Consider the following 83,619-nt stretch of genomic DNA (forward strand, 5'->3'; position numbering starts at 1 on the left):
GGGCCGGCAGTGCACGAGCACGAGCAGGAGAACAACCCAGCGGGCGACGACGCCGAGCACGTCCCGCAGGAGCCCGAGCTGGCCGAGCGCGTCCAGGAACCCGAGCGGGCGGCCGAGCCGCGTCCGGTGCCCGACCCGGGCAGCCAGGCCGAGCAGGACGCGATCTTCGCCGCGCTGGTGGCGCAGTTCGACGACCCGGTGGAGCTCAACCGCCCGGACTGGCCCGAGGTGGAGAACCTGCGGGCCCGCAGCGACATCGCCGGCTTCACCCCGCAGCCCCGCCCCCGGGTGCCGCTGGACGGTCCGCGCGACTGGCAGGCCGCCGAGGACCCGGACGAGGGCCACTTCGTGCCGCCGGAGCCGCCGCCGCTGCCCACCGGCGACGCCACCGCCACCTTCGCCTGGATCGCCGTGCTCGGCGGCCCGGCGCTGCTGCTCTTCGACGCGCTGGTCTGGCGCGAGGTCTCCGGCTGGCCGGCCTGGGTGGGCCTGACCGCCTTCCTCGGCGGTTTCACCACCCTGGTGGTGCGGATGAAGGACCGCGACCCGGGCGACCCCCCGGACCCGAACGGCGGCGCGGTGGTCTGAGCGGCCGTCAACGCGCAGTGGGGCCCCGCCGTGACCGGCGGGGCCCCACTGCGTCGGACGGCCCGTCAGACGGTGCGGGCCAGGTCGCCCGCGCCGACGATGCCCGCGGCGGAGCCCATCGAGGCCAGCACCACCTCGGCCCGCGGACGGTGCACCCCGCCGGTCAGGTAGTGCTCGAAGGCCTTGGCGACCGGGTCGAGCAGCAGCCGCCCGGAGTCCGAGACGCCGCCGCCGAGCACGAAGACGCCCGGGTCGAAGAGCGCGGCCAGGTCGGCCATGCCGCGGCCCAGCCAGTCGGCCACCTCCTGGTAGACCTCCAGGCCCAGCGGGTCGCCGGCCTCGGCGGCCTCGGTGATGTGGATGCCGCGGATGGTCTCGGCCACGCCGTCGTTGAGGTCGAGCATCACCTTGCCGGCCACCGGGTCGGCGGCCGCCTTCTCCCGGCCGTAGCGGCGCAGCGCCCGCCCGGAGGCGTACTGCTCCCAGCAGCCGTGGCCGCCGCAGCCGCAGAGCAGGCCGTCCGGCACCATGTTGAGGTGGCCGATCTCGCCGGCCACGCCGAACCGGCCGCGGTGCAGCCGCCCGTCCAGCACGATGCCGCCGCCGATCCCGGTGCCGACGGTGATCAGCACCATGTCGGTGTGCTCGGCCGCGGCGCCGAACTTGAACTCGGCCCAGGCGGCGCAGTTGGCGTCGTTCTCCACCACCGCGGCCAGCCCGGTCAGCTCTTCGATCCGGGTGCGCAGCGGCTCGTTCTCCCAGTCGATGTTGGGCGCGAAGATCACCGTGGAGCGGTCCCGGTCCACGAAGCCGGGCGCGCCGACGCCCACCGCCTCGACCGCCGGGTACTGCTCCCTGAGCTCGCGCACGGCCTGCGCGATGGCGTCGACGGCCCACTGCGGGTCGGCCGGAGTGGGGACCCGGGTGCGCGCCAGGATCTCGCCGCTCTCGTCGACCACGCCGGCCGCGATCTTGGTGCCGCCGACGTCGACGCCGATGGTCAGAGCCATGTGTCCCTCAGTCATCCACTCATGCCCGATGGGCGGAACGCTACCCGCCCGGCCGTGCTCCCGTACACACTTGGCCATACATTATCCGAAGACAAGAATCTGGGAACCCTGCCGGATGGCTTCAAAAGTCGTACGATTCGCCTCGTTCGGTGACGGAGCACCACCGCACGGTCATCCGGTCTAGGCCTCTTCCCCCTCGGCGGCGGCGCCCGGCTCCTCGTCCAGCCGGATGTGTTCCGGGTCGGTCGGCTGCGGCGCCGACCAGCGGCGTTCATGGCCGGAGACGGCGGCGCGGTAGGCGGCCAGCAGCTCACTGCCGGCCGCGGCCAGGTGGCGCACGACCTCGGGGTTCTCCTCGCGGAACCGGCCGAAGGCCTGCTGGGCCTGCTCACCCACGGCGGTGGCCAGCTTGCGCACCTCTTCGACCAACGGGGTGTCGACAGGGCTTGAATCGTTCATGACGTCTCCCTCGAACGGCGGCTCGGGTTCGACGCTACCTCCCGCACCGGCCCGACCGGGCACGGCGCAGGGGTCGGTCCAGGGTTCCGGCCGCCGCGGGCTAACGCTGCTCGGGCCAGAGCGCGGGATCCGGCGCGAACCGCAGGGTCAGCTCGCCGTCCCGCAGCGCCGCGCCCGCCACCGTGCAGCGGCGCAGCGCGCCGGGCAGCGGCAGTATCCGCCGGTACGGCCCGAGGCCGACCACCAGCTCGTCGCCGCGCCGGACCAGCTCCAGGTCGGCCCGGTCGGCGCCCGGCGCGGCCAGCCGCCAGAGCAGCACCCCGTCCTCGGCCAGCCGGTCCTCGGCGGTCCACGGCCAGCGCCCGGCCGGCTCCGGCGCGGGCCCCTCGCCGAACAGCTGCGCAGCCACCGCCGCCGGCCCGTCCGCGGTCTGGTCCGCCGTCAGCACGGGCACGCCCAGCCCGCCCCGCTCATCAGAAAGGGTGTCCAGCTCGGCCCGCTCGGCGGCGGCCCGCCCGGCCAGCCAGGGGTCGGCCGAGTCCACCGCGGCGGCGGGCAGCGCCCGGTGCACCGCGACCGCGTCCAGCCGGTGCCCGAACAGCGCCAGCCCGGCCGCCGCCCGGCGCAGCGCCGGCAGCGAGCAGGCGGACGCGGAGACCGCCAGCCGCACCGAGGTCCGCGGCGACTCGATCACCGCGCGGGTGGCGGCCAGTTCGGCGGCCGCCCAGGCCCGGGCGGAGTAGATCCAGTCCGAGGGCATCGGCACCCCGGCCACCGCGGCCAGCAGCGGGCGCAGCGCCCGGGCCGCCTGCCGCTGCTCGGGCAGCAGCCGGGCCAGGTAGCGGTCCAGCTGCTCGGGCAGCGCCAGTGCGGCGGTCAGCTCGGCGGGCGCGGGGGCGGCGACCACCACCAGGTCGTACTCCCCGGCGGGCACCCGCAGCGCGCGCAGCAGGGCGAGCTGGCGGGTGCCGGGCAGCGCGGTCAGCTCCTCGGCCTCCAGCGGCTCCACGCCGAGCAGGTCGTAGCCGGTGCGCAGCCGCCCGTCCAGCCCGGCCACGGCCTGCCGGAAGGCCTGCTGCTCGTCCAGCCGCCGTGCCCAGAGGCCGGGTTCGAGCTCGGCGGCCGCGTCGGCGAGCCGGTGCCCGAGCTCCTCGTCCACCAGCCGGTGCGGGTCGTCGGCGGCCAGCAGCAGCGTCCGCAGACCGCGCCCGGCGGCGTGCGCCGCGCTCGCGGCGGCCACCGCGGGGATCGCCGGCACGTCGCCCGTGACCAGCACCAGCCTGGTCATCAGGGCGTCTCGACCCGCTTCTTCAGACCGGCCAGCGCCCGGTCGATGATCACCTTCTCGGCCTTGCGCTTGATCATGCCGAGCATCGGGATCTTGACGTCCACGGCCAGCTGGTAGGTCACCTCGGTGCCGCCGGCCGTCGCGGCCAGCGCGTAGGAGCCGTCCAGCGAGCGCAGCATCTGGCTCTTCACCAGGGTCCAGGAGACCTCGCGGTCGCCGTCCCAGGTGTAGGCGAGCACGTGCTCGTCGCGGATCGCGCCGGCGTCCAGCAGCAGCCGGACCTCGGTGGCCCGGCCCTCGGCGGTGCGGCCCAGCACCTCGATCTCCTTGACCTCGCCGGTCCACGCGGGGTAGGCCTCGAAGTCGGCGATCACCGTCATCACCTCGGCCGGGGTCGCCGCGATGACGATGCTCGACCTGGTGTGTTCCGCCATGGGTGGGCCTCCGTGTGTCCCGTGCGGGCCGTCTGTGCCGTCCGTGCCGCCGACCGGGGCGGTCGGACCCAGTGAAGGCTATCGCGCGGGGGCCCGGCGGCCGTGCCCGCGGGGGCTACCAATGGGTCACCGCCGCGCTGCCGTATCGTGCGGATCGCAACAGGAGACGGACGTAAGACGTTCGGTCCGGGTTCGTCCGCCGATGTGACACTTCGAACAACGAGCCCGATCCCCCTACCCCCAACTGCCTACCGGGCAGTAACGTCCTCGCGTCCCGCAGCGTCGCAGACGAGGAGCAGCAGTGCTCGACGAGTTCAGCCTTCCGGCCCTCTACCAGGTCCCGAGCGGGGGCAACCTCTCGGACCTGGTCCACCAGAACGCCGAGCGCAACCCCGGCAACGCCGTGCTCGCCAAGAAGGTGGACGGCCGCTGGCAGGACGTGTCCGCCGCTGCCTTCCTCACCGAGGTGCACCAGGCGGCCAAGGGCCTGATCGCCGCCGGCGTGCGGCCCGGCGACCGGGTCGCGGTGATGTCCAGGACCCGCTGGGAGTGGACCCTGCTGGACTTCGCGATCTGGTGCGCCGGCGCGATCACCGTGCCGGTCTACGAGACCTCCTCGGCCGAGCAGGTGCAGTGGATCCTCGGCGACTCCGGCGCGGTCGCCGTGATCACCGAGACCGACGCGCACGCCGCCGTGGTCGCCTCGGTCCGCGACCGGCTGCCGGAGCTGGCGCACGGCTGGCAGATCGACCGCGGCGCGCTGGCCGAGCTGGCCGAGGCCGGCGCCCGGGTGACCGACGCGACGGTGACCGAACGCCGCTCGGTGGCCACACCCGACTCGCTCGCCTCGATCGTCTACACCTCGGGCACCACCGGCCGCCCGAAGGGCTGTCAGCTGACCCACCGCAACTTCATGCACGAGCTGGGCAACGTCACCACCCGGATGCCGGAGCTCTTCGTCACCGGCGAGAGCTCCACCCTGCTCTTCCTGCCGCTGGCCCACGTGCTGGGCCGGATCGCCGAGATCGCCACCTTCATCTCGGCCACCAAGCTGGGCCACGTCTCCGACCTCAAGGACGTCACCAGCGAGCTGGCCTCGTTCCGGCCGACCCTGATCCTGGGTGTGCCGCGGGTCTTCGAGAAGGTCTACAACACCGCCCGGGCCAAGGCGCAGGCCGACGGCAAGGGCAAGATCTTCGACCGGGCCACCGAGGTCGCGATCGCCTTCAGCCGGGCCCAGGAGCTGGGCGGCGCGGGGCTGGCGCTGCGGATCAAGCACGCGCTCTTCGACCGCCTGGTCTACCGCAAGCTGCGGGCCGCGCTCGGCGGCCGGGCCACCCACGCGATCTCCGGCGGCGCGCCGCTGGGCGAGCGGCTGGGCCACTTCTACCGCGGCATCGGCTTCACCGTGCTGGAGGGCTACGGCCTGACCGAGACGGCCGGCGCCACCGCCTTCAACCCGCACGACAAGCAGAAGATCGGCACGGTCGGCCAGCCGCTGCCCGGCTCCTCGGTGCGGATCGCCGAGGACGGCGAGGTGCTCTTCAAGGGCCCGCAGGTCTTCACCGGCTACTGGAACAACCCGCAGGCCACCGCCGAGTCGCTGCGGGACGGCTGGTTCGCCACCGGCGACCTGGGCTCGCTGGACGGGGACGGCTACCTGACCATCACCGGCCGGAAGAAGGAGATCATCATCACCGCCGGCGGCAAGAACGTCGCCCCCGCCGTGATCGAGGACCGGATCCGGGCCCACCCGCTGGTCGGCGAGGTGATGGTGGTCGGCGACCGCAAGCCGTTCATCGCCTGCCTGATCACCATCGACCAGGAGTTCCTGCCGAAGTGGCTGGAGCTCAACGGCCGCGCCCCGGCCGCGGCCGCCGACCTCGCCGAGGACCCGGAGCTGTTGGCCGCCCTCCAGGAGGCCGTGGACGAGGGCAACAAGGCCGTCTCGCACGCCGAGGCGGTGAAGAAGTTCCGAATCCTCGACACCGTCTTCTCCGAGGAGAACGGCTACCTGACGCCCTCGCTGAAGCTGAAGCGCAACGTGGTGCTGAAGGACTTCGCCGCCGAGATCGAGGCGCTCTACCAGAAGTAGCCGCCCGGGGGCTGCCGACGGTCCGTCAGACCGCCAGCAGCCCCCGCAGCCGCCCGGCCAGCAGCTCCCAGCTCCACTGCTGCTCCACCCAGGCCCGCCCGGCCGCCCCCAGCCGCTGCCGCAGCCCCGGGTCGCCGAGCAGCTGCACCAGCCGCTCGGCCAGCAGCTCCGGCGCCCGCCCGGGCACCACGTAGCCGGTCTCGCCCTCGCGCACCGCGTCCGGCGCCCCGCCGGAGTCGCCGGCCACCACCGGCAGGCCGGTCGCCGAGGCCTCCAGGTAGACCATCCCCAGCCCCTCCACGTCCAGCCCGCCGCGCCTGGTCCGGCAGGGCATCGCGAAGACGTCCCCGGCCCCGTAGTGCGCGGGCAGCTCCGGCCAGGGCACCTCGCCGGTGAAGACCACCGACCGGGCCACCCCGCGGGCCTCGGCCAGCCGCCGCAGCGCGGGCAGGTAGGGGCCGCCGCCGACGATCAGCAGCACCGCCTCCGGCTCCTTCGCCAGCACCTGCGGCAGCGCCTCGATCAGCGTGTCCTGCCCCTTGCGCGGCACCAGCCGGGAGACGCAGACCACCACCGGACGGTCCGTCAGCCCGAGCCGGGCCCGCACCTCGGCCCCGCCGGAGCCGGGGTGGAAGACCCGCTCGTCCACCCCCGGCGGCAGGTGCGCCATCCGGGCGGCCGGGCCGGGCCCGATCGCCCCGGCGATCCGGCTCCTGGTGTACTCGCCCAGATAGGTGAGCGTGTCGACGCCCTCGCCGACCTTGCGCAGCATCCGCCGGGAGCCGGGCAGCTGGGCCCAGGCGGCCTCGTGGCCGTGCGTCATGCCGAGCAGCCGCCGGGCGCCCGCCCGGCGCAGCGCGGGCGCCAGCAGCCCCAGCGGGGCGGCGGCCCCGAACCAGACCGCCTGGCAGCGCTCGGCCCGCAGGATCCCGGCCGCCCGGCGGGCGGTGCGCGGGTTCGGCAGCAGCATCGTCGCGGGGTCGCGAATCACCTGAAAGGGCTGCTCCGCGTCGAACCGCGCGGTCTCCTCCCCGCCCCGCCAGGATGAGGCGTACACCACGATCTCGTCCGCCGGCTGGCGGACCGCCATGCTGTGGACGAAGCGCTGGATTCCGCCCGGGCGCGGGGGAAAGTCGTTGGTCACGATGAGGGTTTTCGGCATACTGGCCACGCCTCGCACGGTCAGGGGGGTGCTGGTCTCCCCCCGCCGATCCGTACCATAGGTCACCATGCCGTCTCGGCGGGAACGGACGTGCAGGCCGCAACCGTTTCTCCGCCGGGCCTGTCCTAGTCGATGGACGGGCGCACGGCCGGTCCCCGCGCGGTGGGGTCCGGGCGTGGCGCGCGGTGAGATCAATGAGGGAGCACAGTGGTGGTGGCGCAGGACGGCCCGGAGAATCGGGCCGGCACCGAGAGCAGTGGCGCCGTCGCACTGGCCGCTCCCCCGCCCCCCGGGGCGACCGCCGTCTCCGCACCCGTCCCCGGGCGCGGCGCGCTCTGGGGCGTGCTCTCCACCTGGACGGTCACCCGGGTCCTGCTGATCCTGATCACCGCCGGCATCATCAAGCTCGGCGGCCTGGACGTGACCGCCGACGTCTCGGTGATCTACCACGGCTGGTACGAGGTGCTGCAGACCGGCACCTTCCCGATGGACGACGTGACCTGGCAGTACCCGCCGGGCGCCGCCCTGGTGATGCTGCTGCCGGGCCTGCTGCCCTGGTCCTACCTGGTCTCGTTCTGGGTCTTCGCGATGCTCTTCGACGCCATCGCGCTGGCCATGCTGGTCCGCTCCGGGCTGCGCCGCGGCCGGGCCCTGTCCGGCGCCTGGACCTGGGTGATCGGGGTCCCGCTGCTCGGCCCGACGGTGTACTGCCGCTACGACATCCTGGTGACCGCCATCGCGGTGGCCGGCCTGCTGGTGCTGCTGCGCCGGCCGGTGCTGGGCGGCGTGCTGCTGGGCATCGGCGGCCTGATCAAGATCTGGCCGCTGCTGGCGCTGGCCGGCACCCCGCGCGGGCGCCGCACCCGGCGCTCCTGGACCTCCGCGGTGGCCGCGGTGGCCACCCTGGCCTTCCTGATCGCCGCGGGCATGAACGGCGCCTTCCAGTTCCTCACCTTCCAGGCCGACCGCGGCATCGAGGTGGAGTCGGTGGGCGCGCTGCCGCTGCACTTCGCCCGGATGTTCGGCGGCTGGCACGGGCTGGTCTCGATGAACTACGGCTCGGTGGAGTTGCTCGGCCCCTGGGTCTCGGTGATCTCCAAGGTCTCGATGGCCGCCACCCTGGCCGGCTTCGGCTGGCTGCTCTACTGGCGGCTGCGGGCTCGCCGCTGGCAGACCGGCACGCTCTACGACGCCGCGCTCTGCGCGCTGCTGCTCTTCACCGTGACCAGCCGGGTGATCAGCCCGCAGTACATGGTCTGGCTGGTCGGCCTGGCCGCGGTCTGCATGACGGTGCGCGGCACCAGCCAGCGTCCGGTGGCGGTCATGGTGCTGGTCGCCACGGCGCTGACCACCGGTGAGTTCCCGGCCTTCTTCGCGGACGTGGTGGGCAGCCAGCCGATGGGCGTGGCGATCCTGACGGCCCGGAACCTGCTGCTGGTGGCCACCACGCTGCTGTCCTGCCGGCGGCTCTGGCTCTCCACCCAGGGCCCCCGCCCCGAGCCGGGCACCGCCGCCACCGCGGTGCTGCCGGCCGCCGAGCAGTCCTCCTACCCGGTGCGCCCGGGCATCGCCTACGAGCAGAGCCTGCTCGACGACTGACCTTTGACGGCTGACGGCGCCCCGGCGCCCCGTCAGGCCTCCGGCGCGAGCCGGCTGCGGACCTCGGCGATCCAGGCGGCGGTGAACTCCGCCAGGCCGTAGCCGAGCCGGTGCCGGAGCACCTGGTCCAGCTGCTGCTCGCGGCCGGCCCCGGACCCGGCGGCGCCGACCGCCCGGTAGACGTCCACCAGCGCCTGCTGGCCGTGCTGGCGGGCGATCAGGTCGCAGGCCAGCCAGGCGAGCTCGTAGGCCTGCGCGATCCCGGCCGAGCCGGCCGCGAAGTCGGCGTCGGCGGGCAGCGCGGCGGGCAGCCTGCCGGCCGCCACGTCCTCGGTCAGCTCGGGTGCGATCTGCCGGGCGGTGCGGCCGGTGGCCAGGTAGCCGGTCCAGTCCGCGACGCCCTCGGAGAGCCAGAGCGGGGTCCACGGGTGGGTGTCCGCCCGGGTCGCCACATGGGTGCACTCGTGGGTCACCACCACCTGCCGGCCCACCTCGCTGAGCTGGCGGTAGGCCTCCGGGTTGACCATCACCCGGTCCGCCGGGGTGTCCACCGGCGCGCCCGCCGCGGCGCTGGTGACCGCGGCTATGCCCTGGTAGGCGGCCGGGTCCTCGCCGAGCAGCTGGGCGAACTGCGCCTCGGTGGCGGGCAGCTGGACCACCAGCCGGCCGGCCCAGCCGGTGCCCCAGACCGCGCTGACGGCGGGCACCGCCCGGTCGGCCACGGCGGCCAGCGCGGCCAGCTCCTCCGGCGCGGCCGGCCCGAGCACCAGGCAGTGCGCGCCGTGCACCGGCCGCACCGGCCCGGGCGGGTCCCAGGGCGCGGCGGCGCTGCCCGGGGCGGCCGACTCGCCGGCCACCGCCCCGCCGGCCAGCTCGATGCGCCGCTTCAGCACCGCGGGGAAGTCGTCGTAGCCGAGCAGCCGGTAGCGCAGCTCGGCGGTGACCGAGCGGGCGTCCCGGTCCAGCGGGCGGTACTCCAGCTCGGCCAGGTCCAGCGCGGCCAGCGGCCCGGCCCGCAGCTCCCGGGCGTGCGCGGCCAGCACGGCGGCCAGCCGGTCCGCGGCGGCCCGGCCGCCCTCGGCCGCCGGCGCCGGGGCCTGGGCGAGCGGCAGCGAGAGCTGGGTGAGCGCGCCGGCCACCAGCACCAGGACGGTACGCCGGGACACCCCGGTGCGGCCGGCCGCACCGGGGTGTCCGTGGTCCGCCAGGTGCTCGCCCGGCAGCCGCTCGACGGCGCTCAGACCCGCACCACCGCCGCCACCGGCATCGCGGAGACGCTCTCGTAGCGCACCCGGGCGCCCGGGTGCGGGGCGTGCACCACCGTGCCGCCGCCGACGTACATGCCGACGTGGTGCATGTCCTTGAAGAAGATCACCAGGTCTCCCGGTCGCGCCTCTGCCAGGCTGATCCGCTGCCCCCCGAACGCCTGCGCCTGCGAGGTGCGCGGCAGGCTCACTCCGGCCTGCCGCCAGCTCCAGTACATCAGACCGGAGCAGTCGAAGGCACCGGGCCCGGTCGACCCGTAGACGTACGGGGAGCCGATCCGGCTCAGCACGGCGGCCACCGCGGCGGCGGCCCGGTCCGAGGCGGCGGGCTGGCTGCCCAGGTCGATCCGGTCGGCGCCGCGGGCGGCCCGCTGCTCGGCCTGGTCCGCGTCCTGGGCGGCCAGCTGGGTCCGCTCGGCGGCGGTCAGGCTGTTCAGCAGCGCCTGCGCGCCGCGCAGCTTGGCCTGCACCTGCTGCTTGCTGCGGCCCAGCGCGTCCCGCACCGCCTCCAGCTCGGCCAGCTTGCCGGTGGCCTCGGCCCGGCGCTGGTCGAGCCGGCGCTGCTGCTGCTGGATGCCGCGCAGCGAGTCGGCCCGCTCCCGGCCGAGCTGGGCCAGACTGCTGGCCCGGGCCAGGTAGCCGTCGGGGTCGCTGGAGAGCATCAGCTGCACCGCCGGGTCCATCCCGCCGGCCCGGTACTGGGCCGCGGCGAGTCCGGACAGGCCGGTCCGCATGGTGTTGAGCTGCTCCTGGTCGGCGGCCACCTCGCCCTGCAGCGCGGTGGCCTCGGCCTGCAGCCGCTTGGCGTCCTCCTCGGCGGCGGTGGCCCGCTCCGAGGCCTGCTCGGCCTCCGCGTAGAGCTGGTCGACCTGGGCCTTGACCTCGTTCTTGTCGGGCCGCCCCGCCGGGTCCGCCTGCGCGCCGCCGGCCGTTATCGCCAGCGCCGTGGTCGCGGCGGCAGTGACCGCCAGGACCCGGGCGAGCCGCCGGGGGCCCTGCTGGGAGGTACGGCCCGGGAGTACCGGGCGTTGCGGCATCGCCATGGGCTGACGACTCCAATCGGCTGCTGGTCGTGTCCGAGCGCCGACGTTAGCGAGTCGGGACCAACGAGTCCAAACCCCTGCTGATACGAATATTTGATCCAAAATCAGACATCTGCACCAGAACGGCCCGGCTCCCTTGCGGGGGCCGGGCCGTTCCCTGACGACGCGTCAGTCGCCTCAGGGGCGGACGATCGCCGCGATCGGCATCACCGTCGCGGACTCGTACCGGACGTTGGCGCCGGTGTGCGGGGCGTGGATGATCTGGCCGCCGCCGACGTACATGCCGATGTGGTGCATGTCGGAGTAGTAGACGATCATGTCGCCCGGCTGCGCCTTGGAGATGTCCGTGCCGATGTTGGTGCCGGCCGAGGCCTGCTCCTCGGAGGTGCGCGGCAGCGAGACGCCGGCCTGCGCGTAGGCCCACTGCATCAGGCCGGAGCAGTCGAAGGAGGTGGGGCCGGTGGCGCCGTAGACGTACGGCATGCCGAGCCGGGTGATCGCGGCGGCGACGGCGGCCGAGGCGTGCGAGCCGCCGGTCGAGGCCACCGTGGACGGCGGGGTGCTCGTGGTGCCGCCCGAGCCGGCGGAGCCCGTGGAGCCGAGGTCGGTGCGGGTGGTGTCGCGGGAGGCGGCGGCCTGCTGGGCGGCGGCGGCCTTGGCGTCCGCGGCGGCCTTCTCGGCGGCGGCCTTGTCGGCGGCGGCCTGCTTGGCCTCGGCGGCGGCGATCGCCTGGCGCTGCTGCTCGGTCAGCGAGTTGAGCAGGTCCTGGGCGGCCTTCAGCTTGCCCTGGACGTCGTCCTTGGCGGCCTTCAGCTGCTGGGTGGTGGCGTCCAGGTCGGCGAGCTTGCTGCTGGCCTCGCTCTTGTCCTGGTCCAGCTTGCGCTGCTCCTGCTGGAGCTGCTTCAGGGTCTCGCCCTGGGTGCTGTTGAGCTCGTTGATCGAACCGGCCTGGGTGAGGAAGCTGTCCGGGTTCGAGTTGAGCATCAGCTGCACGGTCGGGGATATCCCGCCGTTGGCGTACTGGTCGGCGGCCACCCCGGCCAAGCCGTTCTGCAGGTTGGTCACCTGGTCCTGCTGCCGGGCCACCTGGTCCTGCAGCTGGGTCACCTGCTGCTGCAGCGCCTGCTGCTTGCCCTGCGCGCCCTCGTAGGCCTGGCTCGCGGCCTCGGCCTTGGAGTTCAGGTCATCGACCTGGGCCTTCACCTGGTCCAGCGTGGGCGCCGGGTCGGCGTGCGCGCCGGTCTGTGCGGAGAGGGCGACGGCGGTCGCGGCAGCGGCGGTCAGGATCGACGCGCGGGTACGGCCGACGGGCTTGGGACGACGATGGGACGCCACGAATCCTTCTTCCTCAGACCGCCTACCGGGTGAGCTGACGGGTTCGGGCTGGAAGACGTGCCCTACGACGCCTCACCGGCCTGCCGGCCGACCTGGCGCCGATTCACCCCGGAGGAACGAGTGGTTCCCCGGCTCCGGTCCGCAGCACCCCCTGAGGGGCTCCCCCATCGGACAGTCAACTGTCCGCGCTGCTTTCCAGACTCGGCGGTAACCCCCGCTGTCACCCGGGTCGGGTGAACGCCATCGCGGTGGTCGTTAGGTGACCCTAGTGACAGATCCGTGATCTGTTCAAATCCTTGTCGGAAGAAAGGTCCAACTTTGACTGTCCGTGATATGACCCTCACCGACCCGTGATCGAGCCGTGCACGCAGCAGTGGTGCGGCTCACAGCACGACTGACCGGCCCTCACCCGGGGGGCCGGCCGGTCGGGGCGACGGAGCGTCAGACCCGGCGGATGGTGTTGATCGGGCCGATCACGGTGGCGTCCGCGATCCGGACCACGTCGCCGGTGTGCGGGGCGTGCACCACCTTGCCGTTGCCGATGTACATGCCCACGTGGTGCCGGTCCGCGCCGTAGATCACCAGGTCGCCGGGCTGCGCCTGGGAGAGGCTGGGCACCGCGGTGCCGACCGTGGCCTGCTCCTGCGAGGTGCGCGGCAGCGAGACGCCGGCCTGGTTGTAGGCCCAGAGCATCAGGCCGGAGCAGTCGAAGTAGGTGCTGCCGGTGGCGCCCCAGACGTAGGCGTCGCCGAGCTTGCTCAGCGCGGCCTGCACGGCCTGGCCCGCGTAACCGCCGGCCTGCGGCAGGTTGACGGGCTGGCGGGTGTCGCTGCGGGAGGCGCGGTCCTGGGCGGCCAGCGCGGCCCGGTCGGCGGCGCTCAGCGAGTTGAGCAGCTTCTGGGCGGCGGTCAGCTTGGCCTGCACGTCCGCCTTGGCCTGGTTCAGCTCCTGGGTCGAGCGGTCCAGCTCGGCCAGGGTGTCCGCGGCTTCCTTCTTCTCCTGGTCCAGCTTGCGCTGCTGGCCGGTGAGCGACTTCAGCGCGTCCGTCTCGGTACTGGTGGCCACCTGCATGCTGGCCGTCTTGTCCAGGTAGGACTGGGGGTCCGAGTTGAGCATCACCTGCACGGCGGGGTCGATCCCGCCGTTGCGGTACTGGTCCCCGGCGACCGCGGCGAGGCCGGACTGCAGGTCCGTCACCTCCTGCTGGGTGCGGGCGACCTGGTCCTGCAGCTGGGCGGCCTGCTGGCGCAGCTGGTCGCCGCGCTCCTTGGCACCGTCGTACTTCTCCGAGGCGGCCTCGGCCTGCTGGTTCAGCCCGTCGACCTGCGCCTTGACGTCGTCCAGCGACGGCTTCGGGTCGGCCCAGGCACCGGTCTGCGAGGAGACGGCGACCGCGGTGGCCGCAGCGGCGGTGAGCACGGCGACGCGTGCACGGCTCGGCTGCTTCGGACGGCGGTGGGACGCCAAGGTACCGCTCCTTCTTCTGCCGGTCTCACCCGATCGAGTGAGTGACCGGAAAAATAGGTTTGACGCCGGACCCTACTGAACATCAGAACGTAGCGCCACTCCCCCGGCCGACGCTCACCCTTCGGTGGAACGCCCTTCACCCGAGCTTCACCCGGAGCCGGTCGGGACCGGTACCCGAACCACCCGTCAGCTCCGGGACAACCGGTTGAGCAGCAGAGTCGAGGAGACCGGGCGCGCGCCCGCCTTCCGCACGCCGTCGGCCACCTCGCGGTCGGCCGAGACCACCACCACCGGGCGGCCCTGCGGCTCGGCCCGGACCAGCTGCCGGATCAGCTCGTCGGCGGTCTGCCCGGTCCGGCTGAACCGCACCCGGACCCCGCGCGGCGGCGCCATGATCACCGGCACGTCCAGGTCCTGGCCGTCGAAGACGCAGGTCACCTCGGCCTGGGTGCGCTGGGCCAGCATCGCCAGCCCGCCGAGCAGCCGCAGCCGCTGCTGCTCCAGCGGCAGCGTCGGGTAGCCCGTCTTGGTCACGTTGTAGCCGTCCACCACCAGGTGCACCTGGGGGATCGCCAGCAGCTGGTCCAGCAGCGCCGGATCGTCCTCGGCCAGGCCGCGCCGGGCCACGTCGTGCGGCGAGGCCGAGCCGGGCGCCACCGCGTCCACCAGGTCCGCCGGGTGCAGCTGGGTCACCGGCAGCGCCAGCTCCCGCTGCAGGCCCTGGGCGGACTGCAGCACGGTGTCCAGCAGCAGCCGCAGCCGCATGTCCGCCACGCTGCGGCCCTCCCGGGCGGAGCGCCGGCCGGACTCCAGCGCGGCCTCCAGCTCGGTCACCCGGTGCCGCAGCCGGCGCGCCTCGCCCTCCGCGGCGGCCCGCTCGCCGGCCGCCGCGCCGCGCGCCGCCTCCAGCTCGCCCTGCAGCTTGCGGCTCTCCGCCTGAGCCCGCTTGGTGTCCGCCTCCAGGCTGCGCACCTTCTTGCGCAGCGCCTCCAGCTCCCGGCGGGTGCCCTCGCCCTCGGCCCGCTGCCGCTCCAGATCGGCCCGGGCGGTGGCGCGGGCGGTGGCCAGCTCCTCCTGCAGCTTCTCCACCAGCCGGGCCGCCTCGGCGGCCGCGTCGGCCACCTCGGAGCGCTCGGCCTGCTCGCCGGCCTCCGCCACCAGCCGGGTCCAGCCCTTGGTGCGCAGCAGGTAGGCGGCGGCCGCCACGTCCAGCGGCTCGGCCGCGCCCGGCACCTGCCCCGCCTCCAACGCGCCCACCAGATCCGGCTGGCCGGCTCGCAGCCGGTCCGCTATCCGGGACCGGAAGACCGGGTCGGCCTCCAGCGCGGCGGCCAGCGCGGTGCCCGCGTACCGGGCCCGGCGGGCGGCGGTGAACTTGGCGTAGGGGCGCAGCGTGGTCGGCAGCTCGGCCACCGGCAGCCCGCCGAGCGCGTCCGCGGCCAGGCCGACCACCCGCCGCCGGACGCCCTCCGGCAGCGGCCGGTCCAGCTGCTCGGCGGCCGCCGGAGCCGTCTCCGGGACCGCCTCGGACGCCGGCTCACCCGCCGGCTCGGGCGCTCCGGGCCCGGTGGCCTGACTCGCTGCGTCCATCGCGTCCTCGGCTCCGATCCCTGGTCTGCTGACACACCGCTCGGAACAATTGTCTCGTGCGCGGTGCCGCGACGGACACCACGCACGGGACGGAGCGCTCCGCAGCGGCCCGCCGTCAGCCCTCCGCGCCGGGGCGGGGCACCAGCTCGACCTGGTCCACCGCGTTGCACCAGCGGCAGCGCACCGACTCGACCGTCTCGCTCAGCACCTCGCGCTCCTCCACCTTCGGCTCCCCGGCCAGGTCCAGGTGGATGAACTCGACGGTGCGCGCGGAGCGGGTGACGTCGAACCGGGTGAGGTTGCCGCAGAGCGTGCAGCGCCAGCGGGTCTCGGCCGTGGGCAGGGGGACGGTCATGGCGTGGTGGTCCTCTCGACGGCTCTGGTCCGGGCCGGGTGCCGGCCAGACGCCCAGCCTATGGGCTGGTTCCGGGCCGCCGGGGGTCGAGGGCCGAGATGTCCATCTGCTGGACAGCTCACCCGCCCGCCGTACACCGGGGGTGTCGCGGGCCGCACCGTGCGGAATGGATCGGCGCATGCCCGAGGTCCGTGAGCCGCCCCGCCCGCTGGTCTGCTACCTGCTGATCGCGGTGAACTGCCTGGTCTTCCTGGCCGGGCCGAGCGGGCTGAACCCGGCCTACGGCACCGGGCCGGCCGAGCGGGTCTGCGCCGCCCAGCGCTACCAGCAGCGCTGGGGCGCGGTGCCCGCCGAGCTGCTGAGCGACCGTCCGCTGACCGCGGCCCAGCTGGACGGCGCCGCGCCGCCGCTGCCGGACTGCCCGCTGCGGCCGACCCCCGGCAAGCGGCCCTGGCTCTCGGCCGGCACCGCGCTCTTCATGCACGGCGGCTGGCTGCACCTGCTGGGCAACCTGCTCTTCCTCTTCGTCTTCGGCCCGGCGGTGGAGCAGCGGCTGGGCCGGACCAGGTTCCTCCTCTTCTACCTGGCGGCCGGTCTGCTGGCCAACTACGGCTACGCGTTCGCCGCGCACGGCGGCCCGGCCGCGCTGCAGCCGCTGGTCGGCGCCTCCGGCGCGATCGCCGGGGTGCTCGGCGGCTACCTGCGGCTCTACCCGCGGGCCCGGGTGACCGCGCTGGTGCCGCTGCTGCTCTTCCTGCCGCTGCGCTTCCCGGCCTGGCTGGTGCTGGGGCTCTGGTTCGCGGTGCAGTGGTGGTCGGCGCCGGCGCTGCGGCCCGGCACCGCGCAGTCCGGGCCGGGCATCGCCTACCTGGCGCACGTGATCGGCTTCGCGGCCGGCTTCCTCGCCCTCTGGGTCGGGACCCGGCGGGCCGGATACCCTGATCCCGTCCCCAATCCAGGAGCCTCCCAGTGATCACTGCCATCGTGCTCGTCAAGTCCAGCGTCGACCGGATCCCCGAGATCGCCGAGGCCATCGCGGCCATCGAAGGGGTGAGCGAGGTGTACTCGGTGACCGGCGGCTACGACCTGGTCGCGATGGTGCGGGTGCGCCGCCACGAGGACCTGGCCGAGATCATCCCCGGCCGGCTGAACAAGGTCCCGGGCGTCGCCTCGACCGAGACCCACATCGCCTTCCGCACCTACTCCCAGCACGACCTGGAGGCGGCCTTCGCGATCGGCCTGGAGTAGCGGCCCTGGAGTAGCGGCGGGGCCGATCCACCGTCAGCGGCGGGTGTCCGCCACGCAGCGGCCGCCCTCGTTGCGGTAGCTCCAGCGGGCCCCGTCGGTGACCAGCTCGCGCACCGCGGCCAGGAAGCGGTCCACGTGCTCCAGCGGGGTCCCGGCGCCGAAGCTGACCCGGATCGCGTTCAGGCTGCGCTCCCCCGGCAGCGAGGGCTCCGGCGCCCCGCACTCGGAGGGCGCGGCCTCCTCGCCGCCGAGCAGGGTGCGGACCAGCGGGTGCGCGCAGAACAGCCCGTCCCGCACGCCGATCCCGTACTCGGCGGAGAGCGCCGCCGAGAAGTGCGAGCTGTTCCAGCCGCGCACCACGAAGGAGAGCACGCCGACCCGCGCCGAGCCCGCCCCGAACAGGTTGAGCACCCGCACCTCGGGGATCGCGGCCAGGCCCTCGGTCAGCCGCTCGACCAGCCGCTCCTCGCGCTCGCGCAGTGCCTCCCAGCCGGCCTCGGTGAGCGCCCGGCAGGCCGAGGCGATCGCGTAGGCGCCGATGACGTTCGGGGAGCCGGCCTCGTGCCGGGCCGGGCCGCGGTGCCACTCGACCGCCACCGAGCCGTCCTCCTGCCGGGCCACGGTGCGCGAGGCACCGCCGCCGGCCAGGTAGGGCTCGGCCGCGTCCAACCAGTCCGCGCGGCCGGCCAGCACCCCGGCGCCGAACGGGGCGTAGAGCTTGTGGCCGGAGAAGGCGATCCAGTCCACGTCCAGCTCGCGGACCGAGATCCGGTGGTGCGGGGCGAGCTGGGCGGCGTCCACCACGACCCGGGCACCGTGCCGGTGCGCGGTCTCGGTCAGCTCGGCGATCGGCCAGAGCTCGCCGGTCACGTTGGAGGCGCCGGTGACACAGAGCAGCCGCGGGCCCTGCGGGCAGTCGGCCAGCGCGGCGTCCAGGGCCGCCACCGCCTCGGCGTGCGAGCGCGGCGCGCGCAGGTAGCTGACGGAGAGTCCGGCGTGCTGCCAGGGCAGCAGCGAGGCGTGGTGCTCGGTCTCGAAGGCGAACACCCGGGTGCCGGCCGGAACGGCGGCGGCCAGCAGGTTGAGCGAGTCGGTGGTGGCCCGGGTGAAGACCACCTGGTCGCCCTCGCGCAGGTCGAGGAAGTCGGTGACGGCCTGCCGGCTCTGCTCGTACAGGTCGGTGGAGAGCTGCGAGAGGTAGCCGGCGCCGCGGTGCACGCTGCCGTAGTACGGCGCGTAGGCGGCGACATCCTCCCAGACCCGGCGCAGCGCCGGGGCGCTGGCCGCGTAGTCCAGGGCCGCGTAGCCGACCTTCTCGCCGGAGACCAGCGGCACCTCGACCTCGGCGCCCAGGACGGGCAGCGGCTCCGCGAGGCCGACAGGGGCGGGGGCGGTGAAAGCAGTGGTGGACGACATCGGGACGCACTCCTCCAGGGGTCAGGGACCCCGGGGTGCGAAAAGTCCGGTGGTCCGCGCTTGCCCGGCGGACGTCTGCCGCCTGGCCCGGTCTTCACCCAGGGCACCCCGCCACGGACGGAGGGTTGCCGGACAGCAAGCTGGGGCTCGTCGCGCTGTCACTCATGACCTGGGCCAGACTCTAGGCAGCCGCCCGAAGCGTGGTCAAATGCCGTTCCACCATTCGGACCGGTTACCGCATGGTGGCAGCCCGCATGGTGGCGCCCGCCCAGCGCTCCAGCAGCTCGGCGGCGGCGCCGGAGTCCAGCGCGGCGGCGGTCCGCTTCATCGCGGCGGCCAGTTGCTCGGTCAGCGGCGCGTCGGTCGGCTCCAGCGCGACCAGCGCGGCGGCCGAGTTGAGCACCACCGCGTCGCGCACCGGCCCGTGCTCCCCGCCCAGCACCCGGCGGGCCACCGCCGCGTTGTACTCGGGGTCGCCGCCGCGCAGCGCCTCGATGCCGACCAGTTCGATGCCCAGCTCGCGCGGGTCCAGCACGGTCTCGGTGACCTGGCCGTCGCGCACCACCCAGACCCGCGAGGTGGTGGAGATGGTGAGCTCGTCCAGCCCGTCGTCGCCGCGGAAGACCAGGGCGCTGGCGCCCCGCTCGGCCAGCACCCCGGCGATCAGCCCGGCCAGCCGGGTGTCGAAGCATCCCACGGCGTGGGCGGTGACCCGGGCCGGGTTGGTCAGCGGCCCGAGGATGTTGAAGGCGGTCGGCACCCCGAGGTCGCGCCGGGCCTCGGCGGTGTGCCGCATCGAGGGATGGAAGAGGGCGGCGAAGCAGAAGGTGAGGCCGACCTCCTCGGCCACCTCGGCGACCCGGGCCGGCGTCAGGTCGAGCCGCACGCCCAGCTTCTCCAGCACGTCCGAGGAGCCGCTGGCGGAGGAGGCGGCCCGGTTGCCGTGCTTGACCACCTTGGCGCCGGCCGCGGCCGCGACGATCGCCGACATGGTGGAGATGTTGACGGTCTTGGCCCGGTCGCCGCCGGTGCCGACGATGTCCACCGCCGGGCCGGGGACCTCCAGCGGCCGGGCGTGCCGGTACATCGTCTCGACCAGGCCGGTGATCTCGTCCACCGTCTCGCCCTTGGCGCGCAGCGCGATCACGAAGCCGGCCACCTGCGCGGGGCTGGCCTCGCCGCTCATGATCCGGTCCATCGCCCAGGCACTGGCGGCCCGGTCCAGGTCGGTCCCGGCGAGCAGCGCGGAGAGCACGTCGGGCCAGGTGCGGCTCACCTGCGCGGGGACCTCGCCGCCGTTCACAGGGTTCTCGTTCACCATGGCCGACTCTCCAGTTGCGCCGTTGTGGAAGGACCCGGCCAGCGTAGCGAGCGCGGAAGGGCCGCCGTCCGCAGGACGGCGGCCCTTCTCTCCTGTTGAGACGGTGCCCGGGCCGCGGCCCGGGCACCGTCCGCGGAGGTCAGCGCGCCAGCTGGCGGGCCCCGACCCGGGCCCGCAGCAGGGTGGCGGCGGCCTCGGCCAGCGCCACCGGGTCGACCGGCTGCGAGATCGCCGCGTCGGCCCGGCTCCAGGCGGCCAGCCAGCTGTCCTGCGGACGGCCGATCAGGACCAGCACCGGCGGGCAGCCGTAGATCTCGTCCTTCACCTGCCGGGCCAGCCCCAGGCCGCCGGCCGGCACCGCCTCGCCGTCCAGGATGCAGAGGTCCACCCCGCCGCGCTCCAGCGCCCGGAGCACCGCCGGGGTGGTGGCGCACTCCAGGTACTCCACCTCCGGGAGGTCGGCGGCGGGCCGCCGGCCGAGGGCCGAGAGCACCTGCGCCCGGGTGTTGCGGTCGTCGCTGTAGACGAGGACGGTGAGCGCCTCGCCGCTGCTGTGCGTCATCGGACCTGCTCCCAAGTGTCAGACGAATGTGATCCAGACCACGTCCACCACCTCCGGATGCTACTCCCGATCACCCGTCCCGGTGAGCGTCCGGCACGAGATCGCTGCCGACCGATGCGATCCGGCCGCGCCCGAGCGGCTGAGCCGGCGTCACCCGCGCGGGCGAGGGGACGTCAGCGGGCCGTGCTGACGGGCCGTCCGGGGCCACCGGGACCGGCAAACCCGCTGGTGCAGCCATCCGGGCATACCGCACGCACCGGACACTCCGAGGAAGACCCCCCGACGTGAAGACGGAATAAGGGACCGACATAATGTCGGTCGTGGCGACAGCAACAGCAACAGAAACCGGGCACGCGCATGGATCGGTCAACCGACCGAACATGACCAGCGTCGGAACCATCGTCTGGCTGAGTTCCGAGCTGATGTTCTTCGCGGCCCTCTTCGCGATGTACTTCACGGCACGCTCCGTGAAGGGACCAGACTTCTGGGCCGAGAAGGCGCATGCCCTCAACGTCCCCTTCTCCTCCGTGAACACCACGATCCTGGTGCTCTCCTCGCTCACCTGCCAGCTCGGCGTCTTCGCCGCCGAGCGCGGTGACGTCAAGAAGCTCCGCTCGTGGTTCTCCATCACCTTCGTGATGGGCGCGATCTTCATCGGCGGCCAGATCTACGAGTACACCTCGCTGGTGAAGAAGGACCACCTCTCGTTGTCCTCCGACCCGTACGGCACGGTGTTCTACCTGACCACCGGCTTCCACGGGCTCCACGTGACGGGCGGTCTGATCGCCTTCCTGCTGGTGCTGGGGCGGACCTACGCCGCCAAGCGGTTCACGCATGAGCAGGCCACCGCGGCGATCGTCGTGTCGTACTACTGGCACTTCGTCGACGTGGTCTGGATCGGCCTGTTCGCGACCATCTACCTGATCAAGTAGCCGATCAGGTCGCTGGCTCGCCGGCCGGACCCGCCCGCCCCCGCGGCGCCGGGTCCTTTGCCCGTGCCCTATGCCCCCTGCCGGTGCCGACACCGACACCGGGCCACCACCAGACGACCAGATCCTGACACCGGGGTAATCCGTGAAAAAGCTCTCCGCACGACGGCGCCACCCACTGGCCGCGCTCGTCGTCCTACTCTTCGCCCTCGTGGCCTCCGGGGGGCTGTACGCCGCGTTCGCGCCCACCGAGCAGGCGCAGGCCGACAGCTCCGCGCAGTCGCTTGAGATCGACGAGGGCAAGCGCCTCTTCGCCGTCGGCTGCTCCTCCTGCCACGGCCTGAACGGCGAGGGCTCCAGCCTGGGCCCGAGCCTGGTCGGTGTGGGTTCCGCCGCGGTCGACTTCCAGGTCGGCACCGGCCGGATGCCGGCGCAGCAGCCCGGCGCGCAGGTGCCGAAGAAGCAGAACATCTACAACCAGTCGGAGATCGACCAGCTGGCCGCCTTCGTCGCCTCGCTGGGCCCCGGCCCGGTGACCCCGACCAAGGACCAGTACACCTCGACGGAGACGGACGCCATCGCCAAGGGCGGTGAGCTGTTCCGGACCAACTGCTCCCAGTGCCACAACTTCGCCGGTGCGGGCGGTGCGCTGACGCAGGGCAAGTTCGCCCCGTCGCTGGAGAACGTCGACCCGAAGCACATCTACGAGGCCATGCAGACCGGCCCGCAGAACATGCCCTCCTTCCCGGACAGCACCATGCCGGAGAAGCAGAAGCAGGAGATCGTGGCCTTCGTCCGCTACCAGGCGAACGAGGCGCCCAACCCCGGCGGTCTGTCGCTCGGCAGCCTCGGTCCGGTCACCGAAGGCCTGTTCGGTTGGATCTTCGGCCTCGGCGTCCTGATCGCCGTCGCGATCTGGGTCGCCGCCCACACCACCAAGGCCAAGAAGTCATGAGCCACGACATGTCTGACGACAAGCTGCCGACGGCGCACGACGCCGTCCACGGCCACGGCGAGGTCGCCGTCGCCGACAACCCGTTCGCGGACCCGGGGCTGCCGCCCCACGAGCCGCGCCGCACCGACATCGACGAGCGCGCCGCCAAGCGCGCCGAGCGGCAGGTGTCGCTGCTCTTCGTCGTCTCGATGCTCGCCACGATCGGCTTCATCGCCTCCTACGTGGCCATCGACGCGGACAAGATCGTCTACATCTTCCCGCTGGGCCACATCAGCGCGCTGAACTTCGCGCTGGGCATGACCCTGGGCATCGCGCTCTTCTGCATCGGCGCCGGCGCCGTGCACTGGGCCCGCACCCTGATGTCGGACGTCGAGCTCCCCGCCGAGCGGCACGCCATCGAGGCCGACGACGAGGTCCGCGCGGACGTCATCGAGCAGTTCAAGACGGGTGCCGCGGAGTCCGGCTTCGGCCGCCGCAAGATGATCCGCAACACCATGATCGGCTCGATGGCCCTGGTGCCGCTCGCCGGCGTCGTGCTGCTGCGCGACCTCGGCCCGCTGCCCGAGAAGAAGCTGGACAGCACGGGCTGGAAGGAGGCGACCCCGGACGCGCCGATCCGCCTGGTGAACATGAACACCAACGAGCCGATGATGGCCTCGGACATCGCGGTCGGCTCGCTGACCTTCGCCAAGCCCGGCCCGTCCGCCTCCCGCCCGGGCGGTCTCCAGGAGTCCGACGAGGACTTCCAGGAGGCGATCGCCAAGGACGCGCTGATGCTCATCCGCATCCAGCCGGAGGACATCAAGGACGACAAGTCCAAGGCCCTGGGCTTCGAGGGCGTGCTCGCCTACTCCAAGATCTGCACCCACGTCGGTTGCCCGATCTCGCTGTACGAGCAGCAGACCCACCACGCGCTCTGCCCGTGCCACCAGTCGACCTTCGACCTCTCGGACGGCGCCCGCGTCATCTTCGGCCCGGCCGGCCACCCGCTGCCGCAGCTGAAGATCACCACCGATGCCTCGGGCTACCTGATCGCCACCCAGGACTTCGCCAAGCCCGTCGGCCCGAGCTTCTGGGAGCGCAGCGCATGAGTTCCTCGACCAGCGCCAAGCAGGCCGCTCCGGCCAGCACCCGCGCCAAGCCCGCGAACAAGGCCGAGGCCGCCGCGGACTACCTGGACGGTCGGCTGGGGATCTACTCCCTGGCCAAGGCCAACCTGCGGAAGATCTTCCCGGACCACTGGTCCTTCATGCTCGGTGAGATCTGCCTCTACACCTTCATCATCATCATCCTGACGGGCGTCTACCTGACGCTCTTCTTCAAGCCGAGCATGGGCGAGGTCGTCTACAACGGCTCCTACGCCCCGCTCAACGGCATCCACATGTCGGAGGCCTACGCCTCGACGCTGAACATCAGCTTCGAGGTCCGCGGCGGTCTGCTGATCCGTCAGATCCACCACTGGGCCGCCATCGTCTTCGTCGCCGCGATGTTCGTGCACATGATGCGCGTCTTCTTCACCGGCGCGTTCCGCAAGCCCCGCGAGATCAACTGGATCTTCGGCTTCCTGCTGCTCTTCCTGGGCTTCTTCGACGGCTTCCTGGGCTACTCGCTCCCGGACGACCTGCTCTCCGGCACCGGTATCCGGTTCATGGAGGGCGCCATCCTGGCGGTGCCGCTGGTCGGCACCTACATCTCGATGTTCCTGTTCGGCGGCGAGTTCCCCGGCACCGACATCGTGCCGCGGTTCTTCACCATCCACGTGCTGCTGATCCCGGGCGTCATGCTCGGCCTGCTGGTGGCGCACCTGATCCTGGTCTTCTACCACAAGCACACCCAGTGGGCGGGCCCGGGCCGGACCGAGAAGAACGTCGTCGGCATGCCGCTGATGCCGGTCTACATGGCGAAGGCGGGCGGCTTCTTCTTCCTGGTCTTCGGCATCATCGCGGCGATGTCCGCGATCGCCTCGGTCAACCCGGTCTGGGCCTACGGCCCGTACCGTCCGGACCAGGTCTCCACCGACGCCCAGCCCGACTGGTACATGGGCTTCGCCGAGGGCCTGATCCGCGTCATGCCGGGCTGGGAGATCCGCGCCTGGGGCCACACGCTCAACCTGGGCGTGTTCATCCCGCTGATGCTCTTCCCGCTGGTGCTGGTCGCCATCGCGGTCTACCCGTTCATCGAGAGCTGGATCACCGGCGACAAGCGCGAGCACCACATCCTGGACCGCCCGCGCAACGCCCCGGTCCGCACCGCCCTCGGTGCCGCCTGGATCAGCCTGTACCTGGTGCTGCTCTCCGGCGGTGGCAACGACCTGATCGCGACCCACTTCCACCTCTCGCTGAACGACATCACCTACTTCGTGCGCGTCGGCTCGTTCGTCGTCCCGGTGATCACCTACTTCGTCACCAAGCGCTGGTGCCTCGGCCTCCAGCGCCGGGACAAGGAGAAGGTGCTGCACGGCCGCGAGACCGGTGTCATCAAGCGGCTGCCGCACGGTGAGTTCGTCGAGGTGCACGCCCAGCTCGACCAGACCCAGCTGCACAAGCTCACGGCCCACGAGCAGTACGAGCCGCTGGAGCTGCCGGCCGAGACGGACGAGAACGGCGTCGCCCGCAAGGTCGGCCTGCTGACCAAGACCCGGGCCAAGCTCTCCGAGAGCTACTTCGGCGAGGGGAACCAGATCCCCAAGCCGACCGTCGAGGAGCACGAGGAGATCACCAGCGGCCACGGCCACCACTGATCCCCCCAGCGTCAGCCACCTGAGGGCCCCCGCCCGGCTTCGGCCGGGCGGGGGCCCTTGGCGTACCCCCTCCGCGGGCCCGGGCCCCGGCATGATCCCGCTGTCATATTCCGCCGGCCCCGGCTGGGTGCAGAATATGGTGACGCCCCGTCAGCCCCCTCCGTGAGGAGCCGCAGCAAGTGCAGCTGAGCATCGACCACGCCGGCCCCACTCCCCCGTACGAGCAGTTGCGCTCGCAGATCGCCGAGCAGGCCAGGACCGGCGATCTGCCGGCCGGGCTGAAGCTGCCGACGGTGCGGGCGCTGGCCGAGCAGCTCGGCCTGGCCGCCAACACGGTGGCCCGGGCCTACCGCGAGCTGGAGGCGGACGGCGTGGTGGAGACGCACGGGCGGCGCGGCACCCTGGTGGCAGCCGTGGGCGACACCGCGCACCGGCTGGCGGCCGCCGCAGCCACCGAGTTCGCCGACCGGGCGCACCGCCTGGGCCTGAGCCGCGACGAGGCCCAGGCGGCCCTGTCGGGCGCGCTGGACCTCGTCTACCGGAACGGCTGACCGGCTACTGCACCTGCGGCTTCAGGGTGGCCGCCGCCTGGGCCGCCGCGGGCGGCGCCTCGGTGCTGACCGGATGGCCCAGCGCGCTGCCCTTCTGCCAGTCCTCCCAGCTGAGGTTCCAGTCGCCGAAGCCGTTGCCGAACGGCTCCATCTGGTGCCCGTGGCTGTTGACCACCTGGACGATGTCGCCGACCCGGGTCTGCTCGTAGAACCACTTGGCGTTGTCGGTGCTCATCCCGGTACAGCCGTGGCTGACGTTGTCCACGCCCTGGGAGGCCACCGACCAGGGCGCGGCGTGCACGTACTCGCCGCTCCAGGTCACCCGGGTGGCCCATTCGACCTTGAGGTCGTAGGCATCGCTGGAGCCCTGGGCGATGCCGATGGTCTCGCTCTTCATCTGCACCGAGCGCTCCTGGCCGAGCACCACCTTGATCCCGTTGCGGGTGTCGAAGCCGGGCTTGCCGGTGGTCACCGGCATGGTGCTGACCACCTCGCCGTTGCGCTTGAAGGTCAGCTGGTCGGCGGCGGCGTCCACGATCGCCTCCACCCGGTCGCCGGTGGTGAAGGAGAGGCCGGAGGAGGGGCCGCCGTACAGGCCGGCTCCGTCGATCGCGGTGCCCTGGCCGTCCCAGCCGAGCTTCACCCTGGTGCCGGCCGGCCAGTAGTCCTTCGGCCGGAAGTGCAGGTTCTTGCCGTCCACCCAGTACCAGCCGCCGGTCACCGCGGGCGTGGAGGAGACCGTGAGGGCCTTCTCCACCCGCTGCCGGGCCGCCGGGTCGCTGACCGGCTCGGAGAGCTGTGCGGTGAGCGGCTCGCCCACCCCGTAGGTCTCCCGGCCCAGGTCCGGGCCGAGGGTGACGGTGAGCAGGTGGTCGGCCTGCTTGGTGGTGAACTCGGCGGTGGTCTCGCCCCGGCCGCCGTGCCCGTCGGCGGCGGCGATCCGGGCGGTGTAGCGGGTCGCCGGGACCAGCGGGGCGGTGCTGTGCCAGCCGTGGCCGTCGGTGTCCAGCGCGCCGGCCACCTGCCGCCCGCCCGGTCCGCTGAGCACCACGTCGGTCACCGTGCCGCCGCCCTGCGCGGTGACGGTGAACGGCTGCCCCGGGTCTGCGTCGGGCGCCGCCGAGGTGTGCACCAGCCGGGCCGCGTCCACCGCGTGCGGCGGGGCCACCGCGTGGCCGCCCGAGCCGCCGGAGCAGGCCGCGAGCGGCGCCGCCAGCAGCGGGGTGAGGGCCAACCAGGCCGCTCCCCGGCGGCTGCGTGCCCGTGTGCTCCCCCGGTCTCCTGCCCATCTGACGGCCACCGGATCCTCCTGAGGTTCGGACGATGCATCAGATCGTAGGAACATCTCCGCACCTGGTCGGGGTCCACGCACGCCGCTGCGGCCGGCCGGGTGAAGTCACCACCGGGTCGGCCCAACAAAAGAGGCGGGACCCCTCCGAAGAGGGGTCCCGCCCGGTGCGCGCGGGGCGCAGAACCGTTACTGGTTCTGGTTCTCGCCGCGGTAGAACTCGAAGACCCAGCCGTACAGGCCGATCAGGATCACCGGCACGGCCCAGAACATCAGCCACCAGCCGAAGATGACACCGCAGAAGGCCAGCGCGCCGCCGATCGCCAGCGAGAGCGGCTGCCAGCTGTGCGGGGCGAAGAAGCCCATCTCACCGGCGTCGTCCGAGACCTCGGCCTCGGGGTTGTCGCCGGCACCCTGGTCCACCCGGCGGGCCGTGAAGCCCAGGTAGAAGGCGATGAAGGCGCAGAGCCCGAACGCCAGGAAGAGCGCCGTGGTGCCGGCCGGCTCGATCCCGTGCGAGGAGTGGGTCGTCCACAGCCCGTAGGTGATCGCCATGATCAGCGCGAAGGCGGAGAGCCCCGCGAAGATCTTGCCCTGTTCCTTCATCAGGCGTCGCCCTTCTTCTTGCCGCCGTCGTACTCGGCCGGGATGACGCCCTCGAGGTGCTTGGCCGTGTGGCCGTGCAGCTCGATGTAGTCCAGCTGGGCGATGTCCGGGTGGTGCAGGTCGAAGGCCGGGGATTCCGAGCGGATCCGCGGCAGGGTGAGGAAGTTGTGCCGCGGCGGCGGGCAGGAGGTCGCCCACTCCAGCGAGCGGCCGTAACCCCACGGGTCGTCGACCTCGACCTTCTCGCCGTACTTGGCGGTCTTCCAGACGTTGTAGAGGAACGGCAGGATCGACAGGCCGAGCAGGAACGAACCGATGGTCGAGACGGTGTTGAGGGTGGTGAAGCCGTCCGAGGCCAGGTAGTCGGCGTAGCGGCGGGGCATGCCCTCGGCGCCGAGCCAGTGCTGGACCAGGAAGGTGCTGTGGAAGCCGATGAACAGCGTCCAGAAGGTGATCTTGCCGAGCCGCTCGTCCAGCATCTTGCCGGTCATCTTCGGCCACCAGAAGTGGAAGCCGGCGAACATCGCGAAGACGACGGTGCCGAACACCACGTAGTGGAAGTGGGCGACGACGAAGTACGAGTCCGAGACGTGGAAGTCGATCGGCGGGGCGGCCAGCAGGACACCGGTCAGACCGCCGAAGAGGAAGGTCACCAGGAAGCCGACCGTCCAGAGCATCGGGGTCTCGAAGCTCAGCGAGCCCTTCCACATGGTGCCGACCCAGTTGAAGAACTTCACACCGGTCGGGACCGCGATCAGGAAGGTCATGAAGGAGAAGAACGGCAGCAGCACCTGGCCGGTGACGTACATGTGGTGGGCCCACACCGTCACGGAGAGGCCGGCGATGCCGATCGTCGCGGCGATCAGGCCGGAGTAGCCGAACATCGGCTTGCGGCTGAAGACCGGGATGATCTCCGACACGATGCCGAAGAACGGCAGCGCGATGATGTACACCTCGGGGTGGCCGAAGAACCAGAAGAGGTGCTGCCAGAGCAGTGCCCCGCCGTTGGCCGGATCGAACACGTGGGCGCCGAACTTGCGGTCCACCTCGAGGGCGAAGAGCGCGGCGGCGAGCACCGGGAAGGCCAGCAGCACCAGCACGGCGGTCAGCAGGACGTTCCAGACGAAGATCGACATCCGGAACATCGTCATGCCGGGCGCGCGCATGCAGATGATGGTGGTGATGAAGTTGACCGCACCGAGGATGGTGCCGAAGCCGGAGAAGGCCAGACCCATGATCCACATGTCGCCGCCGACGCCGGGCGAGTGGATCGCGTCGGAGAGCGGCGAGTAGGCGAACCAGCCGAAGTCGGCGGCGCCCTGCGGGGTGAGGAAGCCGCCGACCGCGATCAGCGAGCCGAACAGGTAGAGCCAGTAGGCGAACATGTTCAGACGCGGGAAGGCCACGTCGGGGGCGCCGATCTGGAGCGGCATGATCCAGTTCGCGAAGCCCGCGAAGAGCGGGGTCGCGAACATCAGCAGCATGATCGTGCCGTGCATGGTGAAGGCCTGGTTGAACTGCTCGTTCGACAGGATCTGGGTCCCGGGACGAGCCAGCTCGGCGCGCATCACCAGCGCGAGGATGCCACCGATCAGGAAGAACGCGAACGAGGTACCGAGGTACATCGTGCCGATCGTCTTGTGGTCGGTGGTGGTCAGCCACTTGATGATGGTGGCGCCGGGCGTGCGGGTCCGCTTGGTCCCGCCGGCCGCGACGGAGCCCCCATGCGCCCCGCCGGCCGCGGCGGGTTCGTTGAGGATGGTCACTTCGCTTCACTTCCCATGCTGATGACGCCCGAAGGCACCGCGCCGCCCTGGCCCTGGGCGCGCAGGTCCTGCAGGTGCTTCACGTAGTCGTCGTGCGAGACGACCTTCACCTTGAAGAGCATCCGGGAGTGGTCGACGCCGCAGAGCTCCGCGCACTTGCCGTCGAAGGTGCCGATGACGGTCGGGGTGACCTCGAACCGGTTCACCACACCCGGCACCACGTCCATCTTCATCATGAAGTTGACGGGCCAGAAGTCGTGGATCACGTCGCGCGAGGTCAGCCGGAACTGCACCGACTCGTTGACGGGCAGCCAGAGCGTCGGCATGTCCTTGGGGGTGCCCACGTCGTAGGCGGCCACCTGGCTGTTGGGGTCGGGGGTCTCGGTGTTCTCGTAGTTGAACGCCCAGCTCCACTGGAAGCCGACCACGTTGACGTAGTGCTGCGGCTTCGCCGATACCTGGGTCAGCTTCGTCTCGTCGCGGGCGACGAAGTAGAAGAGGACCGAGACGATGACGATGGGGACCGCGGTGTACAGCGCCTCGATGGGCACGTTGTACCGGGTCTGCGGAGGGATCTCGATGCCGGTGCGGCTGCGCCGGTGGAAGATCACGCTCCAGATGATCAGACCCCACATCAGAACGCCGACCACCAGCGCCGCGATCCACGAGCCCTGCCACATCTGCAGGACGAGGTGACCGTCCTTGGTGACGGGGCTGGGGAGGCCAAGCCTGGGCAGGTCATTGGCCGAGCAGCCGGTAGCGGTCGCGATGACGAGGCCCAGTGCCAGCGCCTGAGGCAGCTTCCGCCGCATCGTGCGCCGCGGCGAGCGGTCGGAGCCGTTGGGACTCACGTAGCGCCTTCCCGAAGTCTCGCCCGCTGCGCGCCGCCCCCGGGAGTACTGTTGCCTCCCCGGCGACCCGTCCACGGGCACGGTTTGAATGCTTATGCGGGCCAAACCCTACTCCAGCCTTATGCGGACCTGACGAGCAGGTCCCGGTAACGCGCCGCCCGGCTACCCGATCAGCCGCCGCAAGGACGGACTCCCAGGTCACGACGGTCTTTCGGGCCCGGTACACCCGATCGAGTGAGGGCATTGAGACGACCGGGTGACGACCCGTCGGGAGGGGATGAAACGGACATAATCGACCGGGTTGTGAAGATCGACTGACGGGTTGTGGGGCCGGGATACCGTGTCGGGTGTGCCGTCAAACGAGAGCGCCTACTTCGACGCCGCCTCCACCGCCCCGCTGCACCCCGCCGCCCGCCAGGCGCTGACCGCCGCGCTGGACCAGGGCTGGGCGGACCCGGCCCGGCTCTACCGGGCCGGCCGGCAGGCCCGGATGCTGCTGGACGCGGCCCGGGAGACCGTCGCCGGGGTGCTCGGCGCCCGGCCGGACGAGGTCTCCTTCACCTCCGGCGGCACCCAGGCGGTGCAGATCGGCATGCTCGGCGCCCTGCGCGGGCGCCGCCGGACGGGCCGTCACCTGGTGCACTCCGCGGTGGAGCACTCCAGTGTGCTGCACACCGCCGAGTGGCACGAGGCGGACGGCGGCGAGGCCACCGCCGTACCGGTGGACCGGCTCGGCCGGGTCGACCCCGCGCAGTTCGCCGCCGCCCTCCGGCCCGACACCGCGCTGGCGGTGCTGCAGTCCGCCAACCACGAGGTCGGCACGGTGCAGCCGGTCGCCGAGACCGCCGAACTGCTCGGCGGCGTCCCCCTGCTGGTGGACGCGGCGCAGACCGCGGGCCGGCTGCCCGTCCCGGCCGGCTGGTCGGTGCTGACGGCCAGTGCGCACAAGTGGGGCGGGCCGGGCGGGGTCGGGGTGCTGGCGGTCCGCAAGGGCACCAGGTTCGCCTCCGCGCTGCCGGCCGACGAGCGGGAGGGCGGCCGGGTGCCCGGCTACCCGGACGTGCCCTCCATCGTCGCCGCGGCGGCCGCGCTGCACGCCGTCCGGGCCGAGGCCGAGGCCGAGAACGCCCGGCTGCACGCCCTGGTGGAGCGGATCCGGGCGGAGGTCCCACGGCTGGTGCCGGAGGTCGAGGTGGTCGGCGACCCGGTGCACCGGCTGCCGCACCTGGTCACCTTCTCCTGCCTGTACGTGGACGGCGAGGTGCTGCTGACCGAGCTGGACCGGGCCGGCTTCGCGGTCTCCTCCGGCTCCTCCTGCACCTCCTCCACCCTGACGCCCAGCCATGTGCTGGCCGCGATGGGCGTGCTGACCGAGGGCAACGTCCGGGTCTCGCTGCCGGCCGGGACCACGGCGGCCCAGGTGGACCGGTTCCTGGCCGTGCTGCCGGAGCTGGTCGCCCGGGTCCGGGCGCCGCTCGGCCTGGACCTGCCCGCCCCGGCGGCGGCAGCGGCAGCGGCAGCGGCGGAGACGCTGGTGCTCGACCAGCTCGGCCGGCGCTGCCCGCTGCCGGTGATCGAGCTGGCCAAGCGGATCGGCGAGGTCCCGCCGGGCGGCACCCTGGCGGTGCTCTCCGACGACGAGGCGGCCCGGCTCGACATCCCCGCCTGGTGCGGGATGCGCGGGCAGGAGTACCTGGGCGAGGCCCCGGCCGCCGGCTTCGGGGCCGACCGGGGCACCGCCTACCTGGTGCGCCGCACGGGCTGAGCTCAGACCAGCTTGTCGGCCAGCTCGGCGGCGGCGGCCTGGCCGTAGGCCTCCTTGAAGCGCTCCAGGAAGGCGGCCGGGCGCAGCTCGTACTCCTGCGGGCCGACGGTCTCGATCACCAGGGTGGCCAGCATGCAGCCGAGCTGGGCCGAGCGCTCCAGCTCCAGGCCCCAGGCCAGGCCGGAGAGGAAGCCGGCCCGGAAGCCGTCGCCGACACCGGTCGGGTCGGCCTTGGTGCGCTCGGGCGCGCAGGGCACGGTGATGTCCGGCTCGCCCTTGCGCTGGATCCGCGCGCCCTTGGCGCCCAGGGTGGTGATCCGGGTGCCGACCCGGTCCAGGATCTCCTCCGGGCTCCAGCCGGTCTTGCTCTCGATCAGCGCGGCCTCGTACTCGTTGCTGAAGAGGTAGGCGGCACCGTCGACGATCTCCCGGATGTGGTCGCCCTCCAGCCGGGCCAGCTGCTGCGAGGGGTCGGCGGCGAAGGCGTAGCCGCGGGTGCGGCACTCCTGGGTGTGCCGGACCATCGCCTCCGGGTCGTCGGCGCCGATCAGCACCAGGTCCAGGCCGCCGACCCGGTCCGCGATCGGCCGCAGCTCGATGTTGCGGGCCTCGGACATCGCGCCGGTGTAGAAGGAGGCGATCTGGTTCTGGTCCTGGTCGGTGGTGCACATGAAGCGGGCGGTGTGCCGGCTCTCCGAGATGTGCACCGACTCGGTGTCCACGTTGTGCCGGTCCAGCCAGGAGCGGTACTCGGCGAAGTCCGGGCCGGCCGCGCCGACCAGCACCGGGCGCTGCCCGAGCACGCCCATGCCGTAGGCGATGTTCGGCGCCACCCCGCCGCGGCGGATGTCCAGCGCGTCGACCAGGAAGGAGAGCGAGACGGTGTGCAGCTGCTCGGGCACCAACTGGTCGGCGAACCGGCCCGGGAAGGTCATCAGGTGATCGGTGGCGATCGAACCAGCGACGGCGATGCGCACGGGGGGTACTCCTCGGTAAGGGGGCGCGGCTGGACAACCCCCACACGGTACCCGTCACCGGAGCCGCCCAGGTAACGGTTGGCCGATCCCGACCGGCGCGGGCTACTACCCCCGGGTAGTACTGGCCGGGCCCGCCCGGGCCGCCTAGGGTCGCGATCAACGGGCCCGTCCGGGGTCCGCCCGGCGATCGGAGCGCTTCCGCATGCAGCCCAGTCACTCCCCCGTCCAGCCGTCCTCCGAGAGCGAGCCGGACGGGCTGGCCGAACTGCTGGACTCCTCGCGCCGGCTCGGCCTGTTCTGGCCGCCGCTGGAGCGCGGGACCCGGCCCGGGGCGCCCAGCCGGCCGATCACGGTGCCGGACCGGACCCGGGCGCTGGTGGCCGGCATGGCGGAGTTCGGCGGCTGAGGCCGCTGCCGAAACTCGTCCGCCCGGACCGGGAACCGGTCCGGGCGGTGCCACGTCAGATCCGCGCAGCCACCGCTGCGACCCACGGATCCGCCACCCTCAGGAGGACGTCGCACCATGGACGAGAAGACCACCACGGCCCGTCCCGCCGCACCGACCCGGCGCCGCGCGCTGGCCGCCGCCGCGCTGCTGCTGTCGGTGACCGCGGCGGTCAGCGCCTGCGGCAGCAGCGCCAAGCACCCGGCCGGTGCGGGCAGCTCCCCGGCGCCCGTCGCCACCGCCTCCCCCTCGGCCGGTGCCTCCGCGAGCGACTCGCCGTCCGCCGCCGCCCCTTCGGCCGGTGCCCCCTCGGACGCCGCCTCGCCGACCGGCCCGGCCAGCGGCGCGAGCAGCAGCCCTGGCGGCACCGGCGGCACCGGCGGTGGCAGCGGGACCGGCGGCGGCAGCGGGACGGGCACCGGCGCGGGGGCCGGCGCGCCCACCCCGGCCCAGCCTGGCGGCACCCCCTCGGCGCCGATCAAGAGCCCCGCCCCCGGCAGCACCGTGACCCCGCTGCCGGTGGACCCGGTCCACCCCGCCGCCGACCTGCGGCCGACGAGCTACCTGGCGAACGGCAGCCAGCTGACCGTCTTCTTCACCGGCGGCATCTGCGACAAGTACGCGCTGAAGACCAACGAGGGCAAGCAGGGCGCGGTCGGCGTCCAGGTGGTGATCACCGAGCGCCAGCCCACCGGCCAGATGTGCCCGGCGCTGGCCAAGCGCCAGTCGGTGGTCGGCACCCTGACCCAGCCGCTGAACGGCCGCTCCGTCTACTACATCCTGGACGGCTCCCCGGTCCCGCTGGAGTCGGCCCCGAACGGCGGCCCGGTCAGCGCGGGCAACTGAAGCCGGCATCGAAAAGCGGCGGGGGGGGGGGGGGGGGGGGGGGGGGGGGCCCCGGGGGGGGGGGGGCGGGGGGGGGGGGGGCCGGGGGGCTTGGGGTGCTGCGGTTCCTCGGGGCCTCTGTGCTGCTGCTGCCTCCGCGGCCCCCTGTCCACCCCCGCCCCCCCCCCCCCCCCCCCCCCCCCCCCCCCCCCCCGGCGCCCCCCCCCCCCCCCCCCCCCCCCCCCCCCCCCCCGCTTCGGGCCCACTGGCGGGCCGAGGACTCAGCTGAACGAGTCGCCGCAGGCGCAGGAGCCGGTGGCGTTCGGGTTGTCGATGGTGAAGCCCTGCTTCTCGATGGTGTCGACGAAGTCGACCGTGGCGCCACCGAGGTAGGGGGCGCTCATCCGGTCGGTCACGACCTTGACGCCGCCGAACTCCTTGACGACGTCGCCGTCGAGCGAGCGCTCGTCGAAGAAGAGCTGGTAGCGCAGGCCGGAGCAGCCGCCCGGCTGCACGGCGACGCGCAGCGCGAGGTCGTCGCGGCCCTCCTGGTCCAGCAGGGCCTTCACCTTGGCCGCAGCGGCATCGGTGAGGAGCAGACCACTCTCGACGGTGGTCTCGTCCTGGACGGTCATCTGGTTACTCCCGGTCTGTGACGACAGTGTGCCGCCAGTGCCAACCGGCGGCTGCGCGGTTTGATTCCGCGCAGTGGTTCTGGTGTTCCTTTGTCCGCGGCGGCCGGGCGCAACCCGTCCGCGTTGTTCGTTCCATGCTCGCACATGCCGAAAAACCCCGACACGGTCCGGGCCGCAGCAGTCAGGATGGTGGGATGATCCTTCGTCACGTGCGCGACTCCGCGGCCGACGCCGAAACCGTCCGGGAGATCGCCCAGGCGGCCTTCGGCCGGCTCACCGCCCGCCCGGACGGCACGCCGGGCCACCGGCCGACCGAGGCACAGGACATCTTCCACCGGGCCAGGACCCGGCACCTGGCGGCGACCGACCCCGGCGGCTGCTGGCTGGCGCTGAGCGGCGAGCGCCCGGTGGGCTTCGCACTCTCGCTGCGCCGCGAAGGCCTCTGGGCGCTGGCGCTGACCGCGGTGCTGCCCGAGTACCAGGGCCGGGGCATCGGGCGGCTGCTGCTGGAGCGGGCGGGCGAGCACGGGCACGGCTGCCTGCGCGGCATGATCACCGTCTCGGTGGACCCGGCGGCGGCCCGTCGCTACCGGCTGGCCGGCTTCCACCTCCACCCGACCATGCGGCTGACCGGCCTGGTGGACCGGGACCGGCTGCCGCCGCCGAGCGACCTGGCGGTGCTCCCGGGCACGGTCAAGCACCAGGAGCTGCTGGACTCCATCGACCGCCGGGTGCGCGGCTCCGCGCACGGCCCGGACCACCCGATGATGCTGGCCCACTACGAGGAGCTGCTGGTCTGCGACACCGTGGTCGGCAGCGGCTACTGCTACCGCGACGGCGGCACGGTCAAGCTGCTGGCCGCCACCTCCAAGCGCCTCGCCGCCCGGCTGCTGGCGGAGGCGCTGGCCCGGGTCCCGGTCGGGACGCCGGCCAAGGTGGAGTGGCTGACCGCGGAGCAGGAGTGGGCGGTGGACGTCGGCCTGGAGCTGGGGCTGACCCTGGAGAACCACGGCTACCTCGCGGTGCGCGGCATGCAGCCGCCGCCGGCCTACCTGCCCAGCGGCGGCTTCCTCTAGCGGGGTCTCAGACCATGGTGTCCAGGATCTCCCGGACCATCTCCATCGTGGTGCCCGGGTGCAGGAAGGCGAACCGGGCCACCGTCTCGCCGTCCCAGCCGGTCGGGGTGACGAAGCCGACCTGGTCGGCCAGCAACTGCCGGGACCAGGCGTAGTACTGCTCCTCGGTCCAGCCGGTCCGGCGGAAGCAGACCGCGGAGAGCTGCGGGTCGTGCAGCAGTTCCAGGTGCGGGGTGCGGCGGATCAGCTCGGCGGTCTCCCGGGCCAGCGTGAGGCCGGCCTCGATCGCGTCGGTGTAGGCCTGGGTGCCGTGCACCGCCAGCGAGAACCAGAGCGGCAGGCCGCGGGCGCGGCGGGTCAGGTGGTAGGCGTAGTCGGTGGGGTTCCACTCGTCGCCCTCGTGGTGCAGCACGTCCAGGTAGGAGGCGTCCTGGGTGTGCACGGCCTTGGCCAGGCGCGGCTCGCGGTAGATCAGCGCGGCGCAGTCGAACGGCGCGAACAGCCACTTGTGCGGGTCCACCACGAAGGAGTCGGCGCGCTCGATGCCGTTGTAGCGCTCGCGCACCGAGGGGGCGAACAGGCCCGCGCCGCCGTAGGCGCCGTCCACGTGGAACCAGAGGCCGCGCTCCCCGGCCACCTCGGCCAGGCCGGCCAGGTCGTCGATGATGCCCTCGTTGGTGGTGCCCGCGGTGCCGACCACGGCGATCACCGTCTCCGGCTCGGGGTCGGCGGCCAGCGCGGCGCGCAGGGCGGCGCCGGTGAAGCGGCGGTCCACGGCGGGGACGGGGAAGGCCTCCACACCGATGATGTTGAGGGTGTTCTTCACCGAGGAGTGCACCTGGTCGGCGACGGCGATCCGCAGCCGGGAGCCGGCCGGCAGCTTGCGGCGGGCGGTGTCCCGGGCCACCACCAGGGCGGACAGGTTGCCGGCCGAGCCGCCGGAGACGAAGGTGCCGCCGGCCCCCTCGGGCAGCCCGGCCCGGTCCGCTATCAGCCGCAGCACCTGGTTCTCGGCGGCGATCGCGCCGGCCGCCTCCAGCCAGGAGATGCCCTGCAGCGAGGCGCAGGAGACCACCATGTCGAAGAGCAGGGCGGCCTTGGTCGGCGCGCAGGGGATGAAGGAGAGGTAGCGCGGGCTGTCGGCGGAGATCACCGCGCGGGACAGCTCGTGGTCGTAGAGCTTGAGCACGTCCGCCGGGGCGTTGCCGTGCTCGTTCAGCAGGCCGGCCAGGTGGTTGCGCAGCTGCTCGCCGTCGCCGGGGTGGTCCAGCGGCACCGGGTCGTACTGCAGCCGTTCCCGCATGTAGCCGAAGACCAGGTCCACCAGGTCGTTGTCGGGCTGGTGCATGCGGTGCGGGGCGCTGGTCACGGGGGCTCCTTCGGCTGAACAAGTGCACTTCAGCCTAGGCAGCGGGGGGCGCGCACCGCGCGTCCGAATGCGCCGTGCCGGGCAGCTTTCGGGCGTCTTCGGGGATCCCGACGCAGGAAAGCTGCGTCAGCCGATCAACCGGGACAGCACCACCGAGCTGCGGCTGCGCTGGACGCCGGGCTCCTTGCGGATCCGCTCGATCACCGCCTCCAGGTGGCGGGTGTCGGCGGCCCGCAGGTGTACCAGGGCGTCCGGGTCGCCGGTGACCGTCCAGGCGGCGACCACCTCGGGGAACTGCCGCAGGCTGGCCAGGATCTCCTCGGGCGCGGTGCGCTCCCGGCAGTAGACCTCCACGAAGGCCTCGGTCTGCCAGCCCAGCAGCTCGGGGTCGAGCACCACGGTGAAGCCGCGCACCACCCCGCGGGCCCGCAGCCGGTCTATCCGGCGCCGCACGGCGGTGGCCGAGAGGTTGGCGAGCAGGCCGATCTCCGCGTACGAGGCCCGCCCGTCCCGGCTCAGGTGGGCCAGGAGCAGGCGGTCGGTCTCGTCCAGGGCGACCCCGCCGGCCTCGGCGGGCGGTCTGCTGCTGCTCATGGACGTGCTCTCCAGGGAGGGTTCGGATTGCGGACGGTGGTCACCGCCCCCATTCTCCCGAAGCGCTCCGTTCAGTCCACCATGAGGACGATCTTGCCGCGGGTGCGGCCCTCGGCGCTGAGCGCCTGGGCCGAGGCGGCCTGGGACAGCGGGAAGGTCGCGGCGACGTTGACGGTGAGCCGGCCGGCGTCGGCCAGCTCGCCGAGCGCGGTCAGGTCGGCGGTGTCCGGGCGGACGAAGACGAAGCGCCCGCCCAGCTCGAGCACCCCGGGGTCGGCGATCGAGGCGATCCGCCCGGGGTCCTCGACCAGCTCCCGGCTGGCGGCCAGCGCCGCACCGCCGACCAGGTCGAAGGCGGCGTCGACGCCCTGCGGGGCGAGCGCCCGGACCCGGTCCACCAGCCCGCTGCCGTAGAGCACCGGCTCGGCACCGAGCGAGCGCAGGTACTCGTGGTTGTGCTGCCCGGAGGTGCCGATCACCCGGGCGCCGAGCGCCACCGCGATCTGGGTGGCGAAGCTGCCCACCCCGCCGGCCGCCGCGTGCACCAGCACCGTCTCGCCGGGCTTGACCGCGAGCGCCCGGTGCAGGCCCTGGTAGGCGGTCAGGCCGGCCAGCGGCAGACCGCCGGCCTGCGCCCAGTCGAGCGAGGCGGGCTTGTGCGCCAGGGTGCGGACCGGGGCGGCGACGAGTTCGGCGTAGGTGCCGTGCTCCACCGCGTCCTTGCGGACGTAGCCGATCACCTTGTCGCCCACCTGGTACTCGGTGACGCCGGGGCCGACCCGTTCGACCACCCCGGCCACGTCCCAGCCCATGATCAGCGGGAAGTGGACGTCCATCGCGCCGTCCACCCCGCCCTCGCGGATCTTCCAGTCCACCGGGTTCACCCCGGCCGCCTTGACCCGCACCAGCACCCCGTCGGGGCCCAGCTTGGGGTCCGGCAGATCGATGTACTCGACGACCTCGGGGCCGCCGTAGCGTTGGATCGCGATTGCCTTCATGCGGACAGCCAAACACCTCCGGCCCAAGATCACCGGCACTTCCGGGCATCCCGGCACGCCCGTCACGTGCATGGACGCGGCGTACAGACGATCGCGTCACATCGACGCGATGTCCATCGTCAGAGTGACGCGAACGGGTTATGATAGATAACGTCAGATAGACGAGAAGGCTGGGAAGTCCGGCCGCACAGGAGGGCACCCGCCCGTGACCACCACCGTTGACACCAGCTTCGCCGAGCCCGCCGCCACGCCGCTCGCCCTGCTCCTGCTCGGCCGCCAGGCCGACCCGAACAGCGAGCGCGGGGTGGACTGCCCGGGCGACCTGCCCCCGGCCTCCGACCCGGACCTGGTGGAGCGCGCCCGCGCCGCCAAGGCGAAGCTCGGTGACCGCGTCTTCATCCTGGGCCACCACTACCAGCGCGACGAGGTCATCGAGTTCGCCGACGTCACCGGTGACTCCTTCAAGCTCGCCCGCGACGCCGCGGCCCGCCCGGAGGCCGAGTACATCGTCTTCTGCGGCGTGCACTTCATGGCCGAGTCGGCCGACATCCTGACCAGCGCCGCGCAGCAGGTCGTGCTGCCCGACCTGGCGGCCGGCTGCTCGATGGCCGACATGGCCACCGCCGAGCAGGTCGCCGAGTGCTGGGACGTGCTGACCGAGGCCGGCATAGCCGACACCGTGGTGCCGGTCTCCTACATGAACTCCTCCGCCGACATCAAGGCCTTCACCGGCCGGCACGGCGGCACCATCTGCACCTCCTCCAACGCCAAGCGGGCCCTGGAGTGGGCCTTCGAGCAGGGCGAGAAGATCCTCTTCCTGCCGGACCAGCACCTGGGCCGCAACACTGCGGTGCGCGACCTGGGCCTGTCGCTGGACGACTGCGTGCTCTACAACCCGCACAAGCCCAACGGCGGCCTGACCGCCGAGCAGCTGCGGGACGCCAAGATGATCCTCTGGCGCGGCCACTGCTCGGTGCACGGCCGGTTCACCGTGGACTCGGTCGCCGAGGTCCGCGAGCGGATCCCCGGCGTCACCGTGCTGGTGCACCCGGAGTGCCGCCACGAGGTGGTCGCCGCGGCCGACGAGGTCGGCTCCACCGAGTACATCATCAAGGCCCTGGAGGCCGCCGAGCCCGGCTCCAAGTGGGCCATCGGCACCGAGCTCAACCTGGTCCGCCGGCTGGCCAACGCCCACCCGGACAAGGAGGTCGTCTTCCTGGACCGCTCGGTCTGCTTCTGCTCCACGATGAACCGGATCGACCTGCCGCACCTGGTCTGGGCGCTGGAGTCGCTGGTCGAGGGCCGGGTGCCGAACGTGATCACGGTGGACCCGGAGACCGAGAAGTACGCCAAGGACGCGCTGGACCGGATGCTCGCCCTGCCGTAGCACCCGCCGCGACGCCGAGAGGGGCGGCACACCGTTCGGTGTGCCGCCCCTCTCGGGGTTCGGTGCGCCCGCGCCCTACTCGGGGATGCCCGGGATCAGGCCGTCGCCCTCGGCCCGCAGCAGCTCGCGGACCTCCTCGATGGTCGCGCCCTCGCGCGGCAGGATCGAGTCGGACGGGCCCAGGTAGTCGACCGCCACCGGGGTGGCGACCTCCCGGATCGCGCCGAGCAGGTTGTCCAAGGTGCTCCGGAACACGGCCTCGTCGTCCGAGTCCAGCGCCGCGAGCAGCTCGTCATCGAGCTGGTTCAGCCGGCTGAGGTGCTCATCGGCCACCTCGAACTGGCCCTCCCCCATGATCCGCATGATCATGCCGGTGTGTCTCCCTGCTTTCGGGGCTGGCTGGGCGTCACTTCTGGTAGTTGATCGTGGGCGGCGGGGTGTCCTGCTGCCCGTGGCCGGGCTGCTGCTGGTGCTGCGCACCGCCGTTGCCCTGCTCGATCGCGGCCGGGCCGGACGGCCCGCCGCCGAGCTCGGCCTTCATCCGGGCCAGCTCCAGCTCCACGTCGCTGCCGCCGGCCACCCGCTCCAGCTCGGCCTCGATGTCGTCCTTGCGCAGGCCGCTCGGGTCTTCGAGCGCGCCGGAGGCCAGCAGCTCGTCGATCGCGCCGGCCCGCGCCTGCATCTGCGCGGTCTTGTCCTCGGCCCGCTGGATCGCCAGGCCGACGTCGCCCATCTCCTCGGAGATGCCGGAGAACGACTCGGCGATCCGGGTCTGCGCCTGGGCGGCGGTGTAGGTGGCCTTGATGGTCTCCTTCTTGGTGCGGAAGGCGTCCACCTTGGCCTGCAGGCGCTGGGAGGCGAGCGTGAGCTTCTCCTCCTCGGCCTGCAGCTGCTGGTACTGCACCTGCAGGTCGCTGATCTGCCCCTGCATGGCCGACTTGCGGGTCAGCGCCTCGCGGGCCAGGTCCTCCCGGCCGAGCGACAGCGCCTTGCGGCCCTGGTCCTCGTACTTGGCCGACTGCTGCTGCAGCTGGGTCAGCTGGAGCTCCAGGCGCTTGCGCGAGGTGGCCACGTCGGCCACACCGCGGCGGACCTTCTGCAGCAGTTCGAGCTGCTTCTGGTACGAGTAGTCGAGCGTCTCACGGGGATCCTCCGCCCGGTCCAGTGCCTTGTTGGCCTTGGACCGGAAGATCAGCCCCATACGCTTCATGATTCCGTCGCTCATGGGCCTCGGGTGCCCCCTTCTCCGGGCTGCGGATTGCTATCTCGTACCGAATTATCTACTGCGAGTGTAGGTGCAGCCGGGTCATCGACGCAGTACACCTACCTGCAACAAGACTGCTACGACCACACCGGTCCCGGCGTCCTCCGCGAGGTGGATCCGGACCCTCATCCGGAGTCGGGACGCACCGGCCCGATCCGTCCGTGACGACCACCCCGTACCCTTGTCGTTGTGTTCCGACGCCGTTCAGATGAAGCCCCCTCCTCCGCCACCGCACTGGCCGAGCAGGACGCCGCGCCCCAGTCCCGCGATCCGCAGGCGAAGAAGGGCCGTCCCACCCCCAAGCGCAGCGAGGCCGAGGCCAGCCGCCGCACCCGGGTGACCGTGCCCAAGGACCGCAAGGAGGCGGCCAAGCAGTCCCGCGAACGGCTGCGCGCCGAGCGGGAGAAGCAGCGCGAGGCGCTGCTCAACGGCGACGAGCGGGCACTGCCCGCCCGCGACAAGGGCCCGGTGCGCAAGTTCGCCCGCGACTACATGGACTCCCGCTGGTCGGTGGCCGAGTTCTTCCTGCCCTTCGCCGTGGTGATCCTGGTGCTCAGCGTGCTCCGGGTGGGCACCCTGCAGCTGCTCTCCACGCTGCTCTTCCTGATCTTCCTGATCCTGGTCGTGGTGGACTTCGTCCGGCTCGGCCTCGGCCTGCGCCGGGCGCTGAACAACCGCTTCCCGAACGAGAACAGCCGCGGCGCCGTGATGTACGGCCTGATGCGCAACCTGCAGCTGCGCCGGCTGCGGCTGCCCAAGCCGCAGGTGAAGCGGGGCGAGCACCCCTGACCGCGGAACCGCTGCCGTACGACTGGGCCCCCGCGTCGGGGCCCGGTCTGTACGCGCTGCCCGGGCAGGCCGAGGGCGGGCACGACCGCGGCCACCAGCAGGCCCCGTACGCCCCCTACGGGTACCCCGGGCAGCAGCAGGGCCTGCCGGCCCGCAGCGGCTCCTTCGCCGGCGGGGCCGGCGCCTGGCTGGACCGCCAGGGCGGGCTGCACAACCTGGTCCGCCAGGAGATGGTCGGCCGCCAGCTGGCCGAGCAGCTGACCGTGCACTTCGGCGTGCGGGCCACCCAGGCCCCGCTGCGGGTGCTGGACGTCGGCTGCGGCCAGGGCACCCAGGCGATCCGGCTGGCCCGGGCCGGCCACTGGATCACCGGGCTGGACTCCGACCCGGTCACCCTGGGCGCCGCCCAGGCGATGCTCGGCGCCGAGCCGCCGCAGGTCCGCGACCGGGTCCGGCTGCTCAGCGGGGACGGCCACCACTGCGGCCGCTGGTTCGCCCCCGGCAGCTTCGACGTGGTGCTCTGCCACGGCGTGCTGATGTACCTGCCGGACCCGGGGCCGCTGGTCGCCTCGCTGGCCCGGATGGTGGCCCCCGGCGGCCTGCTCTCGCTGCTGGCCCGCAACCGGGACGCGCTGGCCATGCGGGCCGGGCTGACCGGCGACTGGCGGGCCGCGCTGCAGGCCTTCGACTCGGACCACTACACCAACCGGCTGGGCCTGACCGCCCGAGCCGACCGGCTGGCCGACCTGGCCACCACGCTGCGCGAGGTCTCGGTGCCGCTGCGGCACTGGTACGGCGTGCGGGTCTTCACCGACGCGACGCCCGACCACGCGGCCCCGGTGGACGGGCGCCAGCTCGGCCAGCTGCTGGACGCCGAGGACCGGGCCGGGCGGGTCGACCCGTACCGCCAGGTGGCCGCGCTGCTGCACCTGGTCGGCACCAAGTAGGCCGCCCGGCCGGCGGGCGTCAGCCCTCCTGCAGGCTCATCGAGTAGATCTCCCGGCCGTCCTCCAGCAGCAGCACCCGGTCGACGCCGTCCGCCGTGAGGGTCTTCCACTCCTCGCCGATCCAGCTCTCCGCGTCGCCCTGGCTGCCGAACTCCTCGGCCGCCGCGCCGTCCCCGAGCACCGCGCTGTCCGCCGCCAGGTACTGCCACGTCCACGCCATGGTCCCGCTCCGCTCTCTCGCCACACTCCTGGACAGGCAGGCTGCCCGCCCTGCCACCGCTCAACCCCGGTGCGTCAGGATGGAGCGTATGACACGCACCCTGATCCTCGGCGGGGCCCGTTCCGGCAAGTCCACCAAGGCCGAGCAGCTGCTGGCCGGCCATGAGGACGTGCTCTACGTGGCCACCGGCGGCAGCCGCGAGGGCGACCCGGACTGGGCCCGGCGGGTCGCACTGCACCGCGAGCGCCGCCCGGCCGGCTGGCGCACCGCCGAGACCTGGGACCTGGAGCGGGTGCTCGCCGACACCGCCGACCCGGCCCCGGTGCTGGTCGACTGCCTGGGCCTGTGGCTGACCCACGTGATGGACCGGGCGAACGCCTGGCAGGACGCCGACTGGGAGCAGCACGCCGAGGCCGCGGTGGGCGAGCGCTGCGCCGGGCTGGCCGAGGCGGTCCGGCTGACCGGGCGCCGGCTGGTGCTGGTCAGCAACGAGGTGGGGATGGGCGTGGTGCCTGGCACCCCGGCCGGCCGGCGGTTCCGGGACACCCTGGGCCGGCTCAACATGGCGGTGGCCGAGGCCGCCGACCAGGTGCTGCTGGTGGTGGCCGGGCAGCCGCTCACCATCAAGAACGCCGCCTCCTGACCCCACTGGACCGCACCCCTGATTGGTAGGGTTCCCCGCGATGGACACCACCGTGGATCTCGATATGTTCGCCTCGCTGGTCGAGCGCCCCGACGACGCCGCCCGCCGGGCCGCCGAGGAGCGCCGGCAGGAGCTGGACCTGCCGCGCGGCGGTCTGGGCAGGCTGGAGGAGCTGGCCGGCTGGCTGGCCGCCGTCCAGGGCGCCTCGCCGGTCCGCCCGGTCAGCGCCGCCAAGGTGCTGCTCTTCGCCGGCGACCACGGCATCGCCGAGCTGGGCGTCTCCCGGCTGGCCCCGGCCGGCGGCACCGCCGCCCGGGTGCGCGCGGTGCTGGACGGCAGCGCGCCGGTCGCCCGGCTGGCCCGCCGCTACGGCGCCGAGCTGCGGGTGGTCGACCTCGCGGTGGACGCACCGGAGGACGCCTTCCCGGAGGAGGTCAGCGTCCACCGGGTGCGGCGCGGCTCCGGCCGGATCGACCGGATGGACGCGGTGACCGCGGAGGAGGCCGCCCGGGCCTTCGCCGTCGGCACCGCGCTGGCCGACGAGGAGGCCGACCTCGGCACCGACCTGGTGCTGCTCGGCGACCTCGGGGTCGGCTCGACCACCGTCGCCGCGGTGCTGGTCGGCGCGCTCTGCGGCACCGACGCCGCCGCCGTCACCGGCCGCGGCTCCGGCATCGACGACAAGGTCTGGATGGTCAAGTGCGCCGCCATCCGCGACTCGCTGCGCCGGGCCCGCCCGGTGCTCGGCGACCAGCTGGCGCTGCTCGCGGCCACCGGCGGCGCCGACTTCGCGGCGATCACCGGCTTCCTGCTGCAGGCCGCGGCCCGCAAGCTGCCGGTGGTGCTGGACGGCGTGGTCTCGGCCGCCTGCGCGCTGGTCGCCCAGCGGATCTCCTTCCGGGCCCCGGAGTGGTGGCGGGCCGCCACCCTGACCGGCGAGCCCGCGCTGGCCAAGGCCTACGACCGGCTCACCCTGACCCCGCTGCACGACCAGCAGGTCACGATGGGCGAGGGGGTCGGCGCACTGCTGGCGCTGCCGCTGCTGCAGGCCGCCTCCGACACCCTGGCCGAGGAGCTCTTCGAGCCCGCCCACCCGGCCGCGCCGCGCACCCCGCCCCGGCTGCCCACCGCCGCCGAGCTGCTGGGCAAGCTCTGAGCGCAGCACCGTCCGGGCCGGCCCTGCGCTGGCCCGGACTGCGTTTCGCCTTCGGCACCCTGACGGTGCTTCGGGTCAGGGTGCAGCGCTGGGACCGGGAGGCCGGCGGGCGGGCGATGCTGGCCGCGCCGCTGGTCGGGCTGGTGCTCGGTGCGGCGGCCGGCGGGCTGGGCGCACTGGTCGCCCCGCGCGGTGGGCCGTTCCTGGCCGCCGTCGCGGTGCTCGCCGCGCTGGCCGGGCTGACCCGCGGCCTGCACCTGGACGGCCTGGCCGACGTGGCCGACGGCCTGGGCAGCGGCAAGCCGGCCGAGGACGCGCTGCGGATCATGAAGCAGTCCGACATCGGGCCGTTCGGGGTGCTCACCCTGCTGCTCCTGACGGCCGCTCAGCTGGCCGCGCTGGCCCAGCAGTTCGGGCACTCTGCGGAGCGCGGCCTGCTCGCCGCGGTGACCTGCGCGGTGGCCGGGCGGTGTGCGCTCGCCTGGGGGTGCCTGCGCCCGGTGCCGGCCGCCCGACCCGGCGGGCTGGGCGCGATGGTGGCGGCCACCGTGCCGCCGCGGGCCGCGCTGGCGGTCACCGCGCTGGCCGCGCTGGCACTCGCCCTGATCGGCCGTCACCCGCGCTACGCGCTCGCCCTGATCCTCGGTCAACTGGCCGCCGCCGCGCTGCTGCGGCGCTGCGTGCGGCGGTTCGGCGGGATCACGGGGGACGTGCTGGGCGCGATGGTGGAGACCGCGGCGACCGCCGCCCTGCTCTCCGTCACACTCGGTCCCTGACCCGCTGCGGGCCGCTCGCGGCGGCCTTCCCCGTCCCTCCCGAGGGGGGCGGCATCCCAGTATGCGGACTACCATGCGGTGAGCACCGTAGCCCTGCGCCGTCACGGCGGAGCATGCTGGGGCTGTAGCCATGCCGCACATCCGGCCGTGGACCGCGAAAGAACAGGACGCAATTACGTGACTGCACTCTCTGTGAGCACCTCCTCCGCCACCGCGCTGCGCGCGGACGCCGTGGTGATCGGCGTGGCCAAGGGCCCCAAGGGCCTGGTGCTCGCCACCGGCGCGGAGGCGGTGGCCGAGGCGTTCGAGGGCCGGCTCGCCGACCTGCTCACCACCCTGGGCGCCACCGGTGCCGAGGGCGAGGCCGTCAAGCTCCCGGCGCCGTCGGGCGCCAAGGCCGGCTACGTGCTGGCCGTCGGCCTCGGGGACGCCGAGGGCGGCTTCGGCGCCGAGGCGCTGCGCCGGGCGGCCGGCGTGGCCGCCCGCACCCTGGCCGGGGCGAAGAAGGCCGGGCTGGCGCTGCCGGCCGAGAGCCCGGAGGAGGTCGAGGCGGTCGCGCTCGGTGCGCTGCTCGGCGCCTACGACTTCACCGCCTACCGCACCGCCGAGGGCGGCAAGGAGCCGGTCGGCGAGCTCTCGCTGCTGACCACCCGCAAGGCCGGCAAGGAGGCCAAGGCCGCGGTCGAGCGCGCCACGGTCCTCGCCGAGGAGATGAACCGGGCCCGTGATCTGGTCAACACCCCGCCGAACGACCTGAACCCGAAGTCCTTCGCGGCGATCGCGCAGACCGTCGGCAAGGAGCACGGCCTCAAGGTCGAGGTGCTGGACGAGAAGGCGCTGGCCAAGGGCGGCTTCGGCGGCATCCTGGGCGTCGGCATCGGCTCGGCCAACCCGCCGCGGCTGGTGAAGGTGGCGTACACCCACCCGAAGGCCAAGGCCACCCTCGCCTTCATCGGCAAGGGCATCACCTACGACTCGGGCGGCATCTCGCTGAAGCCGGCCGGCCACAACGAGACCATGAAGTGCGACATGGCCGGCGCCGCCGCCGTCTTCGCCGCCGTGGTCGCCGCCAAGCGGCTGGGCCTGGCCGTCAACGTCACCGGCTGGCTGGCGCTGGCCGAGAACATGCCCTCCGGCTCCGCCACCCGCCCCGGCGACGTGCTGCGGATGTACGGCGGCAAGACCGTCGAGGTGCTGAACACCGACGCCGAGGGCCGCCTGGTGCTGGCCGACGCGATCGTCCGGGCCGGCGAGGAGGGCCCGGACGCGATCGTCGACGTGGCCACCCTGACCGGCGCGATGGTGCTGGCGCTGGGCAACCGCACCTTCGGTGTGATGGCCGGCACCGACGAGTACCGCGAGAAGCTGCACGCGGTGGCCGGCCGGGCCGGCGAGCAGTCCTGGCCGATGCCGCTCCTCCCGGAGCTGCGCAAGGGCCTGGACTCGCCGGTGGCCGACATGGCCAACATGGGCGAGCGGATGGGCGGCGGCCTGGTGGCCGGCGTCTTCCTCAAGGAGTTCGTCGCCGACGGCATCGACTGGGCGCACCTGGACATCGCCGGTCCGGCCTTCCACGAGGGCGCGCCCTACGGCTACACCCCGAAGGGCGGCACCGGTTCCGCGGTGCGGACCCTGGTGCAGCTGGCGGCGGAGACCGCCCAGGGCTGAGTCTCGGAAGTTCCCCCAGCGGGCCCGGTGCGGACATCGCACCGGGCCCGCCGGGCTTCCGGGCCGAATTCCGGGTTACCGATTGGTAGCGGCCCGGCGCCGCACGGATCTCTGTTCGCCTCCGGCGAAACTTTGTTCCACTGCACGGAATTCGACGCCCGCGGAGCGTGCCGCCGGGCCCGCCGCGGCCCGCCGCCGCACGGCTGTGACCTGCGCAGACGGACCTCACAACGGGTCCCGCCGGGGTGTCGGTCCGCTTGCTGGACCACCACCGGAGTGGACCCGGCCAACAGTCGCGTTGAACAAGTGCGAAGATGTATTTCCGGCACGACTGGGCGCCTCACAAGGGCTTCCGACCCCGGCACAACCAGAACCGGCGGAACCAGCACCGGCCCGGACGATCCACACCCATTGCATGGAGGACGTGACGTGGCGAACGACGCCAGCACCGTTTTCGACGTAGTCATTCTCGGAGGCGGAAGCGGCGGTTACGCCGCGGCGCTCCGCGCCGCTCAGCTCGGCCTGAGCGTGGCCCTGGTCGAGAAGGGCGAGCTGGGCGGCACCTGCCTGCACCGGGGCTGCATCCCCACCAAGGCGCTGCTGCACGCCGCCGAGATCGCCGACGAGACCAAGGAAGCCGCCGAGTTCGGCGTGCTGGCGACCTTCCAGGGCATCGACATCAACGGCGTCCACAAGTACAAGGACGACGTCATCGCCGGCCTGTACAAGGGTCTGCAGGGCCTGGTCGCCTCCCGCAAGGTCACCTTCATCCAGGGCGAGGGCCGGCTCTCCTCGCCGACCTCGGTGGACGTCAACGGCCAGCGCGTCGAGGGCCGCCACATCGTCCTCGCCACCGGTTCGGTGCCGAAGTCGCTGCCCGGCCTGGCCATCGACGGCGACCGGATCATCTCCTCCGACCACGCGCTGAAGCTCGACCGCATCCCGCAGTCCGCGGTGATCCTCGGCGGCGGCGTGATCGGCGTCGAGTTCGCCTCGGTCTGGAAGTCCTTCGGCGTCGACGTGACCATCGTCGAGGCCCTGCCGCACCTGGTCCCGCTGGAGGACGAGAACTCCTCCAAGCTGCTGGAGCGCGCCTTCCGCAAGCGCGGCATCAAGTTCGAGCTCAAGGCCCGCTTCTCGGGTGTCGAGTACACCGAGACGGGTGTCCGGGTCTCCACCGAGAACGGCAAGCAGATCGACGCCGACCTGCTGCTGGTCGCGATCGGCCGCGGCCCGGTCTCGCAGGGCCTGGGCTACGAGGAGGCCGGGCTCGCGATGGACCGCGGCTACGTCCTGGTCGACGAGTACATGCGCACCAACGTGCCCACCGTCTCCGCGGTCGGCGACCTGGTCCCGACCCTGCAGCTCGCCCACGTCGGCTTCGCCGAGGGCATCCTGGTCGCCGAGCGGCTGGCCGGCCTGAAGGCCGTGCCGATCGACTACGACGGCGTCCCGCGGGTCACCTACTCCAACCCCGAGGTCGCCTCGGTGGGCATCAGCGAGGCCAAGGCGGTCGAGCTGTACGGCAAGGAGAAGGTCGTCACCCTCAAGTACAACCTGGCCGGCAACGGCAAGAGCAAGATCCTCAAGACCGCCGGTGAGATCAAGCTGGTCCAGGTCAAGGACGGCGCCGTGGTCGGCGTCCACATGGTCGGCGCCCGGATGGGTGAGCAGGTCGGCGAAGCCCAGCTGATCTACAACTGGGAGGCGCTGCCCGCCGAGGTCGCGCAGCTGATCCACGCGCACCCGACCCAGTCCGAGGCGCTCGGCGAGGCGCACCTCGCGCTGGCCGGCAAGCCGCTGCACGCGCACGACTGACCGCTCTCGCCCGCTCCACTTATCCGAACGTCCTGAACGCAAGACTTGATAGGAGTCGCTGAAACCATGGCGGTCTCAGTAACGCTGCCCGCGCTGGGCGAGAGCGTGTCCGAAGGTACTGTCACCCGCTGGCTGAAGGCCGAGGGCGACCGAGTGGAGGCCGACGAGCCGCTGCTCGAGGTGTCGACCGACAAGGTCGACACCGAGATCCCCGCGCCGGCCTCCGGCATCCTCGCCTCGATCAAGGTCGCCGAGGACGAGACCGTCGAGGTGGGCGCCGAGCTGGCGATCATCGACGACGGCTCGGGTGCCCCGGTCGCCGCCGCCGCTCCGGCCGCCGAGGCCGCGCCGGCCCCGGTCGCCGAGGCTCCGGCCGCTCCGGCCCCGGTTGCCGCCGCCCCCGTCGCCGAGGCCCCGGCCGCTCCGGCCGCCCCGGCCGCCCCGGCCGGCGACGCCACCCCGGTGCTGCTCCCGGCGCTCGGCGAGTCGGTCACCGAGGGCACCGTCACCCGCTGGCTGAAGGCCGAGGGCGACACCGTCGAGGTCGACGAGCCGCTGCTCGAGGTCTCCACCGACAAGGTCGACACCGAGATCCCGTCGCCGGTCGCCGGCACCCTGGTGAAGATCCTGGTGGGCGAGGACGAGAGCGCCGAGGTCGGCGCCCAGCTCGCGCTGATCGGCGCCGCGGGCGCGGCCGCCGCCGCTCCGGCTGCCCCGGCCGCCCCGGCTCCGGTGGCTGCTCCGGCCCCCGCCGCCGCCCCGGCCCCGGTTGCCGCCGCTCCGGCTGCTCCGGCCCCGGCCCCCGCTGCCGCTCCGGCGCCCGCGCCGGTTGCTGCTCCGGCCCCGGCTCCGGTCGCCGCCGCTCCGGCTGCTCCGGCTCCGGTCGCTGCCGCCCCGGCCGCCGCCGCCCCGGTCGCCGACTCGGGTGACGCCTACGTCACCCCGCTGGTCCGCAAGCTCGCCGCCGAGCAGGGCATCGCCCTCTCCGCCGTCACCGGCACCGGCGTCGGCGGCCGCATCCGCAAGCAGGACGTGCTCGCCGCGGCCGAGGCCGCCAAGGCCGCCGCTGCCGCCCCGGCCGCCGCCGCTGCCCCGGCCGCCGCGCCGAAGGCCGCCGCCGCCCCGTCCCCGCTGCGCGGCCAGACGGTCAAGATGACCCGCATGCGCAAGGTCATCGGCGACAACATGATGAAGGCGCTGCACGAGCAGGCCCAGCTGACCAGCGTGGTCGAGGTGGACATCACCAAGATCATGTCGCTGCGCGCCAAGGCCAAGGAGGGCTTCGCCGCCCGCGAGGGCGTCAAGCTCTCCCCGATGCCGTTCTTCGTGAAGGCCGCGGCCCAGGCGCTGAAGACCAACCCGGTCGTCAACGCCCGGATCAACGACGCCGAGGGCACCATCACCTACTTCGACTCCGAGAACATCGGCATCGCCGTGGACTCGGAGAAGGGCCTGATGACCCCGGTCATCAAGGGCGCGGGCGACCTCAACATCGCCGGCATCGCCAAGAAGACCGCCGAGCTGGCCGGCAAGGTGCGCGACAGCAAGATCACCCCGGACGAGCTGTCCGGCGCCACCTTCACCATCAGCAACACCGGCTCCCGCGGCGCCCTCTTCGACACCGTGATCGTCCCGCCGAACCAGGCCGCCATCCTGGGCATCGGCGCGACCGTCAAGCGCCCGGTCGTCATCGAGTCCGACGGCGGCACCGCCATCGGCATCCGCGACATGACCTACCTCTCGCTCTCCTACGACCACCGCCTGGTGGACGGCGCCGACGCCGCCCGCTACCTGGTGGCCGTCAAGGAGATCCTCGAGGCGGGCGAGTTCGAGGTCGAGCTCGGCCTGTAAGGCTCTCGCACGACGCAACGCCGTCGGCCGGCGCCCCCTTCGGTAGGGGGCGCCGGCCGACGGCGTTTCAGGTTCTGCGGAGCGGTTCAGGTCCGGATGACCTTGACCTGCTCCTGCTTCGACCGCTCGGGCGCCGTACAGAAGCGAAGCATGTCGTCGAGGTCACTGGTGTAGACGATGACCGGCCCCGGCATCCGCAGGGCCGTAGCGGCAACCACGGCGTCGATCGCGTACTTGTGCCCGTGCAAGCCGTGCTCCCGGAGCAGCCCGGCCGCCTGGAGCGCGATCTCCTCGGTCACCGGCTCGATCTCCAGCTTGGCCAGCACGTAGCGGACCCGCTCCCGACGCACCGCCGCATGGTCCGCCTCCGGGATGGTCAGCGCGCTGATCACCGCGCGGGCACAGAGCTTCCGCGCCAGGTCCAACCGCTTGACCGCCTTCTCCTCTCCCCGGAAGAGCTGGGAGAGGCCCTCGCTGTCGAACAGGAAGGTTCCGCCGGTCAACCGAGCCCCATCGCCTCGCGCCACTCCTGCTCCACCTCCCTGGTAACGGCCTCGCTGAACGGACCGTTCTCGGCCAGGTAGTCGCCCACCAGTTCGCCGAGCTTGTCGAGGGCGATCCGCCGCTCGACCGCCTCCGTGACGTATCGGCTGAACCCTCGTTTACCCACGCGGGCCTTGATGTCCTCCACCACGCTGCCGGGCATCGACACGCTGACCTTGATCGCGTAGTCCGGCTCCGCCGATCCGCTCCCCAGCGGTTCGGCCTCCTCGGCGGCCTCCCTCTCGACCGGTGCGGCCACCGTCACCGGCTCGGCTTTCTCGACCGGTCTCGGCTCCGCCTTCCGGCTCCTGGCCGCCGGAGCAGCGGTGCGGGGCTTACGGGCCTTGGCGGGCTTCTCCATGAGCTGTGCTCCCATGCTGCCGAATTTACTACCCGAAGTATCAATCTACCCTCGATCGGCCTTCCCTTCCTCCATTCCAGCGAGCGCCCGAGCGCCCTCCACGGCGCGTGGGCATGCGTTCGCGCCCCGCAACGGGGATGCTGGGGGGCGTGATGTACGAGACCGACTTCTGGCAGATCATCGACGAGTCGCGGGACGCCGCGGAGGGTGATCCGGAGGAACAGGCCGACCTGCTGGTGGAGCGGCTGGTGCAGCTGACGCCGGATGAGGTGATCGACTTCGCGCGGCTGTTCGAGGCGCGCTTCCAGCGGGCGTACACCAGGGAGCTGTGGGGCGCCGCCTACCTGCTGCTCGGCGGGGCCTCGGAGGACACCTTCGACTACTTCCGGTGCTGGCTGATCGCCCAGGGGCGGGAGGTCTTCGAGGGCGCCGTGCACCAGCCGGACGACCTGGCCGACCTGGTCCCCGACTTCGACGAGGAGGAGGACGGCGACGCCGAGGAGGTCGGCTACGCCGCCGACGAGGCGCACGAGCAGCTGACCGGGCTGCCGCTGCCCGACCTGGGCAGCGAGCAGCCGCGCCGGCCGACCGGGCCGCAGTTCGACTTCGACGACCCGGCCGCGATGGCGGAGCACTTCCCGCGGCTCTGGGAGCGTTACGGACGCTAGCTAGGCGGCGTTCGGCAGGGTGACGGGCACGATGCCGGAGACGATCTGGTCCAGCCTGGCCGCCGGGGGCGCGCCCGGGTCGTCGTCGGCGGAGCCGACCATGGTGGTGTACCCGCCGTTGGGCGAGGGCACCGCGACCAGCAGCAGGAAGCCCGCCGTGCCCTGCTGCGGGACGACCCGCCAGCGGACCGCGAAGCCGGCCAGGCCGGCCACCGTGGTGGGGCCGCTGGCGAGCTCCTGGTGGCTGGTGAGCGGGCCGAAGAGCTGGGGCGCGTAGCTCGCCATGGTCTGCCGGGCCACCGACTCGGCGTCCGTCCCGGCGGTCGGGGCGGCGTCGATCGAGAAGTTGCCGCGCACGCAGCCCTCCGGGTTGGCGCACCGGTAGGGGCCGGTGACCAGCAACACGGTGGTGCCCTGGTCGTGCTCGGCGGTGGTCCAGCCGGACGGCACCGGGACGGTCCAGCCGTGCACCTGGTCGCGGACCGGGCTGCTGGACGGCACCGGCGTGCCGGGGGTGCCGGGCGCGCCGGGCGTCGCGGGCACCGGGCTTTGCGGCACGGGCTGCTGCCCGCCCGCCGCCGGGCCGGAGGGCAGCGCGCCGGTGGGGATCGGTGCGGGCGCGCTCGCGGTCGGGCGGTGGCCGGCGGTGCCGCGCAGCAGCACCGCGGACACCCCGGCCACCAGCACCACCAGGACCAGCGCACCGGCCAGCAGCCCGACCCCCAACCCGGTCCGCTTCGGCTCGGCCGGCGGGTACGGCGGCGGCGGCGCGTACGGCACGCCGGCGGGCGGCGCCGGGTAGCCGAACCCCGGGCCCGGCGGCTGGGCCGGCGGGAAGCCGTACCCCGTGCCCTCCCCGCGCTCCGCCCGCAGTCGCTCCGCGACCAGCTGCTCCGCCATCACCTGCTCCGGCACCGCCGGGTGGCCGTACGCCGGGGAGGCGTCGGAGACCACCGAGCCGCCGGGCCCGGGCCCGGGCGCCGGCGGCACGGGCAGTGCCGGCGGCACCGGCACGGCGGGCAGCGGACGCGAGCGGGCGCTCCATTCGCGCCCGTCCCAGAAGCGCTCGTACCCGGCGGCCTGCGGGTCCGGGTACCAGCCGGGAGGAGTGGAGATGGTCACGGCCGTACCGTACCGGGCGGGGCCGCCACCGAAACAGACCGGGCGACCCGGGCCGGCTGCCCGGTCGGACCACCTGATGGCGGGTCACCCGCTCTCCCCCGCCCGCCGGCTGCCAAGATGGCCCCATGCGCATCGCTGTCACCGGTTCCTCGGGCCTGATCGGCTCCGCCCTGGTCCGCTCCCTGCTCTCCGACGGCCATGAGGTGCTGCGGCTGGTCCGCCACCGCAGCGCGCTCGGCGTCCAGCCCGACGGGTCGGTCGGGGTCGGCTGGAACCCGGTCCGCGGCGAGCTGGAGCGCGACGCGCTGGCGGGCACCGAGGCGGTGGTGCACCTGGCCGGCGCCGGGGTGGCCGACCACCGCTGGACGGACGCCTACCGGCAGCGGATCCGGGACAGCCGGGTGCAGGGCACCCGCACCCTGGCCGAGGCGCTGGCCGGGCTGGACACCCCGCCCTCGGTGCTGGTCAGCGGCTCCGCGGTGGGCTTCTACGGGCAGACCGGCGACCGGGTGATCGACGAGTCGGCGCCGGCCGGCGAGGACTTCCTGGCCGAGGTCTGCGTGGAGTGGGAGGGCGCCGCCCGGGCCGCCGTGGAGGCGGGCATCCGGGTCGCGCACCCGCGCACCGGGCTGGTGCTGAGCGCCGACGGCGGGGCCGGGGCGCGGCTCTTCCCGCTCTTCAAGCTGGGCCTGGGCGGCCGGCTGGGCGCGGGCGACCAGTACTGGAGCTTCATCTCGCTGGCCGACCAGGTCGCCGCGCTGCGGTTCCTGATCGACCGTCCGGAGCTGACTGGTCCGGTGAACCTGACCGCGCCGCACCCGGTGACCAACGCCGAGCTGACCGAGGCGCTGGGCCGGGTGCTGGGGCGCCCGACGGTCTTCGCGGTGCCGGAGGCGGTGCTGCGGCTGGTGCTGGGCGAGATGGCGGTGGAGGTGGTGGGCAGCCACCGGGTGCTGCCGGAGAAGCTGCTCGCGGCCGGCTTCGAGTTCGCCCACCCGGACGTCGAGTCGGCGCTGCGCGCCGCACTCTGACGGCCCGTGCGCCGCAGCGGCGGCGGACCGCTCCCCGGAGCGGGACGGAGCACGCGCACCGGGGGCGCACGCGACGGCGCACGCCGCCGATGCGTGCCCCCAGCGCGTGCAACCGGCGGGGCGCGGCGCTCGCCGATCCGGGCCACTCCCCCTGCCTGATCAAGACATTGACTGGGCATCACCCCCTGGACCGTCCCGGCACGCCCGCAGCCGTCCGCCGGCCGGAGCTCCGGGACCAGGGAGGGAGCTCGCCCGTGACCCCTAACGACTTCACCCGCCGGATCCGGCCCGACGACCCCGACGCCGTCGTGGTCGGCGCCGGACTGGCCGGTCTGGCCGCCGCCCGTGCCCTCAGCGCCGCCGGACTGCGCGTCCAGGTGCTGGAGGCGACGGACCGGATCGGCGGCCGGATGGCCGACCACCAGCTGGACGGATACCGGCTGGACCACGGCGGCCACCTGCTCAACACCGGCTATCCCGAGCTGGTCCGCCGGCTCGACCTGGCCGACCTGCAGCTCAGCCCGCTGGCCGCCGGGGTGCTGGTGCACAGCGCCGGCCGGCGCTACCGGGTGGGCGCCCCGCAGCTCACCGGCGGCGCCCGGCAGGCCGCGAGCCGGTCGCCGCTGGGCAGTCCGCTGGAGAAGGCCCGGCTCGGCGCGACCCTGGGGCGGCTGGCCGGCGCCCCGGTGGAGAAGGTGCTGGCCCGGCCGGAGACCACCGCCGCCCGGGCGCTGGCCGAACGCGGCCTGCCCGGCCGGGTGGTGGACGGCTACCTGCGTCCGCTGCTCACCGCACTGCTCAGCGATCCGGCGCTGGGCACCAGCAGCCGGGTCGCCGACCTGGTGCTGCGCGGCTACGCCCGGGGACGGCTCGCGCTGCCCGCGGCCGGCACCGCCGCCGTGCCCGCGCAGCTGGCCGAGACCCTGCCGCCCGGCACCGTGCGCCTGGACACCCGGGTGACGTCGGTCGGCGCGGACGGGGTGCGGACCGCCGAGCACGGCCGGATCGGTGCCCGGGCGGTGGTGCTGGCCACCGACGCCCGGTCGGCGGTGGAGCTGCTGCCGGGGCTGCGGCTGCCCGACTTCCATCCGGTGACCACCTACTACCACACCTGCGCGGCCACCCCGCTGGCCGAGCCGGTGCTGCTGCTGGACGCGGACCGCACGGCCGGGCCGGCGCCGGTCTCGCACTCCCTGGTGCTCAGCCAGGTGCACGAGTCCTACGCCCCGGCCGGGCGCACCCTGGTCGCCACCACCGTGCTGGGCCGGCGGGCCTTCGCCGGCGGACCGGCGGCCGCCGAACCCGTGGTGCGCGAGCGGCTGGCCGAGCTCTACCAGCTCCCCACCCGGGAGTGGGAGTTCCTGAGCGTGCGCCACCTGCCGGACGCCGTCCCGGCGATGCCGCCGCCGCACAACTTCCGCCGCCCGGTCCGGGTGCTGGCCGGCCTCTACGTCTGCGGGGACCACCGGGACACCAGCAGCGCCCAGGGCGCCCTGGTCTCCGGCCGCCGCGCCGCCGCGGCCGTCCTGCGCGACCTCGGCCTGACCCCGGCGGCCACCCGCCAGGACCAGGCGGCGGCCTGACCGGGCCGCCCGCCCAGCACTCCCGCGGTCCCGGGCCCCACACCGGGACCGTGCACCTCTGACGACTTGTCGACACCCTGGCCAGGGGGCCGGCACCGGCGTTCCCTACGATCTCCGCGTGCAGACCACTCGGATACCCCGCGCCGCCCTCCTGCTGTGCGCATCGGCCCTGCTCACCGGCTGCGGCACCAGCGGCGGTTCGGCCGGCCTCGCCGCCGCCCCCTCCCCCGTCGGCTCGGCCGACGCCGCCCGGGCCGGGCAGCAGCTGCTCGGCGAGCTGCTGGCCGTGCCGCCGGGCGCCGACGCCTGGTCCAGGAACCCGACCGGTGTGCTGGACCGGACCACGGTGGTCCACGCGTTCTACGCCGAGACCAGCTGGGACAGGGCCGATGCCGAGACCACCCGGCGCGGCTTCGTCGCCGCCGCCCGGCACGGCTGGACCAACCCGGACGGCTCGCAGTGCGACGTGCTGCTGATCGAGTTCCAGACCCCGGGCGGCGCCACCAGCATGGCCGACAGCTTGAGCGAGGACTGGAAGTTCGCCGAGGACGGCGACCGGTTCGACGACCACGACGTGCACGGCTCGGGGTTCGTGGAGAGCAAGCCCGACCCGGCCGGCCTCACCGCCGCCGAGGTGGTGGCCACCCACCGCACCGTGCTCGCGTACGTCGCCTACCTGGGCAACGGCAAGCCGGACCGGGCCGCCGCCGAGCGGATGATCAAGGACCAGATCAACGCCCTCGGCGGCGTCTGACACCGCGGCCGGGTCCGACACCGCGGCCGGCCTCAGATCACCCCCGCCTGGCGGGCCGCCTCCTCGAAGGCCCGGGCCGCCGGGCTGCCGCGGTAGGGGGCGAGCCGGCGGTGGAAGTCGCGCAGGTACTCGACGGTGCGGGCGGAGCGCATCTCGCCGGCCGAGCGCAGTGCCTCGGTGGCCAGGCCGCAGGACTCGTCCACCTCGCCCATGCCGAGCCGGGCGGCGGCCAGCACCATCCGGCAGAACACCCGGCTGCGGGCGTAGCCGGCCGCGCGCAGCCGCAGCGACTTCTCGGCGTGCTGGGCGGCCGGGCGCCACTGCTGGAGGTCCCGGTAGCAGTGCGCGAAGTCGTCGGCCAGCTGGGCCTCGTCGAAGTACCGCGCCCAGGACGGCAGGTCGTCGCCCGCCCGGGCCAGCGCCAGCGAGCGCTCGGCCCGGACCAGTGCGGTGGTGCAGGACCGCACGTCGCCCAGCACCCCGTGCCCGCGCGCCTCGGCCGCGTGCATCAGCGCCTGGATGGTGGCCGGGGCCGAGGTGCCGACGCCCTGCTGGGCCACCCGGGCCAGCTGCACCGCCTCCCGGCCGTGGCCGAGGTGCACCGCCTGCTGGCTCATGGTGATCAGCACGTAGCCGCCGAGCACCCGGTCGCCGGCCGCCTGGGAGAGCCGCAGCGACTGCACGAAGTAGCGCTGGGCCAGCCCGTGCGCGGCGATGTCGAAGCTGGTCCAGCCGGCCAGCCTGGTCAGGTCGGCGACCGCGCCGAACAGCGCCCGGCCGATCTGCTCGCCGTAGCGGCCGCGCAGCATCGGCTCGGCCTCGCTCTCCAGGTAGCGGACCAGTGCCTGCCGGGCGTGCCCGCCGCCGTAGGCGTTGTCCAGCGCCCGGAACAGGTCGCCGACCGCGCGCACCGCGGCGATGTCCCCGCGGCCGACCCGCAGCCCGGCCCGGCCCGGGCGCGACCGCTCCTCGGCCGGCCCGCCCTGGGCCGGCCCGGTCACCGGCACCGTGCGGGTGCCGGAGACCAGCGGGCGGCGAGCCTGGGAGGGCACCCGGCCGGCCGGGGTGCTGCGCGGGCCGGGGCGGCCGTCGTTGCGGTCCGGGTGGTCGAGTCCCGGGTCGAGCTTGGCCAGCGGGCCGTCCGGGCCGGAGACGTAGATGCCGGCCGAGCCGTCCCGGGCCACCTGCTCGTCGGTGCGCCCGATCAGCCAGTCCCGGCTGGGCACCACCAGGCCGGCCGGGGTGAAGGCGATCCGGCGCAGCTCGGACTGCGGGCCGGTGTCCTTGCGCCACATGCTGGAGACGATGTCCACCGCCTCCTGCGGGGTCTCCGCGAACTCCAGCCCGGCGTAGACCGGCGCACAGGCGTCCAGCCCGATGTCCTGGGCGGAGAGCCGGCGGCCCAGCCTGCGGGTGAACACCTCGGCGATCAGCGCCGGCGTGGCGCCGCGCGGCTGCTGGCCGCGCAGCCAGCGGGTCACCGAGGTCTTGTCGTAGCGCAGGTCGAGCCCGTGCTCCAGGCCGAGCTGGTCCACCCGGCGGGCCAGACCCGCGTGGGAGAAGCCGGCCTCCTCGATCAGCGCGGCCAGCAGCGGGTTCTGCGCCCGGCCGGCCTCGGAGTGGGTGGCGGCGTCGGCCGCCGGTCCGTCCGGGCCGTCCGGATGGTGTCCGGCATCCTGGCGCTGCCCGGGCAGGGCGGTGCCATGGCGGACCGAGTCGCCGTGCGGCGCGTGGTCAGGGTGCCGCTCGTGCGGGTCCATCGGGTCCAGCGCGTCCACCGGGTCGAGTGGACCGTAGGCCGGGCTGTCGGTTGCAGGCCGTTGGGACATGATCAGTCAACACCTCTCGGACGCCGCTGTCCGGGCCCCCGGTGCCATGCGCGACGCCCCTGTCGGGAATCGGCGTGAATGTAGCGAGCATTCAGGCGCTATGGGCGGATCTGGCCGGGCAATCCTCCGAACGGGTGAAGGGAGGGCGCCCGATCCGCTGAAGAAGGGGCGCTCGGGGTTTGGCGGGGCGCGGTGTCGGCGGGGGCCGCCCCGGGTGTGCGGGAGCGCTACCCACGGAAGTGGTGACATGGCGTCAGGCGCCATGCGGGCGAGGGGGCGCGGACGGCTGCCGGAGGGCGGGGGCGGGCCGAAGTGGACCGGACGCCCCACGGACGGGCTCCGCACCCCGTCCGCCCGCCGTTCCCCCGGCCCGGACCGGACGGATCGTCAGTTCCCGGCCCCTGCCAGGCGTCAACCCGACGCCCCGGAACGGCGTCGCACCGTGCGCGCTCTGACACCATGTCAGGACCCATGAGCCGCTTCACCCCCGACCCCGATCCCGAGGCAGACCCTGCCCGCGCCCTCCCCGCGCCGCGCCGGTCGCCGGAGCCGCACGGGAGCGCGGCCGGGAGCGCGGCGGGGCGGGGCGCCCCCGAGGGCCGACCGCGGTCCGCCGATCCGCGGGTCGGCGAGCAGCGCGGCGCCCCGGCGCCGGCGCCCCGGTCCGGCGCCGCCCCGGACCGGCTGACCGGCCTGGTGCTGCGCGGCGCCGGACCCGCCGAGCTGGTCGCGGAGCTGGGCATCGCGCTCGGCGCCCGGGTGGCCGTGCTGGACGCCGACGGCCGCGCGGTGGCCGGCCGCCCGGCCCGCTGGCGGACGGCGGCCGCCGCGGTCGAGCGCTCCCGCGCCGAGGGCCGCGCGGTGCCGGACGGCGACGGCTGGCTCTGCGCCCTCTCGGCCGGCCCGGAGCGGCTGGGCAGTCTGCGGCTGGCCGGCCGGGTCGAACTGGGCGAGACCGACCGCCGCCTGTTCGAGCAGGGCGCGGTGGCCGCCGCCGCCCTGCTGCTGGTGCGCCGCTCCGCCGCCACCGCGCGCCAGCGGGCCCGCGGCGAGCTGCTGGCCGACCTGCTCACCGCAGCACCCTCCCCCGAGCCGGACCGGCGGCCGGCCGCCCTGCTGGCCCGGGCCCGCCGGCTCGGCCTGGACCTGACCCGCCGCCACCACCTGCTGGTCGCCGACGCCGGCCCGGACAGCCGGCGCCGCCTCACCCGCGCCGCCGAGCGCCACCTGGCCGACCGCGCCGGCGCCGTCACCGAGCACGCCGGCGCCGTGGTGCTGCTGCTCCCGCTGGAGGCCGAGCCGCCGCCCGGCCAGTGCGCCGCCGACCGGCTGGCCGCCGTGACGGCCCGGGAGCTGGGCCGGTTGACCGACCTCGCGGTGACGGTCGGCGCCGGACCGCCCGTGGACGCCCCCGCCGAGCTGCCCGCCGCGCACGCCGAGGCGGTCCGCTGCGTGCGCGCCCTGCGGGCGCTGGGCCGGTCCGGCCGCGGCGGCTCGGTGCAGTCGCTGGGCTTCGTCGGCGTGCTGCTGGGCGCCGGGCCCGACCCGGCCGGCTTCGTCGAGCGCACCCTGGGCCCGCTGCTCGGCTACGACGCGGCGCGTGGCACCGAGCTGGTCCGCACCCTGCGCGCCTACTTCGGCTGCGGCACCAGCCTGACCAGGGCCAAGGAGGAGCTGGGGGTGCACGTGAACACGGTGGTGCAGCGGCTGGACCGGGTCGCCGCACTGCTCGGTCCGGACTGGAGCGCGCCGGAGCGCGCACTGGAGCTGCAGCTCGCGCTGCGCGTCCATCCGCTGCTGAACCGACCGCTCTCGGACGCCTGAGCGACCAGGCGTACAGTGGCGAGGTTGGCGGGTCGGCCGTTCGGCCGTACCGCGCGTCGCCTGGTAGGAGCAGTGGTGAGCGAGAACGTTCGGTTCGTCCGGATGGGCATCGGCAGCGGGCCGGTTCCCTACCAGGAGGCCTGGGAGGAGCAGCAGCGCCTGCACGCGCTGCGGCTCGCCGACGAGATCCCGGACACCGTCCTGCTGCTGGAGCACCCGCCGGTCTTCACCGCGGGCAAGCGCACCAAGCCCGAGGACCTGCCGCTGGACGACACCCCGGTGGTGCAGGTGAACCGCGGCGGTGAGGGCACCTGGCACGGCCCGGGCCAGCTGGTCGGCTATCCGATCGTCAAGCTGCCGGAGCCGATGGACGTGGTGGCCTACGTGCGGCGGCTGGAGGAGGCGCTGATCCGGGCCAGCGCCGACCTGGGCGTGGCGACCAGCCGGGTCGAGGGCCGCAGCGGGGTCTGGGTGCTGGGCGCGGAGCTGCCGGACGCCGTGGTGGACCCGGCGCAGGTGGTCGACATCGGCAAGCTGACCCTGCGGATGGGCCTGCCGATGGGCATCGACCCGCGGCTGGCCGGCCCCGAGTACGCGCCCTCCAACGCCGGCCAGCGGGGCGACGACCGCAAGCTGGCCGCGATCGGCGTCCGGGTCGCCCGCGGCGTGACGATGCACGGCTTCGCACTGAACTGCAACCCCGACATGACCTGGTTCGACCGGATCATCCCGTGCGGCATCCGGGACGCCGGGGTCGGCTCGCTCAGCACCGAGCTGGGCCGGGACGTCCCGATCGCCGAGGCGGTGCCGGCGGTCGAGCGGCGGCTGGCCGAGGTGCTCGCCGAGCTGCCCGAACCCGCGCTCCACCGCTGAGACCCCCTCCACCCGGAATCTACTGGCCGGTACCGGTGTTGCCCTGCGATTGCCGGGCACCGGCCCCGCACTGACCGCACAAGCACAGGCGTACCCTGGGGGTACCCCGCCTACTTCTAGGAGCCGCACGTGTCCGCTGTCGCACCCGACGGCAGGAAGCTTCTCCGCCTTGAGGTCCGCAACAGCGAGACCCCGATCGAGCGGAAGCCGGAGTGGATCAAGACCCGGGCCAAGATGGGCCCGGAGTACAACGCCCTGCACTCGCTGGTGAAGAAGGAGGGGCTGCACACGGTCTGCCAGGAGGCCGGCTGCCCCAACATCTTCGAGTGCTGGGAGGACCGTGAGGCGACCTTCCTGATCGGCGGGGACCAGTGCACCCGGCGCTGCGACTTCTGCCAGATCGACACCGGCAAGCCCGCCGACTTCGACGCCGACGAGCCGCGCCGGGTCGCCGAGTCGATCGTCACCATGGACCTCAACTACGCCACCATCACCGGCGTCGCCCGTGACGACCTGGCGGACGGCGGGGCCTGGCTGTACGCCGAGACGGTCCGCCAGGTGCACGCGATGACGGCCGGGCGGGCCGGCGGCCGGACCGGCGTCGAGCTGCTGATCCCGGACTTCAACGCGGTGCCGGAGCAGCTGGCCGAGGTCTTCTCCGCCCGTCCCGAGGTGCTGGCGCACAACGTCGAGACGGTGCCGCGGATCTTCAAGCGGATCCGCCCGGCGTTCCGCTACGAGCGCTCGCTGGACGTCATCACCCAGGCCCGGGCGGCCGGGCTGGTGACCAAGTCCAACCTGATCCTGGGCATGGGCGAGACCCGTGAGGAGGTCAGCCAGGCGCTGGCCGACCTGGTCGGCGCCGGCTGCGAGCTGATCACCATCACCCAGTACCTGCGGCCCTCGCTGCGGCACCACCCGGTGGAGCGCTGGGTGAAGCCGCAGGAGTTCGTGGAGCTGCAGGAGGAGGCCGAGGAGCTGGGCTTCGCCGGGGTGATGTCCGGTCCGCTGGTCCGCTCCTCCTACCGGGCCGGCCGGCTCTACCGGCAGGCGCTGGAGCACCGCGCGAACACCGCGGGCTGAGCGGATCGACGCTCGTCCGGGGCCCGGCCGCACCGCGCGGCCGGGCCTGCGTGCGTCCGCCGCCGAGCGCCGTACGGCGTAGGCCGCGGCGCCCACGGATTACGGTTCGGCCCGAAAGGGGACCGGGCTTCGTTGTCCGCTGGTCATGCCACGTACCATGACCATCATGGCGAGGGAAACATCCGATACTCCTGGGCGGCTCAAGCAGATCCGCCAGGCGTACATCATGACCAAGCAGGTCGACACCAAGATCGGCCTGATCCTCGGGGGCATCGGCCTCCTGACCTTCGGGGTGTTCCTCGCCCTCGGCTTCCTCATCGGGCACCCCGTCTACCTGGGGATCCTGGGCTTCATCGTGGCCTTCCTGGCCACCGCGATCGTCTTCGGCCGCCGGGCCGAGCGCGCCGCCTTCGGTCAGATGGAGGGCCAGCCGGGCGCCGTCGCGGCCGTGCTGAACAACATCCGCCGCGGCTGGAGCGCCAACCCGACCCCGGTGGCGGTCACCCGCAACCAGGACGCGGTCTACCGGGCGGTCGGCCGGGCGGGCATCGCGCTGATCGGTGAGGGCAACCCGAACCGGGTGCGGCCGCTGCTGGCGGCCGAGAAGCGCAAGATGGCCCGCGTGGTGGCCGACGTGCCGGTCCACGACATCATGGTCGGGGACGGCGAGGGCGAGGTGCCGCTGAAGAAGCTGCAGATCACCCTGATGCGCCTGCCGCGGGCGATCACCCCGGCGCAGGTCACCGAGACCAACGACCGGCTGCGCGCGCTGGGCGACCTGCTCTCCAAGGCGCCGATCCCCAAGGGCCCGATGCCCAAGGGCGCCCGGATGCCCAAGGGCGGCCAGGCCCGCTGACCCCCACCCCCACATCGCTTCGACATGCGAGAGGCCCCGCCGGCACCGGCGGGGCCTCTCGCATCTCACCGTTCCTCCGGGCTGCTCAGATCCGGACCTCGACCGTGCCCACGGCCTTGTCGTGCAGCCCCCGCTGGTCCCGGTCCCAGACCAGCGCCGGCACCACCAGGCAGAGCAGGAAGGTGCGCAGCAGCACCTGCGGGATGGTCGCCCGGCCGCCGTCCAGCCGGACCACCCGCAGGCCGAACAGCCGCTTGCCGAAGGTGGTGCCGGCGGTCGCCAGCAGCACCGCGTTGACGGCGAAGTAGACGCCCAGCCCGTACACGTTGGCCTTGGCCACGTCGCCGTGGGCGAGCAGGCCCAGCGCGATCAGGTTGGCGATCCAGCCGTCGACGAAGAGGGCGCCGATCCGGCGTCCGGGTCCGGCGATCGAGCCGGAGCCGGTCTGCGGGCGGCCCAGCCGCTCACCGCGGTAGCCGAAGTCGGCCCCCATGCGCTCGGCTGCGGCCTTGGGGCCCTCCAGCCACGATCCCAGTGCTTCTCTGCTGTCCACGAACCCACAGTAGCCGGGCTTATGCCGCTTTCCGGCGGCGGCTCCCCCTGCGGGTGAATCGCGCCGGCCCGCCCTCCGGCAGTGGTCCAGACCACTTTGACGGAACATCCGGGCGGCGGCCACGATTTGCCCGGTACCGTCCGCCTTTGCCATGCGTCCGGAAGTCCTGGTTAACATGGCAGAAACGATTAGGTCACCGTGAGGAAACGGCCGCTTCCTATCGTGAGCCAACCCTGGACCGGTTGGGACGGCCGGCCGACGAACGGGTAGAGGGAGGCTCCGATGTTCAACAATGCGGACGAAGTGAAGCAGTACATCGCGGAGAACGACATCAAGTTCGTCGATGTGCGGTTCTGCGACCTGCCCGGTGTGATGCAGCACTTCGCGGTCCCGGCGGCCACGTTCGACCCGGCCGAGACGCTGATGTTCGACGGGTCCTCGATCCGCGGCTTCCAGGCGATCCACGAGTCCGACATGGCGCTGGTGCCGGACCTGGCCACCGCCCGGCTGGACCCGTTCCGCGCCGAGAAGCACCTGAACATCAACTTCTTCATCCAGGACCCGATCACCGGCGAGGCCTACAGCCGCGACCCGCGCAACATCGCCAAGAAGGCCGAGGCCTACCTGGCCTCCTCCGGCATCGCCGACACCGCCTTCTTCGGCCCCGAGGCCGAGTTCTACGTCTTCGACTCGGTGCGCTTCGAGACCAGCGCCAACGCCTCCTACTACCACATCGACTCCGAGGCCGGCGCCTGGAACTCCGGCTCCGCCGAGGGCGACGCGCGCGGCTACAAGGTCAAGTACAAGGGCGGCTACTTCCCCACCCCGCCGGTGGACCACTTCGCCGACCTGCGCGCCGAGATGTCGCTGGAGCTGGCCAAGGCCGGCCTGGAGGTGGAGCGCCAGCACCACGAGGTCGGCACGGCCGGCCAGGCGGAGATCAACTACAAGTTCAACACCCTGCTGCACGCGGCCGACGACCTGATGCTGTTCAAATACATCATCAAGAACGTCGCCTGGCGCAACGGCAAGACCGCCACCTTCATGCCCAAGCCGATCTTCGGCGACAACGGCTCCGGCATGCACGTCCACCAGTCGCTCTGGGCCGAGGGCTCGCCGCTCTTCTACGACGAGCAGGGCTACGCGGGCCTCTCCGACACCGCCCGCTACTACATCGGCGGCCTGCTCAAGCACGCCCCCTCGCTGCTGGCCTTCACCAACCCCTCGGTGAACTCGTACCACCGCCTCGTCCCCGGCTTCGAGGCCCCGGTCAACCTGGTCTACTCCCAGCGCAACCGCTCGGCCGCCATCCGCATCCCGATCACCGGCTCCAACGCCAAGGCCAAGCGCATCGAGTTCCGCGCCCCCGACCCGTCCTCCAACCCCTACCTGGCCTTCGCCGCCATGCTGATGGCCGGCCTGGACGGCATCAAGAACAAGATCGAGCCCCTCCAGCCGGTCGACAAGGACCTCTACGAACTCGCCCCCGAGGAGCACGCGGGCGTCCCCCAGGTCCCGTCCTCCCTCGGCGCCGTCCTCCAGGCCCTGGAGGCCGACCACGAGTACCTGCTGGCCGGCGGCGTCTTCACCCCGGACCTGATCGAGACCTGGATCGACTTCAAGCGCAGCAACGAGATCGCCCCGATCGCCCTGCGGCCGCACCCGCACGAGTTCGAGCTGTACTACGACCTGTAGGGGTGCCCCCGAGCTGCGGAAACGCAGTTCGGTCTCTCAAAGTTTCCGCAGGTCAGATGCCCTTCTGGCCTGCGGAAACGCTGTCTTCCGACCCGCCTGACCGCCTGTCGGCTCGGACAGCTGCCAGTGGGGTAGGGCTTGCCGGCGACCTGCGGGGTGCACTCCCGGATCAGAAGACCGACCAGCCGGTGAGTGTGGTGAAGGCGTCCAGCGCGGCGATGCCGGCCACGGAGTTGCCGTGGGTGTCGAGGGCCGGCCCCCACACGCACAGGCCACAGCGGCCGGGGACGACGGCGAGGATGCCTCCGCTGACGCCGCTCTTGGCGGGCAGCCCCACCCGGTGGGCGACGTCCCCGGCGGCGTCGTAGGTGCCGCCGACCAGCATGACGGCATTGATTCGCTTGGCCTCGCTGCGGGTGAGCAGGCGGGTACCGTCGGCGCGGATACCGTGTCTGGCCAGCAGGCAGGCCGCCAGTGCGAGGTCACGGCAGGTCATGGTGATCGCGCACTGCTTGACGTAGTGGCGCAGGACGGTGCGCACGGGGTTGGCGAGCTTGCCATGGTCGGCCAGCAGGTGGGCGAGGGCTGCGTTGCGGTGGCCGTGGCGGTGTTCGGAGACGGCGACGCGGGCGTCGAAGTCGATGGCGGGGTTGCCGCTTTCCGCGCGGAGGAACTCCCGCAGGGCCCCGCTGGCATCGCCGGTCAGGGTCTGCAGGCGGTCGGTGACCACCAGCGCGCCGGCGTTGACGAACGGGTTGCGCGGCACGCCGCCCTCGCGCTCCAGCTGGGCCAGGGAGTTGAACGGCGAACCCGAGGGTTCCTTGCCCACCCGCTGCCACAGGGTGTCGCCATCGGTGGCGAGGACCAAGGCGAGGGTGAACACCTTGGAGATCGACTGGATCGAGAACGGTGTCCGCCAGTCGTCGGCGCCGTGGACCGACGCGGGGTCGGTGGCCGTGGCGAGGGCGATCCCGAAAGCCGCCGGGTCGGCGCCGGCGAGCGCCGGGATGTAGGCGGCCACCCTTCCTGTACCGGAGACCTGCCGCGCCGCGCCGGCCGCCCGCTCAAGCACCCGCCCGTACTCCATGGCTCCCCCCAGCGGCGCGACACCTTTGTCGGGCGCCCGGCCAAGGATGCGCGCGATGCCGGAACACGGGAAGACCGCGCGTTCACATCGGTACAGTTACCGAGAGAACGCACTCGTGCACCGAAAGTAGTACGCCCATGTCGGATGAGACATCCGCACACCTGATCTCGCACGAACCGAGCACCAGGATTCTGCGGCTCGACGAGGTCACCCCGACCCCCACTATCGTCAAATGCATGGGCCGGACCTACACGGCCACCCTGGTCGACGACGCCGTCGACATCCAGGACCGCACCGACATCACCAGCCCACGCAGCCTGGGAACCGCCCGCCCGGGCCCCATGACGGACCACTGGGAGGTCACCGACTCCCGCGGGGCCCTGCTGACCAGCACCGCGGACCTCCTTCACGCCGTGGCCCTGCTCCGGCAGGCCCAGTGGCCCCCGCGCGACCAGGCACCACTGCCACGAGCCAGGCTGAGTCCGTGTCACCACGCGAGCCGGGAGTCGACCGGTCCGTACCACCGGAGTTCATGAAATGGCCTGGCCTGCGGCGTGCAGCGTCACCGTGACCAGCGCGCCGCCTTCGGCCGCGGCGCCGATGGAGACGGTCCCCCGGTGCGTGGTCGCGATCTCCCTGACGATCGCCAGACCGAGCCCGGTCGAGCCGCTGACCTGCTCGCGGCTGGCGTCGAGGCGGACGAACCGGTCGAAGACCCGGTCCCGGTCCTCGGCGGGGATGCCGGGGCCGTCGTCCGCGACGGTGATCCGGACCAGGCCGGTCGCGGTGCGGCCGGCGGCGTTCGGGGAGGCGGTGACTCGAACCGTCGTGTGCGCGTGGCGGACGGCGTTGTCGAGGAGGTTGCGGAAGAGCCGCGACAGGTCCGCGCCGTCGCCGGTCACGGCCAGACCCGGCGGAACCTCGACCGAGACGGCGACGCCGGCCGGTGCGGTGGTCTCCGTCAGCTCGGCCAGCAGCGGTGCCAGTTCGACGCGTCCGCGGCGGGCGGCGGCTTTGCCGGCGTCGGTCCTCGCGAGCGTCAGCAGGTCGCTGATCAGCGCCTCCAGGCGGGTGGTCTGCCTCACCGCGCGCGTGGCGATGTCCGGCCACGGTGCCCGGTCCGGGTGGGCGAGGCCGACTTCCAGGCCGGTGCGGATCGCGGTGAGGGGACTGCGCAGTTCGTGGCTGGCGTCGGCGGTGAAGCGGCGCTGCCGGGAGGCGGAGTCCTCGAGCCGGGCCAGCATCGCGTTCATGGTCTGCGCGAGGTGGCCGATCTCGTCGTCGGTGCCGAGTTCCGGGACCCGTTGGCTCAGGTCCGCCGCCGAGAGGTCGGTGATGTCGGTGACGGCGCGGCGGATCCGCTCGACGGGTCGCAGGGCCCGGCCGGCCACGAGCCACACCGTGGCGCAAGCCAGGAGCAGCAGCGTCGGCAGCCCGATGATCAGCAGTCGCGCGAAGGTCTCGTTCACCTGGGAGAGCAGCGAAGTGGGCGTCAGGGTGACGACGGACACCGGTCGGCCGCCGACCGTGACGTGCTCGCCGTAGACCGTGACCTCGCCGGGGACGACGCCGTCGGCTGCCCCCAGACGGACCGGGGACGCGGCACCGGGTGGCAGGCCGTAGACGGCGGGCAGCGCGGCCAGGGTACGGGTGGCGGCGAGGACGCGGCCGTCGGCGGTCAGTACCTGGGCCTCGGCGGCCGGGTCGAGGGCGGAGGCCGGGAGCGGGCTCGGGAACGTGCCGTCGGCGGCGGCCGACTGCTGGATCTGGGTGGCATAGGTGCGCACCTGGCTCTGCACCGTGCGTCGTGCCGAGTCTGCCTGGAGCAGGTACATGATGACGAGGCCCAGGGTGACGGCGGCGGTCAGCGCCAGTCCCGCCGCGATGGTCACCCGTGAGCGCACCGTCGCGGGTCGGAGCCTCCTGATCGCCTCAGCCGTGGTCATGACCGTTCCCGGATGACATAGCCCTGCCCTCGCACCGTCTCGACGACGGACCGGCCACCCGTGTCAGGAACCCCGATCTTGCGCCGCAACCGGTGCACCAGCACTTCGACGACCGTCGGGTCGCCGTCGAAGTGGACGTCCCAGCAGTGCTCCAGCAGCTCGGTCTTCGACACGACCCGCCCGGCCGCCCGCAGCAGGTACTCCAGCACCGAGACCTCACGGGCCGTCAGCTCCAGCGGCTCGCCGCCGCGGGTGACGGTCCGGGTGGCGGGGTCCAGGGCCAGGCCGGCGGCGGTGAGCACCGCCGGCCTGGCGCCGAGTGCGCGCCGGGTCAGGGAGCGCAGGTGGGCGAGGAGCACCGGGTAGGAGAACGGCTTGGGCAGGTAGTCGTCGGCGCCGCTGTCGAGGCCCTCGGCGTGGTCGAGGTCCTCGTCCAGCGCGGTGAGCATCAGGATCGGGGTCCAGTTCCCGCGCTCGCGCAGCGTGCGGCACACCTGGTAGCCGTCCATGCCCGGCAGCATCACGTCGAGGACGATCACGTCGTGCGGGCTCTCGGTGGCCTTCCACAGCCCGTCCACTCCGCTGCCCGCGACGTCCACCACGTAGCCCTCCGCCGCCAGGCCCCAGGCCAGGGCCTCGGCGACGTCCGGCTCGTCCTCGACCACCAGCACTCGCATCTATCCAGCGTCCCTTGCGGTCAGCGCGGTGTGCGCGGGTGTGCGCCGCGCCGCGGGAGTGCCGGGGCCCGTTGCGGGCTTCAGGCGCAGGATACGGCGGGCCCGGTCCGGCAGCCACCAGTTCCACTCCCCGAGCAGGGAGACCAGCGCGGGCAGCAGCAGCATCCGCACCACGATCGCGTCCAGCACCACTCCGGAGGCCAGCCCGGCGGCGATCTCACGGACCGTCACGTCGTTGGCGGTGGAGAGCGAGGCGAGCGCGAAGAAGAGGATCACGGCGGCCGAGCTCACCAGGCGCCCGGTGCGGGAGACCCCCTCGATGATGCCGTCACGGGTGGACCCGGTGCGTTCGTAGCCCTCGCGGACCCGGGCCAGGATGAAGACCTCGTAGTCCATCGAGACCCCGAACAGGAATCCGAAGATCAGGACCGGTGCGAAGGCGTCGGTCGTGCCGTAGCTGCCGGCGCCCCACAGCGCCCGCATGCCGATGCCGTGCTGGAACACCAGCACCAGGACGCCGTAGGTCGCGGCCACCGAGAGCATGTTCAGCAGCACCGCCTTCGCGGGCAGCAACAGTGACCGCATCCCCCGGGCCAGCAGCAGGAACGTCACCAGCGCCACGATCCCGAACAGCAGCGGGAACGAGCCGTACGTGGCGTGGGAGGCGTCGATCTGCTGCGCGCCGTCGCCGCCTGCCAGCGCACCGGGTGCCACCGAGCCGCCCGCCGCACGGATGTCGGCCAGCGCGGTGCCACTGTGCGTACTGCCGATCTCGGTCCGCGGGATCGCGACCACCAGCGCCGAGCCGTCGCCGGGCGACCAGCCGGGTCCGGCCGCCACGGCGGCGCCGCGCAGGCTGGAGAGCGAGTTCAGCGACGCGACGACGGCCGGCGCGTCGGCGGCGTGCGGGACATAGACCGGCACGGCGGTCAGCGTGCCGGACGGCAGCCCGTCGGCCTCCAGCGCGTGCAGACCGTCGGTGTAGCTGCCGGCCGAGGCCATGGCGTGGGTGGTCGGCCGGGCGATGTCGGTCGTGGTCGCGGTGCCGGCCAGCGCGCCGAGCAGGCCGAGGCCGACGGCCGCAGCGAGCACCCGGTGCTTGACCACGCCGACCGACCAGGCGGTCCAGAACCTGCTGGCCGACGTCCGGCGCGACGCGCGGCGGGGCCAGTCGATCCGCGGCCCGACCTTGGACAGGATCGCGGGCAGCAGGGTCAGTGCGACGAGCGTCGCGGTGGACGGGATGAACAGCCCGGAGATCCCGATCCCGCGCACCACCGAGTTGGGGATCACGATCAGTGCGAACAGCCCGAGGGAGGCGACGACGCCGCTGAACCAGACGCTGTGCCCGGCCCTCTTCATCGCGGCGAGCACCGCCTCGTCGTTGGACTTCCCGGCGCCGCGTTCCTCGCGCCAGCGGGTGACCACCAGCAGGGAGTAGTCGATCGACAGGCCCAGCCCCAGCAGCGCGACGATGTACTGGACCGAGGGGTTGAGCGGTGAGGACGACGGCACGAGGTAGGTGAGGCCGTAGATGAGGACCTGCATCGTCAGGACGCTGATGAGAGCGGTGAGCAGCGGCAGCAGCGCCAGGAACGAGCCGAACACCCACGCCAGGACCAGCAGTGCGCCCGCGGCCCCGATGAGCAGCTCGGTCAGCACCGAGGAGTTGCCGCCGCCCGTGGTGTTCCCGGCCTCCAGGGCGTGGTAGCTGGTGCCGTGGACGGTCAGGTCCGGTACGGCCTGCCGCGCGGCGGCCGTCAGCTGGTCGACCTGCTCCGGGCCGATGTCGTCGTTCGGCTTCGGCGGGTAGGCGAGCAGGATGGTGCTGGTGCGGTCCGTGCCGACCAGTGCGGCGTCACCGCTGGCCGCGTAGGAGACGACACGCAGATCCGGCGCGGTCCTGGCGAGCGCGGCGTCGAGGCGGGTGAGGGCCTGCCTGACTTGGGGTGTGTCGACGGTCTGGCCCGCCGGGGTGTTGAGGATCAGCACGCCGGGGTCGGCGGCCGCGCCGCCGTAGTGCGCGGATATCGCGGTGTTGGCGGTGAAGGCCGGGCCGTTGACGTGGCTGCCGGGCTGCAGCCGGCCGGACAGCGAGGGCGCGAGCACCACGCCGACAGCGGTGATGGCGAGCCACAGCAGTCCGACGGCCAGGCGGTGCCGGGTCACCCGGATTCCGAGTCGTTCCATCAGATCCTCCCTGCGGACGGTGCCGGGCAGGTGTCCTGCCGGTCATCGGCACCGTAGGAAGGCTCAGCTTTCAGAACCCTTTCGTGCTGCGGCCACGGTCAGCCCGGCCGGGGATGCGCGGTGGCGCAATGCCGAGGGGCCCGCACCACGCATGTGTGCGCGGTGCGGGCCCCTCGCTGCTGGGCGGGTGCCGTGGCAGAAAAACTACAGCGGGCGAATGTTCTCGGCCTGCGGGCCCTTCTGGCCCTGCGTGACGTCGAACTCGACCTTCTGGCCCTCGAGCAGCTCACGGAAGCCGTTGGCGTTGATGTTCGAGTAGTGGGCGAAGACGTCGGGGCCGCCACCGTCCTGCTCGATGAAGCCGAAGCCCTTCTCCGCGTTGAACCACTTCACAGTGCCATTAGCCATAAAAAATTCTCCTTCAAGGGCTGTCCGAAGCCCGCACCGTGCGGACTCCGAGTCGCCGCGATGAGCACCCACCCGGGGAAGAGCCGGGAAACAAAAATGCGCCTACGAAACATCAGCAGGCGCACACAACGTTCATGGGAACCACTACTGCAACTACAGCCACAGTAGCAGGCGGCGGCCCGCCGCGGGGGGAATTCTCCGCCCCGGATCGTCGGGGCCCACCCCGGGAGCTGCCCGACCGGGGCGAAGGAGGCCGTCAACGGGCCTGGACAGCAGGCTGGTTGGCAGGGCGGGATCACCCCGTCCGGCCGACCGCCCCGCAGTGCGAGGACCGCAGGTGCGGCGCGTCCGCCCGCACGGTGGCGGCCGCCAGGTGGACGGATCACACCCACCGGAGCCGCGAGGGAGCGATCCGGAGGAGCGCACGCATCATTCAAGATCCCCGGGAATCGAACGTCCCGAGAAGGTCCGGTCGCGCGCTTGCGCCGCATACTGGAGTTGATGAACAAATTCGCAGCGGTCCCCCGTCACCTGCCCACCAGCCCGTTCAAGGCCCGAGTGGAGGCTCCACGCAAGCATTTCGCCGTCGGCGACCGGGTCACTCATGACACGTACGGCCTCGGCCGGGCCATCGGCGTCGAACTCCGAGGTGACAGCGACATCGCCGTGCTCGTCGACTTCGGATCGCACCAGGAACGCGTCACCCAGCCGTATACCGCCATGTTCAAGCTCTGACCCCGGGCGCCACCGCTCCCGGCCGGCCGTACCGCGCACCTCGCCGGCAGGGCAGCGCCGCCCAGGGCGGAGGTCTCGTCGTCCGGCGTGGCCGTCCAGGCGGACCTCCGACCCGAGCGGGCACCGTTCCGGCACTCCCCAGGGCGAAGCCGGTGGCAGGAGGCATGCCCGGCAACCGACGCGTCGAGCCGCGAGGGCACATGCCGGGTGCGCCGGCCTCCCGCCTGATCGCATGCTGCGTGGCGGCCTCGACCGGTCGGGGACTGCGGCGCGCGTCGTGGCAGTCGCGGACCGGCGGTCCGGCTCTCCTCAGGCGTGGTCGCGGCGGAGTTCGGCGTTGATGCGCAGGGCCTCTTCGAGTTGGTCTTCGAGGATGATGATGCGGCAGGCGGCGTCGAGGGGGGTGCCCTGGTCGACGATTTCGCGGGCTCGGGCGGCGATGCGCAACTGGTAGCGGGAGTAGCGGCGATGGCCGCCGGCTGATCGCTGGGGAGTGATGAGCTTGGCCTCGTCGAGGCTGCGCAGGAAGCCCGGCGTGGTGCCCAGGATCTCCGCGGCTCGACCCATGGTGTAGGCGGGGTAGTCGTCGTCGTCGAACTTCGTCTCTGCGCTCATGTGGTCCGCCGTGTCGTGGTCGGTGGCGAGGGTGGCCTGTTCCACCAGCACCTTCTTTCTCGGGAAACGGGTCGAGGGCCCCGGCGCTGTTGTGCGCCGGGGCCCAGGGATATGTGGATTCACTGCACCATCTACTGCACTACTGCTGCCGGCTGACTGGCCGGCCTGCGGTGTCCGCGCTGCCCGGGCGACGGGCAGGATGCGGGGATCGCGTATGCGTGACCGAGGACCACCTCTTCCATGACGTTCCATGTTGATGGCTACTGCGGTGACCGCCCGGCTGGTACTGCGCGCCGTGGCGGGCGATCCGACGGGGTGAACCCTTCCCTTCTCCTCTGGTGTGCATCGTGCGTACTGCGGTAATGCGGTAATGCGGTAATGCGATCCTGCGCGTGCGCGACCGCCACCGCCCCGGGCCCCACGCACAACCGGGCCCGCGACGCCTGACAGGTCACCCGTCTTCCGCCAAGAGCCCCTACTGCTTGACCGGGCCCCGCGTACTGACGACCTGCACGCCTCCTGCATCACTGCTGGCACTGCCAACTGCGGTACTGCTCGGGCAGTTCGTGTCTGCCCGTCCTGCGGTCCTGCTCTTCCAACACGAGGAACGTTACACAGACCGCCAGGCAATGTCTACTCTCGCCAGCACAGGTTTCCGTGTCCGGGCGCGGGGCTTTATCGCGGTGGCCCCGGTCGGTCCACGCTGGTCGAACCGCCGGTGCCGGAGTCCGGGACGAGGGCGTCGCGCAGGGCGTAGAGGTCGGCGACGGTGGCCTGCTCGGCCAGGCGTGCCAGGAGGCGGCGAAGGACCCTGTCGTCGCCGTCGCGGACCGCCTCGACGATTCCGGTGAGCACGGAGGTGTCGGTGCTCGGGGCGGACTGCTGCATCTCCACTCTCCTTCGCGCCCCGGCGGGGGCGGTGCATGCGCCCGGCCCGCACTCTGCGGCGCCCTGGTCGGGGCGGGAGACTACCGGCTGGGCGGTGGCCTGGAACTGCGGGGGTCCCGCTGCGGCGGTGCGTTCAGCGGGTTGGTGCGAGCGCGGTGAGCGCGGCGGCAAGGATGCCGTGGACGGCGGGCGCCGCCGAGCTGGAGGCGAGCAGGAAGCCGAAGGCCACGGCGACGCACGCCGTGAACCCGCTCGCCTGGCGCCGGCGCACCTGAATGGCGAGGACCACACCGAAGAACAGCACGGCCGACACATTGAGGACCACGGCCACCCCTCTGCGATCCGGCGGGCGGCGACCGAACCGCGCCCGGTATCTCTTCCAGCCATCACATATTTTTCCATGCCGCGATCACAGTTAGTGGAATTGCCGCGCCGCGTTCGGCGGCGTCGCGGGCCGGAGGCGGGCTCCGCGCGGGCCGGCTGCGGGGGCAACTCTCCTCGGGTCGATGTCGAACCCTGGTGGGCTGCTCGTCGACATCGCCGAGCTGGTGGAATCCGAGCACAGCAAGCGAACGCCTGCGACCACGGCCGTCCCGGGGGCGGCCGTCACCGGCCGCCTGGCGCCGGAGAGACTGTGGAACGAAATGGGCACTGCGGCAGTCGTCCTGACTGTCCGTCAAGTTTTGCGGTGCCTTCGAGCCGTGGAAACCTCCGGCCCTCGCGGACCTGTGCGAGAAGGGTTGACAGGGGATCAGGGGTGCTGGAGCCTTTCAACCGCCAGCGTCGAGGGCATTCGTCGGCACGACATTTCGCGATGAATTGTTAGCGCTAACACCCCCTCCGAGCCCACGCGGCATCCCGCAGCTTGTCATGATCACGCAAGGGCCACCCACCCCCACCACTCCGCCAGGAGGCGATGACATGCCCCACCGGAACCCGCGCGTCAAACGGCCGTCGCCGCGCGCCGGCCTGCGAAGGACGCTCGCCGGCGTGCTCTCGGCGCTGCTCCTCTCCCTGGTGCTCCCCCTGCTCTCGCTGAGCGCCGCCACGCCGGCCGCCGCTCTGGGCAACGGTCTGGCGGCCACTCCGCAGATGGGCTTCAACGACTGGAACGCGTACGGCTGCAACGTCTCCGACTCGCTGATCCAGTCCACGGCGCTCGCCATGCACAACAACGGCATGCAGGGCGCCGGGTACGAATACGTCAACATCGACGACTGCTGGATGACCCACAACCGGGACTCCGGCGGGCACCTGGTCCCGGACCCGAGCAAGTTCCCGAACGGGATCAAGGGCACCGCCGACTACGTCCACTCGCTCGGCCTGAAGCTGGGCATCTACGAGGATGCCGGGCTGCAGACCTGCGCGGGCTTTCCCGGCAGCCTCGGGCACGAGACCACGGACGCCCAGTCCTTCGCCTCCTGGGGCGTGGACTACCTGAAGTACGACAACTGCTACGCGGGGCCGGGCTGTGCGCAGAGCTCCTGCCCCAACGGCACCGAGGCGCCCGCGCAGTCCCGCTACGCCACGATGCGTGACGCGCTGGCCTCGGCCGGCCGGCCCATCCTGTTCAGCCTGTGCAGCTGGGGCCAGGACAACGTGTGGACCTGGGGCTCCGGCATCGGCAACAGCTGGCGCACCACCGGTGACATCAATGCGAGTTACTCCAGCATGTTGTCGATCTTCCACAGCAACGTGAACCTGGCCGCCTATGCCGGGCCCGGCCACTGGAACGACCCGGACATGCTGGAGGTGGGCAACGGCCCTCTCACCGACACCGAGAGCCGCTCGGAGTTCAGCCTGTGGGCGGAGATGGCGGCCCCGTTGATCGTGGGCACCAACGTCGCCTCGGCCAGCCAGGCCACCCTGGCCACGCTCACCAACAGCCGGGTGATCGCGGTGGACCAGGACTCCCTCGGCAAGCAGGGCACCATGGTGTCCTCCAGCGGCGGCCTCGACGTGCTGGCCAAGCCGCTGGCCAACGGCGACGTCGCGGTGGCGCTGTTCAACGAGACCGGGTCGACCGCGACCATCAGCACCTCCGCCGCGGCGATCGGCAAGACCGGGGCCTCCGGCTACAGCCTCACCGACCTGTGGTCCGGTGCGACCTCGACCACATCGGGCGGCATCAGCGCCTCGGTCCCGGCGCACGGCACCACCATGTTCCGGGTCGCCGGCGGCACCAGCGGCGCAACGGGCGGCGCTGTGCGCGCGGTGGGCGCGGCCAAGTGCCTCGACGTGCCGAACGCGACCACCACCCCGGGCACGCAGGTGATCATCTGGGACTGCAACGCCCAGCCGAACCAGCAGTGGACGTACACCTCGTCCAACCAGCTGACGGTCTACTCCGGCGGCAGCCAGATGTGCCTGGACGCCTACAACAGCCAGACCACGCCCGGCACCAAGGTCGACATCTGGAGCTGCAACAACCAGGCGAACCAGCAGTGGAAGGTGAACACCGACGGCACCATCACCAGCGTCCAGTCCGGACTCTGCCTCGATGTCACCGCCAAGTCCACCGCCGACGGCGCCACGGTCGGCCTGTGGACCTGCAACGGCCAGAGCAATCAGCAGTGGGCCCTCTGAGCTCACCCAACGGCCCGCTCCTCGGCTGAGGGGCGGGCCGTCCGGCGCGGCGGCGAGCCGTCAGTGGACGTCGAACCGGTCGACGACCAGCCAGCTGCCGCCCGCCTTGGCCAGGCTGAGGGTGTGCCGGCCCGGTGCCAGGTTGCTGACGCTGTACAGGGTCTGCTGGGACTGGCGGCTCGCCGAGAAGGCGTTGACGCTGCCCCGGGAGGCGCCGTCGAGCGAGACCGCGATGGTGCCCTCGTCGGAGTTGGTCTCGGTGAGGAAGCTGATCCCGGTCCCGGTGAAGGTGACGGTGGCCGAGTCGCCGTTGTTCGCCGTGGCGTGGACATCGTCCCCGTAGTCGCCGAGGCCGCGGTTGGTGGAGTCCAGCCACGGGCTGCCGTTGTAGGCGATGGAGGGGGCGTTGTCGTTGTAGGTGCCGGTGACGTCGAAGGCGTCCAGCGTGGCCCAGGTGCCGCTGCGCTTGACGAACTGGACGGTGTGGCTGCCCGCGCTCAGCCCGCTGGTGCTCCAGATGGTGACCTGGGCCTGGCGGGTGGCGGAGCCGGTGTCGAACAGGCCCTGGGAGGTGCCGTCGAGGAAGACCTCGACCTGCCCCTGGTCGCTGTTCTTCTCGCCGATCACGGAGACGCCGGTGCCGGTGAAGGTCAGCGCGGCGGTGTCGCCGTTGCCCGTCGTGGCGTGCACGTTGTCGTTGTAGTCGCCGAAGCCGCGGGTGCCGTTGGCCGTCCAACCGCTGCCGGTGTAGGAGATCGCGGTGTCGTCGTCGTCGACCCTCCCGGTCATCGGCCGGTAGGCGGCATCGGGGCCGGCGGCGGCGATGATGGACTGGGCGGCGGAAGGCCAGGCGCCGCCGGAGACGATCGTGGCCTGGTTGAAGGTGATGTTGGTGCCGCGGTTCAGCTCCGAGGTGGTGTCGGAGTAGTTGTCGTGGATGGTGATGTCGTGGATGGTCGGCGTCCACATGCCGATCCAGTCGCCGCCGCCGGTGCGGGTGACGTTGTCGTGGGTGTTCCAGTAGGAGCTGCCCTCGTCCTGGTACAGCCGGTTGTTGGTGTGGTTGCCGACCTCGACCAGGTTGCCCGCGAGCACGGAGGTGGTGGAGCCGTCCCCATTGCCCTGGCCGCCGTTGGTGTAGATCGGGCCGCCGTCGTTGAGGACGCCCATCACGTCGTGCACGTGGTTGTTCAGGATCTGGTTGCCGCCGGCGTAGATGGTGCCGTGGGCACAGTTGCCCAGGCCCTGGGCGGACTGCATGGAGCACGGGGAGGCGTAGCCCCAGCCCCAGCCGAGCGACATGCCCGAGTAGGGGGTGTGGCCGATGTCGTTGTGCGAGATGGTCAGGTTGCGGGTGTAGCCGGCCCAGATGCCGACGGCGTCGGAGTAGTCCTGGCCGACGTGGTCGATCCAGTTCTCGGAGACGGTGTCGCCTGTGGTCATCCGGCTGGTGTCGGTGAGGTAGTAGTCGTCCACCTCGCCGACCGAGACGCCGCCGCCGGAGTTGTCGTGGACGAAGCTGCCGGTGATCGTGGAGTTCTGGGTGCCGTCGGCGAGGTCGATGCCGGTGCCGCCGGTGTGGGCGATCTCGTCGCCGGTGAAGGCGATCTTCGAGCCGCGGTGGACCTGGACGGCGGCGGGGATGCGGATGGGGGCGTGGCCGCTGCCGGTGTCCCACAGCACGCCGGCCTGGTTGTCGATGTAGCCGGCCGTGGAGGGCAGCGTCCAGGTGGTGTAGTCGAAGGTCAGGCCCTGGAAGGCGATGTCGTGAGCGGGCGTGACCGCGTCCGGCACCACGGTCAGGCCGTCGATGACCAGGTACGACCCGGAGGTCTTGACCAGCTTGACGGTGTGCTGGCCCTTGGTGAGGCCGCTGACCGAGGCGATGACCTGCTGGGCGAGCCGGGAGGAGGTGGCGGCGGTCACGCTCTGCACCTTGGCGCCGTCGACGTAGACGTCGATGCCGCCCTCGTCGCTGTTGGTCTCCGACAGCACGTCGATGCCGGTACCGGTGAAGGTGTAGCTCATCGAGTCGCCGTTGACCGTGGTGGCATGCGCGTCGTTGAGCAGGTCGCCGAAGCCGCGGCCGGTGGAGTACCCCCAGCCCGAGCCGCTGTACGAGATCGCCGGGTCGGTGTCGTTGACCGGGGCGAGGTGGCCGGGGGTGCCGCTCACGTTCAGCAGCGTCTGCTGGGTGGGGAGCTCCACGTCCGCGGCGCTGAGGTTCTCACCGCTGCGCGGCTCGTAGTACAGGAGGCCCGCCGCGCTGTCCAGGTAGAACTCGCCCGGGGCGTTGAGCAGTTGGTAGGCGTTCTCCAGGTAGCTGACCGAGTTCAGGGTCGGCAGGCCGGCACCGTTGAAGGGGAAGCCCCGGTTGGGGACGGCGGTGTTGTTGTTGGCGAAGCAGGTCGGATCGACGTTGAGGCTGGACCCGCCGCCACTGGGCACGGTGATGCTCGCCAGCGGGCAGCGCATCTGCTTCCACTGGCTGTTGGTCACGACCTCCACCGACGAGGCGTTGGTGAACGAGGCGTAGGAGGGGTCGGAGGTGGTGAAGCTGGACCCGGAGAGAGTGAAGCCGGAGGGGTTCAGCGGGCCGCGGGCGCGCTGGGCCCGCACCCCGTTGACGAACAGCTGCCGGCTCTGCGTGCCGGCGGGCACGGCGGCGCGGTAGATGTTCTTCGAACTGTCGAAAACCGAGAACCCGGTCACCTGGGTCGCCCCGCTCAGCACCGGGACCTCGCCGGGGTAGCCGATCCAGGCGACCTTGTTGCCGTTCTGTCCGGAGTCGGCCGCCCCGAGGGTGAAGGCCTGGGAGAGCCGGTACGTGCCGCCGCGCAGGTACACGTCGATGTCGGCGGCCATGCCGGGGGTCAGGCTCTCCACCTTGCTCTTGGCCCCGTCGAGACTGCACGGCGCGCTCAGCGAGCAGGTGCTCCCGGTCCCGGAGGGGGAGGCGTACAGCACGGTCGGCGTGGCGGCCGCCGCCGGGCCGGCCGCGGTGACCGCGGCGCAGACGAGCGCGCCGACGGTTGCGACACCGCCGATGCGGCGGCCGAGTCTGAGGCGAAACAGCGACATTGATGCTCCTTCAGGAATGGGTGGTCCCCCGGCGGAGTCGGACCCGGCCACCGCGGGGGCGGCGCTCACCGGCCCGGGGACATCGTCCGCGAGAGGAGAGATATTGATCCGATGAATATCTGAGGCATCGGCCATCCCGCTCACCAAAGATCCGGGATGTGCGGACCCTCTGCCCGTCATACATCGGAGGTATATCTCGGGAGGACAGTATGGTCGCCACCCGCCGCAGGCAAGAGGCCGCACACGGGAATCCGCCGCGTTGCTCGGAGGCCGGGCGCACCGGTGGCGCCGGATCCGCCGCATCCCGGCTGATCAGGGCTGGGAAGTTCCCACTACCGGTGGCGAGGGCGCGGCGTGGCCACCAGGTGTCCGTCAGGGCGCTCATGCACTTCACGGACAATCCGGATGCCATCGTGCACGCCGATGACCTCGAGAACGGGGCGTTGCACGCGATTGGCAGTGTCCGGTAGGCCCGTGAGCTCGGCCGTTGGGTGCGGTGGCACGGTCGGTCGTATGTTTGGGCCCCGTGACGAGAGTTGAGAACGCGCGGAACCGGATATCCTTGCGGCCCAAGGCCGTTCTGTTCGCGGCGGCGGCGATGGCCGCGCTGCTCGCGGTGGCCGGGTGCGGGCCGGAGGACGGGTCGGGCGGGGCGCCCGCCGCCTCGGTGGCGGCGGTGTCCTCGGCACCGGCCGCGGCGGCTTCGACGCCGGAGGCGGCGAGCCCCAGCGCCGCCAGTCCCAGCGCAGCGAGCCCCAGCGCCGAGCCGAGCAGCGCTCCCCCGGCGGCGCCGACCCACACGACGGCGGCCCCGGTGCCCACCCGCACCGCGCACAGCACGCCGCCGGCGCCGGCACCCGTGCCGACGCCGGCGCACACCTCGCAGGCGCCGCCCGCGCCGCAGACGCCGCCCGCCGCGGCGGCCGGGTGCACCACCGACTCCAAGGGCAACTGCATCGTGCGGGGGCGCTTCTGCCCCAAGATCTCCTACGGCGGGACCGGGACCGATGCCTCCGGCGCCACCCTGCACTGCGAGGACAACAACGGCTGGCGCTGGGAGTGACCGTCAGCCGAGCAGATCGACGTTGCCGTCGAACTGCCAGAGCGGATTGGGCACCGCCTTGCCGTCGATGACGATCAGGAAGTAGCCGTTCAGCTGGACCGGGCCGTCGCCGTCGGCGGTGTAGCGGCCGTTGGCGGAGACGTCGACCTGGTAGATGGCCTGCGCGGTGGCGTTGTAGCCCGGGACGGTCCAATTGACCGTGCAGCGCCAGTCGTTGCCCGGCCCGGCCTGGGCGCCCAGGCCCTCGCTCTTGTCGCAGTTCGCGGTGGCCTGCAACTGGGCCTCGGTGACGGTGGGTTGGCGCATCTGTGACTGCTGGTAGCGGTAGAGGTGGGCGAAGGCGACGGCCATCGAGCGCTGCACCTTGTCCTGGGTGATGCCGGAGCCGCCCGCACCGGTCGAGAGGGAGACGGCGGCCACCGTCACGGCGAGCAGGCCGGCCAGCGGGGCGGCGCCCAGGGTGAGCGCCCGGCGGCCGGCGCCGTCGTTGTTGAGGTTGGTGAAGTCCCTTCGCAGGAAGAGCAGATAGGCCAGCATCGTGGCGAGGACCGCCCAGGCCAGGCTGACGCCGACGCCGATCAGCAACGGCCCGAGCTGCCGGGGCTCGGCGAAGAGCCCGTTCCAGGAGATGAAGGCGTACCCGGGCAGCGCCAGCCGCACCGCGACCGGCAGCGGCAGCAGTTGGGCCACCTGCATGCCGAGGGCGGCGAGCATCGGCAGCAGCAGGCCCATCGGGGAGCGGCCCAGGGCGATGGAGCCGAGCAGGCCGATGGCGGCCAGCGCGAGGGTCGGCGCCAGCGCGCAGAGCCAGGCCAGCAGCACGTCGCCGGCCGCGTCGGTGCCGCTCAGCAGGTGCCCGTCCAGCCCGACCAGCGGCTGGTTCCCCTCTGCGAGCAGTCCGCCCGCGATGCCGGACAGGGCCAGGCCCGTGACCAGCAGGACGATCACGGTGAGGCTGGCGATCGCCTTGGCCGCGAAGATCCGCCGGTACGAGCGGACCGTGATGAGCAGGTGCCGCCAGGTGCCGAGCCGGTCCTCGGAGGCGAAGACGTCGCCGGCCACCATCGAGGTGACCAGCGGCAGCGCCCAGCTGCCGGCCACGCCGAGCACCACCAGCGGTCCGGCCCAGGCGGTGGCGTGCATCCAGCGGCCGAACAGGGTGTCCGAGGGCAGGGTGCCCTGCTGGGCGACCGCGAAGACCAGCACGCCCGGCCCGAGCCAGCAGAGCAGGAGCAGCACCCGCACCCGCCAGGCGGAGAACTGCTTGACCAGCTCCATCCGGAGGATCCGGGAGACCGGGACCGCCCGCCGGGCCCGAGCGGCGGGGGCGGCGGGGGCGAGGGTCGCGGTCATCGGTCGGCCTCCTGGTCGGTCAGGGCGAGGAACGCGGCTTCCAAGGGCGAGACCACGGTGGTCAGTTCGCGCACGGCGAGGTCCGCCCGCACCAGTCGGCCGACGAGTGCGTCCACGGCCGCCGTCCGGGCGTGCAGGACGAGCACCTCGCCGTCCGTGTGCTCGTCGAGCAGTCGGATGCCGGGCGTCCCGGCCGCGATCGCGCGGGCGGCGGCCGGGTCCGAGGCGCGCAGCCGGTAGTCGAGTTCGCGGTTGTCGTCGGAGAGCTTCTTCAGCGGGCCGGAGAAGACCACCCGGCCCCGGGCCAGGATGGTGACCTCGGAGCAGAGCGCCTCCAGGTCGTCCATCCGGTGGCTCGACAGCACGACCGTGGCGCCCTCCGCCGCCAGCCGGCGCAGCACGCCGTGCACGTGCTTCTTGCCGGCCGGGTCCAGGCCGTTGGAGGGCTCGTCGAGCACCAGCAGCCGCGGCTTGGTGAGCAGCGCCGCGGCCAGCCCCAGCCGCTGGCGCATGCCCAGCGAGAAGCCGCGGACCTTCTGGTCCGCGGCCGCGGTGAGCCCGACCTGCTCCAGGACCTCCGCGATCCGGCCCTGCGGCACCTCGTCGACGCTCAGCTCGGCGACCGTGGCGAGGTTCTGACGGGCCGTCAGCGTCGGGTAGAGGCCGGGCCCGTCGACGAACCCGCAGACGCCATCGGGCACTTCGCTGCCGCGGCCGAGCGGGGTGCCGAGGATCTCCAGGCTGCCCGAGTCGGCGGTGGCCAGGCCCAGCAGCAGGCCGAGCAGGGTGGTCTTGCCGGCGCCGTTCGGGCCGACCAGGCCGTGGATCTGCCCCTGCGTGATGCTCAGTTCGACCTGGTCGAGTGCGACCAGGTCACCGAAGGCCTTGGTGATGCCCCGGCCCCGGACCGCGACGAGTGTTTCCATCTGTCCATCCCTCGGTCGGTGAGTGGAGTGCCGGGGGGGGGCCCCCCGGGGGCCCCCCCCCCCCCGGGGGGGGGGGGCGGGCCGGGGGCCCGCGGGGGGGGGGGCCCCCAAAAGGTGGGGGTAAACTATTTCGAGGCGCCCGGGGTACTAACCGGACCCCGGG

General features: G+C 72.9%; 77 protein-coding genes, 1 pseudogene and 2 riboswitches. Of the genes and pseudogenes, 36 read left to right on the plus strand and 42 right to left on the minus strand.

Going from position 1 to position 83,619, the window contains the following annotated elements:
- Nucleotides 1–9 precede the first annotated feature (9 nt).
- Nucleotides 10–588 carry a hypothetical protein gene (locus ACFYNO_RS02755; RefSeq protein WP_388004050.1) on the plus strand — a complete coding sequence of 193 codons (579 nt, stop codon included), beginning with the start codon at nt 10–12 and terminating at the stop codon, nt 586–588.
- Between the two features lie 65 nt (nt 589–653).
- Here the strand turns inward: ACFYNO_RS02755 and ACFYNO_RS02760 are convergent, their stop codons facing one another.
- From ACFYNO_RS02760 to ACFYNO_RS02775, 4 genes are all read right to left on the minus strand, one after another.
- Entirely contained in the window at nt 654–1,598 is a 945-nt protein-coding gene (locus ACFYNO_RS02760; RefSeq protein ID WP_388004053.1) for an ROK family glucokinase, read from the minus strand.
- Between the two features lie 180 nt (nt 1,599–1,778).
- Nucleotides 1,779–2,057 (minus strand): DUF5304 family protein, encoded by a 279-nt coding sequence (locus tag ACFYNO_RS02765; protein ID WP_388004055.1) that lies wholly within the window; start codon nt 2,055–2,057, stop codon nt 1,779–1,781.
- Between the two features lie 100 nt (nt 2,058–2,157).
- Nucleotides 2,158–3,345: an ArsA-related P-loop ATPase gene (locus ACFYNO_RS02770; protein WP_388004057.1), complete on the minus strand. Its 1,188-nt coding sequence runs from the start codon at nt 3,343–3,345 to the stop codon at nt 2,158–2,160.
- Nucleotides 3,345–3,779, minus strand: coding sequence for an SRPBCC family protein (locus ACFYNO_RS02775; RefSeq protein ID WP_388004059.1), 435 nt, complete (start codon nt 3,777–3,779; stop codon nt 3,345–3,347). Before ACFYNO_RS02775 ends, ACFYNO_RS02770 begins: the two co-directional genes overlap by 1 nt.
- 301 nt (nt 3,780–4,080) lie before the next feature.
- On the opposite strand from ACFYNO_RS02775, the gene ACFYNO_RS02780 reads away from it, so the two are divergent.
- Nucleotides 4,081–5,874 carry an AMP-dependent synthetase/ligase gene (locus tag ACFYNO_RS02780; protein WP_388004062.1) on the plus strand — a complete coding sequence of 598 codons (1,794 nt, stop codon included), beginning with the start codon at nt 4,081–4,083 and terminating at the stop codon, nt 5,872–5,874.
- A 25-nt stretch (nt 5,875–5,899) separates the two neighbouring features.
- On the opposite strand, the gene ACFYNO_RS02785 is transcribed toward ACFYNO_RS02780, so the two are convergent.
- Complete coding sequence (locus ACFYNO_RS02785) at nt 5,900–7,036, minus strand: glycosyltransferase family 4 protein (protein WP_388004065.1); 1,137 nt, start codon at nt 7,034–7,036, stop codon at nt 5,900–5,902.
- 210 nt (nt 7,037–7,246) lie between these two features.
- Between ACFYNO_RS02785 and ACFYNO_RS02790 the strand changes: the two genes are divergently transcribed.
- Nucleotides 7,247–8,635, plus strand: coding sequence for a glycosyltransferase 87 family protein (locus tag ACFYNO_RS02790; RefSeq protein WP_388004068.1), 1,389 nt, complete (start codon nt 7,247–7,249; stop codon nt 8,633–8,635).
- A gap of 32 nt (nt 8,636–8,667) precedes the next feature.
- Here the strand turns inward: ACFYNO_RS02790 and ACFYNO_RS02795 are convergent, their stop codons facing one another.
- From ACFYNO_RS02795 to ACFYNO_RS02820, 6 genes are all read right to left on the minus strand, one after another.
- Nucleotides 8,668–9,801 carry a hypothetical protein gene (locus tag ACFYNO_RS02795; RefSeq protein ID WP_388004071.1) on the minus strand — a complete coding sequence of 378 codons (1,134 nt, stop codon included), beginning with the start codon at nt 9,799–9,801 and terminating at the stop codon, nt 8,668–8,670.
- A gap of 71 nt (nt 9,802–9,872) precedes the next feature.
- The gene (locus ACFYNO_RS02800; RefSeq protein ID WP_388004074.1) at nt 9,873–10,943 is read right to left on the minus strand and encodes an NlpC/P60 family protein; all 1,071 of its coding nucleotides are present in this window, start codon (nt 10,941–10,943) and stop codon (nt 9,873–9,875) included.
- 177 nt (nt 10,944–11,120) lie between these two features.
- Complete coding sequence (locus ACFYNO_RS02805; protein ID WP_388004077.1) at nt 11,121–12,278, minus strand: NlpC/P60 family protein; 1,158 nt, start codon at nt 12,276–12,278, stop codon at nt 11,121–11,123.
- 3 nt (nt 12,279–12,281) lie between these two features.
- Nucleotides 12,282–12,435: riboswitch (cyclic di-AMP (ydaO/yuaA leader) on the minus strand.
- A 284-nt stretch (nt 12,436–12,719) separates the two neighbouring features.
- On the minus strand, nt 12,720–13,745 hold the full coding sequence (locus ACFYNO_RS02810) for an NlpC/P60 family protein (RefSeq protein WP_388004080.1): 1,026 nt from the start codon (nt 13,743–13,745) through the stop codon (nt 12,720–12,722).
- Between the two features lie 186 nt (nt 13,746–13,931).
- The gene (locus ACFYNO_RS02815) at nt 13,932–15,335 is read right to left on the minus strand and encodes an NYN domain-containing protein (protein ID WP_388004083.1); all 1,404 of its coding nucleotides are present in this window, start codon (nt 15,333–15,335) and stop codon (nt 13,932–13,934) included.
- 115 nt (nt 15,336–15,450) lie between these two features.
- Nucleotides 15,451–15,690 (minus strand): hypothetical protein, encoded by a 240-nt coding sequence (locus ACFYNO_RS02820; protein WP_388004086.1) that lies wholly within the window; start codon nt 15,688–15,690, stop codon nt 15,451–15,453.
- A 178-nt stretch (nt 15,691–15,868) separates the two neighbouring features.
- Between ACFYNO_RS02820 and ACFYNO_RS02825 the strand changes: the two genes are divergently transcribed.
- On the plus strand, nt 15,869–16,663 hold the full coding sequence (locus tag ACFYNO_RS02825; protein ID WP_388004088.1) for a rhomboid family intramembrane serine protease: 795 nt from the start codon (nt 15,869–15,871) through the stop codon (nt 16,661–16,663).
- Nucleotides 16,660–16,938: an Lrp/AsnC ligand binding domain-containing protein gene (locus ACFYNO_RS02830; protein WP_388004091.1), complete on the plus strand. Its 279-nt coding sequence runs from the start codon at nt 16,660–16,662 to the stop codon at nt 16,936–16,938. Before ACFYNO_RS02825 ends, ACFYNO_RS02830 begins: the two co-directional genes overlap by 4 nt.
- Before the next feature lie 33 nt (nt 16,939–16,971).
- Here ACFYNO_RS02830 and ACFYNO_RS02835 read toward each other — a convergent pair whose 3' ends face one another.
- The 3 genes from ACFYNO_RS02835 to ACFYNO_RS02845 all read right to left on the minus strand — a co-directional run bounded on the left by ACFYNO_RS02835 (nt 16,972) and on the right by ACFYNO_RS02845 (nt 20,237).
- Entirely contained in the window at nt 16,972–18,354 is a 1,383-nt protein-coding gene (locus ACFYNO_RS02835; protein WP_388004094.1) for an aminotransferase class V-fold PLP-dependent enzyme, read from the minus strand.
- A gap of 51 nt (nt 18,355–18,405) precedes the next feature.
- A riboswitch (SAM riboswitch) is annotated at nt 18,406–18,524 on the minus strand.
- 62 nt (nt 18,525–18,586) lie between these two features.
- A complete protein-coding gene (gene trpD / locus ACFYNO_RS02840) occupies nt 18,587–19,675 on the minus strand; it encodes an anthranilate phosphoribosyltransferase (protein WP_388004097.1) in 1,089 nt (362 codons plus the stop codon).
- Between the two features lie 139 nt (nt 19,676–19,814).
- Nucleotides 19,815–20,237, minus strand: a complete 423-nt coding sequence (locus tag ACFYNO_RS02845) for a hypothetical protein (RefSeq protein ID WP_388004100.1) — start codon at nt 20,235–20,237, stop codon at nt 19,815–19,817.
- 311 nt (nt 20,238–20,548) lie between these two features.
- Between ACFYNO_RS02845 and ACFYNO_RS02850 the strand changes: the two genes are divergently transcribed.
- The 5 genes from ACFYNO_RS02850 (at nt 20,549) to ACFYNO_RS02870 (ending at nt 25,412) form a co-directional block, all read left to right on the plus strand.
- The gene (locus ACFYNO_RS02850) at nt 20,549–21,169 is read left to right on the plus strand and encodes a heme-copper oxidase subunit III (RefSeq protein ID WP_388004103.1); all 621 of its coding nucleotides are present in this window, start codon (nt 20,549–20,551) and stop codon (nt 21,167–21,169) included.
- Nucleotides 21,170–21,311: 142 nt separating this feature from the next.
- Entirely contained in the window at nt 21,312–22,121 is an 810-nt protein-coding gene (locus ACFYNO_RS02855; RefSeq protein WP_388004106.1) for a c-type cytochrome, read from the plus strand.
- Nucleotides 22,122–22,129: 8 nt separating this feature from the next.
- Nucleotides 22,130–23,212, plus strand: a complete 1,083-nt coding sequence (locus tag ACFYNO_RS02860; protein ID WP_388004109.1) for a Rieske 2Fe-2S domain-containing protein — start codon at nt 22,130–22,132, stop codon at nt 23,210–23,212.
- The gene (locus ACFYNO_RS02865; RefSeq protein WP_388004112.1) at nt 23,209–24,861 is read left to right on the plus strand and encodes a cytochrome bc complex cytochrome b subunit; all 1,653 of its coding nucleotides are present in this window, start codon (nt 23,209–23,211) and stop codon (nt 24,859–24,861) included. Before ACFYNO_RS02860 ends, ACFYNO_RS02865 begins: the two co-directional genes overlap by 4 nt.
- Nucleotides 24,862–25,040: 179 nt before the next feature.
- The gene (locus ACFYNO_RS02870; RefSeq protein WP_388004115.1) at nt 25,041–25,412 is read left to right on the plus strand and encodes a GntR family transcriptional regulator; all 372 of its coding nucleotides are present in this window, start codon (nt 25,041–25,043) and stop codon (nt 25,410–25,412) included.
- Nucleotides 25,413–25,416: 4 nt separating this feature from the next.
- Here the strand turns inward: ACFYNO_RS02870 and ACFYNO_RS02875 are convergent, their stop codons facing one another.
- The 4 genes from ACFYNO_RS02875 to coxB form a co-directional block, all read right to left on the minus strand.
- Nucleotides 25,417–26,646, minus strand: coding sequence for an Ig-like domain-containing protein (locus tag ACFYNO_RS02875; RefSeq protein ID WP_388004118.1), 1,230 nt, complete (start codon nt 26,644–26,646; stop codon nt 25,417–25,419).
- A 243-nt stretch (nt 26,647–26,889) separates the two neighbouring features.
- Complete coding sequence (locus ACFYNO_RS02880) at nt 26,890–27,306, minus strand: cytochrome c oxidase subunit 4 (RefSeq protein ID WP_388004121.1); 417 nt, start codon at nt 27,304–27,306, stop codon at nt 26,890–26,892.
- Entirely contained in the window at nt 27,306–29,072 is a 1,767-nt protein-coding gene (gene ctaD, locus ACFYNO_RS02885; protein ID WP_388004124.1) for a cytochrome c oxidase subunit I, read from the minus strand. The genes ACFYNO_RS02880 and ctaD overlap by 1 nt, the downstream gene beginning before the upstream one ends.
- Nucleotides 29,069–29,923: a cytochrome c oxidase subunit II gene (gene coxB, locus ACFYNO_RS02890; protein WP_388004127.1), complete on the minus strand. Its 855-nt coding sequence runs from the start codon at nt 29,921–29,923 to the stop codon at nt 29,069–29,071. Before coxB ends, ctaD begins: the two co-directional genes overlap by 4 nt.
- Nucleotides 29,924–30,272: 349 nt before the next feature.
- Between coxB and ACFYNO_RS02895 the strand changes: the two genes are divergently transcribed.
- Nucleotides 30,273–31,688, plus strand: a complete 1,416-nt coding sequence (locus ACFYNO_RS02895; RefSeq protein WP_388004130.1) for a cysteine desulfurase/sulfurtransferase TusA family protein — start codon at nt 30,273–30,275, stop codon at nt 31,686–31,688.
- A 2-nt stretch (nt 31,689–31,690) separates the two neighbouring features.
- On the opposite strand, the gene ACFYNO_RS02900 is transcribed toward ACFYNO_RS02895, so the two are convergent.
- Nucleotides 31,691–32,665 carry a carbohydrate kinase family protein gene (locus ACFYNO_RS02900; protein ID WP_388004133.1) on the minus strand — a complete coding sequence of 325 codons (975 nt, stop codon included), beginning with the start codon at nt 32,663–32,665 and terminating at the stop codon, nt 31,691–31,693.
- A gap of 202 nt (nt 32,666–32,867) precedes the next feature.
- On the opposite strand from ACFYNO_RS02900, the gene ACFYNO_RS02905 reads away from it, so the two are divergent.
- Both ACFYNO_RS02905 and ACFYNO_RS02910 read left to right on the plus strand, forming a co-directional pair.
- Nucleotides 32,868–33,071, plus strand: coding sequence for a hypothetical protein (locus ACFYNO_RS02905; RefSeq protein ID WP_388004136.1), 204 nt, complete (start codon nt 32,868–32,870; stop codon nt 33,069–33,071).
- Between the two features lie 117 nt (nt 33,072–33,188).
- Complete coding sequence (locus ACFYNO_RS02910; RefSeq protein WP_388004139.1) at nt 33,189–33,956, plus strand: hypothetical protein; 768 nt, start codon at nt 33,189–33,191, stop codon at nt 33,954–33,956.
- A gap of 260 nt (nt 33,957–34,216) precedes the next feature.
- Here the strand turns inward: ACFYNO_RS02910 and erpA are convergent, their stop codons facing one another.
- On the minus strand, nt 34,217–34,570 hold the full coding sequence (erpA, locus tag ACFYNO_RS02915) for an iron-sulfur cluster insertion protein ErpA (RefSeq protein WP_101379990.1): 354 nt from the start codon (nt 34,568–34,570) through the stop codon (nt 34,217–34,219).
- 194 nt (nt 34,571–34,764) lie between these two features.
- On the opposite strand from erpA, the gene ACFYNO_RS02920 reads away from it, so the two are divergent.
- Nucleotides 34,765–35,646 carry a GNAT family N-acetyltransferase gene (locus tag ACFYNO_RS02920; RefSeq protein ID WP_388004143.1) on the plus strand — a complete coding sequence of 294 codons (882 nt, stop codon included), beginning with the start codon at nt 34,765–34,767 and terminating at the stop codon, nt 35,644–35,646.
- Between the two features lie 7 nt (nt 35,647–35,653).
- On the opposite strand, the gene ACFYNO_RS02925 is transcribed toward ACFYNO_RS02920, so the two are convergent.
- The 3 genes from ACFYNO_RS02925 to ACFYNO_RS02935 form a co-directional block, all read right to left on the minus strand.
- Nucleotides 35,654–37,015, minus strand: a complete 1,362-nt coding sequence (locus ACFYNO_RS02925) for a pyridoxal phosphate-dependent decarboxylase family protein (RefSeq protein WP_388004146.1) — start codon at nt 37,013–37,015, stop codon at nt 35,654–35,656.
- A 126-nt stretch (nt 37,016–37,141) separates the two neighbouring features.
- Nucleotides 37,142–37,609 (minus strand): Lrp/AsnC family transcriptional regulator, encoded by a 468-nt coding sequence (locus ACFYNO_RS02930; RefSeq protein WP_388004149.1) that lies wholly within the window; start codon nt 37,607–37,609, stop codon nt 37,142–37,144.
- Between the two features lie 71 nt (nt 37,610–37,680).
- Nucleotides 37,681–38,607 (minus strand): NADP-dependent oxidoreductase, encoded by a 927-nt coding sequence (locus ACFYNO_RS02935; RefSeq protein ID WP_388004152.1) that lies wholly within the window; start codon nt 38,605–38,607, stop codon nt 37,681–37,683.
- A 205-nt stretch (nt 38,608–38,812) separates the two neighbouring features.
- Here ACFYNO_RS02935 and nadA point away from each other — a divergent pair, with 205 nt between their 5' ends.
- The gene (nadA, locus tag ACFYNO_RS02940) at nt 38,813–39,994 is read left to right on the plus strand and encodes a quinolinate synthase NadA (RefSeq protein WP_388004155.1); all 1,182 of its coding nucleotides are present in this window, start codon (nt 38,813–38,815) and stop codon (nt 39,992–39,994) included.
- A gap of 75 nt (nt 39,995–40,069) precedes the next feature.
- Here nadA and ACFYNO_RS02945 read toward each other — a convergent pair whose 3' ends face one another.
- Complete coding sequence (locus ACFYNO_RS02945; RefSeq protein WP_388004158.1) at nt 40,070–40,363, minus strand: hypothetical protein; 294 nt, start codon at nt 40,361–40,363, stop codon at nt 40,070–40,072.
- A gap of 37 nt (nt 40,364–40,400) precedes the next feature.
- On the minus strand, nt 40,401–41,204 hold the full coding sequence (locus ACFYNO_RS02950; RefSeq protein WP_388004161.1) for a PspA/IM30 family protein: 804 nt from the start codon (nt 41,202–41,204) through the stop codon (nt 40,401–40,403).
- 243 nt (nt 41,205–41,447) lie between these two features.
- Between ACFYNO_RS02950 and ACFYNO_RS02955 the strand changes: the two genes are divergently transcribed.
- Nucleotides 41,448–42,047 carry a DUF3043 domain-containing protein gene (locus ACFYNO_RS02955; protein WP_388004164.1) on the plus strand — a complete coding sequence of 200 codons (600 nt, stop codon included), beginning with the start codon at nt 41,448–41,450 and terminating at the stop codon, nt 42,045–42,047.
- Between the two features lie 230 nt (nt 42,048–42,277).
- On the plus strand, nt 42,278–42,994 hold the full coding sequence (locus ACFYNO_RS02960; protein ID WP_388004167.1) for a class I SAM-dependent methyltransferase: 717 nt from the start codon (nt 42,278–42,280) through the stop codon (nt 42,992–42,994).
- Nucleotides 42,995–43,013: 19 nt separating this feature from the next.
- On the opposite strand, the gene ACFYNO_RS02965 is transcribed toward ACFYNO_RS02960, so the two are convergent.
- Entirely contained in the window at nt 43,014–43,214 is a 201-nt protein-coding gene (locus tag ACFYNO_RS02965) for a hypothetical protein (RefSeq protein WP_388004170.1), read from the minus strand.
- Nucleotides 43,215–43,308: 94 nt separating this feature from the next.
- Between ACFYNO_RS02965 and cobU the strand changes: the two are divergent.
- From cobU to sucB, 6 genes and pseudogenes are all read left to right on the plus strand, one after another.
- A pseudogene (gene cobU / locus ACFYNO_RS02970) lies at nt 43,309–43,857 on the plus strand (bifunctional adenosylcobinamide kinase/adenosylcobinamide-phosphate guanylyltransferase); the annotation flags it as partial.
- 40 nt (nt 43,858–43,897) lie between these two features.
- A complete protein-coding gene (locus ACFYNO_RS02975; RefSeq protein WP_388004173.1) occupies nt 43,898–45,013 on the plus strand; it encodes a nicotinate-nucleotide--dimethylbenzimidazole phosphoribosyltransferase in 1,116 nt (371 codons plus the stop codon).
- A complete protein-coding gene (locus tag ACFYNO_RS02980) occupies nt 45,010–45,789 on the plus strand; it encodes an adenosylcobinamide-GDP ribazoletransferase (protein WP_388004341.1) in 780 nt (259 codons plus the stop codon). The genes ACFYNO_RS02975 and ACFYNO_RS02980 overlap by 4 nt, the downstream gene beginning before the upstream one ends.
- Nucleotides 45,790–45,966: 177 nt before the next feature.
- Entirely contained in the window at nt 45,967–47,457 is a 1,491-nt protein-coding gene (locus ACFYNO_RS02985; RefSeq protein WP_388004175.1) for a leucyl aminopeptidase, read from the plus strand.
- 429 nt (nt 47,458–47,886) lie between these two features.
- Nucleotides 47,887–49,275, plus strand: coding sequence for a dihydrolipoyl dehydrogenase (gene lpdA, locus ACFYNO_RS02990; RefSeq protein ID WP_388004178.1), 1,389 nt, complete (start codon nt 47,887–47,889; stop codon nt 49,273–49,275).
- Between the two features lie 66 nt (nt 49,276–49,341).
- A complete protein-coding gene (gene sucB / locus ACFYNO_RS02995) occupies nt 49,342–51,126 on the plus strand; it encodes a 2-oxoglutarate dehydrogenase, E2 component, dihydrolipoamide succinyltransferase (protein WP_388004181.1) in 1,785 nt (594 codons plus the stop codon).
- Between the two features lie 86 nt (nt 51,127–51,212).
- Here sucB and ACFYNO_RS03000 read toward each other — a convergent pair whose 3' ends face one another.
- Together ACFYNO_RS03000 and ACFYNO_RS03005 are read right to left on the minus strand one after the other, a co-directional pair.
- On the minus strand, nt 51,213–51,629 hold the full coding sequence (locus ACFYNO_RS03000) for a PIN domain-containing protein (protein ID WP_388004184.1): 417 nt from the start codon (nt 51,627–51,629) through the stop codon (nt 51,213–51,215).
- Entirely contained in the window at nt 51,626–52,045 is a 420-nt protein-coding gene (locus tag ACFYNO_RS03005) for a hypothetical protein (protein WP_388004187.1), read from the minus strand. The genes ACFYNO_RS03000 and ACFYNO_RS03005 overlap by 4 nt, the downstream gene beginning before the upstream one ends.
- Nucleotides 52,046–52,182: 137 nt before the next feature.
- Between ACFYNO_RS03005 and ACFYNO_RS03010 the strand changes: the two genes are divergently transcribed.
- Nucleotides 52,183–52,698, plus strand: coding sequence for a DUF4240 domain-containing protein (locus ACFYNO_RS03010; RefSeq protein ID WP_388004344.1), 516 nt, complete (start codon nt 52,183–52,185; stop codon nt 52,696–52,698).
- Here ACFYNO_RS03010 and ACFYNO_RS03015 read toward each other — a convergent pair whose 3' ends face one another.
- On the minus strand, nt 52,699–53,820 hold the full coding sequence (locus ACFYNO_RS03015) for a DUF2510 domain-containing protein (RefSeq protein ID WP_388004190.1): 1,122 nt from the start codon (nt 53,818–53,820) through the stop codon (nt 52,699–52,701).
- A gap of 125 nt (nt 53,821–53,945) precedes the next feature.
- On the opposite strand from ACFYNO_RS03015, the gene ACFYNO_RS03020 reads away from it, so the two are divergent.
- The 3 genes from ACFYNO_RS03020 (at nt 53,946) to ACFYNO_RS03030 (ending at nt 57,188) form a co-directional block, all read left to right on the plus strand.
- Nucleotides 53,946–54,851 carry a TIGR01777 family oxidoreductase gene (locus ACFYNO_RS03020; protein WP_388004193.1) on the plus strand — a complete coding sequence of 302 codons (906 nt, stop codon included), beginning with the start codon at nt 53,946–53,948 and terminating at the stop codon, nt 54,849–54,851.
- Between the two features lie 254 nt (nt 54,852–55,105).
- Complete coding sequence (locus ACFYNO_RS03025; protein ID WP_388004196.1) at nt 55,106–56,434, plus strand: NAD(P)/FAD-dependent oxidoreductase; 1,329 nt, start codon at nt 55,106–55,108, stop codon at nt 56,432–56,434.
- Nucleotides 56,435–56,552: 118 nt separating this feature from the next.
- Entirely contained in the window at nt 56,553–57,188 is a 636-nt protein-coding gene (locus ACFYNO_RS03030) for a hypothetical protein (protein ID WP_388004199.1), read from the plus strand.
- 32 nt (nt 57,189–57,220) lie between these two features.
- Here ACFYNO_RS03030 and ACFYNO_RS03035 read toward each other — a convergent pair whose 3' ends face one another.
- Nucleotides 57,221–59,017 (minus strand): regulator, encoded by a 1,797-nt coding sequence (locus tag ACFYNO_RS03035; protein ID WP_388004202.1) that lies wholly within the window; start codon nt 59,015–59,017, stop codon nt 57,221–57,223.
- Nucleotides 59,018–59,488: 471 nt separating this feature from the next.
- Between ACFYNO_RS03035 and ACFYNO_RS03040 the strand changes: the two genes are divergently transcribed.
- From ACFYNO_RS03040 to ACFYNO_RS03055, 4 genes are all read left to right on the plus strand, one after another.
- The gene (locus tag ACFYNO_RS03040) at nt 59,489–60,841 is read left to right on the plus strand and encodes a PucR family transcriptional regulator (RefSeq protein ID WP_388004205.1); all 1,353 of its coding nucleotides are present in this window, start codon (nt 59,489–59,491) and stop codon (nt 60,839–60,841) included.
- Between the two features lie 102 nt (nt 60,842–60,943).
- A complete protein-coding gene (gene lipB, locus ACFYNO_RS03045; RefSeq protein ID WP_388004347.1) occupies nt 60,944–61,714 on the plus strand; it encodes a lipoyl(octanoyl) transferase LipB in 771 nt (256 codons plus the stop codon).
- Nucleotides 61,715–61,843: 129 nt separating this feature from the next.
- Complete coding sequence (lipA, locus tag ACFYNO_RS03050) at nt 61,844–62,797, plus strand: lipoyl synthase (protein WP_388004208.1); 954 nt, start codon at nt 61,844–61,846, stop codon at nt 62,795–62,797.
- A gap of 166 nt (nt 62,798–62,963) precedes the next feature.
- Nucleotides 62,964–63,653, plus strand: a complete 690-nt coding sequence (locus ACFYNO_RS03055) for a DUF4191 domain-containing protein (protein ID WP_388004211.1) — start codon at nt 62,964–62,966, stop codon at nt 63,651–63,653.
- An 85-nt stretch (nt 63,654–63,738) separates the two neighbouring features.
- Here ACFYNO_RS03055 and ACFYNO_RS03060 read toward each other — a convergent pair whose 3' ends face one another.
- On the minus strand, nt 63,739–64,206 hold the full coding sequence (locus tag ACFYNO_RS03060) for an RDD family protein (protein WP_388004214.1): 468 nt from the start codon (nt 64,204–64,206) through the stop codon (nt 63,739–63,741).
- A gap of 282 nt (nt 64,207–64,488) precedes the next feature.
- Between ACFYNO_RS03060 and glnA the strand changes: the two genes are divergently transcribed.
- Nucleotides 64,489–65,901 (plus strand): type I glutamate--ammonia ligase, encoded by a 1,413-nt coding sequence (glnA, locus tag ACFYNO_RS03065; RefSeq protein WP_388004217.1) that lies wholly within the window; start codon nt 64,489–64,491, stop codon nt 65,899–65,901.
- 169 nt (nt 65,902–66,070) lie between these two features.
- Here glnA and ACFYNO_RS03070 read toward each other — a convergent pair whose 3' ends face one another.
- Nucleotides 66,071–66,988: a glutaminase gene (locus tag ACFYNO_RS03070; RefSeq protein ID WP_388004220.1), complete on the minus strand. Its 918-nt coding sequence runs from the start codon at nt 66,986–66,988 to the stop codon at nt 66,071–66,073.
- Nucleotides 66,989–67,125: 137 nt separating this feature from the next.
- On the opposite strand from ACFYNO_RS03070, the gene ACFYNO_RS03075 reads away from it, so the two are divergent.
- Nucleotides 67,126–67,524 carry a hypothetical protein gene (locus ACFYNO_RS03075; RefSeq protein ID WP_388004223.1) on the plus strand — a complete coding sequence of 133 codons (399 nt, stop codon included), beginning with the start codon at nt 67,126–67,128 and terminating at the stop codon, nt 67,522–67,524.
- Here the strand turns inward: ACFYNO_RS03075 and ACFYNO_RS03080 are convergent.
- The 4 genes from ACFYNO_RS03080 to ACFYNO_RS03095 form a co-directional block, all read right to left on the minus strand.
- Nucleotides 67,519–68,880, minus strand: coding sequence for an ATP-binding protein (locus ACFYNO_RS03080; protein ID WP_388004226.1), 1,362 nt, complete (start codon nt 68,878–68,880; stop codon nt 67,519–67,521). The two genes, ACFYNO_RS03075 and ACFYNO_RS03080, sit on opposite strands and share 6 nt — an antisense overlap.
- Before the next feature lie 50 nt (nt 68,881–68,930).
- Complete coding sequence (locus tag ACFYNO_RS03085; protein ID WP_388004229.1) at nt 68,931–69,611, minus strand: response regulator transcription factor; 681 nt, start codon at nt 69,609–69,611, stop codon at nt 68,931–68,933.
- Entirely contained in the window at nt 69,612–71,801 is a 2,190-nt protein-coding gene (locus ACFYNO_RS03090; RefSeq protein WP_388004232.1) for an MMPL family transporter, read from the minus strand.
- A gap of 204 nt (nt 71,802–72,005) precedes the next feature.
- Nucleotides 72,006–72,209, minus strand: a complete 204-nt coding sequence (locus ACFYNO_RS03095) for a cold-shock protein (protein WP_031068443.1) — start codon at nt 72,207–72,209, stop codon at nt 72,006–72,008.
- A gap of 501 nt (nt 72,210–72,710) precedes the next feature.
- On the opposite strand from ACFYNO_RS03095, the gene ACFYNO_RS03100 reads away from it, so the two are divergent.
- Nucleotides 72,711–72,944: a hypothetical protein gene (locus ACFYNO_RS03100; protein WP_388004236.1), complete on the plus strand. Its 234-nt coding sequence runs from the start codon at nt 72,711–72,713 to the stop codon at nt 72,942–72,944.
- A 309-nt stretch (nt 72,945–73,253) separates the two neighbouring features.
- Here the strand turns inward: ACFYNO_RS03100 and ACFYNO_RS03105 are convergent, their stop codons facing one another.
- From ACFYNO_RS03105 to ACFYNO_RS03115, 3 genes are all read right to left on the minus strand, one after another.
- Nucleotides 73,254–73,559, minus strand: a complete 306-nt coding sequence (locus ACFYNO_RS03105; RefSeq protein ID WP_388004350.1) for a MerR family transcriptional regulator — start codon at nt 73,557–73,559, stop codon at nt 73,254–73,256.
- A 675-nt stretch (nt 73,560–74,234) separates the two neighbouring features.
- Nucleotides 74,235–74,447 carry a hypothetical protein gene (locus tag ACFYNO_RS03110; protein WP_388004239.1) on the minus strand — a complete coding sequence of 71 codons (213 nt, stop codon included), beginning with the start codon at nt 74,445–74,447 and terminating at the stop codon, nt 74,235–74,237.
- Between the two features lie 133 nt (nt 74,448–74,580).
- Complete coding sequence (locus ACFYNO_RS03115) at nt 74,581–74,778, minus strand: hypothetical protein (RefSeq protein WP_388004241.1); 198 nt, start codon at nt 74,776–74,778, stop codon at nt 74,581–74,583.
- Between the two features lie 590 nt (nt 74,779–75,368).
- Between ACFYNO_RS03115 and ACFYNO_RS03120 the strand changes: the two genes are divergently transcribed.
- A complete protein-coding gene (locus ACFYNO_RS03120) occupies nt 75,369–77,033 on the plus strand; it encodes a glycoside hydrolase family 27 protein (protein ID WP_388004244.1) in 1,665 nt (554 codons plus the stop codon).
- A gap of 60 nt (nt 77,034–77,093) precedes the next feature.
- On the opposite strand, the gene ACFYNO_RS03125 is transcribed toward ACFYNO_RS03120, so the two are convergent.
- A complete protein-coding gene (locus ACFYNO_RS03125; protein WP_388004247.1) occupies nt 77,094–80,114 on the minus strand; it encodes a hypothetical protein in 3,021 nt (1,006 codons plus the stop codon).
- Between the two features lie 526 nt (nt 80,115–80,640).
- On the opposite strand from ACFYNO_RS03125, the gene ACFYNO_RS03130 reads away from it, so the two are divergent.
- Nucleotides 80,641–81,177, plus strand: a complete 537-nt coding sequence (locus tag ACFYNO_RS03130) for a hypothetical protein (protein ID WP_388004250.1) — start codon at nt 80,641–80,643, stop codon at nt 81,175–81,177.
- A 3-nt stretch (nt 81,178–81,180) separates the two neighbouring features.
- On the opposite strand, the gene ACFYNO_RS03135 is transcribed toward ACFYNO_RS03130, so the two are convergent.
- Both ACFYNO_RS03135 and ACFYNO_RS03140 read right to left on the minus strand, forming a co-directional pair.
- A complete protein-coding gene (locus tag ACFYNO_RS03135; protein WP_388004253.1) occupies nt 81,181–82,530 on the minus strand; it encodes an ABC transporter permease in 1,350 nt (449 codons plus the stop codon).
- Nucleotides 82,527–83,456 (minus strand): ABC transporter ATP-binding protein, encoded by a 930-nt coding sequence (locus ACFYNO_RS03140; RefSeq protein WP_388004256.1) that lies wholly within the window; start codon nt 83,454–83,456, stop codon nt 82,527–82,529. Before ACFYNO_RS03140 ends, ACFYNO_RS03135 begins: the two co-directional genes overlap by 4 nt.
- Nucleotides 83,457–83,619: the final 163 nt, after the last annotated feature.

Source organism: Kitasatospora sp. NPDC006697, assembly GCF_042869935.1.
In the GTDB taxonomy this organism is placed as follows: domain Bacteria; phylum Actinomycetota; class Actinomycetes; order Streptomycetales; family Streptomycetaceae; genus Kitasatospora.

Bases quoted from the DNA above. Each gene is read 5' to 3' on its own strand.
- ACFYNO_RS02760 (WP_388004053.1), bottom strand. From the start codon at position 1,598: ATGGCTCTGACCATCGGCGTCGACGTCGGCGGCACCAAGATCGCGGCC.
- ACFYNO_RS02765 (WP_388004055.1), bottom strand. From the start codon at position 2,057: ATGAACGATTCAAGCCCTGTCGACACCCCGTTGGTCGAAGAGGTGCGC.
- ACFYNO_RS02770 (WP_388004057.1), bottom strand. From the start codon at position 3,345: ATGACCAGGCTGGTGCTGGTCACGGGCGACGTGCCGGCGATCCCCGCG.
- ACFYNO_RS02775 (WP_388004059.1), bottom strand. From the start codon at position 3,779: ATGGCGGAACACACCAGGTCGAGCATCGTCATCGCGGCGACCCCGGCC.
- ACFYNO_RS02785 (WP_388004065.1), bottom strand. From the start codon at position 7,036: ATGCCGAAAACCCTCATCGTGACCAACGACTTTCCCCCGCGCCCGGGC.
- ACFYNO_RS02800 (WP_388004074.1), bottom strand. From the start codon at position 10,943: ATGGCGATGCCGCAACGCCCGGTACTCCCGGGCCGTACCTCCCAGCAG.
- ACFYNO_RS02815 (WP_388004083.1), bottom strand. From the start codon at position 15,335: ATGGACGCAGCGAGTCAGGCCACCGGGCCCGGAGCGCCCGAGCCGGCG.
- ACFYNO_RS02820 (WP_388004086.1), bottom strand. From the start codon at position 15,690: ATGACCGTCCCCCTGCCCACGGCCGAGACCCGCTGGCGCTGCACGCTC.
- ACFYNO_RS02825 (WP_388004088.1), top strand. From the start codon at position 15,869: ATGCCCGAGGTCCGTGAGCCGCCCCGCCCGCTGGTCTGCTACCTGCTG.
- ACFYNO_RS02835 (WP_388004094.1), bottom strand. From the start codon at position 18,354: ATGTCGTCCACCACTGCTTTCACCGCCCCCGCCCCTGTCGGCCTCGCG.
- trpD (WP_388004097.1), bottom strand. From the start codon at position 19,675: ATGGTGAACGAGAACCCTGTGAACGGCGGCGAGGTCCCCGCGCAGGTG.
- ACFYNO_RS02845 (WP_388004100.1), bottom strand. From the start codon at position 20,237: ATGACGCACAGCAGCGGCGAGGCGCTCACCGTCCTCGTCTACAGCGAC.
- ACFYNO_RS02850 (WP_388004103.1), top strand. From the start codon at position 20,549: ATGTCGGTCGTGGCGACAGCAACAGCAACAGAAACCGGGCACGCGCAT.
- ACFYNO_RS02860 (WP_388004109.1), top strand. From the start codon at position 22,130: ATGTCTGACGACAAGCTGCCGACGGCGCACGACGCCGTCCACGGCCAC.
- ACFYNO_RS02865 (WP_388004112.1), top strand. From the start codon at position 23,209: ATGAGTTCCTCGACCAGCGCCAAGCAGGCCGCTCCGGCCAGCACCCGC.
- ACFYNO_RS02880 (WP_388004121.1), bottom strand. From the start codon at position 27,306: ATGAAGGAACAGGGCAAGATCTTCGCGGGGCTCTCCGCCTTCGCGCTG.
- ACFYNO_RS02905 (WP_388004136.1), top strand. From the start codon at position 32,868: ATGCAGCCCAGTCACTCCCCCGTCCAGCCGTCCTCCGAGAGCGAGCCG.
- ACFYNO_RS02910 (WP_388004139.1), top strand. From the start codon at position 33,189: ATGGACGAGAAGACCACCACGGCCCGTCCCGCCGCACCGACCCGGCGC.
- erpA (WP_101379990.1), bottom strand. From the start codon at position 34,570: ATGACCGTCCAGGACGAGACCACCGTCGAGAGTGGTCTGCTCCTCACC.
- ACFYNO_RS02920 (WP_388004143.1), top strand. From the start codon at position 34,765: ATGATCCTTCGTCACGTGCGCGACTCCGCGGCCGACGCCGAAACCGTC.
- ACFYNO_RS02930 (WP_388004149.1), bottom strand. From the start codon at position 37,609: ATGAGCAGCAGCAGACCGCCCGCCGAGGCCGGCGGGGTCGCCCTGGAC.
- ACFYNO_RS02935 (WP_388004152.1), bottom strand. From the start codon at position 38,607: ATGAAGGCAATCGCGATCCAACGCTACGGCGGCCCCGAGGTCGTCGAG.
- ACFYNO_RS02945 (WP_388004158.1), bottom strand. From the start codon at position 40,363: ATGATCATGCGGATCATGGGGGAGGGCCAGTTCGAGGTGGCCGATGAG.
- ACFYNO_RS02950 (WP_388004161.1), bottom strand. From the start codon at position 41,204: ATGAAGCGTATGGGGCTGATCTTCCGGTCCAAGGCCAACAAGGCACTG.
- ACFYNO_RS02960 (WP_388004167.1), top strand. From the start codon at position 42,278: ATGGTCGGCCGCCAGCTGGCCGAGCAGCTGACCGTGCACTTCGGCGTG.
- ACFYNO_RS02965 (WP_388004170.1), bottom strand. From the start codon at position 43,214: ATGGCGTGGACGTGGCAGTACCTGGCGGCGGACAGCGCGGTGCTCGGG.
- ACFYNO_RS02975 (WP_388004173.1), top strand. From the start codon at position 43,898: ATGGACACCACCGTGGATCTCGATATGTTCGCCTCGCTGGTCGAGCGC.
- sucB (WP_388004181.1), top strand. From the start codon at position 49,342: ATGGCGGTCTCAGTAACGCTGCCCGCGCTGGGCGAGAGCGTGTCCGAA.
- ACFYNO_RS03005 (WP_388004187.1), bottom strand. From the start codon at position 52,045: ATGGGAGCACAGCTCATGGAGAAGCCCGCCAAGGCCCGTAAGCCCCGC.
- ACFYNO_RS03010 (WP_388004344.1), top strand. From the start codon at position 52,183: ATGTACGAGACCGACTTCTGGCAGATCATCGACGAGTCGCGGGACGCC.
- ACFYNO_RS03020 (WP_388004193.1), top strand. From the start codon at position 53,946: ATGCGCATCGCTGTCACCGGTTCCTCGGGCCTGATCGGCTCCGCCCTG.
- ACFYNO_RS03035 (WP_388004202.1), bottom strand. From the start codon at position 59,017: ATGTCCCAACGGCCTGCAACCGACAGCCCGGCCTACGGTCCACTCGAC.
- ACFYNO_RS03040 (WP_388004205.1), top strand. From the start codon at position 59,489: ATGAGCCGCTTCACCCCCGACCCCGATCCCGAGGCAGACCCTGCCCGC.
- lipB (WP_388004347.1), top strand. From the start codon at position 60,944: ATGGGCATCGGCAGCGGGCCGGTTCCCTACCAGGAGGCCTGGGAGGAG.
- ACFYNO_RS03055 (WP_388004211.1), top strand. From the start codon at position 62,964: ATGGCGAGGGAAACATCCGATACTCCTGGGCGGCTCAAGCAGATCCGC.
- glnA (WP_388004217.1), top strand. From the start codon at position 64,489: ATGTTCAACAATGCGGACGAAGTGAAGCAGTACATCGCGGAGAACGAC.
- ACFYNO_RS03070 (WP_388004220.1), bottom strand. From the start codon at position 66,988: ATGGAGTACGGGCGGGTGCTTGAGCGGGCGGCCGGCGCGGCGCGGCAG.
- ACFYNO_RS03075 (WP_388004223.1), top strand. From the start codon at position 67,126: ATGTCGGATGAGACATCCGCACACCTGATCTCGCACGAACCGAGCACC.
- ACFYNO_RS03085 (WP_388004229.1), bottom strand. From the start codon at position 69,611: ATGCGAGTGCTGGTGGTCGAGGACGAGCCGGACGTCGCCGAGGCCCTG.
- ACFYNO_RS03090 (WP_388004232.1), bottom strand. From the start codon at position 71,801: ATGGAACGACTCGGAATCCGGGTGACCCGGCACCGCCTGGCCGTCGGA.
- ACFYNO_RS03095 (WP_031068443.1), bottom strand. From the start codon at position 72,209: ATGGCTAATGGCACTGTGAAGTGGTTCAACGCGGAGAAGGGCTTCGGC.
- ACFYNO_RS03100 (WP_388004236.1), top strand. From the start codon at position 72,711: ATGAACAAATTCGCAGCGGTCCCCCGTCACCTGCCCACCAGCCCGTTC.
- ACFYNO_RS03105 (WP_388004350.1), bottom strand. From the start codon at position 73,559: ATGAGCGCAGAGACGAAGTTCGACGACGACGACTACCCCGCCTACACC.
- ACFYNO_RS03110 (WP_388004239.1), bottom strand. From the start codon at position 74,447: ATGCAGCAGTCCGCCCCGAGCACCGACACCTCCGTGCTCACCGGAATC.
- ACFYNO_RS03120 (WP_388004244.1), top strand. From the start codon at position 75,369: ATGCCCCACCGGAACCCGCGCGTCAAACGGCCGTCGCCGCGCGCCGGC.
- ACFYNO_RS03125 (WP_388004247.1), bottom strand. From the start codon at position 80,114: ATGTCGCTGTTTCGCCTCAGACTCGGCCGCCGCATCGGCGGTGTCGCA.
- ACFYNO_RS03135 (WP_388004253.1), bottom strand. From the start codon at position 82,530: ATGACCGCGACCCTCGCCCCCGCCGCCCCCGCCGCTCGGGCCCGGCGG.
- ACFYNO_RS03140 (WP_388004256.1), bottom strand. From the start codon at position 83,456: ATGGAAACACTCGTCGCGGTCCGGGGCCGGGGCATCACCAAGGCCTTC.